Annotated in this window: 107 protein-coding genes and 3 pseudogenes (2 of these 110 running past the window's edge); 33 read left to right on the top strand and 77 right to left on the bottom strand. The window is 71.8% G+C overall.

Annotated features, from left to right (window positions below; all coding sequences use genetic code 11):
* The 5 genes in view from V2W30_RS32425 to V2W30_RS32405 are tightly spaced (each overlapping or abutting the next) and all read right to left on the bottom strand, a layout consistent with a single transcriptional unit that may run on beyond the window.
* Window positions 1-1164, bottom strand: partial view of an ABC transporter substrate-binding protein gene (locus V2W30_RS32425; protein ID WP_338702062.1) — the 5' portion only. It extends 117 nt beyond the left edge of the window; the window shows 1164 of its 1281 coding nt (coding positions 1-1164); its start codon is at window positions 1162-1164; its stop codon lies beyond the left edge, outside the window.
* Complete coding sequence (locus tag V2W30_RS32420; RefSeq protein WP_425244622.1) at window positions 1161-2285, bottom strand: branched-chain amino acid ABC transporter permease; 1125 nt, start codon at window positions 2283-2285, stop codon at window positions 1161-1163. The genes V2W30_RS32425 and V2W30_RS32420 overlap by 4 nt, the downstream gene beginning before the upstream one ends.
* Window positions 2278-3168: a branched-chain amino acid ABC transporter permease gene (locus V2W30_RS32415; RefSeq protein ID WP_338702061.1), complete on the bottom strand. Its 891-nt coding sequence runs from the start codon at window positions 3166-3168 to the stop codon at window positions 2278-2280. Before V2W30_RS32415 ends, V2W30_RS32420 begins: the two co-directional genes overlap by 8 nt.
* The gene (locus tag V2W30_RS32410; protein ID WP_338702060.1) at window positions 3165-3983 is read right to left on the bottom strand and encodes an ABC transporter ATP-binding protein; all 819 of its coding nucleotides are present in this window, start codon (window positions 3981-3983) and stop codon (window positions 3165-3167) included. Before V2W30_RS32410 ends, V2W30_RS32415 begins: the two co-directional genes overlap by 4 nt.
* A complete protein-coding gene (locus V2W30_RS32405; RefSeq protein ID WP_338702059.1) occupies window positions 3980-4810 on the bottom strand; it encodes an ABC transporter ATP-binding protein in 831 nt (276 codons plus the stop codon). The genes V2W30_RS32410 and V2W30_RS32405 overlap by 4 nt, the downstream gene beginning before the upstream one ends.
* Window positions 4811-5036: 226 nt before the next feature.
* On the opposite strand from V2W30_RS32405, the gene V2W30_RS32400 reads away from it, so the two are divergent.
* Window positions 5037-6233 carry a helix-turn-helix domain-containing protein gene (locus tag V2W30_RS32400; RefSeq protein WP_338702058.1) on the top strand — a complete coding sequence of 399 codons (1197 nt, stop codon included), beginning with the start codon at window positions 5037-5039 and terminating at the stop codon, window positions 6231-6233.
* Here the strand turns inward: V2W30_RS32400 and V2W30_RS32395 are convergent.
* The gene (locus V2W30_RS32395; RefSeq protein WP_338702057.1) at window positions 6222-6953 is read right to left on the bottom strand and encodes a class I SAM-dependent methyltransferase; all 732 of its coding nucleotides are present in this window, start codon (window positions 6951-6953) and stop codon (window positions 6222-6224) included. The genes V2W30_RS32400 and V2W30_RS32395 overlap by 12 nt on opposite strands.
* 241 nt (window positions 6954-7194) lie before the next feature.
* Window positions 7195-8349, bottom strand: coding sequence for a glycerate kinase (locus V2W30_RS32390; RefSeq protein WP_338702056.1), 1155 nt, complete (start codon window positions 8347-8349; stop codon window positions 7195-7197).
* Between the two features lie 156 nt (window positions 8350-8505).
* On the opposite strand from V2W30_RS32390, the gene V2W30_RS32385 reads away from it, so the two are divergent.
* From V2W30_RS32385 to V2W30_RS32360, 6 genes are all read left to right on the top strand, one after another.
* Entirely contained in the window at window positions 8506-10191 is a 1686-nt protein-coding gene (locus V2W30_RS32385; RefSeq protein ID WP_338702055.1) for a BCCT family transporter, read from the top strand.
* Between the two features lie 26 nt (window positions 10192-10217).
* A complete protein-coding gene (locus V2W30_RS32380) occupies window positions 10218-11294 on the top strand; it encodes an ADP-ribosylglycohydrolase family protein (protein ID WP_338702054.1) in 1077 nt (358 codons plus the stop codon).
* Window positions 11295-11359: 65 nt separating this feature from the next.
* Complete coding sequence (locus tag V2W30_RS32375) at window positions 11360-11851, top strand: NUDIX hydrolase (RefSeq protein WP_338702053.1); 492 nt, start codon at window positions 11360-11362, stop codon at window positions 11849-11851.
* A gap of 143 nt (window positions 11852-11994) precedes the next feature.
* Entirely contained in the window at window positions 11995-12951 is a 957-nt protein-coding gene (locus V2W30_RS32370) for a nucleoside hydrolase (RefSeq protein ID WP_338702052.1), read from the top strand.
* Window positions 12948-14390 (top strand): MFS transporter, encoded by a 1443-nt coding sequence (locus V2W30_RS32365; protein WP_338702051.1) that lies wholly within the window; start codon window positions 12948-12950, stop codon window positions 14388-14390. Before V2W30_RS32370 ends, V2W30_RS32365 begins: the two co-directional genes overlap by 4 nt.
* Before the next feature lie 15 nt (window positions 14391-14405).
* A complete protein-coding gene (locus tag V2W30_RS32360; protein WP_338702050.1) occupies window positions 14406-15128 on the top strand; it encodes an SIR2 family NAD-dependent protein deacylase in 723 nt (240 codons plus the stop codon).
* A gap of 94 nt (window positions 15129-15222) precedes the next feature.
* On the opposite strand, the gene V2W30_RS32355 is transcribed toward V2W30_RS32360, so the two are convergent.
* The 14 genes from V2W30_RS32355 to V2W30_RS32290 all read right to left on the bottom strand — a co-directional run bounded on the left by V2W30_RS32355 (window position 15223) and on the right by V2W30_RS32290 (window position 30485).
* Window positions 15223-15714: a methylated-DNA--[protein]-cysteine S-methyltransferase gene (locus tag V2W30_RS32355; RefSeq protein WP_338702049.1), complete on the bottom strand. Its 492-nt coding sequence runs from the start codon at window positions 15712-15714 to the stop codon at window positions 15223-15225.
* Between the two features lie 119 nt (window positions 15715-15833).
* Window positions 15834-17300, bottom strand: coding sequence for an AlkA N-terminal domain-containing protein (locus tag V2W30_RS32350; protein WP_338703844.1), 1467 nt, complete (start codon window positions 17298-17300; stop codon window positions 15834-15836).
* A gap of 125 nt (window positions 17301-17425) precedes the next feature.
* On the bottom strand, window positions 17426-17965 hold the full coding sequence (locus tag V2W30_RS32345) for an O-acetyl-ADP-ribose deacetylase (protein WP_338702048.1): 540 nt from the start codon (window positions 17963-17965) through the stop codon (window positions 17426-17428).
* Complete coding sequence (locus V2W30_RS32340) at window positions 17962-19374, bottom strand: NAD(P)/FAD-dependent oxidoreductase (RefSeq protein WP_338702047.1); 1413 nt, start codon at window positions 19372-19374, stop codon at window positions 17962-17964. The genes V2W30_RS32345 and V2W30_RS32340 overlap by 4 nt, the downstream gene beginning before the upstream one ends.
* A gap of 134 nt (window positions 19375-19508) precedes the next feature.
* On the bottom strand, window positions 19509-20372 hold the full coding sequence (locus V2W30_RS32335; RefSeq protein WP_338702046.1) for an inositol monophosphatase family protein: 864 nt from the start codon (window positions 20370-20372) through the stop codon (window positions 19509-19511).
* A 104-nt stretch (window positions 20373-20476) separates the two neighbouring features.
* Window positions 20477-22318 carry a gamma-glutamyltransferase family protein gene (locus V2W30_RS32330; protein WP_338702045.1) on the bottom strand — a complete coding sequence of 614 codons (1842 nt, stop codon included), beginning with the start codon at window positions 22316-22318 and terminating at the stop codon, window positions 20477-20479.
* A gap of 8 nt (window positions 22319-22326) precedes the next feature.
* On the bottom strand, window positions 22327-23364 hold the full coding sequence (locus tag V2W30_RS32325; protein ID WP_338702044.1) for an oligopeptide/dipeptide ABC transporter ATP-binding protein: 1038 nt from the start codon (window positions 23362-23364) through the stop codon (window positions 22327-22329).
* Entirely contained in the window at window positions 23361-24383 is a 1023-nt protein-coding gene (locus V2W30_RS32320; protein ID WP_338702043.1) for an ABC transporter ATP-binding protein, read from the bottom strand. The genes V2W30_RS32325 and V2W30_RS32320 overlap by 4 nt, the downstream gene beginning before the upstream one ends.
* Window positions 24380-25255, bottom strand: a complete 876-nt coding sequence (locus V2W30_RS32315) for an ABC transporter permease (protein WP_338702041.1) — start codon at window positions 25253-25255, stop codon at window positions 24380-24382. The genes V2W30_RS32320 and V2W30_RS32315 overlap by 4 nt, the downstream gene beginning before the upstream one ends.
* Window positions 25252-26205, bottom strand: a complete 954-nt coding sequence (locus V2W30_RS32310) for an ABC transporter permease (RefSeq protein ID WP_338703843.1) — start codon at window positions 26203-26205, stop codon at window positions 25252-25254. Before V2W30_RS32310 ends, V2W30_RS32315 begins: the two co-directional genes overlap by 4 nt.
* Window positions 26206-26255: 50 nt before the next feature.
* Entirely contained in the window at window positions 26256-27824 is a 1569-nt protein-coding gene (locus V2W30_RS32305) for an ABC transporter substrate-binding protein (protein WP_338702040.1), read from the bottom strand.
* Window positions 27825-28143: 319 nt separating this feature from the next.
* Window positions 28144-28548: a cold shock domain-containing protein gene (locus V2W30_RS32300; protein WP_338702039.1), complete on the bottom strand. Its 405-nt coding sequence runs from the start codon at window positions 28546-28548 to the stop codon at window positions 28144-28146.
* A gap of 84 nt (window positions 28549-28632) precedes the next feature.
* Entirely contained in the window at window positions 28633-29316 is a 684-nt protein-coding gene (locus V2W30_RS32295) for a response regulator transcription factor (protein ID WP_338702038.1), read from the bottom strand.
* Window positions 29313-30485, bottom strand: a complete 1173-nt coding sequence (locus V2W30_RS32290; RefSeq protein WP_338702037.1) for a sensor histidine kinase — start codon at window positions 30483-30485, stop codon at window positions 29313-29315. The genes V2W30_RS32295 and V2W30_RS32290 overlap by 4 nt, the downstream gene beginning before the upstream one ends.
* 174 nt (window positions 30486-30659) lie before the next feature.
* Between V2W30_RS32290 and V2W30_RS32285 the strand changes: the two are divergent.
* From V2W30_RS32285 to V2W30_RS32275, 3 genes and pseudogenes are all read left to right on the top strand, one after another.
* A pseudogene (locus V2W30_RS32285) lies at window positions 30660-31662 on the top strand (carboxymuconolactone decarboxylase family protein).
* Window positions 31659-32522: a class I SAM-dependent methyltransferase gene (locus tag V2W30_RS32280; RefSeq protein ID WP_338702036.1), complete on the top strand. Its 864-nt coding sequence runs from the start codon at window positions 31659-31661 to the stop codon at window positions 32520-32522. Before V2W30_RS32285 ends, V2W30_RS32280 begins: the two are co-directional and overlap by 4 nt.
* Window positions 32523-32612: 90 nt before the next feature.
* Window positions 32613-33272, top strand: a complete 660-nt coding sequence (locus tag V2W30_RS32275) for a hypothetical protein (RefSeq protein WP_338702035.1) — start codon at window positions 32613-32615, stop codon at window positions 33270-33272.
* A 19-nt stretch (window positions 33273-33291) separates the two neighbouring features.
* Here the strand turns inward: V2W30_RS32275 and ligA are convergent, their stop codons facing one another.
* The 11 genes from ligA to V2W30_RS32220 all read right to left on the bottom strand — a co-directional run bounded on the left by ligA (window position 33292) and on the right by V2W30_RS32220 (window position 46861).
* Window positions 33292-35376: an NAD-dependent DNA ligase LigA gene (gene ligA / locus V2W30_RS32270; RefSeq protein ID WP_338702034.1), complete on the bottom strand. Its 2085-nt coding sequence runs from the start codon at window positions 35374-35376 to the stop codon at window positions 33292-33294.
* 56 nt (window positions 35377-35432) lie between these two features.
* The gene (locus V2W30_RS32265) at window positions 35433-36104 is read right to left on the bottom strand and encodes a DNA alkylation repair protein (RefSeq protein WP_338702033.1); all 672 of its coding nucleotides are present in this window, start codon (window positions 36102-36104) and stop codon (window positions 35433-35435) included.
* A gap of 113 nt (window positions 36105-36217) precedes the next feature.
* On the bottom strand, window positions 36218-37735 hold the full coding sequence (locus tag V2W30_RS32260; protein ID WP_338702032.1) for an NCS1 family nucleobase:cation symporter-1: 1518 nt from the start codon (window positions 37733-37735) through the stop codon (window positions 36218-36220).
* Between the two features lie 108 nt (window positions 37736-37843).
* Window positions 37844-38863, bottom strand: coding sequence for a TIGR03842 family LLM class F420-dependent oxidoreductase (locus V2W30_RS32255; protein ID WP_338702031.1), 1020 nt, complete (start codon window positions 38861-38863; stop codon window positions 37844-37846).
* Between the two features lie 11 nt (window positions 38864-38874).
* Window positions 38875-40281: a dihydropyrimidinase gene (gene hydA / locus V2W30_RS32250; RefSeq protein WP_338702030.1), complete on the bottom strand. Its 1407-nt coding sequence runs from the start codon at window positions 40279-40281 to the stop codon at window positions 38875-38877.
* Between the two features lie 22 nt (window positions 40282-40303).
* Complete coding sequence (locus V2W30_RS32245; protein WP_338702029.1) at window positions 40304-41146, bottom strand: nitrilase-related carbon-nitrogen hydrolase; 843 nt, start codon at window positions 41144-41146, stop codon at window positions 40304-40306.
* A 111-nt stretch (window positions 41147-41257) separates the two neighbouring features.
* Window positions 41258-42817 (bottom strand): PucR family transcriptional regulator, encoded by a 1560-nt coding sequence (locus V2W30_RS32240; RefSeq protein ID WP_338702028.1) that lies wholly within the window; start codon window positions 42815-42817, stop codon window positions 41258-41260.
* 3 nt (window positions 42818-42820) lie between these two features.
* Window positions 42821-44119, bottom strand: coding sequence for an aspartate aminotransferase family protein (locus V2W30_RS32235; RefSeq protein ID WP_338702027.1), 1299 nt, complete (start codon window positions 44117-44119; stop codon window positions 42821-42823).
* Between the two features lie 74 nt (window positions 44120-44193).
* Window positions 44194-45036 carry a nitrilase-related carbon-nitrogen hydrolase gene (locus V2W30_RS32230; protein WP_338702026.1) on the bottom strand — a complete coding sequence of 281 codons (843 nt, stop codon included), beginning with the start codon at window positions 45034-45036 and terminating at the stop codon, window positions 44194-44196.
* 138 nt (window positions 45037-45174) lie between these two features.
* Window positions 45175-45687, bottom strand: coding sequence for a hypothetical protein (locus V2W30_RS41715; RefSeq protein WP_425244621.1), 513 nt, complete (start codon window positions 45685-45687; stop codon window positions 45175-45177).
* 922 nt (window positions 45688-46609) lie between these two features.
* Window positions 46610-46861 (bottom strand): helix-turn-helix transcriptional regulator, encoded by a 252-nt coding sequence (locus V2W30_RS32220; protein WP_338702025.1) that lies wholly within the window; start codon window positions 46859-46861, stop codon window positions 46610-46612.
* 88 nt (window positions 46862-46949) lie between these two features.
* On the opposite strand from V2W30_RS32220, the gene map reads away from it, so the two are divergent.
* Entirely contained in the window at window positions 46950-47717 is a 768-nt protein-coding gene (map, locus tag V2W30_RS32215; RefSeq protein WP_338702024.1) for a type I methionyl aminopeptidase, read from the top strand.
* Between the two features lie 36 nt (window positions 47718-47753).
* On the opposite strand, the gene V2W30_RS32210 is transcribed toward map, so the two are convergent.
* The 3 genes from V2W30_RS32210 to ggt form a co-directional block, all read right to left on the bottom strand.
* Window positions 47754-48422 carry a response regulator transcription factor gene (locus tag V2W30_RS32210; protein WP_338702023.1) on the bottom strand — a complete coding sequence of 223 codons (669 nt, stop codon included), beginning with the start codon at window positions 48420-48422 and terminating at the stop codon, window positions 47754-47756.
* On the bottom strand, window positions 48419-49576 hold the full coding sequence (locus V2W30_RS32205; RefSeq protein WP_338702022.1) for a sensor histidine kinase: 1158 nt from the start codon (window positions 49574-49576) through the stop codon (window positions 48419-48421). Before V2W30_RS32205 ends, V2W30_RS32210 begins: the two co-directional genes overlap by 4 nt.
* A 77-nt stretch (window positions 49577-49653) precedes the next feature.
* Window positions 49654-51489: a gamma-glutamyltransferase gene (gene ggt, locus V2W30_RS32200; RefSeq protein WP_338702021.1), complete on the bottom strand. Its 1836-nt coding sequence runs from the start codon at window positions 51487-51489 to the stop codon at window positions 49654-49656.
* A gap of 103 nt (window positions 51490-51592) precedes the next feature.
* Between ggt and V2W30_RS32195 the strand changes: the two genes are divergently transcribed.
* Window positions 51593-52351 carry a hypothetical protein gene (locus tag V2W30_RS32195; protein WP_338702020.1) on the top strand — a complete coding sequence of 253 codons (759 nt, stop codon included), beginning with the start codon at window positions 51593-51595 and terminating at the stop codon, window positions 52349-52351.
* 191 nt (window positions 52352-52542) lie between these two features.
* Here the strand turns inward: V2W30_RS32195 and V2W30_RS32190 are convergent, their stop codons facing one another.
* The 5 genes from V2W30_RS32190 to V2W30_RS32170 form a co-directional block, all read right to left on the bottom strand.
* Window positions 52543-53412: an amino acid ABC transporter permease gene (locus V2W30_RS32190; protein WP_338702019.1), complete on the bottom strand. Its 870-nt coding sequence runs from the start codon at window positions 53410-53412 to the stop codon at window positions 52543-52545.
* Window positions 53409-54053 carry an amino acid ABC transporter permease gene (locus V2W30_RS32185; protein ID WP_338702018.1) on the bottom strand — a complete coding sequence of 215 codons (645 nt, stop codon included), beginning with the start codon at window positions 54051-54053 and terminating at the stop codon, window positions 53409-53411. The genes V2W30_RS32190 and V2W30_RS32185 overlap by 4 nt, the downstream gene beginning before the upstream one ends.
* 11 nt (window positions 54054-54064) lie before the next feature.
* A complete protein-coding gene (locus V2W30_RS32180; RefSeq protein WP_338702017.1) occupies window positions 54065-54976 on the bottom strand; it encodes a glutamate ABC transporter substrate-binding protein in 912 nt (303 codons plus the stop codon).
* Window positions 54977-54995: 19 nt separating this feature from the next.
* Window positions 54996-55739 (bottom strand): amino acid ABC transporter ATP-binding protein, encoded by a 744-nt coding sequence (locus tag V2W30_RS32175; protein WP_338702016.1) that lies wholly within the window; start codon window positions 55737-55739, stop codon window positions 54996-54998.
* A gap of 130 nt (window positions 55740-55869) precedes the next feature.
* The gene (locus V2W30_RS32170) at window positions 55870-56322 is read right to left on the bottom strand and encodes a DUF6278 family protein (RefSeq protein WP_338702015.1); all 453 of its coding nucleotides are present in this window, start codon (window positions 56320-56322) and stop codon (window positions 55870-55872) included.
* Between the two features lie 177 nt (window positions 56323-56499).
* Here V2W30_RS32170 and V2W30_RS32165 point away from each other — a divergent pair, with 177 nt between their 5' ends.
* The gene (locus V2W30_RS32165) at window positions 56500-58278 is read left to right on the top strand and encodes an SGNH/GDSL hydrolase family protein (protein WP_338702014.1); all 1779 of its coding nucleotides are present in this window, start codon (window positions 56500-56502) and stop codon (window positions 58276-58278) included.
* A gap of 162 nt (window positions 58279-58440) precedes the next feature.
* Here V2W30_RS32165 and V2W30_RS32160 read toward each other — a convergent pair whose 3' ends face one another.
* Complete coding sequence (locus V2W30_RS32160; protein ID WP_338702013.1) at window positions 58441-59220, bottom strand: exodeoxyribonuclease III; 780 nt, start codon at window positions 59218-59220, stop codon at window positions 58441-58443.
* A gap of 102 nt (window positions 59221-59322) precedes the next feature.
* Here V2W30_RS32160 and V2W30_RS32155 point away from each other — a divergent pair, with 102 nt between their 5' ends.
* Window positions 59323-59919: an isochorismatase family protein gene (locus tag V2W30_RS32155; protein WP_338702012.1), complete on the top strand. Its 597-nt coding sequence runs from the start codon at window positions 59323-59325 to the stop codon at window positions 59917-59919.
* A gap of 1 nt (window position 59920) precedes the next feature.
* Here the strand turns inward: V2W30_RS32155 and V2W30_RS32150 are convergent, their stop codons facing one another.
* Complete coding sequence (locus V2W30_RS32150) at window positions 59921-60556, bottom strand: MBL fold metallo-hydrolase (RefSeq protein ID WP_338702011.1); 636 nt, start codon at window positions 60554-60556, stop codon at window positions 59921-59923.
* A gap of 16 nt (window positions 60557-60572) precedes the next feature.
* Window positions 60573-61865, bottom strand: coding sequence for a 4-carboxymuconolactone decarboxylase (gene pcaC / locus V2W30_RS32145; RefSeq protein WP_338702010.1), 1293 nt, complete (start codon window positions 61863-61865; stop codon window positions 60573-60575).
* Between the two features lie 432 nt (window positions 61866-62297).
* On the opposite strand from pcaC, the gene V2W30_RS32140 reads away from it, so the two are divergent.
* The 4 genes and pseudogenes from V2W30_RS32140 (at window position 62298) to V2W30_RS32130 (ending at window position 65356) form a co-directional block, all read left to right on the top strand.
* Entirely contained in the window at window positions 62298-62750 is a 453-nt protein-coding gene (locus tag V2W30_RS32140) for an NUDIX domain-containing protein (protein ID WP_338702009.1), read from the top strand.
* Window positions 62747-64726, top strand: coding sequence for an ABC transporter ATP-binding protein (locus V2W30_RS32135; protein ID WP_338702008.1), 1980 nt, complete (start codon window positions 62747-62749; stop codon window positions 64724-64726). The genes V2W30_RS32140 and V2W30_RS32135 overlap by 4 nt, the downstream gene beginning before the upstream one ends.
* A 20-nt stretch (window positions 64727-64746) precedes the next feature.
* Window positions 64747-64881, top strand: a pseudogene (locus V2W30_RS41710) (NUDIX hydrolase); the annotation flags it as partial.
* A 148-nt stretch (window positions 64882-65029) separates the two neighbouring features.
* The gene (locus tag V2W30_RS32130; protein ID WP_338702007.1) at window positions 65030-65356 is read left to right on the top strand and encodes an NUDIX domain-containing protein; all 327 of its coding nucleotides are present in this window, start codon (window positions 65030-65032) and stop codon (window positions 65354-65356) included.
* Between the two features lie 30 nt (window positions 65357-65386).
* Here V2W30_RS32130 and V2W30_RS32125 read toward each other — a convergent pair whose 3' ends face one another.
* The 5 genes from V2W30_RS32125 to V2W30_RS32105 all read right to left on the bottom strand — a co-directional run bounded on the left by V2W30_RS32125 (window position 65387) and on the right by V2W30_RS32105 (window position 70861).
* Complete coding sequence (locus V2W30_RS32125; protein WP_338702006.1) at window positions 65387-66208, bottom strand: class I SAM-dependent methyltransferase; 822 nt, start codon at window positions 66206-66208, stop codon at window positions 65387-65389.
* On the bottom strand, window positions 66205-66912 hold the full coding sequence (locus V2W30_RS32120) for a hypothetical protein (RefSeq protein WP_338702005.1): 708 nt from the start codon (window positions 66910-66912) through the stop codon (window positions 66205-66207). The genes V2W30_RS32125 and V2W30_RS32120 overlap by 4 nt, the downstream gene beginning before the upstream one ends.
* Before the next feature lie 24 nt (window positions 66913-66936).
* The gene (locus V2W30_RS32115) at window positions 66937-68214 is read right to left on the bottom strand and encodes an MFS transporter (protein ID WP_338702004.1); all 1278 of its coding nucleotides are present in this window, start codon (window positions 68212-68214) and stop codon (window positions 66937-66939) included.
* Between the two features lie 126 nt (window positions 68215-68340).
* Window positions 68341-69102 (bottom strand): hypothetical protein, encoded by a 762-nt coding sequence (locus V2W30_RS32110; RefSeq protein WP_338702003.1) that lies wholly within the window; start codon window positions 69100-69102, stop codon window positions 68341-68343.
* Between the two features lie 37 nt (window positions 69103-69139).
* Window positions 69140-70861, bottom strand: coding sequence for a PQQ-binding-like beta-propeller repeat protein (locus tag V2W30_RS32105; protein ID WP_338702002.1), 1722 nt, complete (start codon window positions 70859-70861; stop codon window positions 69140-69142).
* Window positions 70862-71697: 836 nt separating this feature from the next.
* Between V2W30_RS32105 and V2W30_RS32100 the strand changes: the two genes are divergently transcribed.
* Entirely contained in the window at window positions 71698-72258 is a 561-nt protein-coding gene (locus tag V2W30_RS32100; protein WP_338702001.1) for a hypothetical protein, read from the top strand.
* 242 nt (window positions 72259-72500) lie between these two features.
* Here the strand turns inward: V2W30_RS32100 and V2W30_RS32095 are convergent, their stop codons facing one another.
* Both V2W30_RS32095 and V2W30_RS32090 read right to left on the bottom strand, forming a co-directional pair.
* Window positions 72501-73016 (bottom strand): DUF5994 family protein, encoded by a 516-nt coding sequence (locus V2W30_RS32095; protein WP_338702000.1) that lies wholly within the window; start codon window positions 73014-73016, stop codon window positions 72501-72503.
* Window positions 73017-73108: 92 nt separating this feature from the next.
* Window positions 73109-74092 carry an acyl-CoA desaturase gene (locus V2W30_RS32090; RefSeq protein ID WP_338701999.1) on the bottom strand — a complete coding sequence of 328 codons (984 nt, stop codon included), beginning with the start codon at window positions 74090-74092 and terminating at the stop codon, window positions 73109-73111.
* 453 nt (window positions 74093-74545) lie between these two features.
* Between V2W30_RS32090 and V2W30_RS32085 the strand changes: the two genes are divergently transcribed.
* Both V2W30_RS32085 and V2W30_RS32080 read left to right on the top strand, forming a co-directional pair.
* The gene (locus V2W30_RS32085; RefSeq protein ID WP_338701998.1) at window positions 74546-75106 is read left to right on the top strand and encodes a DUF5994 family protein; all 561 of its coding nucleotides are present in this window, start codon (window positions 74546-74548) and stop codon (window positions 75104-75106) included.
* Window positions 75107-75500: 394 nt separating this feature from the next.
* On the top strand, window positions 75501-76184 hold the full coding sequence (locus tag V2W30_RS32080; protein ID WP_338701997.1) for a 2-phosphosulfolactate phosphatase: 684 nt from the start codon (window positions 75501-75503) through the stop codon (window positions 76182-76184).
* Here the strand turns inward: V2W30_RS32080 and V2W30_RS32075 are convergent.
* Window positions 76181-76522 carry a MerR family transcriptional regulator gene (locus V2W30_RS32075; RefSeq protein WP_338701996.1) on the bottom strand — a complete coding sequence of 114 codons (342 nt, stop codon included), beginning with the start codon at window positions 76520-76522 and terminating at the stop codon, window positions 76181-76183. The genes V2W30_RS32080 and V2W30_RS32075 overlap by 4 nt on opposite strands.
* A gap of 558 nt (window positions 76523-77080) precedes the next feature.
* Between V2W30_RS32075 and V2W30_RS32070 the strand changes: the two genes are divergently transcribed.
* Window positions 77081-77440 carry a hypothetical protein gene (locus V2W30_RS32070; RefSeq protein ID WP_338701995.1) on the top strand — a complete coding sequence of 120 codons (360 nt, stop codon included), beginning with the start codon at window positions 77081-77083 and terminating at the stop codon, window positions 77438-77440.
* 76 nt (window positions 77441-77516) lie between these two features.
* Here V2W30_RS32070 and V2W30_RS32065 read toward each other — a convergent pair whose 3' ends face one another.
* From V2W30_RS32065 to V2W30_RS32010, 12 genes and pseudogenes are all read right to left on the bottom strand, one after another.
* Entirely contained in the window at window positions 77517-77825 is a 309-nt protein-coding gene (locus V2W30_RS32065; RefSeq protein WP_338701994.1) for an SCO5918 family protein, read from the bottom strand.
* Window positions 77826-77845: 20 nt separating this feature from the next.
* Window positions 77846-78034, bottom strand: a complete 189-nt coding sequence (locus V2W30_RS32060) for a hypothetical protein (protein WP_338701993.1) — start codon at window positions 78032-78034, stop codon at window positions 77846-77848.
* A gap of 143 nt (window positions 78035-78177) precedes the next feature.
* A pseudogene (locus V2W30_RS32055) lies at window positions 78178-79550 on the bottom strand (DEAD/DEAH box helicase).
* A 192-nt stretch (window positions 79551-79742) separates the two neighbouring features.
* Window positions 79743-79946, bottom strand: coding sequence for a cold-shock protein (locus V2W30_RS32050; protein WP_338701992.1), 204 nt, complete (start codon window positions 79944-79946; stop codon window positions 79743-79745).
* A 230-nt stretch (window positions 79947-80176) separates the two neighbouring features.
* A complete protein-coding gene (locus tag V2W30_RS32045) occupies window positions 80177-80974 on the bottom strand; it encodes a glycosyltransferase family 2 protein (RefSeq protein WP_338701991.1) in 798 nt (265 codons plus the stop codon).
* A 27-nt stretch (window positions 80975-81001) separates the two neighbouring features.
* Entirely contained in the window at window positions 81002-81595 is a 594-nt protein-coding gene (locus tag V2W30_RS32040) for a sugar kinase (RefSeq protein ID WP_338701990.1), read from the bottom strand.
* A gap of 14 nt (window positions 81596-81609) precedes the next feature.
* Window positions 81610-82761: an ROK family glucokinase gene (locus V2W30_RS32035; RefSeq protein ID WP_338701989.1), complete on the bottom strand. Its 1152-nt coding sequence runs from the start codon at window positions 82759-82761 to the stop codon at window positions 81610-81612.
* A gap of 261 nt (window positions 82762-83022) precedes the next feature.
* The gene (locus V2W30_RS32030; RefSeq protein WP_425244620.1) at window positions 83023-83874 is read right to left on the bottom strand and encodes an ATP-binding cassette domain-containing protein; all 852 of its coding nucleotides are present in this window, start codon (window positions 83872-83874) and stop codon (window positions 83023-83025) included.
* Complete coding sequence (locus V2W30_RS32025) at window positions 83841-84896, bottom strand: ABC transporter permease (RefSeq protein ID WP_338701987.1); 1056 nt, start codon at window positions 84894-84896, stop codon at window positions 83841-83843. Before V2W30_RS32025 ends, V2W30_RS32030 begins: the two co-directional genes overlap by 34 nt.
* A complete protein-coding gene (locus tag V2W30_RS32020) occupies window positions 84893-85897 on the bottom strand; it encodes a sugar ABC transporter substrate-binding protein (protein ID WP_338701986.1) in 1005 nt (334 codons plus the stop codon). The genes V2W30_RS32025 and V2W30_RS32020 overlap by 4 nt, the downstream gene beginning before the upstream one ends.
* Before the next feature lie 140 nt (window positions 85898-86037).
* Entirely contained in the window at window positions 86038-87039 is a 1002-nt protein-coding gene (locus V2W30_RS32015) for a sugar ABC transporter substrate-binding protein (RefSeq protein WP_338701985.1), read from the bottom strand.
* A gap of 177 nt (window positions 87040-87216) precedes the next feature.
* The gene (locus tag V2W30_RS32010) at window positions 87217-87981 is read right to left on the bottom strand and encodes a GntR family transcriptional regulator (RefSeq protein ID WP_338701984.1); all 765 of its coding nucleotides are present in this window, start codon (window positions 87979-87981) and stop codon (window positions 87217-87219) included.
* Window positions 87982-88439: 458 nt separating this feature from the next.
* Between V2W30_RS32010 and V2W30_RS32005 the strand changes: the two genes are divergently transcribed.
* A complete protein-coding gene (locus V2W30_RS32005; RefSeq protein WP_338701983.1) occupies window positions 88440-89444 on the top strand; it encodes a Gfo/Idh/MocA family protein in 1005 nt (334 codons plus the stop codon).
* Between the two features lie 20 nt (window positions 89445-89464).
* Here the strand turns inward: V2W30_RS32005 and V2W30_RS32000 are convergent, their stop codons facing one another.
* From V2W30_RS32000 to V2W30_RS31980, 5 genes are all read right to left on the bottom strand, one after another.
* Window positions 89465-89887 (bottom strand): PaaI family thioesterase, encoded by a 423-nt coding sequence (locus V2W30_RS32000; RefSeq protein ID WP_338701982.1) that lies wholly within the window; start codon window positions 89885-89887, stop codon window positions 89465-89467.
* A gap of 25 nt (window positions 89888-89912) precedes the next feature.
* Window positions 89913-91094: a cytochrome P450 gene (locus tag V2W30_RS31995; protein ID WP_338701981.1), complete on the bottom strand. Its 1182-nt coding sequence runs from the start codon at window positions 91092-91094 to the stop codon at window positions 89913-89915.
* Window positions 91095-91140: 46 nt separating this feature from the next.
* Window positions 91141-92382, bottom strand: a complete 1242-nt coding sequence (locus tag V2W30_RS31990) for an ROK family transcriptional regulator (protein ID WP_338701980.1) — start codon at window positions 92380-92382, stop codon at window positions 91141-91143.
* A gap of 111 nt (window positions 92383-92493) precedes the next feature.
* Window positions 92494-93159: a response regulator transcription factor gene (locus tag V2W30_RS31985; RefSeq protein ID WP_338701979.1), complete on the bottom strand. Its 666-nt coding sequence runs from the start codon at window positions 93157-93159 to the stop codon at window positions 92494-92496.
* 42 nt (window positions 93160-93201) lie between these two features.
* Window positions 93202-94476, bottom strand: a complete 1275-nt coding sequence (locus tag V2W30_RS31980) for a histidine kinase (protein ID WP_338701978.1) — start codon at window positions 94474-94476, stop codon at window positions 93202-93204.
* 179 nt (window positions 94477-94655) lie between these two features.
* On the opposite strand from V2W30_RS31980, the gene V2W30_RS31975 reads away from it, so the two are divergent.
* Complete coding sequence (locus tag V2W30_RS31975; protein WP_338701977.1) at window positions 94656-94901, top strand: hypothetical protein; 246 nt, start codon at window positions 94656-94658, stop codon at window positions 94899-94901.
* A 12-nt stretch (window positions 94902-94913) separates the two neighbouring features.
* Here the strand turns inward: V2W30_RS31975 and V2W30_RS31970 are convergent, their stop codons facing one another.
* Together V2W30_RS31970 and V2W30_RS31965 are read right to left on the bottom strand one after the other, a co-directional pair.
* Window positions 94914-95330, bottom strand: a complete 417-nt coding sequence (locus V2W30_RS31970) for a ribonuclease (protein WP_338701976.1) — start codon at window positions 95328-95330, stop codon at window positions 94914-94916.
* Between the two features lie 64 nt (window positions 95331-95394).
* Window positions 95395-96300 (bottom strand): DMT family transporter, encoded by a 906-nt coding sequence (locus tag V2W30_RS31965; protein ID WP_338701975.1) that lies wholly within the window; start codon window positions 96298-96300, stop codon window positions 95395-95397.
* 226 nt (window positions 96301-96526) lie between these two features.
* Here V2W30_RS31965 and V2W30_RS31960 point away from each other — a divergent pair, with 226 nt between their 5' ends.
* Window positions 96527-97258 (top strand): SDR family oxidoreductase, encoded by a 732-nt coding sequence (locus V2W30_RS31960; protein ID WP_338701974.1) that lies wholly within the window; start codon window positions 96527-96529, stop codon window positions 97256-97258.
* Window positions 97259-97326: 68 nt separating this feature from the next.
* On the opposite strand, the gene alc is transcribed toward V2W30_RS31960, so the two are convergent.
* Window positions 97327-98451, bottom strand: coding sequence for an allantoicase (gene alc / locus V2W30_RS31955; protein ID WP_338701973.1), 1125 nt, complete (start codon window positions 98449-98451; stop codon window positions 97327-97329).
* A gap of 4 nt (window positions 98452-98455) precedes the next feature.
* Window positions 98456-99802: an allantoinase AllB gene (allB, locus tag V2W30_RS31950; RefSeq protein WP_338701972.1), complete on the bottom strand. Its 1347-nt coding sequence runs from the start codon at window positions 99800-99802 to the stop codon at window positions 98456-98458.
* 221 nt (window positions 99803-100023) lie between these two features.
* On the opposite strand from allB, the gene V2W30_RS31945 reads away from it, so the two are divergent.
* A complete protein-coding gene (locus V2W30_RS31945; RefSeq protein ID WP_338701971.1) occupies window positions 100024-100824 on the top strand; it encodes an IclR family transcriptional regulator in 801 nt (266 codons plus the stop codon).
* 43 nt (window positions 100825-100867) lie between these two features.
* Here the strand turns inward: V2W30_RS31945 and V2W30_RS31940 are convergent, their stop codons facing one another.
* Both V2W30_RS31940 and V2W30_RS31935 read right to left on the bottom strand, forming a co-directional pair.
* Window positions 100868-101557 carry an ABC transporter ATP-binding protein gene (locus V2W30_RS31940; protein WP_338701970.1) on the bottom strand — a complete coding sequence of 230 codons (690 nt, stop codon included), beginning with the start codon at window positions 101555-101557 and terminating at the stop codon, window positions 100868-100870.
* A complete protein-coding gene (locus V2W30_RS31935; RefSeq protein WP_338701969.1) occupies window positions 101554-102618 on the bottom strand; it encodes an ABC transporter permease in 1065 nt (354 codons plus the stop codon). The genes V2W30_RS31940 and V2W30_RS31935 overlap by 4 nt, the downstream gene beginning before the upstream one ends.
* A 136-nt stretch (window positions 102619-102754) precedes the next feature.
* Here V2W30_RS31935 and V2W30_RS31930 point away from each other — a divergent pair, with 136 nt between their 5' ends.
* Complete coding sequence (locus V2W30_RS31930; RefSeq protein ID WP_338701968.1) at window positions 102755-103933, top strand: sensor histidine kinase; 1179 nt, start codon at window positions 102755-102757, stop codon at window positions 103931-103933.
* Entirely contained in the window at window positions 103930-104553 is a 624-nt protein-coding gene (locus tag V2W30_RS31925) for a response regulator transcription factor (RefSeq protein WP_338701967.1), read from the top strand. Before V2W30_RS31930 ends, V2W30_RS31925 begins: the two co-directional genes overlap by 4 nt.
* 92 nt (window positions 104554-104645) lie before the next feature.
* On the opposite strand, the gene V2W30_RS31920 is transcribed toward V2W30_RS31925, so the two are convergent.
* Window positions 104646-105098, bottom strand: coding sequence for a universal stress protein (locus V2W30_RS31920; protein WP_338701966.1), 453 nt, complete (start codon window positions 105096-105098; stop codon window positions 104646-104648).
* 184 nt (window positions 105099-105282) lie between these two features.
* Here V2W30_RS31920 and V2W30_RS31915 point away from each other — a divergent pair, with 184 nt between their 5' ends.
* Window positions 105283-106770 (top strand): PLP-dependent aminotransferase family protein, encoded by a 1488-nt coding sequence (locus tag V2W30_RS31915; protein WP_338701965.1) that lies wholly within the window; start codon window positions 105283-105285, stop codon window positions 106768-106770.
* 118 nt (window positions 106771-106888) lie between these two features.
* On the opposite strand, the gene V2W30_RS31910 is transcribed toward V2W30_RS31915, so the two are convergent.
* Window positions 106889-107209: a DUF5955 family protein gene (locus V2W30_RS31910; RefSeq protein WP_338701964.1), complete on the bottom strand. Its 321-nt coding sequence runs from the start codon at window positions 107207-107209 to the stop codon at window positions 106889-106891.
* 177 nt (window positions 107210-107386) lie between these two features.
* Between V2W30_RS31910 and V2W30_RS31905 the strand changes: the two genes are divergently transcribed.
* Both V2W30_RS31905 and aceB read left to right on the top strand, forming a co-directional pair.
* Window positions 107387-107989 carry a nucleotidyltransferase family protein gene (locus V2W30_RS31905; RefSeq protein WP_338701963.1) on the top strand — a complete coding sequence of 201 codons (603 nt, stop codon included), beginning with the start codon at window positions 107387-107389 and terminating at the stop codon, window positions 107987-107989.
* 199 nt (window positions 107990-108188) lie between these two features.
* Window positions 108189-109811, top strand: a complete 1623-nt coding sequence (gene aceB / locus V2W30_RS31900; protein ID WP_338701962.1) for a malate synthase A — start codon at window positions 108189-108191, stop codon at window positions 109809-109811.
* Window positions 109812-109908: 97 nt separating this feature from the next.
* On the opposite strand, the gene V2W30_RS31895 is transcribed toward aceB, so the two are convergent.
* Window positions 109909-110814: a HipA family kinase gene (locus V2W30_RS31895; RefSeq protein WP_338701961.1), complete on the bottom strand. Its 906-nt coding sequence runs from the start codon at window positions 110812-110814 to the stop codon at window positions 109909-109911.
* Between the two features lie 179 nt (window positions 110815-110993).
* On the opposite strand from V2W30_RS31895, the gene V2W30_RS31890 reads away from it, so the two are divergent.
* Entirely contained in the window at window positions 110994-112268 is a 1275-nt protein-coding gene (locus V2W30_RS31890) for a VWA domain-containing protein (RefSeq protein ID WP_338701960.1), read from the top strand.
* Window positions 112268-112326, top strand: partial view of a hypothetical protein gene (locus V2W30_RS31885; protein WP_338701959.1) — the 5' end (the start) only. It continues 679 nt past the right edge of the window; 59 of the gene's 738 nt are visible here — the first part of the coding sequence; the start codon lies at window positions 112268-112270; the stop codon falls past the right edge of the window. Before V2W30_RS31890 ends, V2W30_RS31885 begins: the two co-directional genes overlap by 1 nt.

The raw sequence follows: 112326 nt of genomic DNA, 5'->3' as shown, positions 1-112326 counted from the left end.
GGGCGCCTTCGGGTCGGTGAAGTTCTGGTCGACGCCGAAGCCGTTGTCGAAGGTGCTCAGGGAGAGCAGCGCCTTGTCGACGCCCTCACGGGTGAGGTCCTTGTTGTCGCAGGCCTTCTTCAGGGCCTCGCCGAAGACGGACACCGCGGTCCAGCCGGCGACGACGCCGTTGTCCAGGGAGTCCTTCGGGTACGCCTTCTTGTAGTCGGAGACGAGCTTCTTCGCCTCGGGGGTGTCGGCGCCGATGGGCAGCGACGGGGAGGCGACCCAGTAGTTCTTCTCCAGGGCCGGGCCCGCCTGGGTGGCCAGGAGCTGCGGGGCGAACGCCGAGTTGTTGCCGATGACGGGCACGTTCAGCTTGGCCGCGGCGGCGACACCGACGAGCGAGGCCGCCTGACGGGGACCCGCACTGATCACGATGCCCTTGACGCCGGCCTTCTTCAACGCGGCGACCTGGGCGGTCATGTCGTTGTCGGTGGGCTTGATCTTCTGCTCGACGACGGTGAGACCGGCCTTGTCCGCGATGAACTTCGAGCCCTTGAGCGCGTTCTCGCCGTAGTCGCCCTCGAAGTAGACGTGGCCGAGCTTGTCGCCCTTCTTGAGGCCCTTCTCCTTCATCAGGAAGTCGACCGCGTTGATCGTCTCGATGTCGTACGTCGATCCGATGACGCGGACGTACGGGTTGCCGAGCAGGTTCGCCGACCAGGCCTGCGGCAGCACGAGGGCCTTGTCCTGGCCGATGCGCTTCTCGACCGCCGCGACGAACGGGGAGCCGATGAACTGGGTGAAGCCGAGCACCTTCGGCGACAGCTCGGTGTAGCCGGCGACGGCCTTCTGCGGGTCGTAGCCGTGGTCGCGGACGGTGAGCTTCAGCTGGTAGCCGCAGATCCCGCCGTCGGCGTTGGTCTGCTTCACGTACAGCTGCTGGGCCTGGGTCACGCTCTTGCCGAGGGTCGCGTAGACGCCGGTCATGTCGGTCAGGACGCCGAGGTCGATCGTCTTGCCGGAGATGCCCTGGCCGGTCTTCACCCCGCCCGCGCTCTGCTTGTCGTCGCCTCCCTCGTCCTTCGCCTTGGAGCTGCACGCGGCGGTCAGCGCGAGCAGCGCGGCCACGGTGGTCACTGTGAGCGTGCGGGTTCGGGTGCGGCCTTCACGGGCGGTCATGCGTCCTCCTGAGGGTGTTTCCGGGCGCGCCGGGCGGCGAGCTGAACCAGTCCGCCCGGGAGAAAAAGGACCACTGCCACGACGGCTGCGCCGTAGAGGTAGCGGGCGGCCTCGCCGGGGGCGACGCCGCCGGTGCCGGGGGCCGAGACCAGGGGCAGGGCGTCGCTGTAGCGGGTGAGGATCTGCGGCAGCAGCGAGACGAACGCGGCGCCGACGACGGCGCCCGCCACCGAGCCGAGCCCGCCGATGACGATCATGGCGAGGTACTCGAGGGAGAGCGCGATGCCGAAGTAGTCGGGCACGGTGCGCTGGAAGACGAGGGCGAGCAGGACCCCGGCGAGGCCCGCGTACATGGACGACAGGACGAAGACGCCCGCCCGGTAGCGGGCCACCGGCACCCCGAGGACACCGGCGGCGATGCGGTGGTCGCGGATGGCGTTCATGGCCCGCCCGGGGCGGCCGCGCAGCACGCCCCGCGCGAACAGGCCGCAGACGAGGGTGAGGGCGAGGCCGAGGTACCAGAGCTTCTCCGCGGAGCCGAACGGCACGTTCGCGACGGTCAGCTCGCTCTCGTCGAAGGTGAGGCCGAACAGGCTCATGGCGGGCACGTCGCGGCCGTTGGCGCCGCCGGTCAGGTCCTCGGCGTTGAACAGGACGTGCTGACCGATGAAGATCAGGGCGATCGTCGCGATGCCGAGGTACGCGCCCTTGAGACGGCCCGCGATGGGGCTGAACAGCCCGCCCGCGGCGCCGGCCACGAGCACGGCGACCACGGCGGCGAGCCAGGGCGGCAGGCCGATGCCGCTGATCTCCTGGCCCCGCTCCCCCGCGAACACGCAGTAGGCGTAGGCGCCGACGGCGAGGAAGAAGGCGTGGCCCATGGAGAGCTGGCCGGTGGCGCCGGTGAGGAGGTTGAGGCCGATCGCGCCGATGGCGGCGGCCATGGCGAACAGCCCGGCCTGGAGCCAGAAGCGGTCGAGGTAGAAGGGGAACGCGAGGAGCAGCAGCGCGCCGACGACGATCACGTACGGGCGGGGGCGGCTGAGCAGCGTCCTGGGTGGACTCTTCGTCGCCGTACGGGAGGTGGCCGGGTCGGCCTGGGCGGTGAGGGCGTCAGACACGGGCGAGCTCCTTGGTGCCGAAGAGCCCGGAGGGGCGCAGCAGGAGGATGGCCGTCATCACGAGGTAGGGCGCGAGGTCGCCCAGTCCACGCCCCATGAAGGCGAGTTCGCTCTGGTAGCCGGTGGCGAGGGACTCGGTGACGCCGACGACGAGACCGCCGACGAGCGCCCCGGTCGTGGAGTCGAGGCCGCCGAGGATGGCCGCGGGGAAGGCCTTCAGGGCCGCGAGGGACGTGGCCCGTTCGAGGCCGGGGGTCGGGAACACGCACAGGAACAGGGCGGCGACGGCGGCGAGCCCGCCGGCGACGGCCCACGCCCCGAGCGACACCCGGCCGAGGCGTACGCCCATGAGCGCGGCGGTCTCGGAGCTCTCGGCGGCGGCGCGCATCGCGACACCCCACGACGTGTACCGGAAGACCAGCAGGAAGCCGGTGATGAGCAGGGCGGCGGCCACGAACGCGGCGATCCGGGTGTGGGCGATGGAGATCCCGCCGACGGTGAGCACGGCGTCGCCCCACGGGTCGCCCATGGTGAGGACGTCGGTGCCGAGGCGGCGGGTCAGCTCGGTGGTGAGCAGGATGTCGACGCCGATGGTGACGATGGCGAGGACGCTGTGGTCGTGGCCGCGGTAGCGCCGCATGACGAAGAACTCGACGGCGGCGCCGACGACCGCGGCGGCGGCGATGCCGACGCCGAGCGCGGGCCAGAAGCCGAGCTCCTCGTGGAGCGAGGCCGTGACGTAGCCGCCGGCGAGCAGCAGCGACGCGTGGGCGAAGTTGACGACTTCGGTCGCCCGGAAGATGACGACGAAGCCGAGGGCGATGAGGGCGTAGACGGAGCCCAGCGAGACGCCGTTGAGGAACAGTTCGAGGAAGGTGGTCATGGGGTGGCCTCTTCGTTCGTGTCACCCGTGTCGGGTGTGCCCAGGTACGCCTGGATCACCGCCGGGTCGTTCTGGACGCGGGACGGGGGCCCTGCCGCGATGCGGCGGCCGAAGTCGAGGACGGTGACCTCGTCGGCGAGCCGCATGACGACGCCCATGTCGTGCTCCACCAGGACGATGGAGATGCCGAGGCTGTCGCGGACGCCGGCGATGACGGCGGCGGTGCGGCGGCGTTCGTCGGCGGTCATGCCGGCGACGGGTTCGTCGAGCAGCAGAACGCTGGGCTCCATGCACAGGGCCCGCGCGAGTTCGGCGAGCTTCTGGAGTCCGTACGGCAACGCGCCGGTCGGCGTGTCGAGTTGGTCGCCGATGCCGACGAACTCGGCGATCTCACGGACCCGTTCGCGGTGGGCCCGCTCCTCGCGGACGGCCGACGGCAGCCGCAGGCCCGCCGTGACGAATCCGCTGCGGGTGAGCCGGTGGCGGCCGAGCAGCAGGCTGTCGGCGACGGTGGTGCGCGGCGGCAGGGCGAGGTTCTGGAAGGTGCGGGCGACGCCGAGCGCGGCGATGCGGTGCGGAGGCAGGCCGGTCAGCTCGCGCGTGCCCAGGTGGACGGTGCCGGAGGTGGCGCGGTAGACGCCGGACAGCACGTTGAAGGTGGTGGACTTGCCGGCGCCGTTCGGGCCGATGACGGCGTGCACGGTGCCGGGTTCGACGGTGAGACTGATGCCGTCGAGGGCGGTCAGTCCGGCGAACCGCACGGTCAGGTCCTCGACGCGCAGCGGCAGTACGTCGGTCGCGGTGGCGGTGGTCATCGGGTTCCTCCCCAGCGCCGCAGGGCCGGTGCGTGGGCAGCGCCACCGGAGGCGTCCGCCGCGGCCGTCTCGTCGACGACGCCGAGGTAGCGCCGGCGCACCTCGTCGGACCCGGCGAGCTCGTCGGCGGGGCCGTGCAGGGTGATCTCGCCGACCTCCAGGACGTACGCGTGCGAGGCGAGCCGCAGGGCGAGCGCCGCGTTCTGCTCCACGAGCAGGACGGAGACGCCCTGGGCGTTGATCTCGCGGACGGTGTCGGCGATGCGGGCCGCCATCAGCGGTGCGAGGCCCAGGGACGGTTCGTCCAGGAGCAGCAGCCGCGGCCCCGCCATCAGGGCGCGCCCGACGGCCAGCATCTGCTGCTCGCCGCCGGACAGCAGTCCGGCCCGCTGGTGCGCGCGGTCGGCGAGCACCGGGAACAGCTCGTGGACGCGGCGCAGCGCGGCGGCCTTGTCGGCGCGCGAGCCGGTCGAGCCGAGCGCTCCCGCGCGCAGGTTGTCGGCGACGGTCATCCGGGCGAACACCTGCCGTCCCTCGGGGACTTGGCAGATCCCCGCGCCGACGACCCGGTCGGCGCTCAGACCGCTGGTGCGGCGGCCGCCGAACCGTACCTCGCCGGACGTCACCGTCCCGCCGTGGAAATTGAGCGTCCGCGAGACGGCGCGCAGCAGCGTCGACTTGCCGGCGCCGTTGCCGCCGAGCACGGCGACGACGGCACCGGCCGGCACCTCCAGCGTCACGCCGCGCAGCGCGCGTACGGGCCCGTAGCCGACCGACACGTCGTCGACGGCGAGCCCCTCACCTAGAGCCCCTTGTGCTTCGGTCACTGTCCGGGTCCTCCCCTGGGCTGATGGCGTCACGACAGCACCGCGCGAGCGGCCCGTCCACGGGCGGCCCGGGAATCGCTGCGCGGGCCCAGCGCCCGAGCGGGTCGGTTGTGCCCGCGCACAAGACCGCGTGTCAGGGGCCTGCCGGGGAGCGGCTCGGGGTGGCATCCTCCGCACAGGCAGAAGAGTCCTTTGCCGTCGCTTTACGGGACGTTGGGGAGGGGCGATGGGCGGGCGCAGGCATCGCACGGAGCAGGACTGGAAGCTCCTCAAGGAGGCGTGCGCCAGTCTTCTCGAGCGGATTCCGGAGCTGGTGGACGAACATCTGCGGCAGTTGTTCGCGTACTCGGACGTGTACGCGCGGGTGCTGCCGTACGACGCGCAGTGGCGGGAGGCCGAGGAGGCGATCCGGATCGGCGTCGAGACGATCTCGGCGCCCCGGGACTCGCCGCGCAGGGATCTGGAGTACGCGGAGGACGCGGGCCGGCGTCGGGCGAGCCAGGGGCTGCCCCTCGACCTGCTCGTCCACGCGTACCGCAACGCGGGCTATCTGGTCTGGGACGCCCTGATGGAGAGCGCGGGCGGCGAACCGGCCCGGCTCTCGGCGCTGATGCGGTCGGCGACGATGGTGTGGGCGGCGGTGGACGCGCAGGCCGAGGCGGCCTCGGAGGCGTACCGGGCGACGGAGCTCGAACTGCGTCGCCGTACCGACGAGCAGATGCAGGCGCTCCTCGACGCGCTCCTGGAGGGCCGTCCCGCGCCGGGCCTCGCGCCGCGCGCGGCGGCCGGTCTCGATCTGCCGGAGCACGGCCCGTATGCGGTCGTGGTGCTGCGGGTGGAGCGGCGGGACGGGCGTGAGGCGTTCCACCGGCGCATCCAGGACCCGGGGTTCCGGTTCGTCTGGCGGATGCGGGCGGACTGCGAGGTGGGTGTGGTGGCGCTCGGCGAGGACCGCACGCTGGACGATCTGGCGGCGGTCCTCGACGGGCGGTGCCCGGGTCCCGGCGGGCTCAGTCCGGTGGTCACGGGTCTCGCGGAGCTGGGCCACGCCCGTCGGCTGGCCGAACTCGCCCTGCGCACCTGCCCACCGGACACGACCGGCGTCGTCCGCCTCGACCACCGGATGCCGACGGCCCTCGTGGTCAGCCAGCCGGACCTGGCGCAGCGCCTGGTCTCGGGTGTCTTCGGTGAACTCCTCTCCCTCGAACCGGCCGACCGGGCCGTGCTGTTGGAGACCCTGGACGCGTGGCTGGCGTGCGAGGGCTCGGCGGGCCGGGCGGCGGGGCGTCTCTACTGTCACCGCAACACGGTCTTCAACCGGCTGCGCCGCCTGGAGCAGTTGACGTCACGGTCGCTGTCGCGGCCCCGGGACCTGATGGAGATGACCCTGGCCCTCGACGCGTACCGGCTCTCAACCGGCTGAGGCCACCGGTCTGCGCAGCAGCGCGGTCAGCAGGATCGGCACGCCGTACGTCGCCGCGTCCGCGGCCTGTGCCGCCATGGGCCGCACCTCGATCTCCTCCGGGGCCACCTCGGCGAACAGGTACCGCAGTTCGTCGGGCGTGAAGGCGAGTCCGCCCTCCAGGTCGCCGGTGCGGTACAGCTGGGCGTCCGGGGTGCGTGAGCCCTCCGCGCCGGCGGCGAAGCAGACCAGGCCGAACCGGCCGCCCGGGGCGAGGACCCGGTCGAGGAGGGCGAGGTAGCTCAGGCGGCGGTGCGGCGGGAGGTGGTGCAGGCACCCGGAGTCGTAGACCAGGTCGTAGGCGCCGTCAGGGAGGTGGGCCGTGAAGATGTCGCCCTGGTGGAACCGCACGTCGACGCCTGCCGCGGCGGCACGCTCCCGGCCCCAGGCGACGGCGGTGGCGGACAGGTCGACGGCGTCCACGTCGAAGCCGTGCCGGGCCAGGTGGACAGCGTTGCGGCCCGGACCGCAGCCGAGGTCCAACGCGCGGCCGCCCGGCGGTACGCGGCCGCTCTCCAGGTGACCGGCCAGGTTCTCGTCGGGCTTGTCGACGAAGAAGGGCACGTCGCGGTCCCGGTTCTCGTAGAACCGGTCCCACCAGTCGGCTCCGCCGCCGGGCCCGGCGAAGACGCCGTCGAGGAGGTCGAGGAGGTCGTCCGGGGTGCGGATGCTGCGGTTCAACGGGGACTCCTTCTCGCCGTGGGAGCGCCTGGTCGCAGGCTGCGGCTGGGACGTGGCTGGTCGCGCCGTTCCCGGCGCCCCTGAGACGCGGGCGCCGCGCGCCGCATATCCCCGACGAGGGCTCAGCGGCGCAGCCGCAGGCCCTCCGGGGCACGGGGAACGGCGCGACCGGCCGCGACGCCGTCGCACCCGCCACCGAACCGACCGCGCCGACTGCCCGGCGGCGCGGCGGCGGGTCCGCTCAGGCCGACAGGAAATCCGCGCCGATACGCGCGGCCACGTCCTCAAGGATCGGCCCCGCCTCGGCGATGCAGCGCGCCACATCCGGCTCCACGTCCGTCAGGGCGTACGCGCGGCGGATCCCGGCCCGCCCCAGGTCCAGCGGCGCGAGCGCCAGACGCCCGCAGACCGCGATGACCTCGACGCCCGCGGCCCGCGCCGCCGCGGCGACACCGGCCGGTGCCTTGCCGTGCAGCGTCTGCTCGTCCAGCGAGCCCTCACCGGTGATCACCAGCGTGGCCCGTGCCAGGGCCGGCGCGAATCCCAGGACGTCGAGCATGACCTCGATACCGGGCCGGAAACTCGCGCCGAGGCCGACCAGCGCCCCGAACCCGATACCGCCCGCGGCCCCCGCCCCCGGCGACTGCGCGTACTCCAGGGCCTGGGGTCCGACCGACTCGCCGAGCACCTTCGCGAAGTGGGCGAGCGCGGCGTCCAGCTCGGCCACGTCCTCGGGCGTCGCCCCCTTCTGCGGGCCGTAGACCGCGGGGGCGCCCTTGGGCCCGGTGAGCGGGTTGTCGACGTCGCTGGCGAGGACGATCTCCACGTCGGCGAGGCGCGGGTCGAGCCCGGACAGGTCGGCGGAGGCCACCGTCGCGAGAGGTCCGCCGCCGGGCCCGACGGGCGTGCCGTCCGCGTCCAGGAACCGCGCGCCGAGCGCGGAGAGCATGCCCGCGCCGCCGTCCGTCGTGGCGCTGCCGCCGACGCCGAAGACGATCGAGCGGGCGCCCGCGTCGAGCGCGGCCGCGATGACCTCACCGGAGCCGTACGTCGTCGAGGTGAGCGGGGCGAAGACGCCCTCGGGGAGGAGCTGGAGGCCGGACGCCTCCGCCATCTCCACGACGGCCGTGCCCTCGCGCAGCGCGTACGCGGCGGTGACCGGCTCGCCCAGCGGCCCCGTCACCCGCACCTCGCGGCGCTCGAACCCGGCCGCGACCGCCGCCGCGACGGTGCCGTCGCCGCCGTCCGCGACGGGCACGGACTCGACCGTGACCTCGGGCGCGACCCGGTGCAGACCCGCCGTCACCCGCTGTGCGACCTGCACCGCGGTGAGCGAGCCCTTGAACTTGTCCGCCGCGATCAACACGTGCCGCGCGGCCTGTGCAGCGTCCGCCACCTTGCTCCCCTTGCTCTTTCGCGCCTTGCTCGCGTCAAGGCAGTCGCGCCGCTGCGACCTTAACCGCAGGAGGGGCCCGCTGCCCATGGCCGTCCGCCTCGCGGGACGGCGTGCCCAGCGGATAAATGCCGCTATTCCCATCCATAGTGTGTCGGCATGAGCACGGAAACGATCGATCACCCGGTCCATGACGAGAGCCCGCCGGACGACTCCCCCGACCTCGTCGTGGTCGGCACCGGCGTCGTCGCGGTTCTCGCGGTCGTCGCCTGGGCGGCCCTCGGCCAGGACTCCTTCGACCGCGCGTCGAGCACGGCCCTGTCCTGGGTCCTCGCCAACTTCGCCTGGCTGTTCGTGATCGCCGCCGATGTCTTCCTCGTCCTGTGCGTGATCATCGCCCTCAGCCGCTTCGGCCGTATCCGGCTGGGCGCCGACGACTCCGAGCCGGAGTTCACCAACCTCGCCTGGATCGCGATGATGTTCAGCGCGGGCATGGGCATCGGGTTGATGTTCTACGGGGTCGGGGAGCCGCTCACCCACTACCTCAACCCGCCCCCGGCGGGCGGCGCGCAGCCCCGTACGGGCGGCTCGGCGCTGGTGGCGATGGAGTACTCGTTCTTCCACTGGACGCTGACGCCGTGGGCGATCTACGGCATCGCGGGGCTCGCGCTCGCGTACGCGGGGTTCCGCAAGGGCCGTGGCAACCGGCTGAGTTCGGTGTTCGTGCCGCTGATCGGCGCGCGCCGGGCGGCGGGCCGGCCGGGCCGGGTCATCGACCTGCTCGCCGTGTTCGCGACGGTCTTCGGGACGGCGACGAGTCTGGGGGTGGGCGCGCTCCAGGTCGCCACGGGCCTTGAGCTCACGACCGGGGTCGACAACACCACGACCACCCAGCTGGTCATCATCGTGGCGCTGGGCGCGGCCTTCGTCGGCTCGGCGTTCTCCGGACTGCACAAGGGCGTGAAGTGGCTGAGCACCATGAACATCGTGCTCGCCGCGTGCCTGATGCTGTTCGTGTTCGTGCTCGGCCCGACCGTGTACATCCTGGACGTGATCCCGGCGAGCGTCGGCGGCTACCTCAGCGATCTGCTGCCGATGGCGTCGCGCACCGGCGCGTTCACGGACCCCGACTGGCTGGGCTCGTGGACGATCTTCTACTGGGCGTGGTGGCTGTCGTGGGCGCCGTTCGTGGGGACGTTCATCGCGCGGATCTCGCGCGGGCGCCGAATCCGTGAGTTCCTCGTCGGCGTGCTGCTCGTGCCGAGCGGGGCGACCGCCGTGTGGTTCTGCGTGATGGGCGGCACCGGCATCCGCCTGGACGCGACCGGGAAGGTCGACATGTCGGCGAAGGTCTCGGAGGGCGCGGAGTCCTCCTTGTTCGCGATGCTCGACGCGCTGCCGATCGGCACGGTCACGTCGTGGATCGCGATGATCCTCGTCATGACGTACTTCGTCACGAGCGCCGACTCGGCGTCCCTGGTGATGGGTTCGCTGACCAGCCGGGGCGCGCTGCACCCGCGGACCTGGCTCGTGGTGACGTGGGGCGTGCTGATGGCGGCGGTCGCGGCGGTGCTCCTGGTGGCGGGCGGGCTCGACTCCTTGCAGAGCGCGACCATCCTCGTCGCCCTCCCCTTCGTCGTGGTGATGCTGGCGCTGTGCTGGGCGCTCCTGAAGGAGCTGCGCGAGGACCCGGGCGCGGGACCGGCGCGCGGGCACGCGCTGCACGGCCTGCGGGACGCGGTCCGGACGATGGTCGGCGACGCGATCACCGAGCGGACGCCGGGCGCGACCCGCCACCAGCGGTTGCGCCGTATCGCGAACTCCCGTAATCAGGACGACAGTTGATGTACGGAAGCGGGTAGACCGGACTCATGACGCCTACGAGCCCACAGCTCACCGAAAAGGTCCTCGCCGACCGGGTGCTCGGCGGCTGGCTCGGCCGGATCGCGGGCAACATGCTCGGCAAGCCGGTCGAGCGGGGCGAGGTCTGGACCCGCGAGCGCATCGACCGATACCTGCGGCAGGCCGAGGCCCTGCCGCTGACCGACTATCTCCCCGAACCCCCGTCGGAAGAAGTGGAGTTGGCGCTGCGTCCGGAGTGGCGCCGCTGTGTCCGCGGCCGTATCCACGGCAGTTGCCGTGACGACGACGTGGACTACGCGGTGCTCGGCCTGCACCTCCTGGAGACGCACGGGTTCACCTTCACGACGGAGCAGGTCGGCGAGTTGTGGCTGCTGCGGCTGCCGTACCTCCAGACGTTCACGGCCGAGCGGGCGGCCTACCGCAATCTGGCGAACGGCCTGAAGCCGCCGCTCACGGCGACGTACGACAACCCGTACCAGGAGTGGATCGGCGCGCTGATCCGCGCGGACGTCTTCGGCTGGACGTGTCCGGGCGTCCCGCGCCGCGCCGCGTCCCTGGCCCGGCGCGACGCGGTCCTGACGCACACCGGCAACGGCGTCTACGGGGCGATGTGGGCGGCCGCCCTGGTGTCGGCGGCCTTCACGGCGCCGACGCCGCGGGCCGCCCTCGACACGGCCCTCACCGTGATCCCGGCGAGCAGCCGCCTGGCGCGCGTCGTACGCCGCACGGTCTCCCTCCACGAATCGCGCCTCACCTGGGAGGAGACCCTCGCCACGATCGAGGAGGAGACCGGGGGCCTCGGCTGGATCCACACCGTCCCGAACGCCGCGGTGATCACGGCCGGACTCCTGTACGGCGACGGGGACTTCACCCGCACGGTGACGCTGACGGTCCGCGGCGGCCTGGACACCGACTCGAACGGGGCGACGGCCGGTTCGGTCGCCGGTGTGCTGTGCGGGGCGGCGGAGCTCCCCCCGCAGTGGACGGAGCCGCTGGAGGACCGGGTGCGCAGCGCGGTCTTCGGTTTCGACGGCGTACGGATCAGCGAACTCGCGGCGCGGACCGCCCGACTGGTGGAGATCTGACCCGGGTCACCACCGCCGCGACCGGCACCGCAGGGGCGCGGCCCCGGCCTCGTTAGGGTGGGGCGATGACCCTCGTCGACTACGCCACCTACATCGCCGGGCTTCCCCGTGTCCTGGCCGGTGCCGCCGCCCTGTTCCGTGACGACGAGGGCCGCGTGCTGCTCGTCGAGCCGAACTACCGGGAGGGCTGGGCGCTGCCCGGCGGGACCGTGGAGTCGGACGCGGGCGAGACACCGCGACAGGGCGCGCGACGCGAGACGCTGGAGGAGATCGGGCTCGACGTCCGTCTGGGCCGGCTGCTCGCCGTGGACTGGGTGCCCGGCACCGCACGGCCGCCGCTCGTGGCCTACCTCTACGACGGCGGCGTGCTGGGCGCCGAGCGGATCGCGGCGATCCGGCTCCAGGAGGAGGAGCTGCTGTCGTGGCGGTTCGTGGCCCGCGCCGACCTGCCCGCCCATCTGCCCGGCGCCCTCGGCGGCCGGGTCCTGGCCGCGCTGGACGCGCTCACCGCGGGCACGGGCCCCGTGGAGCTGGAGAACGGCACGCCCGTCGCCTGACCTTGCCCCACCTGCGCCTTCTCGGACGAACCTCTGAGCCCGTACGCGCCATCCTGGACATCTACGCGCGTTGACAAACTCGTGTGGCGCCGGGTGAGCTTTGCGTGGACAGTTTTCCCCACCGGAGCAAAGGGGCTCGAACCGTGACCAGGAAGATCATCCTCGACTGCGACCCGGGGCACGACGACGCCATCGCGCTGCTGCTCGCGCACGGCAACCCGGACATCGACCTGGTCGCGGTGACCACCGTGGTCGGGAACCAGACCCTGGAGAAGGTCACCCGCAACGCGCTCTCCGTGGCGGCGATCGCCGGGATCACCGGCGTGCCCTTCGCCGCGGGCTGCCCGCGGCCGCTGGTCCGCGCGATCGAGAACGCGCCGGAGATCCACGGCGACTCCGGCCTCGACGGACCCGACCTGCCCGAGCCGGCCATCGAGCTCGACGGCCGGCACGCCGTCGACCTCATCATCGACACCGTGATGGCCCACGCGCCGGGCGAGATCACCCTCGTACCGACGGCCGGTCTCACCAACATCGCCCTCGCCGCCCGCAAGGAGCCCCGCATCGTCGAGCGGGTCCGCGAGGTCGTCCTGATGGGCGGCGGCTTCCACGAGGGCAACTGGAGCCCGGTCGCCGAGTTCAACATCGTGATCGACCCGGAGGCGGCCCACATCGTCTTCAACGAGTCGTGGCCGGTCACCATGGTCGGGCTCGACCTCACCCACCAGGCGCTCGCCACCCCCGCCGTCGAGGAGAGGATCGCGGCCGTCGGCACGAAGCCCGCCCGCTTCGTCCTCGAACTGCTCGACTTCTTCCGCGAGGCCTACCGCGAGAACCAGGGCTTCGAGCACCCGCCCGTGCACGACCCGTGCGCCGTCGCGTACGTCATCGACCCGGGCGTCATGACCGTACGCAAGGCACCCGTCGACATCGAGCTGCGCGGCGCGCTGACCCTCGGCATGACCGTGACCGACCTGCGCTCCCCCGCGCCCGCCGACTGTCACACCCAGGTCGCCGTCGACCTGGACCACGACCGCTTCTGGGGCCTCGTCGTGGACGCGCTCGTACGGATCGGCGAGACCGGGGTGAGCACCGCATGAACCTCGCCGCCTCCCCCCACACCCCGGCCGGCGACCCCCGCGCGGGACGTCCGGCCAGGGTCGGCGCCCTCATGGTCGCGCTGCTCGCGGCCAGCTTCGCCTTCCAGCTCAACGCGTCGATGCTCAGCCCGGCGCTCGCCACGATGGCCGACGAACTGCACACCACGTCGTCGGCGATCGGTGTCACCCAGACGGCCTTCTTCACGGCCGCCGCGCTCTTCTCGCTGTTCCTGCCGCGTCTCGGCGACCTGATCGGCCGCCGCAAGGTGCTCACCACGATGATGGTCCTGATGGCCGTCGGGTGTGTGATCGCGGCGCTGGCCGGGTCCGTCGGCATGCTCGCCGTCGGCCGGATCGTCCAGGGCGCCTCGGGTCCGACGATCCCGCTCGCGCTCATCATGCTGCGCGTCGAGGTCCCCGATCCGAAGAAGTACGGCACGCTCCTCGGCATCGTCACCGCGGTCAACGGCGGTATCGCGGGCGTCGACTCGTTCGCGGGCGGTTCGCTGGCCGAGCACCACGGCTACGCCTCGATCTTCTGGGTCATGACGGCCTTCGCGCTGGTCGCCGCCGTCCTCGTACGGTTCCTCGCGCCCGAGTCGCGGGCGGACGAGCGGCCGCCGATGGACTGGCCCGGCGTCGTGCTCCTGGTCGTCTCGGTGGGCGCGCTGCTCATCGCGTTCAACGAGGCGGGCAAGCTCGCCGACGCGAACTGGGCGCTGGCGATCGGTCTGATCGTCCTCGCCGCGCTCGCCTTCTGGGCGTTCTGGCGGATGGAGACCCGCGCCAAGCACCCGCTGGTCACCACGCATCTGCTCAAGCGCCGCGCCACCTGGTCGATCCTGCTGTCGACGATGCTCACCATGACCGGCGTCTTCGCGATCATGAACGGTCTGCTGCCGGGCTTCGCCCAGGACACCGCGGTCGGTCTCGGCCTCGGCGCCGAGGGCGCCACCTGGTGGACGCTGACCCCGTACGCCCTCGCCGGTCTCGCCATGGGCCCCGTCTCCGGGCGACTCGCGGCGACCTTCGGCTACGGCCGCATCCTGCGCATCGGCCTGATCGCCACCGCCGCCGCCACGGTCCTCGCCCTGCTGACGCTCCAGACCGACTCCTCGGGCCTGCTGCTCACCGTCTCGATCCTGCTCGGTGTGACGTACGCGGGCACGGTCAACATCATGCTCAACGGCCTCGGCATCCTGCTCTCCCCGGACGAGAACCCCGGCTTCCTGCCGGGGCTCAACGCCGGCTGCTTCAACCTCGGCGCGGGACTGAGCTTCGTCGTCCTGTACGCGGCCATGGACGCGGTCGCCCCGGCCGACGGTTCGTCGGTCGGCGGGTACAGCGCGGGTGTCGTGGCGGGTCTCGTACTCATCGTCGCGGCCCTGTTCACGTCGATGCTCATTCCGAAACCGGTGGACGCGGAGGAGGCTGCCTGACCTACCGTTGAGGTCATGACTCTCGTCGCGATCCTCACCGGTGCCGGTGTCAGCACAGACTCAGGGATTCCTGACTACCGCGGCCCGAGCGGGGTGTGGACCAAGGATCCCGACGCCGAGAAACTCGTCACGTACGAGTACTACATGAACGATCCGGAGATCCGGCGCCGCGCCTGGCAGGTGCGGCGCCGCAACCGCACGCTGACCGCCGAGCCGAACGCGGCGCACCGCGCCATCGCGGACCTGTCGGCGGCCGGGGTGGCGGTACGGGTCCTCACGCAGAACGTGGACGGGCTGCACCAGCTCGCCGGTCTGCCGGCCCGCAAGGTGCTCGAACTGCACGGCTCCGCGCGGAAGTTCATCTGCACGCAGTGCGGGGAGCGCGGGCCCATGGAGACGGCGCTCGCCCGCGTCGACGCGGGCGAGGACGACCCGGACTGCCTGAGCTGCGGTGGCATTCTCAAGTCGACGACGGTGATGTTCGGCGAGCACCTCGACCCGGTGGTGCTCGGCGAGGCCGTGTCGATCACCAAGGCCTGCCAGGTGTTCTTCGCGGTCGGCTCCAGCCTCCAGGTGCAGCCGGCTGCGGGCCTGGCCGGACTCGCCCCGCAGCACGGCGCCCGGCTGGTCGTGGTGAACGCGGAGCCGACCCCGTACGACGAACTGGCCGACGAGGTCGTCCGCGAACCGATCGGCACGGCGCTGCCGCGACTTCTGGAGGAGCTCGTCGTCGCCTAGGGGCCTGTCCGGCGGATCAGGTCGCGGGTCGGGTGGCCCGTACCCTTCCGCGTCCGCGACACGATCCGCCGGACAGGCCCTACGGCCTGTCCGCTCAGAAGAGGGCGGTGCCGCGCTCGAAGTCGAGCAGGCGCCGCTTGCGGTCGAGGCCGCCGCCGTAGCCGGTGAGGCTGCCGTTCGCCCCGATGACACGGTGGCAGGGGACGATCACGCCGACCGGGTTCTTGCCGTTGGCGAGGCCGACGGCGCGGGACGCGGCGGGCTTGCCGAGGGCTTCGGCGAGTTCGCCGTAGGTCCGCGTCTGCCCGTACGGGATCTGCTGGAGCCGGCGCCACACGGACTGCTGGAAGGCGGTGCCGTGCAGGTGCAGCGGCAGGTCGAACACAGTCAACTCGCCCTGGAAATAGGCGTGCAGCTGGTCGACGGCGGCGCCGAAGGGGCGGTCGTCGCGCTCCCCGAACGTCTCCTCGGCGGGGCGGTGGCGCTGGTCGGTCATGTAGAGGCCGGACAGGGTGCCGTCGGTGGCGACGAGCGTGAGGGGACCGTAGGGGCTGTCGATGATCGTGTGCTGGATGCGCGTGGGCATGGCTCGGATTCCTTACACAGGGTCTGGCGGCGGTTCCCGCGCCGGTTCCTGTATCGGTTTCTGTATCGGTTTCTGCGACTGTTTCTGCGTCTGCTCGCGCGTCGTTGCCGGCGCGGGTCCTACGCCGGGAGGACGTTGATCGGGTGGTCGTCGGTGGCCCAGAGGTACTGGGTCGCGTACGCCCGCCAGGGGCGCCAGGCCGCCGCGCGTGCGGTGAGCGCGGCCGGGGTGTGCGGCAGCCCCAACTCCTGTGCGGCGCGCCGCATCCCGAGGTCGGTGGGCAGGAAGGCGTCCGGGTCGCCGAGGGCGCGCATGGCGATGGCCTCGATGGTCCAGGGGCCGAATCCGGGCAGCTCGGCGAGCCGGACCCGGGTCTCCTCCCAGTCGGACTCGGGGCCCAACGTCAGCGCCCCGTCGGCGAGTCGGCGTACGAGGGTGAGCAGGGTGGTGCGGCGGCTGCGGGGCAGCGCGAGGGACTCGGGGTCGAGGTCCGCCAGGGCGTGCGCCCCGGGGAAGAGGTGGGTGAGGCCGCCCTCCGGGTCCTCGACCGGGTCGCCGTGGGCGAGGACGAGCCGGGCGGCGTGGGTGCGGGCGGCCGCGGTGGAGACCTGCTGGCCGAGCACGGCCCGTACGGCGAACTCGGCCTCGTCGACGGTGCGCGGCACCCGGCGCCCCGGCGCCTTGTCCACCAGCGGCGCGAGCAGCGGATCGGTGCGCAGCCGGTCGTCCACGGCCACCGGGTCGGCGTCGAGGTCGAGCAGGCGGCGGCAGCGGCTGATGGCGACGGTCAGATCGCGCTGGTCGGTGAGGATCAGCCGGCAGCCGATGAACTCGGGGCCGGGGGTGAGCGCCACGATGCCGTGCCCGTACGGGAGCCGGAGCGTGCGGCGGTACGCGCCGTCGCGCCACTCCTCGACGCCGGGTACGGCGGTGGCGGCGAGGTGTCCGAAGAGGTTGTCGGGGGTGAGCGGGGCGCGGAACGGGAGGCGGAGCGTGATCGCTCCGGGCGCCGCGGTGCGGCCCTGGGGCGCGCGGGTGCGCAGTTCGCTCGGGGAGAGGGCGAAGACCTCGCGGACGGTGTCGTTGAAGGTGCGGATGGAGGCGAACCCGGCGGCGAACGCCACGTCCGCCATGGGCAGTCCGGTCGTCTCGATGAGCAGGCGGGCGGTCTGGGCGCGCTGCGCGCGGGCCAGGGCGAGAGGCCCGGCGCCCAGCTCGGCGAGCAGCTGCCGTTCGATCTGGCGCTCGCTGTAGCCGAGCCTGCGGGCGAGGCCGGGGACGCCGTCACGGTCCACGACGCCGTCACCGATCAGACGCATGGCGCGGGCGGTGAGGTCGGCCCGCTGGTTCCACTCGGGGGAGCCGGGGCTGGTGTCGGGCCGGCAGCGCTTGCAGGCGCGGAACCCGGCCTGCTGGCAGGCGGCGGCGCTCGGGTAGAACACCATGTTCCGCGGCTTGGGCGGCACGACGGGGCAGCCGGGCCTGCAATAGATGCGGGTGGTCAGGACGGCGGTGAAGAAGACGCCGTCGAACCGGGTGTCCTTGGCCTGGACCGCCCGGACGCAGCGCTCGGTGTCGGTGTGCATGGCGGCGGTTCCCGCGCGGCTGACGGGGACCGCTCCGGTCCCCTTCTCGATCGCCTTCTCTGTGGGCATGTATCCAGCATCGGGCATGGTGAGTGGCCTGGCTGGCGAGAATCCGACATCGACCTTCAGGCGCCGGGTTCCCCCAGGTGCGCGGCGAACGCGGCCCGCGCGGACTCGTCGAAGACCACGAAGCGCACCTCCTCCACGCACGTGCTCCGCGTCGCGCGTACCGTCTCGACGGCGATCCGGGCGCCGTCGTCCAGCGGCCATCCGTAGATCCCGGTCGAGATCGCGGGGAAGGCGACGGTACGGGCGCCCAGCTCGTCGGCCACGCGCAGCGACTCGCGGTAGCAGGACGCGAGGAGTTCGGAGCGGTCCTCGGTGGCGGACCAGCGGGGGCCGACGGTGTGGATGACGTGGTGTGCGGGGAGCCGGCCCGCGGTCGTCGCCACGGCCCGCCCGGTCGCGAGTCCCTTGCCGTAGTGAGAGGCGCGCAGCTTGCGGCACGCGGCGAGGATCTCGGGGCCGCCGCGCCGGTGGATCGCGCCGTCCACTCCCCCGCCGCCGAGCAGGGACGAGTTCGCCGCGTTGACGATCGCGTCCGCCCGCTGCTCGGTGATGTCGCCCTGGACCAGGACCGGTCGGGGAGCTGTCCGGTCGCTCATGACGAGGCCCGCAGCTTGCGCCAGACGGCCTTCGCCGCGTTGTGTCCCGACATGCCGTGGACGCCGGGGCCCGGCGGCGTGGACGACGAGCAGATGAAGACGGCCGGGTGCGGGGTGGTGTACGGGGACAGGGACAGCTTGGGGCGCAGCAGCAGTTGGAGACCGCTGGCGGCGCCCGAGGCGATGTCGCCGCCCACGTAGTTGGCGTTGCGGGAGGCGAGCTCGGGCGGGCCCGCCGTGGCGCGGGCGAGCACCAGGTCCCTGAACCCCGGGGCGAAGCGCTCCAGCTGGCGCTCGATGGCGTCCGTCAGGTCACCGTCCCAGCCGTTGGGCACATGACCGTACGCCCAGAACGTGTGCTTGCCCTCGGGTGCGCGCGTCGGGTCGGTGACGGTGGGCTGCACGGTGATGAGGAACGGCGACTCGGGCCCGCGGCCTTCGCGGGAGGCGGCGCGCAGCGCGGTGTCGATGTCGGAGCGGTAGGGACCCACCTGCACCGTGCCGGCCGAGCGGGCCTCCTTCGCCGTCCACGGCACGGGTCCGTCCAGTGCGTAGTCGACCTTGAAGACGCTCGCTCCGTAGCGGAAGCGGTCGTAGTAGCCCCCGAGCCCCGCGATCCGGGCGAGGGCCGTGGGCGAGGTGTCGAAGATGTAGGCGCGGGCGGGCGGCAGGTCGTCGAGCCGCTTGACCTCGAAGTCGGTGTGCACGGTGCCGCCGAGGTCCTTCAGGTACGCGGCGAGGGCGTCCGAGATCGACTGGGAGCCGCCGCGGGCGATCGGCCAGCCGCGCGCGTGCGCGGCGAGGGCGAAGACGAGGCCGATCGCGGTGGTCGCGAGGCCGCCGAGCGGGGCGATGACGTGGGCGACGAGTCCCGCGAACAGGGCGGGCGCCCGCTCGTCGCGGAAACGGCGCAACTGCCAGGTGGCGGGCGGCAGTCCGAGGAGACCGAACCGGGCGAGGGTGACGGGGTCGCGGGGCAGCGCGCTCAGCGGCAGCGACATGAAGTCCCGTACGAGGGTGTCCCAGTGGGGCAGCAGCGGCTCGACGAGACGCCGGTAGGTGCCCGCGTCGCGCGGCCCGAACGAGGCGGCGGTCTCGGCGACGGACCGGGACAGCACGGCGGCCGTGCCGTCGGGGAACGGGTGCGCCATGGGCAGGGCGGGCTGCACCCACGTGAGCCCGTACCGCTCCAGCGGCATGGCGCGGAACGCCGGGGAGTTGATCCCCAGGGGGTGCGAGGCCGCGCAGGGGTCGTGGCGGAAGCCGGGCAGCGTCAGCTCCTCGGTGCGCGACCCGCCGCCGACGGTGTCCTTCGCCTCGAACAGGGCCACGGAGAAACCCCGTCTGGCCAGTTCGACAGCGGCGGTCAGCCCGTTGGGCCCCGCTCCCACCACCACCGCATCGAGCATGGACGGCACCTTCGGACTCCTTCGTCAGCCGATGGCCACTGCTCCCACAGGATAGGCCCGGCCACCGACAGGGCCGGGGCGCGGGTGGGGGTGCGGCGGACGCGGGGCCGGTCCGGGCGGGCCGAGGCCCCCGGTCAGGCTCCGGCCGACAGCAGTCCGGCCACCCGGCGCGCCGTGGCCGCGTCGCGGGCCGCGGTGAACGGCAGGGCGTTGCCCCCGGTGATCGCGAAGGGGACGCCGGCGCGGGTGAGGTGCGCGCCGCCCGCCTCCTCGACGAGGAGCAGTCCGGCCGCGTGGTCCCAGGCCAGCTCCCAGCTGAACGCGACGGCGTCGAGGTCGCCGCGGGCCACGGCCAGGTACTCCAGGCCGGCCGAGCCGCAGGGGCGCGGTGCGACGCCGTCCGTGCGCAGGCCGAGCAGGGCGCGCTTCTGGTCGTCGGTGGTGTAGTCGGGGTGGGAGGTCGCGACGCGCAGGTCGGCGCCCGGCGTGGGGGAACCGGCGGGCAGCACCCGGCCGTCGAGCCGCGCTCCCCGTCCGCGGACGGCCACGGCGAACTCGTCGAGCGCGGGCGCGTACGTCCACGAGGCGACGACGACTCCGTCGAGGGCGAGGGCGACGAGGGTGCAGAAGCCGGGGTCGCCGTGGACGAACTGGCGGGTGCCGTCGACCGGGTCGACGATCCAGACCGGGGCCGCCGCGCGTATCGCCTCGTACGTCGTCGGGTCCGCGGCGACGGCCTCCTCGCCGACGACGCAGGAGCCGGGCAGCAGGGCGGCCAGCTCGCGCGTGAGGTACTCCTCGGCGCGCTTGTCGGCGACGGTGACGAGGTCGTGCGGGGCGCTCTTCTCCTCGATCTCGTGCGCGGCGAGCTGCCGGAAGCGGGGGGTGATCTCGGCGGCGGCCGCGGCGCGGACGACGCGCTCGACGTCGGCCACGAGCCGGTCGGTGACCTTGTGGTGCAGAAAGTCGTCGATGCTTTCCGTCGTTGTTTCGATCATGGCTCCATGAGAACACGCCCCACTGACATCGCGTACCGGCAGGGTGAACAGGGGGTGGAATCACCGTGAAATCGGTGATTCCACCCCTGGGGTGCCGTGGGCCGTCAGCGGCCGACGGCGTATCCCTGCATGCCCCGCGGGTTCGCCGCCGCCGACAGGACCCCGGTGCGCGGGTCACGGGCGACCGCGCACAGGCGCCCCTCGGACCAGGCGTCGCCCACGGTCACGTCGTGCCCGCGTCGGCGCAGCTCGGCGACGACGTCGGCGTCCATGCGGGACTCGACGGTGACGGAGCCCGGCCGCATGCCGCGCGGGAAGAAGGAACCGGGGAACGAGTCGTTGTGCCAGTTCGGGGCGTCGATGGCGCCCTGGAGGTCGAGCCCGCCGCGGACCTGGTCGCGCAGCGCCACGGCGAGGAAGAAGTGCACCTGCCACTGGTCCTGCTGGTCGCCGCCCGGGGTGCCGAAGGCCATGACCGGGACGCCGTCCTTCAGGGCGAGGGACGGGGTGAGGGTCGTACGGGGGCGGCGGCCCGGGGTGAGCGAGTTCGGCAGGTCCTCGTCGAGCCACGCCATCTGGAGCCGGGTGCCGAGCGGGAAGCCGAGCTCGGGGACGACCGGGTTGGACTGGAGCCAGCCGCCCGACGGGGTCGCGGCGACCATGTTGCCCCAGCGGTCGACGATGTCCAGGTGGCAGGTGTCGCCGCGGGTGAGTCCGTCCTCGCGCACGTCCGGCTCGCCGGGCACCGGGGAGGCCGGGCTCTTGGCGACGGTGGGCTCGCCCGCGCCCGCGACCCCCATGGCGTCGAAGCCGGGCGCTCCGGAGGCGACGGCGTGGGCGTGGGCGCTCAGGCGCGGCTCGCCGCCGAGCGGGCTGCCGGGGCGCAGCTCGTGCGACGCCTTCTCCGGGTCGATCAGCGTGCGGCGCGCCGCGTTGTAGTCGTCCGACAGCAGGGCGTCCACCGGGACGTCGGCCGCGTCGCCGTACCAGGCCTCCCGGTCGGCCATCGCGAGCTTGCAGCCCTCGATGAGGAGGTGCACGTAGTCGGCGGACCCGTAGGCGGGCAGTTCGGGCGGGAGCAGGGCGAGCTGCTGGAGGAAGGCGGGGCCCTGGCTCCAGCCGCCGGCCTTGCACAGCGTCCAGCCGTTCCACTCGTACGTCGCGGGCGCCTCGTAGCCGGCCTCCCAGGACGCGAGGTCCTCCAGGGTGAGCGTGCCGGTGTGCCGCTCGCCGCTGGTGTCCTTCGTGGGGCGCCCCGACTGCCGGACGAGCGCCTCGGCGATGAAGCCCTCGCGCCATATGCGGCGGGCCTCCTCGATCTGCGCGACACGGTCGCCGCCCACCTCTTCGGCCTCGGCCGTCAGCCGCTTCCAGGTGGCGGCGAGCTGCCGGTTGCGCAGCAGCTCACCGGGTTGCGGGGCCTTGCCGTCGACCAGGTAGACCTCGGCGGACGAGGGCCACTCGTCCTCGAAGAGCTCGCGTACGGTCTCGACGGTCTCACCGACGCGCTCGACGGGGGCGTGCCCGTCCTCGGCGTATCCGATCGCGTACTTGAGGACGTCGGCGAGGGTCTTTGTGCCGTGGTCCTTCAGAAGAAGCATCCAGGCGTCGAAGGCGCCGGGCACGGCGGCGGCGAGCGGGCCGGTGCCGGGGACCAGGTCGAGTCCGAGTGACCGGTAGTGCGCGACGGTGGCACCGGCCGGGGCCACGCCCTGTCCGCACAGCACCCGCACCTCGCCGCCGGCCGGGGCGAGGATGATCGGCACCTCGCCCGCGGGCCCGTTCAGGTGCGGCTCCACGACGTGCAGGACGAAGCCCGCGGCGACGGCGGCGTCGTAGGCGTTGCCGCCGTCCTCCAGGACCGCCATCGCGGACTGGGAGGCGAGGTAGTGCGTGGAGGACACCATGCCGAAGGTGCCCTGGAGGGTCGGCCGGGTGGTGAACAAGGAGGCTCCTAGCGGGTGGCGGTGCGGGTGTTCGGGATCGTACGAGAGGAGTCGGCGGCAGGGGCGGCCGCGTCGGGGGCGGTGCCGTCGTCGGCGACCAGGTGGCAGGAGACCTCGCGGCCGCCGTCCAGGGTGCGCAGGACGGGTACCTCGGTGCGGCAGCGGTCCACGGCGAGCGGGCAGCGTGTGTGGAAGCGGCAGCCCGGGGGCGGCGCGAGGGGGCTGGGCAGTTCGCCGCTGAGGACGATGCGTTCGCGGGTGCGCTGGGTGACCGGGTCGGGGACGGGCGCGGCCGACAGGAGTGCCTGCGTGTAGGGGTGCTTGGGGTCGGCGAACAGCTCGCCCGTGGGCGCCTGTTCGACGATCTGGCCCAGGTACATGACGGCGATCCGGTCGGCGAGGAACTCGACGGCCGCCAGGTCGTGCGTGATGAACAGGCAGCCGAAGCCGCGGTCGCGCTGAAGGTCGGCGAGGAGGTTGAGGACCGAGGCCTGGACGGAGACGTCGAGCGCGGACGTCGGCTCGTCGGCGACCAGGAGGTCGGGGTCGACGGAGAGCGCGCGGGCGATGGAGATGCGCTGGCGCTGGCCGCCCGAGAGTTCGTGCGGGTGCCGGTCGGCGTGCTCGGGGCGCAGTCCTACCTGGGCGAGGAGTTCGGCCACGCGCGCGCGGGCCGCTTCCTTGGTCTTCGCGATGCCGTGCAGCCGGATCGGTTCGGCGATGATCTCGCCGACCGTCATGCGCGGGTCGAGCGACGAGGACGGGTCCTGGAAGACCAGGTGGAAGTCCTTGCGCAGGGGTCGAAGGGCGCGCCGCGACAGGGTCGTCACGTCCGTGCCGTTGATCCGGACCGTGCCGGAGGTGGGGTCGTCGAGGCGTACGGCGCAGCGGCCGACGGTCGACTTGCCGCTGCCGGACTCGCCGACGAGGCCGACGACCTCGCCGCGGCCGACGGTCAGGGTGACGCCGTCGGCGGCGCGCACGGTGCCGCCGGAGCCCGCGAAGTGCCGTTCCAGGGCGACGAGTTCAAGGACCGGGGTGCTCATGGGGCGATCGCCTCCTGGAGGGTGTGCGGGTGCCAGCAGGCGGCGCGGTGCGTGGCGTCGGCCCCGGCGTCGGCGCTGACCGCCTTGAAGCCGGGGCGGCCGGTGGTGCAGGTGTCGTCGGCGCGGGCGCAGCGCGGCGCGAACGTGCAGGCGTCGGGCTGCGCGTCGAGGCTCGGCACCAGGCCGGGGATCTCGGGCAGTCGCCGCTTGCCGGTGCCGCCGGGCTTGAGGACGGCGGAGAGCAGACCGCGCGTGTACGGGTGCCGGGGTGTGGCGAACAGCTCGTCCACCGGGGCCTGTTCGACGGGGCGGCCCGCGTACATGACGAGGACGCGGTCGGCGATGTCGGCGACGACCCCCAGGTCGTGCGTGATGAGCACGATGGCGGTGCCGAGTCGCTCGCGCAGCGACTGGAGCACTTCCAGGATGCCCGCCTGGACGGTGACGTCGAGGGCCGTCGTCGGCTCGTCGGCGATGAGGACCGTCGGGTCGCAGGCGACCGCGATGGCGATCATCACGCGCTGGCGCATGCCGCCGGACAGCTGGTGCGGGTACTCGTCGACGCGCTCGGCGGGCGCCGGGATGCCGACGAGTTCGAGGAGTTCGACGGCACGCGCGCGTGCCTCCTTCCTGCCGAGCCCCTGGTGGCGGCGGAGCACCTCGCCGATCTGCCGCCCGATGGTGAGCACCGGGTTCAGGGACGTCATGGGCTCCTGGAAGATCATGGCCATGTCCTTGCCGCGGATCTTCCCGTACGCCTTGTCGTCGGCGCCCGCGAGTTCCTTCCCGCCGAGCCGGATCGAACCGGTGATGCGCGCGGTGGGCGGGAGGAGCCCCATCACGGCCATCGACGTGACGGACTTGCCGCACCCCGACTCGCCCACGACCGCGAGGACCTCGCCGGCGTGGACGTCGTACGAGAGGTGGTCCACGGCGTGGACGGTGCGGGTGTCGGACCGGAAGGAGACCGAGAGGTCCCGGACGCTGAGCACCGGTGCGGCGGGAACGGGTGTGGTCATCGGGTCGCTCCACGGGGGTCGAGGACGTCGCGCAGGCCGTCGCCGAGCAGGTTGAACGCCAGGGTCGCGGCGACGACCGCGAGACCGGGGAACACGGCCATCCAGGGCGCGGGCGCGAGGAAGGACTGGGCGGACGACAGCATCACGCCGAGGGACGGGTCGGGCGGCTGCACGCCGAGGCCGAGGAAGCTGAGCAGGGCCTCGCTGATGATGGCGGCGGGGATGCCGACGGTGGCCTGGACGGTGAGCGCGGACGTCGCGTTCGGGAGGATGTGCCGGAACAGGACGGTGCCGTCACCGCCGCCGTTGGCGACGGCCGCGGCCACGTAGTCGACGTGCTTGAGGCGCAGCGTCTCGGCTCGGGTGATCCGGATGACGGCCGGGATCTGCGAGATGCCGATGGCGATGGTCGCGTTGGTCAGGGACGGGCCGAGGACGGCGGCGAGGCCGACGGCCAGGACCAGGAAGGGGAACGCGAGCATCGTGTCGGTGACGCGCGAGACGACGCTGTCGGCGATCTTCCCGTAGTACCCGGCGAGCAGGCCGAGCGGTACGCCGACGAGGAACGCGAGCACGACCGCGAGGACGCCGACCTGCATGGAGGCCCGCGCCCCGAACACGACGCGGGAGAGCTGGTCGCGGCCGAGGTCGTCGGTGCCGAGCCAGTGGGTCCAGCTCGGCGCCGCGAGGACGTGTGCGAAGTCCGGACGTGACGGGTCGTACGGGGCGACGAGCGGCGCGAACAGCGCGACGAGCACGAAGACCGCGGCGACGACGCCCCCGGTCATGGCGAGCTTGTTCCTGCGCAGGGCGCGCAGCTTGCCGTTGCCAGCGATCCGGGCGCGGACCGTCGTGAGGGCGAGCGTGGTCACCGGGCACCTCCGAGCCGGATGCGCGGGTCGATGACCGAGTACGCCACGTCGACCAGCAGGTTGATGAAGATGTACGCGAAGGACGTGCACAGGACGACGCCCTGCAAGGTCGCGTAGTCACGGGTGAACACGGCGTCGATGGTGAGCTTGCCGAAGCCGGGGAGCACGAAGATCTGCTCGGTGACGACCGCGCCGGAGATCAGGTGGCCCAGTTGCAGGCCGAGCACGGTCACGACGGTGACGAGCGAGTTGCGCAGCGCGTGACCGCCGATGACCTCGCGGCGCGACAGGCCCTTGGCGCGGGCCGTGCGGACGTAGTCGGCGGAGAGCGAGTCGAGCATCGCGGCGCGGGTCTGGCGCATGACGACGGCGGCGAGCCCGGAGCCGAGGACGATCGAGGGCAGCACCATGCGGCGCAGGTTGTCGAGCGGGTCGGTGCCGAAGGGCACGAAACCGGAGGCCGCGAAGACGGGGACGGCGATGGCGAAGGCGAGCACGAGGACGATGCCCAGCCAGAACGTCGGCACCGAGAGGCCCAGCAGGGCGAGGGCGTTGGCGATCCACTCGGCGGGCCTGCCGCGGCGCACGGCCGCGACGACACCCGCGCCGATGCCGAGCACGACGGCCAGCAGCAGGGACAGCGCGGCGAGTTCGAGGGTGACGGGCAGCGCCTGGGCGATGGCGTCGGAGACGGGCAGGCCGGTGCGCGAGGACGTACCGAGGTCGCCCTGGAGGGCGTGGCCGATGAAGCGCCCGTACTGGACGACGATGTTGTCGTCGAGCCCGTACTCGGAGCGGATCGCGGCGAGCGCCTCGGGGCTGCGCTCCTCGCCCGCGAGGGCGAGCGCCGGGTCGCCGGGGAGCGCGCGGATGCCCGCGAAGACGACGATCGAGACGAGGAAGAGCGTGACGACGGACTGGCGCACGCGCGTCAGGACGTACGAGGCCATGGGGTGGCGGGCGAGCAACCCCGGCCGCCGCACGGTGATCTGAGCGGTCGTCACTTGGCGTACCCCGCATCCTTCACGCGGATCAGTCCGTCGCCGTAGACGCGTACGCCGGCGACGTCCTTCCCCGCGACGACGTAGTTCTTCTGGCGGTAGAGGTAGATGAGCGCGCGGGCTTCATTGGCGCGGCGCGTCAACTCGGCGTAGATCTTGGCGCGTTCGGCGGGGTCGGCCTCGGCGCGGCCGCGTTCGATGAGGGCGTCGATCTTCGCGTCGGAGAGGCCGTAGGCGTTCATGGCGCCCTTGGTCCGGAGGAAGCTGGCGATGTTGCCGTCCGGGTCGAGCCGTCCCGACCAGCCGCTGTTGAAGGCCTCGTAGTGGCCGTCGTCGGTCTCCTCGAGCATCGTCGCGTACTCGGTGGGGCGCAGCGTGACGGCGAATCCGGCGTCCTTGGCCATGGCCTGGACGACCTGGCCGATGCGGCTCCACTCGGGGGTCGTGGACGTCTTGAGCTCGATGTGCACGGGCGTCTTGACGCCCGCGTCCTTCAACAGCCGCTTGGCGCGGGCGACATCGCGCTTCGGGCACCGCGACGCCCGCACGCCGGGCGCGAGCGCCGACTCGGGCGAGACGGGGCCGCACGCGGGCTCGTACATGCCCTGGAAGACGACCTTGTTGATGAGGTCGCGGTCGATGGAGAGCTCGAAGGCCTCGCGGACGCGGGCGTCGCGGGCGAGCGGGGTGTCGACGCGGCCGGGCGCCTGGCCGAGGCCCTTCACGTTGCCGACGTTGATGCCGATGCCCTGGTAGCCGAGGGAGGGCGAGTTGAAGAGCTGGAGCTTGCTGTCGGTGAGGGCGCTCTTCACGTCGACGGGGACCATCTGGTCGCCGACCTGGATGTCGCCGGAGCGCAGGTTGGCGAGGCGGACGCTGCCGTCGGGGATGGGATTGTAGACCACCTTGTCGAGATGGACGGTGTCGGCGTCGTAGTAGTGCGTGTCCTTGGCCAGGACGATGCGGTCGCCGCCGACCCGCTCGACGAACCTGAACGGGCCGACGCAGGACGGGTGGTTGGTGAAGTCCTTGCCGTACTTCTTGAGCGCGGTCGGCGACATGACCATGCCGGAGCGGTCGGCGAGGACGGCGGTGAGCGGGACGTAGGGCTGCTTGAGCGTGAGTTTCACGCCGTACGTGCCGGTGGCCTCCACCGCCTTCAGCGGGGCGAGTTCGGTGGCGCGGGCCGATCCCGCGAGGTCGCGGTGGCGCAGCAGCGAGGTGACGACGGCGGCCGCGTCCAGCTTCGTGCCGTCGCTGAACTCCGCGTCCCGGCGGACGTCGAAGGTGACGGTGCGGCCGTCGGCGGAGACTTTCGGCAGGGCCGTCGCGAGCTGCGGCACGACCTTGCCCTGCGCGTCGACGTCGTAGAGCTTCTCGCACATGCCGGCGAAGACGGTGCGGCCCACGAGGGTCTGCGCGAGGGTCGGGTCGAGTTTGTCGGGGTCCGCGTTGAGGGCGACGGTGAGGGTGCCGCCGTCGCGGACGGGGCGGTCGTCGGTCATCCGCTCCCCGCCGACCTCGGTGGCCGAGGACTGCAGGGAGCCGCAGCCCGCCGTTGTGGACATCACCAAGGCAACTGCCGCGAGGGCAACCGCTGTTCGGCGCACGAGGACATACCTCCGCCAGGGAAGAGATCCGCAGGAAACCGTGGGCGCCCAGGGGCTGCCCGCCGGAAACCTGTGGGCGATCAAGGAATACCGCAGAACGTATTTCGCATACAGTCCGCGAGACAAGGGGGTTGTCCGGATGTCGGACGCAATTCGATGAAGATTGAATAACCGGGCACGACATCGCGGGAGAAGAGGGGAAGAACGGACAGGGCCCGGACCGAGTACGTCGACTCGGCCCGGGCCCCGGGCGGTTCACCTGCGAGGGATCAGCGGATCAGCTGTCCACCCAGCCGTGCTTGCGGCCGTTCTGCACCAGCTCGCGGCGGATCGCCAGGATCTGTTCCCCGGTGAGGGACGGGCCGGCGCGCAACAGCAGTTCCGTGACCTCGCTCGTGAACTCGTCGACGCGCAGCACGTCGCACAGGACGTCGTCGCCGTCGGCCGCCGCGTGCCGCGCGGGCGCCGGGGCGAAGGCGCCCTCGGCGAGCCGGACCGACGACGCCTTGGGGCCGCGGTCGCCGTCCTCGATCTCGAACTCGACCTTCAGGCCCGTGCGCAGATACGACTCGGGGATCAGAAGGTCGTTCACATGCAGGAAGACGTCCTCCCCGCCGTCGTCCGGCGCGATGAACCCGTAACCGCGCGCTCCGTCGAAGCGCACCACACGACCAGCGGCCACAGCCGACCCCCCACCACCATGGCGGACCCGGCGTCCGCGCCCTCAGCAACTGGTGCGGATCCTAGCGGGCACGTCCGGGCGATCCTACGAAGGTGCCTGCTCGGCGCCCCGGTCACGCGCGGTCACGAGACCGGACTCGTACGCGAACACGACGAGTTGCGCCCGGTCGCGGGCGCCGAGCTTGGTCATGGCCCGGCTGACGTGGGTCTTGGCGGTGAACGGGCTGATCACCATGTGCGCGGCGATCTCCTCGTTGGTCAGGCCGCGCGCGGCGAGCGCGGTGACCTCGCGCTCGCGCGGGGTCAGGCCCTCCAGGCCCGGCGCGGTCGCCCGGTCCGGCGGCCGGGCCACGAACTCGCCGATGAGGCGGCGCGTCACGGACGGCGAAAGCAGGGCGTCGCCCCGCGCGACGACCGCGATGCCGGCGAGCAGGTCCTCCGGCTCGCTGTCCTTGAGCAGGAAGCCGGACGCGCCCGCGCGCAGCGCCTCGAAGACGTACTCGTCGAGGCCGTAGTTGGTGAGAATGACGACCCGCACACGGGCCAGGGCGGGGTCGGCGGCGATCCGCCGGGTCGCCTCGATCCCGCTGGTGCCCGGCATCTGCACGTCCATCAGGACGACGTCGGGAACCCGGGCGCGCACGAGCCGGACGCCCTCCTCCCCGTCCCCGGCCTCCCCCACCACCTCGATGCCGTCCTCGGCGTCGAGGAGCGCGCGGAAGCCGGCCCGCATGAGCGCCTGGTCGTCGACGAGGGCGACCCGGATCACGACGCGGCTCCGGCCGCGGCGGCCCGCGCCACCGCGTCCAGCGGGAGCACCGCCCGCACCTCGAAGCCGCCCCGCGCGCGCGGGCCCGCCGTCAGCGTGCCGCCCAGCGCCGTGACGCGCTCCCGCATCCCGGTCAGGCCCGTGCCCTCCGTGGGCGGACGCCCCTCGGCGGCGGCGCCGTCGTCCGTCACGCGCACCGTCAACTCCCGCTCCCCGTAGCCGAGCTGGACCTCCACCCGGGCCTCGCGGCCCGCGTGACGCGCCACGTTCGTCAAGGTCTCCTGGACGATCCGGTACACCGCGCGGTCGACCGGCGCCGGGTGCGGGCGCTCGCGTCCGGTGACGGTGAGCGTGGCGTCGATCCCCGCCGAGCAGGCCCGCTCGACCAGCAGCGCGGGCGTACCGGTCGGCTCGTCGGTGCGCAACACACCGAGCGTGGACCGCAGTTCGCGCATCGCCTCGCCGCTCGCCTCCTGGATGGCGAGCAGCGCCGGCGGTACCTCCTCGCCGCGCTTGCGGGCGAGGTGCACCGCGACGCCCGCCTGGAGCTTGACGATCGAGATGCTGTGGGTCAGCGAGTCGTGCAGCTCGCGGGCGATCCGCAGCCGCTCCTCGCCCGCGCGGCGCAGCGCCGCCTCCTCGCGGGTCCGCTCGGCCTCCAGGGCCCGCTGCTCGGTCTGGCGCAGATACGCCTGCCAGTTCTTGTCGGCGAGCCCCGTCACGACCGCGCACAGGAACCAGCCGGCGAGCAGCAGCCCGCGGGTGACCGCCCCGTCGTGCGCGAGCGCGTCCCGCACGGTGTACAGGGTGAGGAAGGCGCCCGCCGCGAGGGCGCCGAGGCCGCGGTGCCCGGCACGGGCCGCCGTGTGCACGGAGCTGAGCACCGGGAGCGCCGCCAGCGGATCGGGATGTGCGTGCAGGGCATAGGCCGAGGTCAGCGCGGTCGAGGCCAGGAGGACCGCGCGCGGCGCCCGCCGGTACGCCGCGAGCGACGCGGCCGCCGCGACCATCAGCAGGTAGTCGGCCGGCGCCGCTCCGTCCCCGAGCGCCGCGCCGAGCACGACGAGGGCGCCGACCACGACGGCGAGCACCGCATCACCGCGGTACGCACGCCACGACGTCGTCGTCGGCGGTGCCGCGTTCCCCTTCTCCACCACATCCCCCTGCATTCCTCGAAGGTTAGACGCGCCCACCGACGGCGTCCCTCCGTCGCGAGGACCGCTCCGCGGGCGCGGCTACTCCCCCGGGAGTAGATCGAGCTGGGCTCCGCCGTACGACGACCCGGCCCGCCCCGCCGGGCGAGCCTGTGGGGGTCGAAGGACCGATCGCCCCGAGGAGTCGCCATGGCAGGCCAGTTCCGCCACACCGATCCACCCGCCCCGAAGTCCGCCACCGGTACCGCCGCCGCGGTCTACGCGCAGACCGCGACCGACTTCGGCATCACGCATCCGCCGACGCTGGTCGTCCTGGCCTCGGCGCCCGAACTCCTCGCGCCCACCTGGGCGTTGCTGCGGGAGTCGCTCATCGCGGGCAGCGGCTCGCGCACCGACCGCGAGCTGGTCGCGGCCGGCGCCTCCCTCGCGAACCGCTGCCCGTTCTGCGTGGACGCGCACGCCGTGCTGCTGCACGCGAACGGGGACCACGGCCTCGGCGAGTCGGTGGCGCGCGCCGAGACGCCGCGCGACGCCCGCGCGGCGCGGCTCCTGGAGTGGGGCCGCGCCTCCCGCCTGCCGGGCTCCGCCGCGCTGCTTCCGCCGCCGTTCCCGCGCGCCGACCTCGCCTCGCACCTGGGGACCGCGCTCACCTTCCACTTCATCAACCGGATCGTGTCCGCGCTGCTCACCGAGAGCCTGCTGCCGGGCGGCGCCCAGCGCGTGAAGGCGATCCGCTCGCTCGCGGGCCGCAGCATGTCCCGCGTCGTGCGTGCGGACCACACGCCCGGCACGTCCCTCGCCCTGCTCGACTCCCCGGCGCCGGGCCCGCGTGGGCGGCGGGGACGTCCGTCGGCCCGGCCTACGACGCCCTGCGGACCGCCGCGACGAAGGGAGCCGGGCTGCTCGACGACGCCGACCTGGACCTCGTGCAGGAGACGGTGGCCGGGTGGGACGGGTCCCATCCGCCGACGGTCTGGCCCGGGTTGCCGGACCGGCGCGAGCGGCCGGGGCGCGGCTCGCGCTGCTCGCCGCGCTCGCGCCGTACCGGATCACGGACGAGGACGTCGCAGCGTGGCGGGTACCGCCGTTCACCGATCACTGCCTGGTGCAGCTGATCGCGTACGGGGCGTTCGCCGCCGTCGACCGGATCGAGTCCGCGCTGCCCGTGCCGCGCCTCCTGGAGACGTCATGACGACGACCACCGGAACACGCCGCGGCGACCCCTGGAACGGCGCGCTCGGCCGGCACTGGGCCGCCCACGACCAGCGGTTCGACGCGATGCTCGGCGACATCGACGACGCGCTGTTCGCGGCGGCGGACATCGGCCCCGGCGACCGGGTGCTCGACATCGGCTGCGGGGCCGGGGCGACGACACGGACCGCCGCGCGGCTCGCGGCCCCCGGGCACGCCGTCGGCGTCGACATCTCGGGGCCGCTCGTGGAGCGGGCACGGGCCCGCACCGCCGAGGAGGGCGTGGGCAACGCCGCGTACGAACTCGGCGACGCGCAGACGCACCGCTTCCCGCCCGGCGGCTACGACGTCGCGATCAGCCGCGGCGGCGTGATGTTCTTCGACGACCACGTGACGGCGTTCGCCAACGTGGCGCGCGCGCTGCGCCGGGGCGGCAGGCTCGTCTTCGTCTGCCCACGCGCCCCGGGACCGCAGAGCGAGGAGAGCACCGCACTCGGCCTGTTCGCCCGGCGCCTGGCGGAGGACGCGCCGGACGGTGCCCAGGCCGAGGCCGACCCCGACGCGCGCGCCGCGCACACCGCGATGGCGTCCCTGGCCGAGCCGTACCAGGTGCACGCCGCGCTGCACCGCACGTACGAGCGGATCGCGGTCAACCCGGTGGACGTGCACACCCGCTGGGGCGATTCCCCGGCGGACGCCGTCGACTTCCTGCTCTCCCGCACCCCGCGGCGGCAGGTGTCCGCCGCGACGCGCGCCGCGCTGGAGGACACGCTCCGCCCGTACGCGACGGCGCGTGGTGTCAGGACGCGCGCGGGCGTGTGGCTCGTCACCGCCGTACGCCGGGACGATGCCCGTGTGTGATGTCGGGGTGACAGAAGTGGCGGTATCGCCGCACAGCAACTCGTGTGACACTGGCGTCCCCCACCCCACCTGACGTAAGGGACGTACGCCGTGCGTTCTCTCCCGCTTCCGGTCACCCTGGCGGCCCGGTTGCTGCCGGTCGCCGTGCTCGCCTGCGTGGGCTGGGCCTGGTCCACCGGGCCGATGGCCGAGCCCGCCGCGAAGGACCACGACGGGGCGAGCCCGCAGTCGTCGGCGCCGCAGAGCCCCAGCGCGAGCGTGGCGGCCAAGACGTATCCCGAGCCGCCCGTCCCGTGCGACGCGGTCGACGCGAAGACCGTCGGCTCGCTCGTCCCGGGCGCGAAGCCGGCCGGCAAGGAGCTGTCGGCGACCGACGAGTCGGTGCGCCGCGGCTGCTCCTGGAGCGCGCTCAAGGGCTTCGACTACCGCTGGCTCGACGTCTCCTTCGAGATGAAGGGCTCCGACGCACTGGCGAAAGAGGCCTTCACGAGCAACGCGAACGGCGAGGCGCGGTCCGGACTCGGCGACGAGGCCCGCCTGACGACGGGCCTGACCACGAAGGACAAGCAGGAGACCCGTGAGGCCGTCGTGACGGTCCGCAAGGCCAACGCCCTGGTCACCGTCACCTACAACGGCAGCGACTTCGAGTCGAAGGGCGCGCCGTCGGCCGACACCGTGCGCAAGGGCGCGCTGGAGGCGGCGAAGGACGCGCTCGGCGCGCTGGAGTCCGGCGGCGGCGCCGCGTCCTGACGCCGCCCCGGTCCCTCGCTCAGTCGAGGAAGTCGGCGACCATCGCCGCGAACTCGTCCGGGTCGGCGAGCCGGATGCCGAGGCTCTCGGCCTTGGCCCGCTTCGATCCGGCGCCCTCGCCGGCGACGACGAGGCTGGTGTTCTTCGAGACGCTCCCGGACGACTTGCCGCCCGCGCGCTCGATCAGCTCGTTCATCTGGTTGCGGGACAGGCTCTCCAGCGGTCCTGTCATGGCGCCGGTGACGACGACCTTCATCCCGGCCAACGGGCCGGCGGGCCCGGCCACTTGATCCTCCGCCGCCTCGACGGGCGGGGTCGCGCCGGGCTCGGTCATCCCGAGACCGGCGGCCGCGAGACGGTCGATCTGGTCGGCGAGCTCCGCGAGTTCCGCGACGATCACCGGGGCCTTCTCCGCGCCGATCCCCTCGACCCGCTGCATCGCCTCGGCATCCGCCGCGCGGATCGCGTCCATCGTGGCGAAGTGGCGGGCGATGCGGCGGGACATGGAGCGGCCCGTGCCGCGCACGCCCAGCGCGCACAGGACCCGGGACAGCGGCTGCCGCCGGGCGGCTTCGAGGGCGGCGAGGAGATTGTCGGTGCTGGTCTCGCCCATCCGCTCCAGGCCGAGCAGCTGCTCGCGCGTGACGCGGTCGAACAGGTCGGGCAGCGCGGTCACGAACCCGGCCTCGACGAGCTGCACGACACGGGAGTGGCCGAGGCCCTCGATGTCGAGCTGGTCGCGACCCGCGGCGTACGAGATCGCCGCCACCAGGTGGCAGTTGCGGCCGCGCTCGCACCGCCAGCGCTGCTCCCCGGTGTCGATGCCGGATCCGCACTGCGGGCACGCGGACGGGAAGACGATCTCCGTCTCGTCGCCGGTGCGCAGGTGCGCGACCGGGGCCTCGATGCGGGGAATGATGTCGCCCGCCTTGTAGACCATGACCTGGTCGCCGATGCGCAGGTCGCGGCGGGTGATGTCGGACGGGTTGTGCAGCGTGGCGTACGTGACGGTGGAGCCGTCGATCTCGACCGGCTCCAGGACCGCGCGCGGGGCGATGATCCCGGTACGGCCCACGTTCCACTCGACGCCGAGCAGCTTGGTGATCTTCTCGACGGCGGGCAGCTTGAACGCGACGGCCCAGCGCGGCGCGCGCGTCCCGGAGCCGGCCGTCTGCTGGTCGGCGGCGAGGTCGGCCTTGACGACGATCCCGTCGATGCCGAACGGCAGCTCCGCGCGGCGCGCGGCGATCTCCTTCACCCGGGCGAGGACCTCGTCGACGGTGTCGACCACGACGCCCGGGACCTCGGTGGTCGCGGGGGTGTTCACGCCGTACCCGGCGGCCCGGTCGAGCAGCGCGCCGTGCGCGGCGGCGCCGAGCTCGGCGGCGAGCTCCTCGCCGGTGTCGGGCAACGGCAGCAGCCCGTAGCCGAAGAACGTCATGGGCACCGTGTAGGCGCGGTCCTTCGCGCGCAGGGTGCCCGCCGCCGCGTTGCGCGGGTTCGCGAAGGGGGCTCCGCCGTGCTCGGTGCGCACCTGGTTGGCGTACTCGAACTGGGCGAGGGTCATGAGGACCTCGCCGCGCACCTCGACGGTGACGGGCTCGACCAGCGTCTCGGGCAGCCCCTCGATGGTGCCGATCGCGTGCGAGACGTCCTCGCCCGCGGTCCCGTCGCCACGGGTGATCAGGCGGCTCAGCCGTCCGTCGACGTAGCGGGCGGCGATCGCGAGGCCGTCCAGCTTGGGCTGCACGTTCCACCGCGTCACGGGCCGGCCGATGCGGCGCTCCAGGGAGGCGGCCCAGGTGGTGAACTCCTCGTCCGAGAAGACGTTGTCCAGGCTCAGCATCACCACCGTGTGCGCGACGTCGCCCTCGACCGCGCCACCGGCGACCTTCCCCGACGGCGACTCGGGCAGCACCTCCTCGGGGTGCGCGTCCTCGTACGCGGCGATGGCCCGCGCCAGCCGGTCGTACGCGTCGTCGTCGAGCACCGAGGTGCCGCCCTCGTAGTAGGCGGCGGCCGCGGCCCTGGCCTGCTCCACGGCGGCGGCGTAGGCGGCGGCGTCGGACAGCGGGGAACCCGGAACGGCAGAAGTCGTCGTCATGCGTTCATCCTGCCTGCCACCACTGACAATCCCGCCGGAGCGGGCCCGTGCCCGGGTCAGCCGGCGTTCGCCCGGCGCACCATCTCGCCGATCCACACCGGGGCGTACGGAGACGTGCACCCCTTCGGCGTCGGATAGTCCTTGAGCACCCCGAGGCGCTCCCCGATCCCGATCGCCCGGTCCCGGCAGGCGGCGTGCTCGATGCCGATCTGGGCCAGGCAGTGGTTCATCGCCCACTGGAGGCGGTCCGGGGCGTCCTTCATCTGCTCCTCGATGACGTCGAGCAGTCCCGCGAGGTCGAGGTCCTCCGGCTTCTTCGCCACGCGTTCGGTGGTCAGCGCCCAGCCGGCGCTCGCGACCACCGGATCCGGATCGGCGATCCAGGCGAGCCGCAGCTCCTGCGCGTGCGGGCTCTTCTTCACCACGTAGTTCACGAGCCAGTCGTGCACCTTGGGCGTACGGGCCTCGCGCAGCATGGTGTCGAGGTCGCCGCGCGGGAACGCCTTCGGGCGGCAGATCAGGAGCGCGAGCAGCCGCGCCGCGGTGTCGCCCGTCGCCCAGAGCTCGACCGCGAGCTCCTGCTGCGTCCTCAGCCGCTTCGCGAGCGCGCGCAGCTTGCCGAGGTTCACGCCGTGGTCGTCACCGTGCTTCTCGTTGACGGCGCGCGCCTTCGGGTCCTCCAGAGCGGCCAGCTCGGCCCTGACCTCGGCCACTGTCGTCCCGGCCACCGCGACCTCCCGTCGTCCCTCGCGTACGGCTGTCAGCGTACGACGAGGGCGACGGGAGCGGCCGGGAAGCGGGTCACCGGACCAGGATCACGGGCGTACGGGACGCGCGGCCGTCATTCCCGCCGCCGACCGGCCATCAGCCCCACGTACACGAGCAGCGACGCCCCGAGCCCCACGGCCCACCCGTAGTCCGCGAGCGGCTTGAGGAACGGGATGATGCCGTCGACCGGGAACGGCCCCGCCTTGTGGCCCTGCGCGTCCACCGTCGAGTACGAGCCGCCGACCGCCAGCACGCCGCCCACCACGAACGCGGCCACGGCTCGCCAGTTCCATCCCGCCGAGTACCAGTACCGGCCTCCGGCGACGTACAGGTCGGCGAGGTGCAGCACCGTGCGCCGGATGATCCAGTAGTCCGCGATCAGGATTCCGGCCACCGTGCCGAGCAGCCCGCCGACGACGCCGAGCCACGTGAAGATGTACAGCTCCGGGGTCGACGTCAGCTTCCAGGGCATGACCAGCACGCCCACGATGCCGGTGATGATCGCGCCCGTACGGAAGTTGATGACCTTCGGGGCCAGGTTCGCCAGGTCGTAGGCCGGGGACACGACGTTCGCCGCGATGTTCACGGAGATCGTCGCCACGAAGACGGTGATCAGCGCGAAGAGCAGCCCGAAGACGTTGTCCGTCTTGCCGGCCAGCGCGACCGGGTCCCAGATCGGCGCGCCGTACACCTTCTCCGAACCGGCCGTCACGAGCACCGACATCAGCGCGAACAAGGTCATGGTCGTCGGCAGTCCGAGCGTCTGCCCCCAGACCTGCGCCCGCTGCCCCTTGCCGAAGCGCGTGAAGTCCGGGATGTTCAGGCTCAGCGTGCTCCAGAAGCCGATCATGCCCATCAGGCCGGGGAAGAAGACCTTCCAGAAGTCCGGCCCCCAGCCGACCTTCGACGGCTCGTGCAGCAGCGGCCCGAACCCGCCCGCCTTGTTCGCGATCCAGATGAGCAGCACCACCGCGCCGACGAGGACGAACGGCGCCGCCCAGTTCTCGAAGCGGCGCAGGGTGTCCATCCCCCGGTAGATGATGGCGAGTTCGAGCACCCAGAAGATCACGAAACAGAGCCACAGCGTCCACGGGTAACCGCCGACCTTCCCCGCGTCGGCCCAGCCCCCGAAGATCTTCCCCAACAGGACGAAGATGCCCTGTCCGCCGATCCACGTCTGGATGCCGAACCAGCAACAGGCCACCGCCGCCCGCACCATGGCGGGCAGGTTGGCCCCGCGGATGCCGAACGAGGCGCGGGCCAGGACCGGGAACGGGATGCCGTACTTCGGCCCGGCGTGCCCGGTCAGCAGCATCGGCAGCAGCACGATGACGTTGGCGAGGCCGATGGTGAGCACGGCCTGCTTCCAGTCCATGCCGAGCGCCACCAGGCCCGAGGCCAGCGTCCAGGACGGGATGCAGTGCGCCATGCCGATCCACAGCGCGACGAAGTTGTACGTGGTCCAGCGGCGTTCGGCGAGCGGCACGGGCCGCAGGTCGTCGTTGGCGTAGCGGCTGTCGGCGGGGTAGGCGTCGGCGGTCAGCTCGACAGGGCCCGCGGGTATCGGTGGTGGGGCGGTGGTGTCGGTCATGGCGAGGCCAATCGGTGAGAGGTTCCTACGGGGGACGGGGGAACATGGCCATGCGGGTGCCGTGAACTTCCGTGGGGGGTGGGGGCGTTGCCGAGTCGCCGGTCGTGATCACGCGTTCACCGCCGGGATCACATCCCGGCCGTACGCGTCGATCACCGCCTCCTTGGCGTCGTGCATGTCGTACAGGGCGAACTGGTCCACGCCCAGTTCCTTCAACCGCCGCATCTTCGCCACGTGGTGGTCGACCGTGCCGATCACGCAGAACCGGTCCACGATCTCGTCCGGCACGAACTGCGTGTCCGGGTTCCCGGAGCGGCCGTGGTGCGCGTAGTCGTACCCCTCGCGCGCCTTGATGTACTCCGTCAGCTCGTCGGGGACCACCGACGAGTGCGCGCCGTACTTCGACACGAGGTCGGCGACGTGGTTGCCGACCATCCCGCCGAACCAGCGGCACTGCTCGCGCGCGTGGGCGAGCGCCTCCGGCGAGTCGTCCTCGGTGACGTAGGCGGGCGCGGCGACGCAGATCTTCACGTCCGACGGGTCGCGTCCGGCGGCGACGGCCGCGTCCCGCACCGCCTGCACCATGTACTCGGTCAGGAACGGATCGGCGAGTTGCAGGATGAACCCGTCCGCCTCCTCGCCCGTCATCTTGAGCGCCTTCGGCCCGTACGCGGCCATCCAGACGGGGAGTTCGGCGCCTTCCCGCACCCAGGGCAAGCGCACGACGGCGCCGCCGAGGTCCGCCTCCTCGCCCCGGCCCAGCGCCCGGATGACCTTCATCGCGCCGCTGATCCGGGCGAGGGTGTTGGGGGTGCGGCCCGCGACCCGCATCGCGGAGTCGCCGCGCCCGATGCCACAGACCGTGCGGTTGCCGTACATGTCGTTGAGCGTCGCGAAGGTGGAGGCGGTCACCTCCCAGGTGCGCGTGCCCGGGTTGGTCACCATCGGCCCGACGATCAGGTGTTGCGTCTCGGCGAGGATGCGGCTGTAGATGACGAACGGCTCCTGCCACAGCACGGCGGAGTCGAACGTCCACCCGTGCGTGAACCCGGCCCCTTCGGCACGCTTCATCAGTTCCACGACCCCGGAAGCCGGCGGGTCGGTTTGCAGGACGAGTCCGAAGTCCATCGGAGAACCCCTTAGTTCAGGTACTGACAGGTGCCGCGCGGGGTGTACGTGCCGTGTCCGGCGCGGCCGGTGAACTCCCGCTCGGTGATGACGAGTTCGCCGCGCGACAGGACCGACTCCACACGGCCGGTGAGCCGCTTGCCCTCGTACGCCGAGTAGTCGACGTTCATGTGGTGGGTGTCCGCCGAGACGGTCTGCTCGGCGTGCGGGTCGTAGATGACGATGTCGGCGTCGGCGCCCGGCGCGATGGTCCCCTTCTTCGGGTACAGGCCGAACATCCGGGCCGGCGAGGCGCACGCGATCTCGATCCAGCGCCGCCGCGTGATGTGACCGTCGACGACCGCCTGGTGCAGCAGGTCCATCCGGTTCTCGACGCCCGGCATGCCGTTGGGGATCTTCGAGAAGTCGCCGCGGCCGAGTTCCTTCTGGCCCACGAAGCAGAACGGGCAGTGGTCCGTCGAGACGACCTGGAGGTCATCGGTGCGCAGCCCGCGCCAGAGCGCCGCCTGGTGGTCCTTGGGCCGCAGCGGGGTGCTGCACACGTACTTCGCGCCCTCGAAGTCGGGCTCGGCGAGGTTGTCCGTCGACAGGAACAGGTACTGCGGGCAGGTCTCGCCGAAGACGGGCAGGCCCTCGTCGCGCGCCCGCGCCAGCTCGGCCACGGCCTCCTGCGCCGACACGTGCACGACGTACAGCGGCGCCCCTGCCACCTGCGCCAGCTTGATCGCCCGGTGCGTCGCCTCCGCTTCGAGGAGCGCCTTCCTGACCTCGCCGTGGTAGCGGGGATCGGTCTCGCCGCGGGCCAGCGCCTGCTCGACGAGGACGTCGATCGCGATGCCGTTCTCGGCGTGCATCATGATCAGCCCGCCGTTCTCGCCGGCCCGCTGCATGGCGCGCAGGATCTGCCCGTCGTCGGAGTAGAAGACGCCCGGGTACGCCATGAACTGCTTGAAGGAGGTGACCCCCTCCCCCACCAGCAGATCCATCTCCTTGAGCGTCTCGTCGTTGACGTCGGAGACGATCATGTGGAAGCCGTAGTCGACGGCGCACTGCCCGTCCGCCTTGGCGTACCAGGCGTCGAGCCCCTCGCGCAGGCTGTGGCCGACGCTCTGGATGGCGAAGTCGACGATCGTCGTGGTGCCGCCCCAGGCCGCGGCCCGTGTACCGGTCTCGAAGGTGTCGGCGGCGAACGTGCCGCCGAACGGCATCTCCATGTGGGTGTGGGCGTCGACGCCGCCCGGGATGACGTACTTCTGCGCGGCGTCGATGGTGCGCGCGTCCGTCCAGGACGCGGCGGTGTCGCTGCCACTGGCCGCGAGGGCCACCACACGGCCGTCCTCGATGAGGACGTCGGCGTGCATCTCGTCGGCGGCGGTGACGACGAGACCGCCGCGGATGACGGTACGGACGGCGCTCATGCTCTCCTCCAGGTACGGACGGTCAGGGACGGGTCAGGGGCGCGTACGCCTGCGGGGCGCGGTCCCGGTAGAACTGCCAGCGGTCGCGGACCTCGCGCAGTTTCGCCAGGTCGAGATCGCGGACGACGAGTTCGGGCGCCTTGTCGTCGGCGACCTCGCCCACGAACTGGCCCTCGGGGTCGACGAAGTAGGACGTGCCGTAGAAGTCGTTGTCGCCGTACTCCTCGACGCCGACGCGGTTGATGGCGCCGACGAAGTACTCGTTGGCGACGGCCGCGGCGGGCTGCTCCAGCTGCCACAGGTAGCGGGACAGGCCGCGCGAGGTGGCGGACGGGTTGAAGACGATCTGCGCGCCTTCGAGGCCGAGCGCGCGCCAGCCCTCGGGGAAGTGCCGGTCGTAGCAGATGTAGACGCCGATCTTGCCGACGGCGGTGTCGAAGACGGGCCAGCCCGAGTTGCCCGGCCGGAAGTAGAACTTCTCCCAGAAGCCCTTGACCTGCGGGATGTGGGTCTTGCGGTACTTGCCGAGGTACGAGCCGTCGGCGTCGATGACCGCGGCCGTGTTGTAGAGGACGCCCGGCTGTTCCTCCTCGTACATGGGCAGGACGAGCACGATGCCGTGCTCGCGGGCGAGTGCCTGGAAGCGCTGGACGATCGGCCCGTCGGGGATCGCCTCGGCGTACTCGTAGAACGCCGGGTCCTGCACCTGGCAGAAGTAGGGGCCGTAGAACAGCTCCTGGAAGCACAGGACTTGGGCGCCCTGCGCGGCGGCGTCACGAACGGCCTGTTCGTGCACCTTGATCATGGATTCCTTGTCGCCGGTCCATGCGGTCTGGAAGATCGCGGCGCGGATCACGGGGCTCATCGGGACCTCCGGCTCAGGGGCTGCTCGGTGTGCCCACGACGATAGGAACCGGCCGCGCCCGTGGCCGAGTCGCACCGTGTCACGTCCCTGGCCGCCCGGCGTTGCACGGTGTCACGCGCCGCTCTGCGCGTCGTGCGCGAGCAGGGCGATGTGCACGGACGCGGCCTGCTCGAAGTCGTCGAGGTCGACGCCGAGCAGCGCTTCGATGGCCTCCAGACGGCGGTAGAGGGCGGGCCGGCTCATGTGGTGGAGCACGGCGGTACGGGACTTGTTGCGGCCGGTGGCGAGGTAGGTGCGCAGCACGGGGAGCAGGTCGTCGCCCGCGTCGTCCGCGTAGAGCAGACCGTCGAGCTCCCGCTGGGCGAAGGACTGGACGCGCGGGTCGTCGCGCAGCAGCCTCATCAGACCGCGCAGACGTACGTCACCGAGGCGGACGACGGGCGGCAGGTCGGGCGGCGCTCCGGCGACGGCCTCGGCGACGTGCAGCGCCTCGCGCAGCCCCTCGGGCACGTCCTCCCAGGCCGCGCGGGCGGGGCCCGCCGCGACGACGGCCGGTTCACCGGTCTCGGCGCGCAGCCGGGCCGCGAAGTGGGCGGCGAGCGGGTCGGCGGCCTGGTCGCGGGCGAGGCTGAGCAGTACGGCGGTGGAGTGCTCGGCGAGTGCGGCGACGAGCCCGGACAGGCCCAACAGGCGCCGCACCCGGTCGAGTTGGGCCGGATCGCCGTCGCGTACGACGAGGGGGACGAAGGTGCGCCGGTTCACGGGGAGGCCCGCCGCCCTCGCCCGGGGCAGCAGCTGCCGCGCGGGCACGGCCCCGGAGACCAGGTCGGCGAGGAGGCACCGCGCGGACTGCTCCTCCCAGCTCACGGCGGAACCGGTGAGCATCCGGTGCAGGACGAGGGCCTCGGCGGCCCGGTCGGCCAGGAGCCGCCCCGAGGCGCCGTCACCGCGATAGCCGCACAGCACGACGGAACCCCACCGCTCCCCGCGTCCGCCGAGGTCGGCGGCGACCCAGCCCTCGCCGTCGATCCCTCCGGGGCGGCGGGCGATCCGGTCCCAGTCGCGCAGCACGTCGTCCACGGCGGGGCGCTCCCCCGCGGTGGCGAGGACGCGGTGGGCGAGGTTCGTGACGACGACCGGGCAGGCGCTGTGCGCGGCGACCTCGTCGAGCAGCCGTTGCAGCGGGGCGCCCGCCGTGATCAGTCCGGTGAGCGCGGTCCTGATCCCCTCGGACAGGCTGACGGCCGCGAACTTCCGCCGCACCAAACGGGACTGGACCTCTTCGGTCAGCTCGGCGAAGGGGAACGGGCGGTGCAGCACCACCATCGGCAGGCCGTAGCGCTCGGCGGCGCGCCGCATGTCGTCCGGAGGGGCGGGGAAGGCGCGACCGAGGCCCAGGACGACGGCGGCGGCCTCGGCGCGGTGCAGCGACTCGATGTACTCGGTGCGGACGTGCGCGTCTCCGGCGAGCAGCACGCCGGTGGTGAGGATCATCTCGCCGCCGCTGAGCATGACCCCGACGTCGGCGGCCTCCGCCACGTGCACCCAGCGCACGGGCCGGTCGAGGTGGCCGACCCCCGCGACCACCTCGGGCTCCCCCGCGGCGATGCGCTCCAGGGCGAGTATCTGCCGTACGGATAGGGCGTGTTCGGGACCGGTCGCCGTGAGCACCGCCTACGCGACCTCTCGCAGGGCCCGCTCCAGGATCGCCGCGCCTTCCTCCGCCTCCGCCACCGTCAGGGTCAGCGGCGGCGCGATCCGCAGGACGCTGGTGTCGTGGCCGCCGCCCTTGCCGATCAGGAGTCCCTGCTCGCGACAGGACTCCAGGACGGCGGCCGCGGTGTCGGGGGCCGCCTCGTCCGTCCCCGGCCGGACCAGCTCGACGCCGATCATCAGGCCCCGGCCGCGCACCTCCCGTACGGCGGCGGTGCCCGCCGCGATGGCCCGCAGCCGCTCGATGAGCAGACCGCCGACCCGGCGCGCGTTGCCCTGGAGGTCGTGTTCCAGCAGGTACGAGAGGTTGGCGTTGCCCGCCGCCATGGTGATCGGGGAGCCGCCGAAGGTCGAGATGGACTGGGAGTCCAGGGAGTTCATGACGTCGGCGCGGGCGACGACCCCGCCGATCGACATGCCGTTGCCGATGCCCTTGGCGAAGGTGAGGATGTCCGGCGGCCCGGACTGCCCGTGCGCCTGCCAGCCCCAGAAGTGGTCGCCGGTGCGGCCCCAGCCGGTCTGCACCTCGTCCGTGATCCACAGGATGCCGTGCTCCTGGAGGACCTCGCGGAACCGCGCGTACAGGCCGTCGGGCGGCGCCGTGAACCCGCCGACGCCCTGGACCGGTTCGGCGATCAGCGCCGCGACGCCGCCGCGCGTCTGGCCGAGCATGTCGCGCAGGTCGGCCACGCACGCGTCGATGAACGCGGCGTCGGACAGCCCCGCGTACGGGCCGCGGCCGCGCACGCCTCCGTGCACGTACAGCGTCTGGAGCGGGGACAGGCTGGTCGGCGACCAGTTCTTGTTGCCGGTGATGCCGACCGCCGAGAAGGAGCGGCCGTGGTAGCTGTTGCGCATCGCCAGGATCTGGTTCGAGCGGCGGTACGCGGTGGCGAGGAGCAGCGCCGTGTCGTTGGCCTCGGTGCCGGACGTGGTGAAGAAGACGCGGGCGTCGGGGATGCCGGACAACTGCGCGACGCGCTCGGCGAGTTCGACCATCGGGCGGTTCAGGTACAGCGTCGAGGAGTGGATGATGCGGCCGGCCTGCTCGCTGACCGCCTTGGTCACCTCGGGCAGCGCGTGGGCCGTCATCGTCGTCAGGATGCCGCCGAAGAAGTCGAGGTACTTCTTTCCGTCGGCGTCCCACACATGGCGGCCCTCGCCGTGCGTGATCTCGATCGGCTCGGCGTAGTACAGGGCGAGCCAGTCCGGCAGGACGGCGCGGTGGCGGGCTTGCAGAGAGGCACGGTCGGGGGTCATCACGGCTGCGGCGTCCCTTCGTCGTTCACGGCTCTGAGGTGCTGTGGCTACGGCTGCTGCGGCTATGCCCACGGCTACGGCTGGACGAGTCCCTCGTAGGCGTCGGGGCGGCGGTCCCGGTAGAACGCCCACTGCTGTCGCACCTCGTCGATGAGCCCGAAGTCCAGGTCACGGACGACGAGTTCCTCGGCCTTGTCGCTCGCGACGTCGCCGACGAACCGGCCGCGCGGATCGACGAAGTAGGACGTGCCGTAGAAGTCGTTGTCGCCGTACTCCTCGACGCCGACGCGGTTGATGGCGGCGACGAAGTACTCGTTGGCGACGGCCGCGGCGGGCTGCTCCAGCTGCCACAGATAGCCGGACAGACCACGGCTGGTGGCGGAGGGGTTGTAGACGAGCTGCGCGCCGTTGAGGCCCAACTGCCGCCAGCCCTCCGGGAAGTGGCGGTCGTAGCAGATGTACACGCCGACCTTGCCGACGGCCGTGTCGAAGACGGGCCAGCCCGCGTTCCCCGGTTTGAAGTAGTACTTCTCCCAGAACCCCTTGACCTGCGGGATGTGGTGCTTGCGGTACTTGCCGAGGTAGGAGCCGTCGGCGTCGATCACGGCGGCCGTGTTGAAGTAGAAGCCGGACTGCTCGACCTCGAAGACGGGCACCACGATCACCATGCCGGTCTCGCGGGCGAGTGCACGCATCCGCGTCACCGTCGGCCCGTCCGGCACCGGCTCCGCCCAGCGGTAGTGCTCGGGCTCCTGGACCTGGCAGAAGTAGGGGGCGTTGAAGACTTCCTGGAATCCGATGACCTGCGCCCCCTGGCGGGCGGCCTCGCGCGCGTGCTCCTCGTGCTTGGCGATCATGGATTCGGTGTCGCCCGTCCAGGTGGCCTGGACGAGTGCGGCGCGTACGACAGGGGCCATGAGCCGCTCCTTTGCCTGATCCTCTACGCCCGTAGACCGGGTCGTAGAGGGACGAACGTAAGCCCACCCGGAAGGCTTGCCAAGACCATCGTCGTTAACCCGCTGGATCGATCTCGTTTCGCACCCGCCCGGGTGACCTCAGGCGGTGAATCCCGCGACGCGCAGCGCGTGGACCACGTCCCAGTAGCGCGCGTCGGAGACGCGCAGCGCCGCCTCCACGATCAGCGGGACCAGGCGGACGGGGTCGGCCTGCGCGCTGCGGGCCGCCTCCTCCGGCGTGCGGCTGCGGACGTACGTGTCGAGGAGCGCGCGGGCCTCGCGGTGCCGCCCTTCGGCGTCGAGCCGGCCGACGGCGCCGCCGATCTCCTCGGGCGGGCGGCCCACGCCCTGGCGCAGCACCTGTTCGCCGTCGGCGGTCCTGCCCGCCGCGGCGAGGGCGTCCGCCGCGGCGACGAGCCGTTCGGGCGGCAGGGAGGCGGCCTCCCACAGCAGCGTCGTCCAGTCGGCGCCCAGGCCGGCGCGCTGGAGTTCGGCGGCGAGCAGCGGGAGGCGGGTGGCGGGGCCGTGCACGGCGTCGACGAGGACGCTGTGGGCCTCGCCGCTCCGGCCCGCCGCGCGGAGCTTGAGCAGGATGCCGATCGCCGCGGCCACCTCCTGGCGGGCCTGGGGGTCGGCGGGGGCCGGGGCCGGCGCGGCCGGGGCCTCCTGGGGGCTCCGGCGAAGCGGGCGCCGCGCGGGGTGGCGACGTCCGTCAGGGGAGCGGGGGCGGGGTCCGGAGTCGAGGAGCGCGGGGAATCCTCCGTCGGCATTCCGGCGAAGCGGGCGCTGCCCTGGGCCCGGCGCTTGCGTTCACGCGGCGCGGGTTCCTGCCGAGACGGTGGCGGTGGCGAAGAGGCGGCGGGAGGCGGCTGCGGGTGGTTCATCGCCGGGTGCGCGGCCGACGCCGTCGCGCGCGTCAAGTCGTCGAGCCTGGTGCGCAGTTCGGCCAGCCGGGCCGTCGCGCGCTCGTGGTCGTCCCGCACCCACGCGAGGTCGAGGCGGGCGGCGTCCGCCTCCTGCGTCGAGGTCGCCGCGTCGAGGCGGCGGGTCAGTTCCTGGCGGCGTTCGGTCGCGTACCGCTGTTCGCGGGCCATGACGTCGATCCGCTCGGCGAGCGCCGCACGGCCGCCGGGTCCCGCGTCGTACGCGCGCCGCCGCCCGGTGCAGGGAGCGCGCCCCGAGAGCCTCGCGTTCCGCCCACGCGGGGCCGTGCGCGGCGGCGAGGTCCCTGAGCAGCGAGTCCACGACGTCCCAGGGCGGCACCTCATGCCCGTCGAGGCAGGCCCGCATCCCTTCCGGGTCGCGCTGCCAGAACACGCCGCACCAGCCGGCGCCCTGGTCGACCCGGGAGACGAGCCCTCGCAGGAATGTCGCGAACTCCCGTACCGCCTCCGGGAGTTGTTCCACGTCCGTCACGCGCCTCCGCCGTTCCCCCGCACCTTGGAGCCTTACGCTCCGGAAGGAAACACCCCGTGTGTTACGGGGCTGCTACGCGCAGTTTTCCGGGGTGGCACGCGGCCGCACAGTCGATGCCTCAGGCAGGCACCAGCGCACACCGCACGACGAGCTCGTCCATCGACAGGCCCAGCTCACGGGCGAGGGCGGCGACGGTGAAGAAGGCGGGGGTCGGGGCCCGCCCCGTCTCGATCTTGCGCAGCGTCTCGACGGAGATCCCCGCGCCCGCGGCCACCTCCGTCATGCTGCGCCCGAGGCGCGCCGCACGGAGCAGCCGCCCGAGGTGCTCGCCGCGTTCGCGCTCTTCCGGTGTCAAGGGGGTTCGGACCATGACCCCAGTGTAGCGGACGGCATATTTGAATACCGGTTTTCTGTACCGGGTTTCTATACCGGATACAAATACCGGTATACTTATTGGCATGGTGGAACTCAAGACGGATACATCGATGGACGCGATGCGGGAGGCGGGCCGCGTGGTGGCGCAGTGCCTGGCCGCCGCACGCGAGCACGCGGCCGTGGGCGTGAGCCTGCTGGAGCTCGACGAGGTGGCGCACGAGGTGCTGCGCGAGGCGGGCGCCACGTCCCCCTTCCTCGGTTACCGCCCCTCCTTCGCGCCGACCCCCTTCCCCGCGGTGCTCTGCGCGTCCGTGAACGACGCGATCGTGCACGGCATCCCCGACGGCTACCGGCTGCGCGACGGCGACCTCGTGTCCCTCGACTGCGGCGCGCAGCTCGGCGGCTGGGCGGGCGACTCCGCGATCAGCTTCACGGTGGGCACACCGCGCCCCGCCGACCTGACGCTCATCGAGACGACCGAGCGGGCCCTGGAGGCCGGAATCGCCGCGGCCGTGGTCGGCAACCGGATCGGCGACATCGCGCACGCCGTCGGCACGGTCGGCCGCGCGGGCGGCTACGGCATCCCGCAGGACTTCGGCGGGCACGGCATCGGCCGGCGGATGCACGAGGACCCGCCGGTGCCGAACGAGGGACGCGCGGGCCGCGGCATGCGGCTGCGCCACGGCATGGTCCTCGCCATCGAGCCGATGCTGATCAGTGGCGGCAAGGACGACTACCACGAGGCGTCGGACGGCTGGACGCTGCGCACGAACGACCGCTCGCGCGCCGCACACGCCGAGCACACGGTGGCGATCACGGACGCGGGTCCCCGGATCCTCACGGCGCTCTGAACCCGGCCACCCGCACCGCCCGCCCGCGCGCGACCCTTATCGGGACGGCGCCACGATCCCCAACTCGTACGCGATGATGACGAGTTGGACCCGGTCCCGGGCGCCCAGCTTGGTGAAGAGCCGGGCCACATGGGACTTGGTGGTGGCCATGCTGATGTACAGCTCCTCGGCGATCTCCTGGTTCGAGCGCCCGAGCCCCACCAAGGTCAGCACCTCCCGCTCCCGCTCCGTGACCCCCTCCACGGAGCGGGACGGGCGCACGGGCAGGACCCCCGGGTCCCGCCCCACGAAGTCCGCGATCAGCCGGCGGGTGACGGCGGGCGCGATGAGCGCGTCCCCCGCGGCGACCACCCGCACCGCGGCCAGGATGTCGTCGAGCGCCATGTCCTTGACGGCGAACCCGCTGGCCCCGGCGCGCAGCGCCCCGTACACGTGGTCGTCCTCGTCGAAGGTGGTCAGGACGAGGACCCGGGCGGTGTCGCCGTCGGCCGCGGTGATCCGCCGGGTCGCCTCGATGCCGTCCATGCCGGGCATCCTGATGTCCATCACGACGACGTCGGGCCGCAGACGCGCGGCCAGCTCGACCGCCTCGGCCCCGCCGCCCGCCTCGCCGACGACCTCCAGATCGTCCGTATCCGCGATGAGGACCCGCAGTCCGGAGCGGACCAGCGGCTGGTCGTCGACGAGCAGGACCCGTACGGTCATCGCTCCCCTCCCGGCAGCGGGACGCGCGCCAGGACCCGGAACCCGCCCTCGGGCCTCGGTCCGGCGCTGAACTCCCCGTGCAACAGACTCACGCGCTCCCTCATCCCGGTGATCCCGAACCCCGTACCCGAGGATCCTGCCGCGGCGCCCCGCCCCTCGTCCAGGATCTCCAGGACCAGCTCCCGCTCCCCGTGCGCGACCCGCAGGCGGCACGTGTCGGTGCCCGCGTGCCGGACGACGTTCGCGAAGGACTCCTGCACGACGCGGAACGCGGACGCGTCGATGTCCGGCGGCAGCGGACGCTGCTCTCCCTCGCGTACGACGTCGACGCGCACGCCCGCGTCCCCGGTCTCCGCGACCAGCCGGTCGAGGTCCGCGAGGCCGGTCCCCGGGGTGAGCGGCGCCTGGTCGCCGGGTTCGGCGCGGCGCAGCGCGACGAGGGTGCGGCGCAGCCCGGACAAGGTCTCGCGGCTGGTCGCCTCGATGGCCTCCAGGGCTGCCCGCGCCTCCGCCGGCTGGGTCTCGATGACACGGCTCGCGACGCCGGACTGGATGGCGATCACGCCGATGCTGTGGGAGACCATGTCGTGCAACTCCCGTGCGATCCGCAGCCGTTCGGCGGTCACCGCCTCGGCGACGGCCTGGCCCCGCAGGGCGGCGGCGTGCTGGCGCCGCTCCCGGGCCCGCAGCCCGACCATGCAGGCCACGAGGAGCGCGAGCAGGGCGATGACGTTCAGGGCGATGAGGTCGGGCGGATGCGCGAACCCGGCGATCGCCCCGGCCTGGAAGAGAACGGACAGCGTGATCCCGACGATCCACTCCCGGCGCGGCCGGACCGCGACCAGATGGCCGAGCGCCATGTCGGCCGACACGAACGCGAACAGGGTCGTCTGCCGCGCGCCGTCGTCGTCCCACGGCGCGGGCGTCGGCACCAGGGCCACCGCGACGACCGTGCCCAGCAGGATCGCGGTGAGCCCGAGTAACGGCGCCCGGCGCACCGCTCCCACCAGCAGCACGGCGGTGAGGGCGATTCCCAGGGCGCGCACGATCGGCTCCGCGTTCGACGACCCGAAGAGCGGCAGGGTCAGGGCGAACGGGTACAGGGCGAGTCCGCACGCGGCGATCGTGCGGTCGGGTTTCGTCAGGGCGTTCACATCGGCGAGCGTACGAGCGCCGCCCGCCGCGGACATCGGCCCACGGGATGCATCCCGTGGGCCGATACGCGGGTGCGTCACCGGGTGGGGCTGACCACCATGGCCGAGCCTCCGCCGCGCCGCACCTTCTCGGCCGCGGCGAGCCACTTCCCGTCCGGCAGCCGCTGCACACCGGTGGCGGCGCCGATCTCCGGGTTGAGCTTGAAGGAGTGCCCGATGCCTTCGAGTGCGGTCCTCAGCGCGCTGTTGTCGTAGAGCCCGGGTTCGAGCTCGGTCTGCGCGGCGTTGCGCTGGCTGGCACGGGGCGCCGCGATCGCGTCGACGAGCGGCAGCCCCCGGTCCAGGAACCCGGTCAGGGTCTGGAGCACGGTGGTGATGATGGTGGCCCCGCCGGGCGAGCCCAGCGCCACCACCGGCCTGCCGGCCTTGTCGAGCACGATGGTCGGCGAGATGGACGACCGAGGCCGCTTGCCGGGACCCGGCAGGTTCGGGTCGTGCACGGCCGGGTTGGCCGGCGCGAAGGAGAAGTCCGTCAGTTCGTTGTTGAGCAGGAAGCCGCGATCCGGCACCGTGATGCCGCTGCCGCCGGTCGACTCGATGGTGAGGGTGTAGGCGACGACGTTGCCCCACTTGTCGGCGGCCGTGAGATGCGTCGTGTTCTCGCCCTCGTACGTCGTCGGGGCCGCCTGGTCGCCGGCCGTTCCGCACCTGCCCGGGTGGCGCGGATCCCCGGGCGCCACCGGGCTGGTCAGCACCGCGTCGTCCTTGATGAGGCACTCCCGCGCGTCGGCGAACCGCTGCGACAGGAGCTGCTTCGTCGGTACGTCCTCGAAGGCCGGGTCGCCGACCCAGCGCCCCCGGTCGGCGAACGCGATCCGGCTCGCTTCGATGAACCGGTGCAGGTACCGCACGTCGGACGCCTTCGAGAGGTCCGTGTTCTCCAGGATGTTGAGGGCCTCGCCGACGGTCGTGCCGCCGGACGAGGACGGGGCCATCGAGTAGACGCCGAGCCCGCGGTACGACGTCTTCGACGGGGCCCGGTACTTCGCGGCGTACGCCTTCAGGTCCTTCGCGGACAGCTTTCCGGGGCGTGCCCGATAACCCGAGGCGGGGTCCACCGGGGGCGCGTTGACCGTGGCGACGACGTCCTCGCCGATGTCCCCTCGGTACAGGGCTCCTACGCCCTTGCTGCCCAGCTCCGCGTAGGTGCGGGCGAGGTCGGTGTTCTTGAACGTCGAGCCGACGACCGGCAGCTCGCCGCCGGGCAGGAACAGCTTCGCCGTGTCGGGGAACTTCCGGAAGCGGGCCTCGTTCGCGGCGGTCTGCGAGCGGAAGGTGTCGTCGACGGTGAACCCGTCCCGCGCGAGCCGCTCCGCGGGCTTCAGGACGGAGCCGAGCCGCTTACTGCCCCAGGCGTCGAGCGCGGACCGCCAGGTGGCCGGGGTGCCGGGCGTGCCGACGCCGAGGCCGCTGGTCACCGCGTCGCTGAAGGCGAGCGGCTTGCCGTTCTCCAGGAACAGATCGGACCCGGCGGTCAGCGGCGCCGTCTCTCGGCCGTCGATCGTGTGGACCTTGCGGGACTTGGCGTCGTAGTAGACGAAGTAGCCGCCGCCTCCGATGCCCGACGAGTACGGCTCGGTGACGCCGAGGGCGGCCGCGGTGGCGACGGCGGCGTCCACCGCGTTGCCGCCGTCGCGCAGCACCTCGATCCCGGCGGCCGATGCGTCGGCGTCGACGCTCGCCACGGCACCGCCGTAGCCGACGGCGACCGGAACCTTCGCGGGAGCGCCGGAGGAAGCGGAAGGGGCGGAAGAAGGAGCGGATGCGGAGGAAGGGGGTACCGCGGCCCCGACCGCCACCATGCTCGCCGCGACCGCGCACAACGACAGATTCCGCCCAACTGAACGTCTCATCAGTACCTCCAGTCAACAGCCGTCCGCGCAGCGTAACTTGACTTCCGCGGGCCGTCAGGACCCCCTCGAACACCGGTGCGCTGGTTGGCTAGAGTGCGCCCCCATGACTGAAGACGTGCGCAACATCGTCCTCGGCCTGATCGCAGCGGGCATCAGCGCCTCGCTGGGCTGGCTCGCCCGTACCTACCTGTGGCGGCGCAAACTCCGCCGCAAGCAGGCCTTCTTCGGGCTGCCCGACAACTCGGAGTCGCTGCTCGTGGTGAACCGCGACGCGGGCGGCCCCGAACTGACGGTGAAGCGCCACGACGTCTTCGCACTCCTCGAACTGTCCGCGCTCATCAAGGACTGCGGCGCCCACGCGCAGGTGGTCGCGCACGACACGGCGCAGCAGGGCTTCGGCGAGCGGACGGAGTTCTGCGTCGGCGGGCCCGCCTCCAATCGCAGGATGGCGGCGCACATGGTGAGCCTGCTGCCCGGGATCCGCGTGAACAGCGACCCGGAGCCGGGTCCCGACCGGGGCGCCTTCCAGATCGGCTCGGAGCGCTACCGCCTGGAGCCCGGCAGGACCGAGTACGTCGTCCTGGCCCGGCTCACCGCGGGCGACGCGAAGGAGGCCAGACCGGTCTTCCTCTTCTGCGGTCAGCTGCCCATCACGAACCAGGCCGCCACCCGCTATCTGGCCCGCCATCACGAGCGCCTCGCGCGCAAGCACGGCAACAGCTCGTTCGTGCTGCTCCTGAAGGTGGTCAACTCGGGGGCGTACGGCCCCGACGTCGTCGAGCTCGTCGACGACGTCACAAGGGCGGCCCAGACCCCGCTCCCCGCTGCGGCCGTGCCGCGCGCCTCGCACCGGGCCAAGTAGTTCCACAGGGTCCCGGGAATCTCGGGCCCCGAAAACCAAGGAGAGCGGTGCCCCCGTCGCGTACGAATGCGACCAGGGCCCGCTCGGCCTCGGCAAGCAGGCACGTCCCGCCCCGTGCACAGCTGACCTTCCGCTCACGGACGTGAGCAGTGATCTCCGGCTGCTGGTCGGGGACGGCCCATGCTTTCCGGCTACTGCACTCCTGGCAGCAGCGTCCCGGGTTCGGCAGGCGCGACATCCGCCGCCTCTGTCTTGGGATTGCGCCGCTGACGCTTGGCCACCCACTGGGCGAACCACGACAGCAACATGCACATCCCGATGTAGATCGGCGAGATCACCATCACCACGGGGATGAAGGGCAAATCGTAGTCGAGGTTCGACGCGATGAGTTTCCCGGCGTGGAGGAACTCCTCATAGGTGATCAGATAGCCGAGCGAGGTGTCCTTCAGGGCGACCACCAGCTGGCTGATGATGGCCGGCAGCATGGCCCGTACCGCCTGCGGCACCAGCACGTGCGCCATGACCTGCGTCTTGCGCATGCCGAGCGCGTACGCCGCCTCGCGCTGCCCGCGCTCCACCGAGTTGATGCCGGAGCGGAACACCTCGGCGAGCACGGAGCCGTTGTAGAGCGCCAGTCCGGTGACGAGCGCGGGCAGCGGCTCGACCTTGAGGGCCACGTAGATGAAGAAGATCATCACGAGGACCGGCATCGCGCGGAAGAACTCGACGAACAGCGTGGCGATCCAGCGCACCGGCCGGTGGTCGGAGAGCCGTCCGACGGCGAGCACGGTGCCGAGGACGAGGGAGAGCACGGCCGCGAGGGCGAAGGCCTTCAGCGTGTTGCCCAGCCCGCGGAGCAGCAGTTCCTGGATGCCCTTGTACTCGAAGGGCATCCACTTCGTGTGCGTGAACTGGTCGGTGTCGAACAGGAGGTAGAGGATCCAGCCGGCCAGGGCGAGCACGGCGAGCGTCGAGAGGAGGCCGTAGAGCTTGTGCCGGCGTTCGGTCTTCGGGCCCGGGATGTCGTAGAGGGCGGTGGCGCTGTGGTCGAGGGCTTTCATCGGGCGACTCCCCAGCGCTTCTCGAGGATGTTGAAGAGCGCGCTGATGGCGAGCGTGATGACGAGGTAGCCGAGCGCGATCCAGACGAACGTCCAGATGATGTTGTAGCCGAGCTCACTGAGCGTCTTGTACGTGCCGAGCAGCTCGGTGACGCTGAAGGCGCCCGCGATCGCCGAGTTCTTGGCGAGCGCGATGAGCGTGGAGCCGACGGGCGGGATCACGGACCGGAAGGCCTGCGGCAGGATCACGTGAGCCAGGGTCTGGCTGAACGTCATCCCGAGACTGCGGGCCGCCTCGCCCTGCCCCCGGGGCACGGTGTTGATGCCGGAGCGCAGCGCCTCGCAGATGAACGCCGAGGTGTAGCAGCCGAGCGCCAGGACCGCGAACACGGTGAAGGGCAGCACGAGTCCGAAGCGCGGCAGACCGAGCAGCACGGCGAAGAACAGCAGCGTCAGCGGGGTGTTGCGCAGCACGGTGACCCATGCCGTCCCGAAGGCCCGGAAGGAGCCGACGGGCGCGACGCGGAACGAGGCCATGACGAACCCGAGGACCAGCGCAAGGACCGAGGCGTAGACGGTGAGTTCGACCGTACCGAGGAAGCCTTTCCAGTACGTCGAGAAGTTGTCGGTCAGGACATTCACGTGACGCCTCCTCAGTTCGCCGGGTAGCGGTCGATGGCGGGCGGCTTCGGGGCGGGCACGCCGGACAGGCCGAGCGTCGCGTCGTAGGCCTTGTGCCAGTCCCCGTCGTCCTCGCGCTGCCGGAGCGCGTCGTCGACGGCGAACCGCAGCGCGTCGTCGCTCCTGGGGACGCCGACGCCGTAGGGCTCCTGCGAGAACGGCTTGCCGACCAGCTTCAGCTCGTCGGGCACCTTGGCCGCGTAGCCGAGCAGGATCGCGTCGTCGGTGGTGACCGCGTCGACCTGGTAGGTCAGCAGGTTGTCGACACAGATCGAGTACGTGTCGTACGCGACGAGTTCGGCCTTCGGGTAGTCGGCCTGGATGCGCTGGTACGGGGTCGAACCCGCCGCCGAGCAGACGCGCCGGCCGGCGAGGTCGTCCGGGCCGTGGATGTCTTCCTCGTCGCTGCGCACGAGCAGCGACTGGCCGGCCATGTAGTAGGGGCCGCCGAAGCCGACGAGCTTCTTGCGGTTGTCGTTGATGGTGTACGTGCCGACGTAGTAGTCGATCTGCCCGTTCTGGAGGGCGGTCTCGCGGTTCGCGGAGGCGATCGTCTTGAAGGCGATCTTCTTCGGGTCGAGGCCGAGGGAGGCGGAGACCATCTTGGCGATCTCGATGTCGAAGCCCGAGTAGACGCCGTTGGCGGGGTTCTTCTCGCCGAGGTACGGCTGGTCCTCCTTGGCGCCGACGACGAAGTGGCCGCGCTTCTTCGCCTTCTTCCACGTCGCGGAGTCGGGCAGCGAGAACCCTTGCGCGATCGGGTACTTGGGCAGTTCGGCGGCGGACGGTCCCTTGACGGGAGGGGAGCCCTCCTTGCCGCAGGCGGTGGCGGCGGCGGCCGTCACGAGGAGCGCGGCGAGCAGCCGCAGCGACTTGGCGATCATCAGGTGCTCCACTCCCCCGTCAGTGCTTGAGGATCTTGGAGAGGAAGTCCCGGGCGCGCTCGCTCTCGGGGTGCGTGAAGAACTCCTCGGGGGCGCGGTCCTCGACGATCTTCCCGTCCGCCATGAAGACGACGCGGTCGGCGGCGGTGCGGGCGAACCCCATCTCGTGGGTGACCACCACCATCGTCATGCCGTCCCGGGCGAGTTGCTGCATGACCTCGAGGACCTCGTTGATCATCTCGGGGTCGAGCGCCGAGGTCGGCTCGTCGAAGAGCAGGGCCTTGGGGTCCATGGCGAGGGCGCGGGCGATGGCCACGCGCTGCTGCTGACCGCCGGACATCTGCGCGGGGAACTTGTCGGCGTGGGCGGCGAGTCCGACCCGGTCGAGGAGTTCGCGGGAGCGCTTGTCGGCCTCGTCCTTCTTGCGCTTCCTGACCTTCACCTGGGCCAGCGAGACGTTCTGGAGGACCGTCTTGTGCGCGAAGAGGTTGAAGGACTGGAAGACCATGCCCACTTCGGCCCTCAGCTGGGCGAGGGCCTTGCCCTCCTCGGGCAGCGGCTGTCCGTCGAGCCGGATGGACCCGGACTCGATCGTCTCCAGTCGGTTGATCGTCCGGCAGAGCGTCGATTTGCCCGACCCCGAAGGGCCGATGACCACCACCACCTCCCCCTTGCCGACGGTGAGGTCGATGTCCTGGAGGACATGCAGCTCCCCGTAGTACTTGTTCACGTCACGCAGCTCGATCAACGGATCGACGGCCATGGCAGTCCCTGCCCACTCTCAGCTGTGTCGGTCCGCGCAAACTATCCACGCCGATATGGGACTTAACTGACGACACGCACTTATGGGCATTAACCGTATTTGCGGCTCAACTGCGTTACGGGGTACGGGCCTACGATTCCGCGGCCTCCGCGTAGAACTGGGAGAGTTCGGGGGCGCCGCTCGCGGCCCAGGCGTGGCCGGTCTCCACGACGTCGATCTCACGGCCGGAGGCGAGCCGTACGACCGGCTGCCCGTTGGGCCAGATCACCCAGGACGCGCCCGGCACCTGGTGCACCAGGACGGTGCCGAGGTACAGCCCCGCGTCGTTGCCGAGCCAGTGCAGCACCTCCTCGTCCTCCCGCCAGCGCGGCACGAGTTGGTCGAGCGCCTCCAACGACCCTACGGAGTCGTCGAGTTCGACTCCGGCCGCCTCGGCCTGGGAGCGCAACAGCTCGCATTCGGAGAGGAGTTCGGCGAGGCCCCCGTCGCTGCCGTCGCCCGCGTCGCCGTCCGCGCCGAACACGCCGATACCGAAGGCGGGGCTGTGCTTCTTGCGCCAATTAGCCACGAAAGGGATCTTCATACCGCACAGACTGGCATCCGTGCCGGGTCGCGCACCACAGGCGCGCGGGCCACGTTGCGGCTCGGGTTCGCGGCGAGTTCGCGCCCGCTTCATACGCGGCTCATTGACGCGTTCCCGCCCCCTCCCTACGTTCATGGCGCACCTGTCTCACCGGTCACACGATGGAGGGAGCCGGTCTTGCGCCGACGTACCTGGGGAACAACCGCCGTCCTACTGGCCGTCTGCGCGGGTCTCGCGCCGGTGGGCACGGCGCAGGCCGCCCCCGGCGGATCCGAGCCGCTCCCTCTGCAGCGGCTCTTCGACAACCGGGCGGTCAGCGACGACCGAGCGCCGGGCGAAGCGGACTTCGACGGCACGGGCGGTTCGCTGTCCGCGCAGGATCTGACGGCCGCGGGGTGGACTCCCGGTCGCGGTCTGGGAGTTGAGCGGGCGCGCCTGACGTGGCCGCGATCGGCCGGCGGCGGCGCCGACAACGTGACGGCGGACGGGCAGCGGGTCCGGGTCAGCGGGCGCGGCGACGCCCTCGCCTTCCTGGTGGCGGGCACGGGCGGCGACGCCGGCGGGGCGGGCACGGTGCGGTACGCGGACGGCTCCCGGTCCGCGTACACGCTGACCGCGCCCGACTGGCGGACCGGTCCGCTCGCGACGAAGGCGGTCGCGCTGCCCCACCGGAACACCCCGGACGGCCAACTCACGGAGAAGACCAAGCTGTACGTGGTGACGGTGCCGGTGCGGACGGGCCGTCAGATCACCTCCGTGGAACTGCCGGAGGCGACGGCGGGCGGCGCCGCGCTGCACGTGTTCGCGCTGTCGGTGCGGGCGCGCACCACGGGCTGGACGGGAACGTGGTCGGCGTCCACGGCCGGATACCCGACGGTGGGCCCATGGGTGGACCGCACGGTGCGGCTCGTCGTGCACACGAGCACGGGCGGACCCCGGGTGCGCGTCCGGCTCGACAACACCTTCGCCTCGACGCCCGTGCGGATCGGCGGCGCGTCGGTCGCGGTGCGGGAGTCGGGGGCCGGGGCGCGCGGCACGCCGGTGCCGCTGACGTTCCGGGGCGCGACGGGGACCGAACTCCCGGCGGGAACGCAGGCGTTCAGCGATCCGGTGGACTTCGACGTCCCCGCGGACGCCGATCTCCTGGTGAGCTTCCATCTGCCGGACCCTGTTGCCGCGGCGCCCGTGCACAGCCAGGCCATCCAGCGCTCGTACGTGAGCGGGCCCGGGGACCACGCAGGTGAGGCGGCGGGCACGGCGTACACGTCGACGATCTCGTACTGGCCGCTGCTGACCGGTGTCGACGTCGGCGGCGGGCCCGGTTCGGTGGTGCTGCTCGGCGACTCCATCACGGACGGCGTGAAGTCGACCCAGGACGCCAACCACCGCTGGCCGAACGTGCTCGCGACACGGCTCCTCGCGCAGTCCCGGGTGCCGCGCTACGGGGTCCTGAACCAGGGCATCTCGGCGAACAAGGTCGCCACCGACCGGTACGTGGGCGACGGGATCTCCACGGACACGGGCGGCGTGAGCGCACTGCACCGACTGGACCGGGACGTGCTGGCCCAGACGTCGGCCCGTACGGTCGTGGTGTTCCAGGGCGTCAACGACGTGCGATGGGGCGCGAGCGCCGAGCAGGTCGTGGCGGGGCTGCGGGAGATCGTGGCGCGGGCGCACGCGCGGGGGCTGCGGGTCGTCGGGACGACGATCACCCCGTGCGAGGGCGAGGCGCTGTGCACGGCTGCCGCCGACGCGGAGCGGGTCGCGGTGAACGCGTTCGTGCGCGGCCCGGACTCGGGGTTCGACGGGGTGCTGGACTTCGACGCGGTGGTGCGGGACCCCGCGCACCCCTCGCGGATACGCGCGGAGTTCGACAGCGGGGATCACTTGCATCCTGGGGATGCGGGGCTGAGGGCGCTGGCGGAATCGGTGGACCTGCGCGTTCTGGAGCCGTAGTTGGTCTGCGGGTGAGTGGGGGCTGGTCGCGCAGTTCCCCGCGCCCCTGAAATGCAGACGCTTCGCGTCGCATTTCCCCGATGAAGGCTGAGCGGCGAAGCCGCAAGCTTTCAGGGGCGCGGGGAACCGCGCGACCAGCCCCCCACGGCGCCGCAGCCGCGACTACACGTCCAGATCCACCACCACGGGCGCGTGATCCGACGCCCCCTTGCCCTTGCGCTCCTCGCGGTCGACGTACGCGTCCTTGACCGCTCCCGCGAATGCCGGGTTCCCGTAGACCAGGTCGATCCGCATGCCCTTGTTCTTCGGGAAGCCGAGGGCGCGGTAGTCCCAGTACGTGAAGGGGTGGTCGTACTTCAAGGGCCGCGGCACGACATCGCTCAGGCCCGTCTCGCGCAGCGAGGCCAGCGCGGCGCGCTCGGCGGGGGTCACGTGCGTGGCGCCGTCGAACTGGGCGATGTCCCAGACGTCGTCGTCCGTCGGTGCCACGTTGTAGTCGCCCATGATCGCGAACGGGCGCGCGCCCGCCGCGTCGCCCGCGGCCGCCGCCTTCAGCGCCTCGAACCACTGGAGCTTGTACGCGTAGTGCGGGTGGTCCACCTCCCGCCCGTTCGGCACGTAGACCGACCAGACGCGGACCGGGCCGCAGGTCGCGGAGACCGCGCGGGGCTCCTCGGCGCCGTCGTAGCCGGGGTCGCCGGGCAGGCCCTTGACGATGTCGTCCAGGCCGACGCGGGAGAGCAGTGCCACCCCGTTCCACCTGCCGTTCGCGTTCACCGCCGACTCGTAGCCGAGCTCGCGCAGCGCGTCCGTGGGGAACTGCTCGGCCGAGCACTTGGTCTCCTGCACGCACAGCACGTCCGTGCCGCTGCTCTCCAGCCAGGCAAGGAGGCGCGGCAGGCGCGCGGTGATCGAGTTCACGTTCCAGGTAGCAATGCGCATGCTCCACAACCTACCGGCCGGGTACGACAACGGCCCGGACCCGGATCGGATATAGACAGGCAACCTTGCAAGTTTGCCTGTTAGGCAGGTAACCTGCCGAATATGAGCACCCCCAGCGCCAGCGCCCCCCGCGCCCTCGACGAGCGCCCCGCCCTCGTCCTCATCGACCTCCAGAACGGCATCCTCGGCCTGCCGACCGTGCACCCCTCCGCGGACGTCCTGAAGAACGCCGCGCGGCTCGCCGACGCGTTCCGCGCCCAGGACCTGCCTGTCGTCCGCGTGAAGGTCGCCTGGTCGCCCGACGGCGGCGACCTGCCGGTCAGCCGGTCCGCCGCGCCGGGCCTGACGCAGGCACCGCCGCCGGAGTTCTCCGCGTTCCCCGACGAGCTGGGCCCGCTGGGCGACGACATCGTGATCACCAAGCGGCACTGGGGCGCGTTCACCGGCACCGAGCTGGATCTGCAACTGCGCCGCCGCGGAGTCACCCAGATCGTGCTCGGCGGCATCTCGTCGTCGATCGGGGTCGAGTCGACCGCGCGCTCCGCCTTCGAGCTGAGCTACCACCTGCTGGTGGTCGAGGACGCGACGACCGACACGGACGCCGCGTCGCACGCGCACAGCTTCGGCAAGATCTTCCCGCGCATCGCCGAACAGGGCACGACCGAGGACGTCCTCGAACTCCTCGCCCAGCGACGGTAGTTCACAACCGCGCGGAGGCGCCCGGGGTCAGTCGCAGGTGCTCGGTGCCGCCGAGCGCGCCGATCTGGTTGTCGTAGATCGGCCGCGCGAGGTCGGTCAGGAGCGCGTCGTGGATGTCGTACGCGCGCCGCGGCTTCACCTCGCGTACGTACTCGATGACCTCGGAGATCTTGTTCCACGGCGCCATGACCGGCAGCATCAGCGTCTCGACCGGGTGGTCGGGGACGGTCAGGGCGTCGCCGGGGTGGAAGACGGCCCCGCCGTCGATGAGATAGCCGACGTTCGTGATGCGCGGGATGTCCGGGTGGATGACGGCGTGCAGCTCGCCGTGGACCTGCACGTCGAAGCCCGCGGCCGTGAACGTGTCACCGTGACCGACCGTGTGGACACGGCCGGGGAACGCCGCCGAGATCTTCTCCGCCACCGCTTTCAGCGTCCAGATCTGTGCGCCGGGACGGGCTTCCATCCCGGCGCGCAGTCGTGCCTCGTCGAAGTGGTCGGGGTGCTCGTGCGTCACGAGGACGGCGTCGGCGCCGAGCGCCGCGTCCTCCTCCGAGAACCCGCCCGGGTCGATGACGAGCGTCTGTCCTTCCTTCTCCAGGCGGACACAGGCATGGGTCTTCTTCGTGAACTTCATACGACCCATCCTGCGCCTACTCCTGCGGCGTCGTCTCCTCACGGATCACCTGCTGGGCGACCTTGAACGCCGAGTTGGCGGCGGGGACCCCGCAGTAGACGGCGCTCTGGAGCAGGATCTCCTTGATCTCGGCCGCCGTGAGGCCGTTGCGCAGGGCGGCCCGGGTGTGGAAGGCCAGCTCGTCGAGGTGGCCGCCCGCGACCAGGGCGGTCAGCGTCACGCAGGAGCGCATCCGGCGGTCCAGGCCGGGACGCGACCAGACCTCGCCCCAGGCGTAGCGCGTGATGAGCTGCTGGAAGTCGCCGGAGAAGTCGTCGGCCGTGGCCAGGGCCCGGTCCACGTGCGCGTCGCCGAGGACCTCGCGACGCACCTTCAGACCCACGTCGTGCGGGTCGGGGCGGCCGGCGGCCTCGGGCTGGACGACGGCCGCGGCGATCTCCGCGCGGGGCGCGAGCGGCACCGGCGACGGCGCGAGGACCGGCTTGACCGGGGCGGCCTGGATGGCGTGCTGCCCGGTCTCGTACCCGGGCAGCCAGGCCGTGGAGAAGTGGCGTACGAGGAGGTCGGTGACGGCCGCGGGCTGCTCGACCGGGGCCAGGTGGGAGGCGCCGGGGACGACGGCGAGGCGCGCGTCCGGGATGCCCGCGACCAGGGTGCGGGCCTCGGCCGGTCCGGTGACCTGGTCCTCGGAGCCGACGAGCACGAGCGTGGGGACGCCGATGGCGCCGAGCTCGGCACGGACGTCGAAGGCGGCGAGCGCCTCGCAGGCGGCGATGTAGCAGCCGGGGTCCGTCGTACGGACCATCTGCACGGCCCAGTCGGTGATGGCGGGCTGCGCCGTCGCGAAGCCCTGGGTGAACCAGCGCTCCGGGGACGTACGGGCGATGGGGTCGAGTCCGTTGCTGCGCACGATGACGCCGCGCTGGCGGAACTCGTCGGCCGTGCCGAAGCGGGGCGAGGCCGCGATGAGCGCCAGGGAGGCGACGCGGTGCGGGTGGCGCAGCGCCAGCTCGGCACCGATCGCGCCGGCCAGCGAGCAGCCCGCGTACCCGAACCGCTGCACGCCGACCTCGTCGAGCGTGGCGAGCAGCCGGTCCGCGAGCTCCGCGACGGAACCCGCCGGGTGGGCGGGGGCGCCACCGTGCCCGGGAAGGTCGTAACGGAACACCCGCCACTGCTGGGTCAGCTCGGGTATCTGCCGGTCCCACATGTGCCAGGTGGTGCCCAGTGAGGGACCCAGGATCAGGACAGGAGCGTCGTCCGGTCCGTCAAAGCGGTATTGGAGGGTGTTCTTCGGTGTCTCACTCACCCTCCCGAGCCTCTCATCCGTCACTGACCGTCACCTCGTCGGGGTGGGCCTCAGGGCCTTTGCTCCCGGCCTGACGGCCCATCATCCGGCGCGGCCGCAACCTCCGACACGGTCCGGCAGCGCCGTCGCCCCCCACACGCGTGACGCGCGCGCGACCCGCTTTCCCGGCGCACGCGGGAGTATCTGGGCAAACCACCAGAACAGCACATGCGTTCCAAGAAATACCCCTCCCGTGCCCCGAACGAATGGCCCGACGGCCCGTTGTTCCGAGCACCTGTCCGAGCAGCACGCACACCGAGGAGGCCCCATGCCCCGCCACGTCATGACCGTCGGCGCGCACACCACGCTCGAACATCCCGGGCCCGTGCACCTCGGACCTCCCGGGACCGGGGCTCCTCGACACCTCCGCGAGGCGTCCGAGGGGGCGCCGGCGTGAGCGACCGTTACTCGAGCATCGTCGACGTGCTCATGCTCCCGTACCGCGAGGACGGACGGATGCCGCTGCTGCGCCGGGCGGAGGGCCGGTACGCGGCGGGGCGGCTCACCGTCGTGGGCGGGCACCTGGAGGAGGGCGAGTCCCCGCTGGACGGGGCGATCCGGGAGGCCGAGGAGGAGCTGGGGATCAGGATCGATCCGGCGGACGCGGAGTTCTGCGGACTGTTCCAGTTCGTCGCCGCGGACGGGACCCGGCGCCTCGGGACGGCCTGGGTGACCCGCCGCTGGGCGGGGACCCCGGCCAACATGGAGCCCGAGAAGCACGCGGAACTGCTGTGGGCCGAGCCGGGCGACCCGCCCGACGACTGCCACCCGTACACCCGCGGAGTGCTCCGGCACTTCGTCGAAGGGACCCTGTACGCCGTGATCCGGGCGGGAGGCACGGCATGAGGATCCTGCGCCGTCCGCGAGTGGCCGAGCCCAAGGTCTCCGCCTCCGAGCAGGAGCTGTTCGGAGGGCCGCTGCGCTACGACATGGGATGGACCGAACACGAGCACGCCCGGCTGGAGTTGACGCTGTGGACCGCCCTGCGCTCCACGCCCCGCCAGGTGTGGGGCACGCTGCGGCGCGCTTGGCGGGCCGACCGGGGCGCCCTGGTGAGCGTCGGCTTCTGCGAGATCGGGCAGGGGATCGTCACCGCGGTGAACCTCCTCGTCCTGAACGCCGTCATGCACGCCCTGCTGGGCACGGGGACCCCGGCCGACCGGGTCCGCACGGCCCTGCCGGCGCTGGCCGTCGGCGCGGGCGCCGCCGTGGTCAACTCGGCCCTGGCGAGCTGGTCGACCTCGCGCGCGGGCCGTCTGGAGCCGCTCGTCGAGCGGATCGCCACGACGGAGTACCTGGACGCGGCGCAGGCGGTCGAGCTGGAGGCGATCGAGGACCCGGCCTTCCGGCGGCTGCTCGACGTCGCCTACTACGGCCCCACCTACGCCCGCCGCATGATCTCCACCTGCGTCGCGGGGCTGAACAGCGCGATCGGGCTCGTCTCGACCGCGGGCATCCTGCTGGTGCTCCACTGGGCCCTCATCCCGATGCTGCTGCTGATCGTGGCGCCCCGGGGCTGGGGCGCGATGCGGGTCGCGCAGCGCCGCTACGTGTCCGTACTGAACTGGGTCGAGCACCTGCGGGCCAGTCGCCTCATCGGCAATCTGCTGACCGAGCGGAGCGCGGCCCAGGAGGTGAGGCTGCACGGCGTGGGCCCCTATCTGCTCGCCCGCTACCGGGACATGGCCGAGAACGCGGAGGAGGAGCAGCAGCGGCTGGCCAACGGCAAGGCCGCGACGGAACTCCTGGCGACCGCGCTGTCCGGCCTCGCCACGGCGGCGACCTACGCGGTGATGTTCTGGCTGATCACGGGCGGGCGGATGAGCCTGGCCGTCGCCGGTACCGCGGTGTTCGCCATCCGCTCGGGCTCGGCCAGCCTCGGCTCCCTGGTGATGACCGTCAACGACCTCCACGAGGAGTCGCTGTACGTCCAGGACCACGAGCGTTTCCTGGTCGAGGCGGCCCGGCGCGCCATCCCCCGGGGCGGCGCGGCACCGCCGGAGCGCGTCGACGCGATCGCCCTGGACCGGGTCGGCTACCGCTACCCCGACCGGGACGAACCCGCCCTGCACGAGGTGTCGTTGACCCTGCCCATGGGCAGCGTGACAGCCGTGGTCGGTGACAACGGCGCGGGCAAGTCCACCCTCGTGAAGATCATCAGCGGCCTTCTCGTCCCCAGCACCGGATCGGTCTCCTGGGGCGGCTGCCCCGTCACCGGGCTGGACCGCTTCCAGCTCTTCGAACGGGTCGGACAGCTGACCCAGGACTTCCAGCGATGGCCCATGACGGCCGCGATGAACATCCGCATCGGCCGCCCCGAACACCCAGTCACCGAGGGCGAGTTGGACCGGTCGGTTCGGTTCGCCGGAGTCGCCCCGGTGCTCGCGAAACTGCCCGACGGGCTCAACACCCTGCTGGCCCGCATGTTCCGGGGCGCGACCGAACTGTCCGGCGGCGAGTGGCAGAAGGTGGGCCTGGCGCGCTCGCACCGGCGCACCGAGACCTCCGTCGCGGACAGCGTCCTGATCGTCGACGAGCCGACCTCGGCCCTCGACCCCGAGGCCGAGATCCGCGCCTTCGACCGCATCCGCGAACTGGCCTCTCCCCACCGCGCCGTGGTGCTGGTGACCCACCGCATGTCCGGGGTGCGCTGGGCGGATCACATCTACGTCCTCAACAAGGGCCGCGTCGTCGAGCACGGCACCCATGACGAACTCGTCGCGGCCGACCGTCAGTACGCGTCCATGTTCCGCGTCCAGGCCGCGCAGTACGGCACGACCCTGCCCCGCCCGACCCGCCCCCCGGCCACCGAATCCGCCTGACCGGACCACGAAGGAGCACCGTGCCCCTTTCCGACACCGCCCCCGCGCCCGTACGCCCCACGGACGGCACCGCCGCCCTCCTCGTCAACGGCGCCGGCGAGTACCTCCTGCACCTGCGCGCGGCCAACAGACCGATCTGGCGGGCCGGCCACTGGTGCCTGCTCGGCGGCCGCCTCGAACCCGGGGAGAGCGCCGACGAGATCGCACTCCGCGAAGGCGTCCAACTGCGCTGGACGTCCGTCGAGGAGACCGCCGAGATGACGATGTGCCCCAGCACCCTGGCGATCCTCGACGAGCACCGCCGTGATCCGCGCCCCCGCCTCGACACGACCGGTCTGCCCGCCGTCCTCCAGATCACCGAACCGGCACCGGCCGCGCACCAGGACCGCAGCATCGTCGGCGCGCACCTCGTCCTCGTACGGGCATCTGCCGACCGGTCACCGCGAGCCCGGCGAGTCCACGCTCGCGTGCCTGGTCCGCGAGTACGCCGAGGAGACCGGCCTCACCGTAGCCCCCACGGACCTCCGACTGGTCCACACCCTGGACCACCTCGCCCCGGACAGCCTGATCCCCCGCATCCAGATGTTCTTCACCGCCACGCACTGTCACTCCTCACACTCAAGCCGTTGACCAGCGGCAATGAAGAATTCCGGGAGCGCATTAAGCCGAAGCGGTTTCATATCTCGGCCTCACGGCCTTAAAGGAGAAATGTAGAGGGAGTTCGCCATTTTTTAGTCTCCAGCGATAGGCTGGCACACCCCTTTGCAGGAAAGGAAGTTCGCGTTCGGTCCAGGGGTATTCGCATAGCCGGGATACGGTCAGCCCAGCACCTGCCGCAGCAGTGACAATGGCACCTAGATCATGTGTCCAAAGATACTTCGCGGCCTGCCCGTTCGAGCCGGCCCGCGGCACCGGGATGCGACTTGGGCTGCTTGTCGAGAAGTAGGCGTACGTGGGTGTGGGCTCAAGTGCGTCTTCACGTAGCGTCTTGAGGATTGGGTGGGTGTCGTTCAGATGGAAGAGGCCGCCGGGTTTCAGCAAGCGAGCTACGTGGCTGAACCATTGGTTCAGGTCGGGCAACCAGCGCACAACACCCCGCGAGGCATATACGACGTCAAAGCTCCCTGCGTGCGATGCTTCGAATTCCTCGATCTCTGCGCAGTGAAACTGCGTGGGATCATCCAGTCGCTCGGCTATGCGACGGGCTACGTGGATGGCTTCCTCAGAGAAGTCGAGACCGGTTGCGCGTGCCCCTTGGCGGCTCCAACTGATGGTGTCTGCACCGAACATGCACTGCAGATGCAGCAAGCGGGCTTGGGCTACGTCTCCGATGTCTTCGACCTCGAAGTCGCGGAGCGTGGTGGATCCGACGGGCTGGAGCCGCTTCACCGTCGCGGCCATGGCTTTGTCACCGTGGCGGGCAGCCCACTCGTTCCACAGCGTGCGGTTGGACTCGACTCGCCGGTCGTTGTCCGTAGTCACTGCTTCAGAACGTCCAGGACAGCCGACTTGCTTGGCGCAAGCTCGTCTCGCGGTACGTCGAGGAGGACGTCTACCCCGCTGGTGTAGTCGGAGGCTTGGCGCAACCAGGCCGTGTCCGCTGCTGTGAGAGGACCGTGATGGTCCTCTCCTTGGCTGCCGTACGCATGAAGGGCGACGACGCGGTGGCCGACCGCGTCCCACCACTGTGAGGGGGTCGAACCGCGCCAGACGAGTCTGGGGATGTCCAGGGCTGCCTGAGCATCGATGTGTTCGAGTAGCGCGGCGAACGGGCCAGGACGCGTCTCGAAGGTGTTCTCGACGATGATCTCAGCGTGGGGGTGGAGCCGATGTGCCACTTCTGCCATGGCATCGAGGACCTGGGACGGGGCCCGGGTGGCCTGATAGGGGAGGAAGGAGTGCAGCAGCAGTCGGGACGCGCCAGCTCGGGCTGCTTGCAGTCCTGCCCCTACGAGCTTGTCCACACTTGCACGCCGGTCCGGGACATCTTCGTCGAGTTGGATGTCACGGAAGGGGAGGTGGGCGATCGTAGGTGGGTCAAACTCCTTCGCGTATTTAAGAGTTGTTGTGATGTCGTCGACGCTGTCGCCAGAGTGGAAGACGACGGCGGGCGCGAGGTCCAGTTCTCGAAGTACGTGGATCTTTTCGTCGATCACTTTGGACGACGTGAGACTGTAGAGGTGCATCCAGGCACTCCTTTCGCAAGGTATTCAGCGGGTGCCGACAGTTCGTGCCGGTGGTGTCGGAGCGGGTTCTGCCCCTGCCGATGCCGTGTCGCCGCAGGGCGCGGCCATGAGGAAGCCCAGCGCGATGACCGTTATGGCGAGTGCTGTTGAGGGAAGTCCTGCGCTCTTGTGCCCCCAGGAGGCGACGGCTGCGACGGCCACCGTTGACAAGACGGCCGCGACTCTGGCGAGCACGGAGGCCAAAGCGGCGACTCGTCCGGTGACTTGCGAATCGAGCCGGGTCTGCCATTGAAGGTTGGCATCCAGCAGCGTGCGCGTGAACAGGACACCCAGGACGACAAGGAGGACAGGCATGCAGGGTGTCGGAAGCGTTAGGGCGGCGGCCAAGAGGAAGGTGGCCCCGGCGGTGATCAGCCAGCCCCGGCGGGGGCGATTTCCCATCGACTCATCCTTTCGCCGCCCGGTGTAGAGCGACATGCCCAGGGACCCTAGGGAAAAGGCGGCCCAGGTGAGTCCGAGCATCGTGGCTGAGGCGCCTCTGGCCTCGAGAATGAGCGGAAAGCCGAGGGTGATGACAGGCATGGGAAGGTTGAGGACCAATTGCCTGCTGAGTGCGTCACGGACAAGCGGCTGGTGCTTGGCGATACGTGCTCCTTCCCAGGTGAAGGACTTCCCATCGCGCGCTTTTGTGGCAGGCCGAACCCACCGGGCCTCGCGAGGGAACAGTGACCAGACCAAACTGAGTCCGATGAGGGCCAGCAGGAAGGAAGCGGCATTCACTCCCAGCACAACCGACATTGAGGTAGCGGCCACCATGGCACCGCCCGCGCCGGTTCCGACGATGTCGGCGGTGTTGCGGACAGCACGGTCCTTGCCCAGAAGGCTCTTGAGCGGCACATCAGCGTGAGTGGAGAGCTCGCGCAACACTGCCGTACGCGTGGAGGTGTACAGGATCCCGACACTGGCATCCAGGGCCTGGACCGCAGTGAGCCCGTAGGTGATCGCCGAGGAATGGTCCCCCGACCCGATAACGAGGAGACAAGTGATCCCATAGAGAACCATGCGGCCCGCGTCCATGGTCATCAAGGTCGGCAGGCGCGGCAGCCGATCGGCCAGCGTTCCGCCTAGGGGACCAAATACAAGCTCCGGAACGATCGTCGCCAGTGATACGGCCACCAAAGACCACACGCTGCTGGTCTGCACCAAAGCGACCCACGGCAGTGCGAGCCGCCATGCCGCGGTGCCTATCTGGGAGGCGGCGTATCCTGCCCAGAACAGCGACAGACTGCGGCGTTTTCCCATGAGAATCCCTGTCTTTGCTGGGCCGCAGCGGAGAACGTTACGGGTTCTCCGCTGCGGCCGCTTCACCAGCCGTTCCGATCAGAAGACATCGTCAAACTGGTCGGTCCGGATGCACTTGCCGAAGCCCTAGGCTGCGGCAGCACTGTGCTCGCGCTGGTGCGAGCGGACGGCCAGGCGCGCCTGGCCACCAATGACATCGGTGAAGTGATACGGCTGCGTACCGTTGGCCAAGCCCACGGCAGCAACGCGGATCTCTCCATCGACATCGGCCGTCTCACGGACGGTCCACTCGACGGTGCGCGTCTCGCCCGGCGTGACGACGCCAAGGCTCTGGCGCTGCTCCCCGACGAGTTCCATCCCGTTGGGAAGGGCGATGCTCACCGTCAGGTTCTCGATGCTGGACACCGTGGAAGTCATGGTGTGCGGCATCTTGAATGTGACGTCGAGCCGGACGGTCGCAGTGCTCTCCGACTGCTGGCTGACCGTCAGCTTGGTCGGCAGCGGCACGCCGAAGCACGAGTAGTCGCAGGAGGAGTTCATGTTGATCAGACCGGAGTCGTCCTCCTCGCGGTCCTGGCACAGGGCGCCGTAGTCGCCGCCCCACTCCTTCTTCGCCCACGGATCGGCCAGGATGCTCATACCTGCTGCGTGGTCGTAGCCGACACGGGCGACGATGTGACCTTCCGCGTCGACCCGCTCGAAGAGCTCCTGGTCGGGCATCGGGTAGCGCACGCCAGGGTGCTGACGCACGATCATCGGCAGGCCCTGAGCCAGAAGTTCCTTGGCGTTGGCGATGTAGCGCGGCGGGTAGGGGTCGTAGTAGTTGCCGGCCAGCAAACCGGCACCAGCCACACCCGAGGTTTCGTTGTAGCCGTCAGTGACGAGCATGTACACCTCGTTCTCTTGTTGAGTGACCAAGCAGCAGTCAGTTGCTGACCTGGTCCTTTTCCCAGGCGGACAGAACGCGCTCTATCTCCTGGGTGTCTATGGAGCGCCCCTGCGACTCGGGCAGGGGCAGCTGAGAGGCCATAAGAATGCGCTCGGCTCCCGAACGCCAGATGAAGTGCGGGCTGATGCCTTCGTCCCTCATCCACGCAGCCGCGTTCTCGATCTCGTCAGGATCGAGGTCGTGACCGTGGCGGCGGGCGACCGCGGATACGACGAGGCCTCCGGAATCGGTGCGCCGTTCCTGTGTCCCGGGCATTTCGTCCGTGTCCATCGCCAAGGCGCTGGGTTCGGACGGATGCGTACGAGCGCCAGCATCGATGTAGATCGGCAGGATGGTGTCCTGCCCGGCCGTGTGGACGGTGGCGTAGACGACGCTTTCGCCCAATCGCTTGGTCGGCAGGACGTCTCCCCGCCATTCCAGGCGTCCGGTCAGGTCGGGGTGCAGTTTCTCGTGGGCGGAGCGTCCGAACATCCGCAGGTCGACGGTGACATCGATCTTCTGGGATGAAGCGGAGGGGCTGAACACGATGGACAGCACGTCCCGCGATTCGCCCTGCTGATAGGCCGTGGTCACCTGGGGCGGCGGCGTCTTGCAGCTGGGGTTGATGACGGCCAGGTAGCCGTCGTTCGGCGGGTCGCCGCCACACAGGACGATCCGTCCGTCCACTTCGACCGGCATCGTGTACGCGTCGAAGCCGACCGGCGTGCACCAACGTGACTCGCCGGTCCGCGGTGCGAGACCAAAGAGGAACACACCGCTGTGGACAACGATGTCGTCGCCGATTGCGATGGCCGGGGACCAGATACCGGCGCTTACATCCGGGACTGACGTCCAGTTGAGGGCCCCGGACAGCGCGTCGAGGCTGAACACTTCGCCCTGCAGGCTGGTGACCAGCAGGTTCGGGCTGCTATCAGTCACGGTTTCGATGGTGGGGCGACTTCGGCACACGATGGACGGCCTGCTCGCGTCCGTCGGGAGCTCGCTCCGCCACACCAGCGATCCCGTCCTCGCATCCACTGCCGCGGACATGGGGCCCGGCAAGTTGATGTAGACGGTCCCGCCATGAAGGACCAGCCCGCTGGTGTCACAGCTGGGCATGACGGCCTCGGCAAGCCGCGTGTGCCATACCTGCTCGAGGGTGTTCGTATCGAACGCCGCGACGATCGTGAACGTGTCAGTGCCGTCACGCTCGACCCCGGCCGTGATGAACAGGCCGTCGTGGGTCACCGCGTGACCGAAGAACACGTGCCTTTCCTGCTCGCCGTGGCGGACCCCGCTGTCCTGAGAGAGTCGGTAGATCCGGTTTCCTGCTGTAGCCATGAAACCGGAATCCACGGGTACGGGTGTAGCGCGAACTCGACGCTCAAGGTAATAGCGCCTGATGAGATCGCCGGTTTCCCAATCAATTTCGACGTAACCGAAGTAACCGGACGGTCCACAGAGGGAATTAGTGCCACTATTGTAGGCCGCAGACGCGTACCCGCCAGAGGGGTAGGCCTGATGCCATAGGACCGTCCCGTCCGCGCGAACACGTCGATAGTCGTACGACTTTGTCGCATCCACGTAGGTCAAGAGTGACAGGTCACCCTCGATGACCTGCGGAACCCGACCCAACCCCCTGAGTGGGAGTGCCGTCTCGATAACCGCCTGCGGATGAGACAATGGTGCGTCGCTATGGCGGCGCCAAGGGCTCGGCATGAATGACTCCCGTTCACCACGCAGCGAAAACCTACGACGCGAACCCGCCGTTGGGTTTCTTTGGAGAGCTGTGCTGATGACGGGAGCTTGCCACGTGTGCACAGATCACAGGAAGGCCCTTTGCTTACTCTTGCGAGCCCTTTGATACCTCATTGCCAGTAGGTGAGTGCACTTTGAAACTACCCGTACACGGAGACCCGAGTGATTTCAGGTAGTCGTGATGTCATGATGTTTTGCACCCTGGCCTCTTTGTTCGCTTTGGGGTGCTCCGGCCAGGGAGGGGGCGTATCCCGGAGGCCAGGGCGATTGCAAAGTCCTGGGGATCTTGTGAGTGCGCAGGTCACAGCAGCGTGACGATGGTCGATGGGCGCGCGACCACACGTATCGAAGCTCCGTTGCGGAGGTGACCTTTTCAAGTCGCCTGCACCCAACGGAGCTTCGATGTGTCGTCAGACTGCCACCGTTCGCAAGGTTAAGTCGCCCACCCGTCAGCACCGTGCGATCGGTTCGCCGGCCGACCGGCCGGCCACGCTGGCCGATCCGCGGTGCTGGCACGGAGAGCCTCGCCCCTTCGTGGCGGTACTGCTGATCGCATGCTCCGCGGTGGTGACTGGGGCGAGGAGCTTCGTGGCGATCGATGAATGAGGCTCGGCGCCCCGCGGGACGTTCTGGTCCGGTTCGGTGCCCCATCGAGATGCCCTAGCCGCGCGGGTCCCGCCCGCCTGGAGGTCCACGGCTACACCCGTTCCATCGCCTTCCGGAAGCACGGCCAGGTGCTGCGTGCGACCGGCTTCACGTTCTGCGGGTTCGTCCGCGACCGAGGGCCCACTGCCCGCGTGGTGCCTGCCGTCGATCTCGGCGACGGCGAACTGCGTCTGCGCTTCCCCGACGGCGTGCACGCCGACACCGCCGGGCTCGACGAGGCCCTCGCGGGCCCGCGCCACGAAGCGGCGACCGGCGTGACCGTGGCCGGCGACGAGTCGTTCGAGACCCTGCAACTGTTCCTCGCCACGACACTGCCCGGCTTCTGCCGACTCACCCGTAACCGTGATCAGGACAGCGGGATCACCACGCTGCCCCGGCGCTCGGACGCCGCCGCGATCACAGCCGACGGCTCTCTCGCCCACCTCACCCACACCCTCGTGCAGGACGGACCCACGCCCGACCAGCGCCGGTCGGAGTTCGTGGTTCACGGCTTCGGTCCGACCGGGCCCGCCCTGGCCGATCGGCTCGCCGCAGCCGTCGTACGTTGGGACGTTCACGAACGGGGCCGCGGATACCCCGCGTTGGAAGTCCACCCCGCCGGAACGCCTGACACCGAGCTGCCCGCGGGGCACCTGCTGGACAAGACACACAGCCGGCTCGTGTGGACGTGGCGCTCCGACGGGCCACGGTAGACGCCACGGAAAAGCCCCCGGCGGAAATCCGAAGAACATCGCCGGGGACCGCTCCGGCGAGACGACATGCTCCCCTTCAGTGTCCTCTCGCCCACCACGCCCCCTGCGACTCCTGAAACGGCGGGAGTGCCCCGGTGATGACTGTCCGGAGGGACGCGGTACCGGAACCGCGCGTGTCGGCGTCGCGGGTCCGGCCGTTTTCTGGACCGCACCCGGGGTCGCGGGGCACGTAGGGCACCTATCTACCCACCCTCGGGCCCACCATGCGTCCGGTCGCCCGCCGGCGTGCCGCGTGAGCGACGGCGGGCACCAGGGCCGGAGTCACGACGAGCACCCACCCGCCCGTCACGCGTGGCGGCGGTCGCCCTCGTGCCCGCGGCCCGCGCCATGATCGGCTCCGCGGCCTCCTCCGCCGTATCCGGGGGTACGACGATCAGGTCCCACCGCCCGTGGCCCGGCGCCGTGAGGACGACGGTGTGCGCGGCGGTGGCGGCCAGGCTCCGGTGCAGGCTGACGACCTGTCCGGCGACGAACATCCGGCCCGGCGTCGGCGACCACAGCGCGCCGTTGAGCAGGACGCCCGCGATGGTCCCCCAGGCGCGGGGCAACCCGGCGAGCAGCGGCGGGAGTTCGGCCATCAGGTCGTACGAGCGCGGCCACCATGCCCCGTCGATAGCGCGGGGCCCACCGGCCTGGGGTGCCAGCCGCAGCCGGAGCAGGGGCTGGGAGGAAAGCGGGGGTTGCGGTGCGAGTGTCATGAGTGCGGCTCCTGCCGGCTGTCGTGCGTGGGCGTGTGGTTGCGGGTGCTGATGACGGACGTTCGCCGACGTAGGGGACCGAGGAAGGCGGTTCAGAGGCGGCGGGCGGCGACGCGTTCCGGCGTCGGCCAGCGCACGTCGTGCACGAGTCCGAGGCGTTCGAGGAGACGGATGAGGGCGGCCGAAGGGTCGATCTGGCCGCGGCCCACGCCGTGCCGGGCGCTGGTCGGCTCCGCGTGGTGGAGGTTGTGCCAGCTCTCGCCGAAGGAGAGCAGGGCGAGCGGCCACAGGTTGGTGGCGCGGTCGTGCCGTCGGGTGCGGAACGGGCGGTCACCAATCATGTGGCACAGCGAGTTCACGCTCCAGGTGACGTGGTGCAGCAGAGCGATCCGGACAAGTCCGGCCCACAGCAGGCCGGTTACTCCGTAGAGCCAGCTGCCGCCGATCGCCCAGCCCAGGCCGAACGGCAGGGCGAGGGTGACCAGGCACAGCAGCGGGAAGGCGCGGGAGATCGCGCGGATGTCGGGGTCGGCGAGCAGGTCGGGGGCGTAACGCTCGGGCGGTGTCGGGTCGTTGCGGAACAGCCAGCCGACGTGAGCGTCCAGCAGGCCGCGCAACTGGCCGCGCAGATGGGTGCCGTAGCGGTACGGGGAGTGCGGGTCTCCGGGGCGGTCGGTGAACGCGTGGTGGCGGCGGTGCGTGGCGACCCAGCTGACGACATCGCCCTGGAAACTCATCGATCCCGCCACCGCGAGCGCGACGCGCACGGGGCGGACGGCCTGGTAACTGCCGTGGGTGAGACCGCGGTGGAAGCCGACCGTGACGCCGAACCCCGTGATCGCGTAGAGGGCGACTCCGAGCACGATGTCGCTGGGGTGGATCAACCGCCCCCACAGCAGCCATCCGAGGACGCCGAGCGCCAGGAACGGCAGCGCGACGATCATGGCTGTCACCGTCACGTCGAGACGCGCACCGCCGTCCCGCGGTGGCGAACTTCCTTCAGGGAAGGGCGATGTGCCGTCGTAGTCCCCGTCGGGCCGGGGTGTGGCGGTACGCGGAGTGGAGAGCAGGGACATGAGCGGAGCTCCTCGGCCTGGTTGCGGATGGCGCGGCCGGGGTCGGGGGCTGCCCCTGAGTGGACGGCGAGGGAAAAGTGGGTGCTCGGAGACGAACGGGCACCGGCATTCACACGTCCTCGCCTTCTCCACCGTACTCCGGCCGGACCGTAAACGGGCTGGACCTCCGCGCCCGCCGCCCGGACGAGGCGGACAGCGGACGGCCCCACGCCGCTGACCAGGCACGCGAACCGGCTTCTCGCACGGGCGTGTTCAATGTCTCGCGCGAACCCATGACCCGCGGTCGTGGGTTCGCGCGAGAGAACCGGCCGAGGAGGCCGGGGGTCCGGCCCGCAGGAGTACGCTGGAGCTACCAAGGGCATTTCGTACTCCGGCATCCACGCGGGTCTCGTCCTCGGTGACCAGCTGGCATCGGAAGCGGCCACCGCGCCGCGCCGAAGACGGGTTCGCATCATGACCGCGACCATCACGCCCTCCCCCACCCTCACGACCCTCACCACCCTGCCGCCACCGTCCGCCCGTGTGGCGCTGAAGTCCCCGACCGGCCGCGGCCTGCTCGACGGCGCCTGGTGGCCCCGCTCGCGCGACCTCGCCGCCGAACTCCCCGCCCTGTCGGCCGAACTCGATCCGCTGTGGGGACGCATCACCCGCGTCGCCGTCAACCCGATGCTCTGGCCGGTCGTCCCGCGCAGCGTGGCGGTCCACGGCCATGTGCTCAAGATCGGCTGGTTCACCCCTGAACTCGACCCGCACAAGCTGCTGTTGCTGTCCTACGGCAGCGGCCGCTGGGACCTCCTGGTGATCCCGCCCGAGACGGACGAGGCGAGCGCCCGCCGGCTCATGAGCGCGGCCTGCGACCCGGACGGGCCGCCGCTGACCGCCACCGATCTCATCGCCGCCGAGACCGCGCGCGACGCCACCGTGGGCGACCGCCCGCAGAGCCCGCAGGAGTCGTGGGAGTACGAGGGCGGCGCCACCTCCACCCACTCCGTCCGCACGGCCGCCGGGTGGTGACCGGGATGGACGCCGCACTCACCGCGGCCGCCTTCCTGCTCCTGCTCACCGTGGCCGCGTACGTGATCCACCGCCTCACCGTCCGGAACGCCGAGAGGAACGCCTTGCACCCCTCCACCCGCGCTCTGCCCGACGGCCGGGCCCCCGCCGACCCGACCGGCGGGGGACACTCCCGCGGTCGGCGCCGCCGGCCCCCGGCACGATCATCGCGACGGGGGCCGTGGCCGGTTCCCGGCGCGCCGCCGCCGCGATCGCACCACGCACAAGCACACCCGCTGAACCGGCCGCGGGGAGACCCGCCGGGAAGGGCTCATGACGGGCGGCGCGTCGCGGCTCACGGGGCACGGCGGAAAAAGAAGCCGCGACACGCGGGGGCATAGGCGATCATCACCCGATGGACGCACGTTTCCTCGGGACAGCCGAGCTGACCGAAGCCCCTTCCGTCGCGGTCGTCGTCGACGTCATGCGGGCCTTCACGGTCGCGGCATGGGCCTTCGCGCAGGGCGCGGAGAAGATCGTTCTCGCCGGGTCGCTGGACGAGGCGCTGGCGCTCAAGGCGCGGCATCCGCGGTGGGTGGCGCTCAAGGACGGTCCGCCCGCGCCCGGGTTCGACGCCGTTAACTCACCGGGTCTGCTGCGCTCCACCGACCTCAAGGGACGGACCGTGGTGCAGAAGACCACGGCCGGGACGGTCGGCGCACTCGCGGTCAAGGACGCGTCGCTCGTGCTGTGCGCCGGATTCGTGGTCGCGGAGGCGACGGCCCGGCTCCTGCGGGAACGCGCGGCCGACGACGTCACGTACGTGGTGACCGGCGAGGACGGTCACGCCGACGAGGATCTGGCGTGCGCCCAGTACATCGCGGGAAGGGCCGCAGGGTCCGGGACGGATGCGGCCGCGTTCCTCGCTCGCGCCGCGCGCTCGCGCGCCGCCGCCGAGCTGGCGCAGGGAATACGCCAAGGAGTTCACCCTGATGACGTCGCGCTCTGCCTGGAGCTCGACCGATTCCCCTTCGCCATGGTGGCGGCCCCGGAAGGCGCGATCATGGTCCTGCGCCCGTGCGCCGTGGCGCCGTTCTAGGACGGCGCGTCCGACTGCCGGGCCGCTTCACCGGCGCGGCGGTACTCGGCGTTCAGCCGCTGAGCCTCTTCGAGCTGGTCCTCGAGGATGACGATGCGGCAGGCGGCCTCGATGGGGGTGCCCTGGTCGACGAGCTCGCGGGCACGCGCGGCGATGCGCAGCTGGTAGCGGGAGTAGCGCCGGTGTCCGCCGGTCGAGCGCAGCGGGGTGATGAGGCGGGCTTCGCCGATGGCCCGGAGGAAGCCCTGGGTGGTACCGAGCATCTCGGCGGCCCTGCCCATGGTGTAGGCGGGGTAGTCGTCGTCGTCGAGACGGCCGAACGAATCCTCTGCTGTCATTTGCACCTTCTCTGTGAAACGCGTCGAGGGGCCCTGGCGCCGTACCGGCACCAGGGCCCCGAAGGAACTACTACACCATCTGCCGGCTCTTGTACTGCGCCGACCTATTCTTGCCGCACACCTGACCCGGTTTCTGCCGGGGGTGCGGGGATCGCGGATGCGTGACCGGAGACCACCTGCCTATCGATGTCCTGCGGTACCCGGACTCACTGCTTCCGTCCGGGCGATCCTGATGGCGTTCGATCCCTCCGTTCTTTCCCTCTGTCGTACCAACTTGCTGCCGGCGGCCCCTTCTCACCTCGGGCCACCCGGTCCGGCCGTCAGTCCCGTCGCCGACCTGCACCTTCTCTGGCTTCAGAACTCCACCGCCGCACCGTCTCGCATCTCGATCTTGTCGATCTCGGCTACGAGAGAAACCATAGCCAGCCCACGACCCAATGTCTACTCCGGCCGACATAGATTTTCGCGTGTTCGAAGAAGAGGAAGTCCATCTTGAGTACGACCCCCGAGCATCGGTACGGGCCGGACCGCCCGGCGGCGGCGAAATATAGTGGGGCCATGTCGAAGCCTGACGAGTTGCTCGTTGACGTCGCCGCCCTGGTGGAGTCCGAGGAGAGCAACCAGATGTCCCTGACCGTGGTCACTTGTGGTGCCGTCATCACCGGCCGGCTGGCGCCCGAAGCAGTGTGGAGGCGAAGGGTCTCCGAGGTCCTGACGGACTCGGACCACCTGGGCGAGTTCTCCGGCGTGTTCGAAGCGCTGGACAAGCGGGACGGACCTCCGACCCATCTCCACTTCCACGTGGCCCGGATCCTTCAGGGCACCGTGGGCATCCCGGAGACGGGTGGGATGTACCGCGTCGCGATCGAGGACGTCAGCGCCTGGACCGTGGGCGACTTCAGCTATTCGGACCGCTGACCGCCGCAGCCGCTGAACACAGCAGTGTGGCCCCGCCCGGCGTTCGCCGGGCGGGGCCACACTGGTTTCCTCGGGTTCAGGCGGCCGCGGGGGCTCCGAGCAGTTCGGACGCCCGCTGGAACGGGTCGACGGCGGCGACGGGTTCGGCCCCGGCCCTGGCACGGCAGGTGAAGCCGAGCCGTTCCATGGCCCGCAGGACTTCGGCGGCGGTGAAGTCGCGGCGGTCCTGGCGGGTGATGACCTGGCCGACCTGCTTGACCGGGTAGTGGCGGCGGCCGATGATCACCGACTCACCGGTGACCGGTTCGGGCTTGATGCCCTTCATCGACTCCATCACGCCGTTCTTGGTGAGCTCGAAGGGAAAGCGGGCGATGACGCAGCGCATGGGACCTCACAGGGAGAAGTTCAGCGGGTTCGGCGGGAGAGGGCGAGGACGTCGCGCAGGCGCACGTGGTCCGTGTAGGCGGAGCTGTCACGGACGGCCACGAGGCCGCTGCGGGTGACGAATCCGGTGCGCTGGTCGTCCTGGTCGCAGACGACCAGCCGGCCGGTGCGGGCGGCGCGCATGACGGCCAGCGCCACCTCGACGCTCATGTCGTCGCAGACCTGCGGTCCGACGGCTTCCGGAGGCTCGACCCGTGTCCTGTGTCGGGGACCGGCGCTCGACGGTCGGTACTGCGCCTGAACCAGCGTCAAAAGGTGCCTCCTACGGAGTGGAAAGGGATCCGGGTCACGCTCTAGGCGGCCGCGTTCACGCGCGCGGACGCGTGCCGGGCGGCGCCCGACGGGCGGCGGCGGCCCCGGCCCGCGGAACGCTGCCGGGGCGCTCCTCGACCGGCGCGGTGATGACGACGGGGATGCCGGACGGGGCCTGCGCGCCGGTGATCCGGCTCAGCGCCTCGTCACCGGAGCGGACCTGGGTGGTCTGCGGCCTGATACCGGCGTCCGACATCAGGCGCGCGATGCTGCGGCGCTGGTTCGGCGTGACCAGGGTGACGACGCTGCCGGCCTCTCCGGCGCGGGCGGTACGGCCACCGCGGTGGAGGTAGTCCTTGTGGTCGGTCGGCGGGTCGACGTTGACAACCAGGTCGAGGTTGTCGACGTGGATGCCGCGCGCCGCGACGTTGGTGGCCACCAGGACACTGACGTGCCCGGACTTGAACTGCGCCAGCGTGCGGGTGCGCTGCGGCTGCGACTTGCCGCCGTGCAGCGCGGCCGCCCGGACGCCGCTGCCGAGCAGGTCCTGGGTCAGCCGGTCCACCGCGTGCTTGGTGTCCAGGAACATGATCACGCGGCCTTCACGGGCCGCGATGTGAGTCGTGGCGGCGTGCTTGTCGGCTCCGTGGACGTGCAGGACATGGTGTTCCATGCGCGTGACCGCGGCGGCCGACGGGTCGACCGAGTGCACGACGGGGTCGTTGAGGTAGCGACGCACCAGCAGGTCGACGTTGCGGTCGAGCGTGGCGGAGAACAGCATCCGCTGGCCCTCCGGACGGACCTGGTCGAGCAGCGCGGTGACCTGGGGCATGAAGCCCATGTCGGCCATCTGGTCGGCCTCGTCGAGGACCGTGACGGCCACGTCGCTCAGCCGGCACTCGCCCCGGTCGATGAGGTCCTTGAGGCGGCCGGGGGTCGCGACGACGACCTCGGCTCCGCGCCGCAGCGCGCCGGCCTGCCGGCCGATGGACATCCCGCCCACGACGGTGGCCAGGCGCACCTGGACGGAGCGGGCGTACGGCGTGAGCGCGTCGGTCACCTGCTGGGCCAGTTCACGCGTCGGTACGAGGATCAGCCCGAGCGGCCTGCGCGGCTCGGCGCGCCGGCCGCGAGTGCGGGCGAGCAGGGCGAGGCCGAAGGCGAGGGTCTTGCCGGATCCGGTGCGGCCGCGGCCCAGGACGTCGCGGCCCGCGAGGGAGTTCGGCAGCGTCGCGCCCTGGATCGGGAACGGTGCCGTCACACCCTGCCGGGCGAGCTCGGCGAGGAGCTGCTCGGGCATGTCGAGATCGGCGAACGCGGTCACGGCGGGCAGCGCGGGGGTGGTCGTCACGGGGAGTGCGAACTCACCTCGCGGCGCGGTGGACCGGCGGGCATTCGGGCGCGTGCGGTTCATACGGTTCATACGGTGCCTTCCTTGACGTGGCACATATCAAGGAATTGCGGCGGCCATGAACGCCGCAGGCAATTACGAGTATGAACCGGTGGGAACGAATTCGGGGCCGACCGATGTTTTCGCTGAAAATGCGTGCAGCTGGGGCCCGCACCCCGAAGGATGCGGGCCCCAGCTACTCAGCGCGTGTCAGCGTCAGGCCGGAACGATGTTCTCGGCCGTCGGGCCCTTCTGGCCCTGCGCGATGTCGAAGGTGACCTTCTGGCCCTCCTGGAGCTCGCGGAAGCCCGAAGCGGCGATGTTCGAGTAGTGGGCGAACACGTCAGGACCGCCACCATCCTGCTCGATGAAGCCGAAGCCCTTTTCCGCGTTGAACCACTTGACGGTGCCGTTAGCCATGTCATTTCTCCTTTGGGAGTCATTCGGCACCCGCACTGCGCGGGGCCGGGTCGTCGTGATGACCCCGCCCGGAAATGACCGGAAATACATAAGCGCTTGCACGCTTGAAGTTTTGGGAACCACAACAGCAACTGAGATCGACAGTAGCACGTCACCGCGGCACTCGGGCGCCGAAAAATTCGCTCTCACCTAATGCGGCAGAATCCCTGTCAGGGCGGTCCGCCAAATTCTCACTTCACGGGCACAGATATTTCCGGATCACGCCACTCGGGCAACCCCGAGAGCACCGCCACCCGCTGCCGTATCAACGAAATCTGGGACCCCGCCCCGATGAAATTCGTGGGCTGCGCCGAGCCCTGGGCGGCGTGCTTGCGGTAGCGGAGGGTGTTCGCGTCGACGAGTACGCCGGTGGCGCGGGCGCCCGCCGCCATCAGCAGACCGGTGTCCTCCATGCCGTGCAGAGCGGTCCACGCCCCGAGTTCGACGAGCAGGGCGCGCCGCCACAGGATGCCCGCCGGGTGGACGGGGAGGCTGTAGCCGTGCGGTGCCGTCAGCCAGTGGGCGGGGAGGGTGCCACGGGGCACGGGGCCGGGCTTCAGGGGCAGCGGGTGGTCCCGGAGCCGGCCGTCGGGCAGGAGGTCGCGGGCGCGGCCCACCGCGTAACCGGCGTGCGGTCGCGCGGCCAGGGCGCGGGTGAGGGTGGTGAGGGCGCCGGGTTCGAGGAGGTCGTCGGCGTCGACGTTCTGGACGAGCGGGGCGGCGGCGCGGGCGAGGGCGATGTTGCGGGTGGGTCCGGGCCCGACCGCGGTGCCGTGCGCCTCGGCGCGGACCCGGGGGTCGCGGTCCGCGCCGCAGGAGGCCAGTGCCTCGGCTACCGCTCCCCCACCCGGCCCGTCGAGTTGGACCAGCCACTCCCACGACGTGAGGTCCTGGGCCCGCAGGGAGTCCCAGACGTCCGGCAGGAAGCGTACGTACGGCGCGTGGACCGCCGTCACGACACTCACGCTCGGCCGTCTGTCCGATTGCATGACCGGATGATAGGGCCCGGTCGGCGGTCAGGGGTGGGTCGTGGAGACCACGTAGACCATGGGGTGGTCGGGGTTCGAGCGGTTCACCACGACCGTCTGGGTGGGGGACGGGTCCTGCTGGCCGTGGGTGAGGCCGTACCAGGGGCCGGGGCCGGTGAAGTTCCAGCCCGCGACCTGCTGGTCGCGGTCGCTGATCGCGAGGTCGTTCTTCTTGAGGTCGGACGCGGTGCGGTCGATGTTCTTCAGGAACGTGCCCAGGCCCTTGTTGCTGGTGACGAACTGCGCGTACAGGCGGCTGACCTTGTAGTTGTTCGTCTCGTAGTACGCGACGCTGCGCGAACCCGCCGGGATCGGGATCTGGTAGAGGCGGCGCTGCACCTTGGACGGCCAGCCGATGGTGAGGCCGGTCGCCGAGTACTTGGCTTCCTTGTCCTTGCCGCTGTCGCGGCTCTGGTTCGCGGAGATCACCAGGTAGCCGGCGGGGATACCGATGAGCAGCACGATGGTCAGGAGCGTGAGGGCGCGGCGGCGGATCATGCGGCCGCGGTCCTCGGCCGGTCGCGCGCCGCGGCCCGGGGCCTCGGAGGCGTCCGGGGACGAGGGCTGGCGGGGCAGCATCATGGCGGGTCTTCCTGTCACTGCTCGCGGCCGCTGTCGGCGCCGCCGAGGGTGCGCGCGTAGCGCTCGTACCGCTCGTAGCGCTCCACCCGGCGGCGCTTGGCACGACGGAAGCGGCGGGCGACCAGCCGGGCCAGGTCCGCCGCGCCGACCATGCCGGCCTCGGGGCCGAGCTGGGCGCGGGCGATCCGGGCCTCGGGGCGGTAGCCGCGGCCGGTGAGGTGGCGCTTGAAGGCGTCACGGGCGGGGCCGATGAGCAGGTCGTCGGCGGCGCTCACGCCCCCGCCGATGACGAAGCAGGACGGGTCGAGGGCGGCGGCGAGGTTCGCGATGCCGACACCGAGCCACTGGCCGATGTCCTGGAGCAGTTCGACGCACATGGCGTCGCCCTCGCGGGCCAGCTCGGTGATGAGGGGCCCGGTGATGTCGGGGATGTTGCCCTTGACCCGCTCGATGATGTTGTACGCGACCGGGGAGTCGGCGGCGGCGAGTTCGCGGGCCTCGCGGACCAGGGCGTTGCCGGAGCTGTACTGCTCCCAGCAGCCGCGGTTGCCGCACGGGCAGCGGTGTCCGCCGGGCACGACCTGCATGTGGCCGAACTCGCCCGCGACGCCGAACTTCCCGCGCTTGACCTGGCCGTCCTCCAGGATCGCGCCGCCGATGCCGGTGCCGAGCGTGATCATGACCAGGTGGTCCTCGCCGCGGCCCGCGCCGAAGCGCCACTCCGCCCAGGCGGCGGTGTTCGCGTCGTTGTCGACGAGGACGGGGACGGAGAGCCGGCCCGCGAGGCGGTCGCGCAGCGGCTCGTTGCGCCAGGAGAGGTGCGGGGCGAACAGGACGCGGTTGCGGTCCGCGTCGACCCAGCCGGCCGCGCCGATGCCGACGGCGTGCACGTCGTGGCGGTCGGAGAGGTCGAGCACCAGTTCCGTGATGGTGTCCTCGACGACCTTCGGACTCTTGGACTTGTCCGGCGTCTCCGTGCGCAGGGTCTCCAGGATGACGCCGTCCGCGTCGACGACACCCGCCATCACCTTGGTGCCGCCGATGTCGATCCCGACGGTGGGGACGCGGGGGGCCGTCAGGTGCGAGCGGCGCTCCCGGGTGCCGACGGTCCGCAGGACCGTGGCTCGGGCGCTGCCACGGTGGGCTAGGTCGCGGTAGGTGCTCATTGCGGCGATTCTGCCTCACGCGGCGGCTCCGCCGCATGCCGGGTTTCCTGTGCGGCGGGGCTCCCGGGGAGCGGGGTCCGGTGTGCGGGTGCGGGTGAGTGGGGGCTGATCGCGCGGTTCCCCGCGCCCCTGAGATGCGCACCTGTGGTGCGGCATCTCGTCGATGAAGGCTGAGCGGCGAAGCCGCTCAGCCTTCAGGGGCGCGGGGAACCGCGCGAGCGGCCACGACGGCACCGCAGCCGCGGGAACGGCCGCATCCGCCTACTTGGGGGCGTCCGTCGGGTGGCCCCCAAGGTGCGTGGGGACCGGGGCGCGCTCCAGTTCGTGGCGGAGGTCGTCGAGCTCGCTGCCACCGGCCATCTGCCGGGTCAGCTCGTCCAGCGAGATCCCGTCCCGCGTGTGGCTGCCGAACATCGCGCCGCGCTTGAGGAGGACGAAACGGTCGCCCACCAGGTACGCGTGGTGCGGGTTGTGAGTGATGAGGACCACGCCGAGGCCCGCGTCCCGCGCCGCCGCGACGTACTTGAGGACGACGCCGGACTGCTTGACGCCGAGTGCCGCCGTCGGCTCGTCGAGGACGAGGACCTTCGCGCCGAAGTAGACGGCGCGGGCGATGGCCACGCACTGGCGCTCGCCGCCGGAGAGCGTGCCGATGGGCTGGTCGACGTCGCGCAGGTCGATGCCCATGCGGGCCAGTTCCTCGTGCGTCGTGCGGCGCATGAGCTCGACGTCCATGCGCTTGAAGGGGCCGGTGCCCTTCGTCGGCTCGGAGCCGAGGAAGAAGTTGCGCCAGACCGGCATCAGCGGGACGACGGCGAGGTCCTGGTAGACCGTGGCGATGCCGCGGTTGAGGGCGTCGCGGGGGTTGGAGAGGCGCATCTCCTCGCCCTCGATCGAGAAGGTGCCCGCGTCGTGCTGGTGCAGACCCGCGATGATCTTGATGAGGGTCGACTTGCCGGCGCCGTTGTCGCCGAGGACGCAGGTGATCTCGCCCGCGTGGACCTCGATCGAGACGTCCTCGAGAGCGCGGATGTTGCCGTAGTACTTGCTGACCGAGGCCAGCTCCACCAAGGGGGTCGTCACTTGATCGCCTCCGCGCGCTTGCGGACCCACGCGTTGAGCAGGGTCGCGAGGAGCAGCATCGCTCCGAGGAAGAACTTGAACCAGTCCGAGTTCCACTCGGCGAACACGATGCCCTTGCTCGTCATGCCGAAGATCAGGGCACCGATGGCCGCGCCGACCGCGGAGCCGTAGCCGCCGGTGATCAGGCAGCCGCCGATGACCGCCGCGACGATGTAGATCAGCTCGTTGCCGACGCCCTCGCCGGACTGCACGACGTCGTAGCTGAAGAGCAGGTGCTGGCCGGAGATCCAGGCGCCGAACGCGACGCCCATGTAGAGGCCGATCTTGGTCTTGTTGACCGGGACGCCGACCGCGCGGGCCGCGTCCACGTCGCCGCCGACGGCGAAGATCCAGTTTCCGGCGCGGGTGCGCAGCAGGATCCATGTCGCGACCAGGATCAGGGCGAGCCACCACAGGATGGTGATCTTGAAGTCGACGCCGCCGATGGTGATCGTCGAGGCGAAGACGTCCTTGGCGGAGGAGAAGCCCTCCATGTCGGCGATCGACTTCGTCGACACCGTGCCGCTGATGAGCTTGGTGAAGCCCAGGTTCATGCCGGTCAGCATCAGGAAGGTGCCGAGCGTGATGATGAAGCTGGGAAGTTTGGTGCGGGTCAGCATCACGCCGTTGAAGGCGCCGATGGCCAGGGTGACCAGGAGCGAGACGCCCACTCCGACCCAGGTGTTCGCCGTCATCTGGTAGCTGAACATCGACGAGATCAGCGCCGACGACGTGACGAGGACGCCCGCCGACAGGTCGAACTCGCCGCCGATCATCAGCATCGCGACCGGGACGGCCATGATGCCGAGGGTCGAGGCCGCGTACAGGACGGTGGCCAGGCTCGCGGGCCGCAGGAAGCTGTCCGCGACGACCGAGAAGAAGATGAAGACGGCGATCGCGCCGACCACCGAGCCGAGCTCGGGGCGGCCCATCAGCTTCTTCCAGGGCGAGGTTCTCAGGAGCCGTTCGTCGAGCTGCGGCTCGGGCTGCTTCTCGGGAACGGTCGTGGTCATCGTGTCCCCCGCTTCGCGTATTCCTCCAGCTCGGCGGCCTGATCCTTGGTGACGATCTGCGGTCCGGTGAGGACCGGCTTGCCGCCGCCGAGCACATTGGCGTTGTACTTGTACAGCCACAGCAGGTCCACGGCCTCGTAGCCCTGGAGGTACGGCTGCTGGTCGACGGCGAAGCCGAGGCTGCCGTCCTGGAGGCCCTGGGCGACCTTCTCGTTCAGGTCGAAGGTCTCGATCTCGGCCTTGCTGCCCGCGTCCTCCTTGGCCTTCACGGCGGTGGCGGCGAACGGCGCGCCGAGCGTGACGACCGAGTCGATGGACGGGTCGGACTGGAGCTTGGCCTCGATCGCGGACTGCACGTCGGGCATGTTGGTGCCCTCGACGTAGAGGTTCGTCATCCGGCCGTCGAACTTCGACTTCGCTCCGGCGCAGCGCTGCTCGTGGCCGACGTTGCCCTGCTCGTGCAGGACGCACAGGGCCTTCTTCTTGCCGCGCTTGTCGAGCTCCTCGCCGACGGCTTCACCGGCGATGGTCTCGTCCTGGCCGATGTGGGTGAGCGCGCCGAACCGCTTGGACTCCGCGGAGCCCGAGTTCACGGTGATGACGGGGATGCCCGCCTTCTCGGCGCGGGCCACGGCCGCCTTCATCGCGTCGGGCTTGGCCAGCGTGACGATGATGCCGTCGACCTTCTTGTCGACGGCCGCGTCGACCAGCTGGGCCTGCTGCTGGGCCTCGTCGTTGTGCGAGTACAGGAAGTTGATGTTGTCCTTGACCGCCGCCTGCTCGGCGCCGCTCTGGACGATGTCCCAGAAGGTGTCGCCATCACCCGAGTGGGTGATCATCGCGATGGTCCAGCGGGGTGTGTCCACTGCCGCCTTGCCCTGGGCCTGCTGGGCCTTCCTGGCATCCTCCGCCCGCTTGCCGCCGGTGCTGCTGCACCCGGCGAGCGTGAGGCCGAGGGCCCCCGCTACGGCGATGCTCACCCAGGTCCGAAACCGTGCCACGAGGCCGTGCCCTTCTTGGTCTGCTGCGTCGTACACCGGGGCCGGCGGTGGGCCGGACCCGGTGGACCATTTACTGGTCCTTGGGGACCAGTTTGCGGTCCCAAACGCACAAGTATGGGTCACGGGGATCATGCATCCATTCACCGGGTGCCGCGCGCGGTGTACTTCTCCAGCTTCGGCACGTCCTTCTCTGTGACGAGCGCGGGGCCGGTGAAGACGGGCTTTCCGCCGCCGAGGACGTTGGCGTTCGTCTTGTAGAGCCAGAGTTCGTCGACGGCCAGATAGCCCTGGAGATAGGGCTGCTGGTCCACGGCGAACGAGACCTCCTTGGCCTTGAGGCGGCGTACGACCTCGGCGTTCAGGTCGAACGTGGCGATGTCCGCCTTGCTGCCCGCGTCGTCCTTCGCCTTGACGGCGAGCGCCGCGATGGGGGCGCCGAGCGCGACGATCGCGTCGATGGACTTGTCGGCCTGGAGCTTGGCCTCGATGGAGGACTGGGAGCTCGGGGCGTTGGTGCCGTCCACGTTGAGGTTCTCGACGGAGCCCTTGAAGGTCTTCTTCACACCGGCACAGCGCTGCTCCAGCGAGACGTTGCCCTGCTCGTGGATGACGCAGAGGACCTTCTTCCTGCCCTGCTTCGCCAGCTCGGTGCCGACCGCCTCGCCGGCCACCGACTCCTCCTGGCCTATGTGGCTGAGGGCGCCGAACTTCGCCGAGAACTCGGAGCCCGAGTTGATCGACACGACCGGAATGCCCGCGGCCGTCGCCTTCGCGAGGACCGCCTCCATGGCCTGCGGCTTCGCGAGCGTGACGATGATCCCGTCGACCTTCTTGTCGATCGCGGCCTGGACGAGCTCGGCCTGCCCCTTCGCCTCCTTGTCGTTGGAGTAGAGGAACTGCACGTTGTCCTTGGCGGCCGCCTGTTCGGCGCCGTTCTGCACGATGTCCCAGAAGGTGTCGCCCTCGCCGGAGTGCGTGACCATCGCGATCTTCATACGCGGCGTGCCGACGGCCTTGCCGCCGGTGGCGCTCCCGTCCGGCTTGTCCTCGGAATCCTTGCCGCCCGATCCGCTGCATCCGGCGGCGAGGGCGATCACCGCGACGAGGGCCGCGGCCGTACGGGCTGTTCGCGTCGTGAGCATGGTCGAGCCACCTCTCCTCCGGCCGCCCGGTGCGGCTGGAGGTGTTTGTAGCGGGGGTCCCACGGCAACGTCAATGACTTTGTCAGAACATTCGGACGACGAACACAATGAACACGACGAGCACGACGAGCACGGGCGGCCAGGACCGTGACGGGCGGCTAGGACCGTGACGGGCGGCTAGGACCGTACGAGAAGGTGGAACTCGAAGGAGTAGCGGGACGCGCGGTAGGCGTGGGAGCCGAACTCGACCGCGCGGCCCCTGTCGTCGAACGTCGTGCGCCGCATGGTCAACAGCGCCGTCGCCCCGGGTTCGCCGAGCCGCTCGGCCTCCGCGGCGGTGGCGGCACGAGCGTCGATGGACTGGTGGGCGCTGTGCAGGGTGATGCCGGCGGAGCGCATCAGGCGGTACAGGCCGGTGGCCTCCAGGCGCTCGTCCTCCAGGGCGATCAGGCCGACCGGCAGGTGGTTGCACAGGTACGCGACCGGTTCGCCGTGGGCCAGGCGCAGCCGCTCGACACGGTGCACCTCCTGCCCCTCGGCGATACCGAGCGCGGCGGCGGCCTCCGCCGAGGCGGGCACCAGGGTGTTGGCGAGGACGCGGGTCGCAGGGCGCTGACCCGCCGCTTCCAGGTCGTCGTAGAGACTGCTCAGTTCGAGCGGGCGCCTGACCTGGCTGCGCACGACCTGGGTGCCGACGCCCCGGCGCCGGACGAGCAGGCCCTTGTCGACGAGGGATTGGATGGCCTGGCGGACGGTGGGCCGGGACAGACCGAGGCGGGCCGCCAGCTCGATCTCGTTGCCGAGCAGGCTGCCGGGCGTCAGGGCGCCGCGCTCGATCGCCGCCTCCAGCTGCCGCGCGAGCTGGAAGTAGAGCGGGACGGGGCTGCTGCGGTCGACTCCGAGTTCCAGCCGGACGGTCGGGTCGGCTACGGGTTTGGCCACGGGGGCGAGGGTATCGGCAGGCGTGGTTGACGGATAGTCCTGACGTTCCATTGTCCGGACACATCAATCGCTCCTGGATGCGGACACGGCCCGGCCGTGCGACGGTCTCGGCCCGCACGTACCGGATGGAGGACGACCGGTGCGCCGGAACGGGCTGGTGAACCCGGCCGGGGTGACCGTGGCGGACCCGCGGGTCGCGGTGGACCTCGTGGCGCATCCGGCCGGGCACCGGTGGGTGTGACTGGTCAGCCGGTGCGCCCGCGAGCTGCCGGTCGAGCCGCTCGTCGCCGAGGGCCGGCGGCCGAGCGCGCGACGGCACGGCGGTGGAGGCGGTGACGTGGGACCCGTACGGGGTGGAGGTACCGCGGCTCGACAGGGCGTGAGCTCGGCACCACGCACTCGCGTATTTGTCAGGACAAAGGATTGACAGTATCTGTACGGGACGGCACGTTGGGACCATGCGCATCGGACTCATCGGAACGGGCCGCATCGGCACCTTTCACGCGGGCGTCCTGGAGCGGTACCGGGAGGTGGGCTCGCTCGTCGTCACCGACGCCGAGCCCGCGCGGGCCGTCGCCCTCGCCGACCGGATCGGGGCGACGGCGGCGCCCAGCGTCGACGAGATCTTCACCTGGGGCGTGGACGCGCTGGTGATCACGGCCGCCACCGCCGCGCACGCCGAGCTGATCGGGCGGGCGGCGCGGGCCGGGCTGCCCGTGTTCTGCGAGAAACCGATCGCGCTCGATCTGCCGGGGACCCTGGCCGCGCTCCGGGAGGTCGAGTCGGCGGGCACGATCCTCCAGCTCGGGTTCCAGCGGCGCTTCGACGCCGGGTACACGGCCGCGCGCGAGGCCGTACGGGAGGGCAGGCTCGGGCGCCTGCACACCGTGCGGGCGATGACGTCCGACCCGGCACCGCCGCCGGCCGCGTATCTGCCGCTGTCCGGCGGCCTCTACCGGGACTGCCTGGTGCACGATTTCGACATCCTGCGGTGGGTGACCGGGCGCGAGGTCGTCGAGGTGTACGCGACCGGGTCCGACGCGGGGCCCGCGATGTTCCGGGAGGCCGGGGACGTGGACACGGCGGCGGTCGTGCTGACCCTCGACGACGGGACGCTGGCCACGGCCACGGCGACGCGGTGCAACGGCGCGGGGTACGACGTGCGCATGGAACTCTCCGGCGAGCGCGACACGGTGGTCGTGGGCCTCGACGACCGTACGCCGGTCGCGTCGACGGAACCGCAGGGCCCGCCCGCCGCGGACAAGCCGTGGCCGGGCTTCCTGGAGCGCTTCGCGCCGGCCTACGAGGCCGAGCTGAAGGCGTTCGTGGACGTGGTCCGCGGGGCCAGGGAGAACCCGTGCGACGGGTGGGAGGCGCTGCGGGCGCTGCGGGTCGCGGAGGCGTGCGAGATGTCGCGGGCCGGGCGGCGCGTGGTGCGGATGGAGGAGGTCGACGGGGGCTGACCCGCCGCGCGGCGGGCCCGCTACACGGTGAGGACCGTGCCCTGCGCGACCGCGCACAGCTTCTCCGCGCCCTCCTCGTCCACCACCACCAGGTCGGCCCTGATCACGGCCTGGCGGCGGCCCGCGGTGACCACCTCGGCGCGGGCCACCAGGGTCACGCCCTGCGCGGGGCGGACGTACTGGATGGAGAAACCGGAGGTCAGCACGGACGGGCCGAGGGCGGCGCCCGCGGCGAACGTCAGGGCGTTGTCCGCGGCGTAGGCGAGGACGCCGCCGTGCACGAAGCCGTTCTGCTGGTGGAGTTCGGGCCTGATGTCCAGTTCGAGCGTGGCCGCGCCGTCGCCGAACTCGGTGAGGCGGGCCTGGAGCAGTTGGCTGAACGGCTGCGACTCCAGGGCCTTGCGGGCGAGTTCGAGGTCGAGGACGGCGGGTTCGGTGGACATCGGGGCTCCTCGGCGGGGTCGGCGGCTACCAGCGCACCGGCAGTGTACGAACCCCACGCATCAGCATTCCGGGCAGCCAGCTGTCCGGCTCCCCGTCCAGGGCGAGGTCGGGGCACCGCTCCAGGAGGGAGCGGATCGCGATCCGGCCTTCCATGCGGGCGAGCGGGGCGCCCAGGCAGTAGTGGATGCCGTGGCCGAACGCCAGGTGACCGCGGGCGTCGCGGCGGATGTCGAAGCGGTCGGGCACCTCGAACCGCTCCGGATCGCGGCCCGCCGTGCCGATCCCGACGAGGACGGGGGCGCCCGCCGGGATCACCGTGCCGTCGATGTCGACGGGCTCGGCGGCGAAGCGGTGCGTGGCCGTCTCGACCGGGCCGTCGTAGCGCAGCATCTCCTCCACGGCCCCGTCGAGGAGGCTCATGTCGGCGCGCAGGTCGGCCAGTTGGCCGGGGTGGTCGAGGAGCGCGCGCACGCCGTTGCCGATCAGGTTGACGGAGGTCTCGTGGCCGGCGACCAGCAGGAGGAAGGCCATGCCGCGCAGTTCGTGCGAGGAGAGTCGGTCGCCGTCCTCCGCAGTGGTCCGGATCAGCGCGCTCAGCAGGTCGTCGGCGGGGGCCGTGCAGCGCTTGTCCTCGATCAGCTCGTCGAGGAACGCGGTGATCTCGAAGAACGCCGCGGCCTCCTCCTCACCGCTGGTCGGCGCCACGATCTGGATCGACATGCGGCGGAACCGGCCGCGGTCGATGTCCGGGACGCCGAGCAGTTCGCAGATGACGACGAACGGGAGCGGGAAGGCGAGCGCCGCGACGAGGTCGGCGCTGCCGCGCGGCACCATGTCGTCGAGCAGCTCGTCGGTGATCTTCTGGATGCGCGGGGCGAGCGCCGCGACCCTGCGCGGGGTGAACTCCCGGGTGACCAGGGAGCGCAGCCGGCCGTGCTCCGGCGGGTCCGTGAAGAGCAGGTGCCGCCCCACGTCGCTGCCGTCGAGGCCCCACGGCGGGGTCTTGACCAGCCGGGGGTCGGTGAACGCGGCGCGCGCCGCCTCGTGCCCGACGATCAGCCACAGCTCCTCGGTCGGTCCGGGGCCCGGGGTGCGCACGTGGTGGACGGGGCCCAGGCGGCGCAGCCGCTCGTACACCGGATAGGGGTCGGCGAAGAACTCGGCCGATCCGCCCGCGTACTCCCCCAGGTCGACGATCTCGCCCATGCCGTGCGCCTCCCGCGTGTGTGGTCTCCGCGTCCCCCTGCCCTGCCTAACTCGCCCCGCTCACGATCCGTTCCCTGCGCGCCCCGCCCGTCTCCAGGAACCGTTCGAGCGGCAGGGTGGCCGCGCCGACGGTGACCGCGTCCGTGCCCAGGCGGCCGAGTTCGACGGTGGTCTGCGCGAAGGGGTGGCGCAGCGCGTACGCGGCGGCCGCGCGCCGCACCGGTTCGATCAGGCGCGGTCCGAGCAGCAGTCCGGCCCAGCCGCCGACGACGATCCGCTCGGGGTTGAAGAGGTTGACGAGATCGGCGATGCCCGCGCCGAGGTACTCGGCGGTCTCGTCCAACAGGCCCTCGGTGGCGGGGTCTTCGAGGAGTTCGGCGAGGGCGCCCTCCTCGTCCGGTGATGTCCAGGTGCCGCCCGCCTCCCGCCACCGTTCGAGAAGCGATTCGGCGCTGACGTACGCCTCCAGGCAGCCGCGCGCGCCGCACCGGCACTCCCGGCCGCCGACCTGGAGGACGGTGTGGCCCCACTCCCCCGCGCTGCTGGACGAGCCCTGGTACGGGACGCCGTCGGCGATGACGCAGGCGCCGACGCCGGAACCGATGAGGGCGATCACGGCGTTGCGGGCGCCGCGGCCCGCGCCGAACCACATCTCGGCGCGGCCGAGCGTCTTGGCCCCGTTGTCGATGAACAGGGGCAGTTCGGGCGGGAGTTCGCCGGGGGCGCGGAGCATCTCCTCCAGCGGGACGGCGTCCCAGCCGATGGTCTGACCGTGCACGACGGCGCCGGCGGGGCCCGAGGCGTCGACGATGCCGGGTACGCCGATGCCGACGCCGATCAGCGTCTCCGGCGCCACGCCCGCTCCGGCGATGACCTGCGTCAGACCGCGAGCGATGAGCCGTACGACGTCGTGCGCGTCGTACTTGCCGTCGCGCCGCCCGTCGGGCAACGGGGCGTCGGCGCGCGCCAGTTCGTTCAGCGCGAGGTCGAACAGTTCCACCCGGACGCGGGTCTCGCCCACGTCCACGCCGACGACGTGGCCGCTGCCGGGCGCGACGCGCAGCAGGGTGCGGGGCCGGCCGCCGTCGGAGTCGACGGAACCCGCCTCCTCCAGGAGGCCGTCGGCGACGAGCTCCGCGACGACGTTGCTGATGGAGCCCGAGCTGAGCGCCGTCAGCGGCCCCAACTCCTGTCTGCTGAGCGGTCCGTCGAAGTACAGCTTGCGCAGCACGACGGCCCGGTTGCCCCGGCGCAGATCGCGCACCGTTCGCCGACGTGGTCCTGGCATCCCGTACTCCCGCCCCTGTGCACCGCATCGATCAAGAGGGATCAAGATCGGCCGAGCACATCGACCGCACTTAGATCACGGTGTGAATTTACCCGACGCCGCCGTCGGCACTCAGCGCTCCTCCAGGAACCCCGCGTCGTGGACCAGCAGCGCGATCTGCACGCGGTTGTTGAGGCCGAGTTTCGTCATGACGCGGGAGACGTGGGCCTTGACCGTGGCGACGCTGAGGTAGAGGGTCGCCGCGATCTCCGCGTTGGACTTGCCGCGACCGACCTCGACGGCCACCTCCCGTTCCCGGTCGGCGAGTTCGGCGAGGCGGTGGCGGGCGCCGGCCGTGCGCGTCTCGCGGTCGGCGGCCGCCGCGTGGGAGATCAGCTGGCGGGTGACGGCGGGCGACAGGACCGGATCGCCGGCCGCGACGCTGCGGACCGCGCCGAGGATCTCGGCGGGCGTCGCGTCCTTGAGCACGAATCCGGCCGCGCCCGCGCGCAGCGCCCGCAGCACCTGCTCGTCCGCGTGGAACGTGGTCAGGACGACGACCTCGGGCGCGTCCGGGCGGGCGCGCAGCCGCTCGGTGGCGTCGAGGCCGTCCATGACCGGCATGCGGATGTCCATGAGGACGACGTCGGGCCGGACGGCCGCGGCCACGTCGAGCGCCTGCGCGCCGTCGGCCGCCTCTCCGACGATCTCGACGTCGTGCGCCCCGCCGAGCATGAAGGTCAGGCCCGAGCGGACGAGGGCGTCGTCGTCGACGAGGAGCAAGCGGATCGCGTTCATGGGCCCCACCGTAGTCACGCCGTCACGGGACGACAGGCCCCGTCACCCGCTCCACGGCAGCCAGGCCCGTACCGCGAAGCCGCCCTCGGGGCGCTGCCCGTGGTCGAGCGTGCCGCCCGCGAGCGTGGCGCGTTCCGTGAGCCCGATCAGGCCTTGGCCCGAGCCGGGCACGTGCGGGACGTCGCCGGGCGGCGGCGGGTTGGTGACCGTGATGGCGAGGCCGTCCCCGGGGGCGCCGGTGACGGTGACGGCGACCTCGGCGCCGGGGGCGTGCTTGCGGGCGTTGGTCAGGCCCTCCTGGGCGATGCGGTACGCGGTGCGGCCGGTGGAGGCGGGTACGGAGTCGGGGTCGCCGACGCGGTTGTCGAGGACGACCTTCATGCCGGCCTCGCGGGACTCGGCGACGAGGGTGTCGAGGGCGGCGAGCGTGGGCTGCGGGCGCCCCGACTCCTCGCCGTGGTCGGCGGCGCGCAGCACGCCGATGATCTCGCGCAGGTCCTGGAGCGCCTCGTGCGCGCTCTCCCGAATGACGCCGGCGGCCCGCGCGATCTCCTCGCGGGGCGCGTCGGGGCGGAACTCCAGGGCGCCCGCGTGCACGCTCAGCAGCGTCAGCCGGTGCGCGAGGACGTCGTGCATCTCGCGGGCGATGGCCTCACGGGCCAGCCGCTGCGCCTGCTCGGCGCGGAGCCCGGCCTCGGTCTCGGCGCGCAGGGCACGGTCCCGCAGCGACATCAGGAGCTGGCGCCGGGAGCGCACGAACATGCCCCAGCCGACGACGGTGACGGTGAGGATCACGGTGAACGCCACCGACAGGGCGTAGGTCGACTCGGGGTCGGGCCGCAGCCAGAAGAAGATCGGGACCAGAGCGATCGACGCGCCGCCGACCCAGGCCACGTAGCGGAAGGGGCGGTGCACGGCGAGCGTGAAGATCGCGATCATGACCGCGCCGCTCGCGGTGTTGGACACGAAGCCGACCGGCACCATCGCCACCGCGAATCCGAGCGGCCACCGCCGGCGCACCCAGACGCCCGCGCAGGCCAGCGCCCCGATCACCTGGTCGACGAGGGCCAGCGTGTCGGAGGTGTTCGGGTCGTCCCAGACCTGTTCGGCGAGGATCAGGCCGAGGAAGACGGCGACGAGGAAGCAGCCGAAGTCGACGAGCCAGTCGCGGACGGTGCGCCGCCCGCGTCCCGGCCGCCCCTCGGAGTCCAGGTCCAGTTCGTCGGCGTCGGCGGAGGTCAGCAGACGGCGCCGCCACGGCAGCGGTGTCCCGTCGCCCCGCTCCGTGTCCCCCGTGGTCCGCCGCGATGCCTCCATGGTCGACAAATCTACGCACGTCAGGCGCCGTGGGCCGCCTCGCGCGGCCTTCTCGCGACCAAAGTCGCCCACCCGTCGACTTCGGTAGCGGGCGGACGGCGTGGGCGGCGACCTCGGGCGGACACGGGCTCGCCCCGCGGCTGATGTGCGTGGGGGGTCCGCGGGGCGAGGGTTCGTGCATGGACCGAGACGGGAACCCGGACGACAGGCGGGGCCGGCGGCCCCAGCGACTGCTGGAGGTCGTCGGCGGGCTCGCGCTGTTCCAGGGCGTGCTCGGCATCGTCCGCGCGTGCACGGGCTGGTCCGGCTGGGGTCCGGTCGGGTTCGTCGGGCTGCTCGACGGCCGCGAGGTGTACGGGAGCATCGCGCTGGTGGTGCTCGCGATCGCCCTGTTCGCGGCCGCCGAGGGCCGCAGGAGCCGCTAGGGCTTGGAGCGGTCAGCAGGAGTGGTCGATCAGGTCGAACGTGGCGTAGTGGTCCGCCGTGTAGTAGTCCTCCTGGCTCGCCTCGCCCGTGACGATGCGGCGGGCGCCCCGGTCGGAGGAGCCCGGCGTGATGACCGTGTACTCGTGGTAGTAGCCGGTCGACCGGCTCGGCAGGACGCCTTCGCGGTTCTGGAAGACGGTGCCGTCCTGGCTGTACGGGAACGGGCCGCCGGCCGCGATGAGTTCGAGGGTGTCGTACGCCTGGGAGGGCAGGGCGGAGTAGCAGATGTCGCCGACCGCGGCGGCGGAGACGGTGACGGACGGGGTGGTGGGGGCGGGGGCCGCGTGGGCCGTGGCGCCGGCGGAGCCGCCGACGAGGAGGGCGGCGGCGAGGGCTACGGCACTGAAGAAGCGTGGGGGTGTCTTCATGCCCCTAGTGTGACGCGCGTAGACGGGGGCATGTCAACGACAACTACCGCTTGTTTTCCAGGAGTTAACTCGTGGCCCGGCGGCCCCACCCGGTTCCGGCCAGCACCAAGGCGGCGCCCAACAGGCCCACGGCTCCCAGGTGTTCGCCGCCGAGGGCGATGCCGGTCGCCGCGGCCCAGAGCGGTTCGGTGCCGAGCAGCAGGCTCACGCGGGAAGGGGACGAGCGGCGTACGGCCCACATCTGCACGAAGAACGCGAAGAGCGTGCAGAAGACGGACAGGAACAACAGGCCCGCCCAGTCGGCGGGTTCGAAGGCCGCCGCCGCGTCCCACGGGGTGGAGCCGGTGCCGGGTGCCGCGCAGAGCAGCGCGAACACCACGACGGCCGAGCCGAGTTGGACGCTCGTCAGGGGCAGCGCCTCCGCCCCCTGGACGGACTTCAGGCGGGCCATCGTCAGGACGTGGACCGTACGGGCGAGGGCGGCGAGCAGCATCAGCAGATCGCCCGTCGACGGTGCCGTGAAACCACCGCCCTGGGTGAGCAGGACGACGCCGAGCACGGACGTCCCGGCCGCCGCGAGGAACGCGCGGGAGGGCCTGACCCGGGTGACGGCCGCCTCGGCGAGCGGCGTGAAGATCATGGTGAGGCTGATGATGAGACCCGCGTTGGTCGCCGAGGTGTGCACGACGCCGTACGTCTCCAGGAGGAAGATCCCGCTGAGGATCAGGCCGAGCGCGCAGGCGCCGCGCCACTGGGCGGCGGTCAGCGCGCGCAGCGCCCGCCACCCGACGGCGGCGAGCACGGGCAGCACGATCCCGAAGCGCAGGACGAGCACCGCGAGCACGGTGGACTGCGTGGTGACGCCCTTCGCCGCGAGATAGCTGGCGCCCCACACGACGGCGACCGCGAGCAGCGGAGCGTCGGTGAGCCAGGCGCGGGGGCGGGGTGCGGGCAGGGCGAGCGTGCTCACGGGCGGGTCTCCGGCTACGTCGGACTTCTGACGGCTGTGGAGACGTCGGCGGCTCGCACGGGAGCGATCACCGTACCCGCGCCGCTGCCACGAAGGCCATGGTCGCGTCGGCACCGACTGCCGTACGGGACGCGCGTCCCGGGCTGAGTGTCCGTTTGCCGCCAGCTTTCCGGGTCGTACGTCGCTGTACTTGAACCCACAACGACCGACGACCTCAGGAGAAATCATGAACGGCAAGGTGGCCCTGGTGACCGGCGGCTCGCGCGGGATCGGTGCGGCGACGGCGCTGCGACTGGCCGAGGACGGGTTCGACGTCGCGGTCAGCTATGTCCGGGGCAAGGAGGGCGCCGAGGACGTGGTGCGCCGGATCGAGGCCCTGGGGCGGCGTGGCGCTGCGCTGCGCGCGGACGCGTGCGACGCGGCGGAGGCGGCCGGGGTGGTGAGCGCCGCGGTCGAGCGGCTGGGCCGACTCGACGTCCTCGTCAACAACGCGGGGGTCGGCGCGCTCGGCCCCCTGGAGACCCACTCCCCCGCCGACGTCGACCGGGCGCTGGGGGCGAACGTGCGCGGGGTCTACCTCACCACGCAGGCCGCGGCCCCCGTGCTGCCCGACGGCGGCCGGGTCATCACCATCGGCTCGTGCATGGCGCAGCGCGTCCCCGGACCGGGCGGCACGCTGTACGCGATGAGCAAGGCGGCGCTGATCGGCCTGACCAAGGCGCTCGCGCGGGAGCTGGGCGGGCGCGGGATCACGGCGAACATCGTGCACCCGGGGCCGATCGACACCGACATGAACCCGGCGGACGGGCCGACCGCGGACTGGCAGGCGTCGCTGACGACGCTCGGCCGGTACGGCAGCGCCGAGGAGGTCGCCGGGACGGTCGCGTATCTCGCCGGTCCCGACGCCGCGTACGTCACCGGCACCGAGCTGGCCGTCGACGGCGGGTTCGCCGCGTGAGGGCGTGACGGCATGCGTGCGCGGGGTGCCCGGCCTTGTCGGCCGGGCACCCCGCGGGCCTTTCTGCGCTACGCGCCCAACTCGGCGCTGCGCGCCGCCAGTTGGGCGGCGCCCTGCTCGGTCAGCGAGCCGAACAGGCGCAGGCGCGAGATGCCGCCGTCGGGGTAGATGTCGATCCGGGCGTGCGTGCCGACCGCCGGGGTGTCGAGGACGAAGCGGTGGTTCGTGTCGGGCTGGAGGCGGGTGCGGGGCAGCACCTCGACCCATGCGCCGTCGGCGCCGTCCTTCACGGAGACGGACGCCCAGCCGGCGCTGTTGCCCTTCAGGTACGCCGTGTCGATCTCCAGGGCGCGGATCTGCGACTGGGCGACGAGCTGGTAGCGGATCCAGTCGTTGCCGTCGTCGCGGCGGCGCCGGGTCTCCCAGCCGTCGTCCATCTTGCGGGAGTAGCCCGGCTGGATGGTGTTCGAGGCGGGCGAGTAGAAGAGGTTCGAGGCGTCCTCGGCCCGGCCGCCGTTGGCCAGGGCGACGACGTCGAAGGTGCCGAGCGTGGCGAGCCACTTCGGGTCGGGGACGACCTCGCCGTGCACGCGGAGGCGGGCGATGCCGCCGTCGGGGTGCTGGTTGACGCGCAGGTGCGTGAAGCGCTGCTCGACGTCGACCGCGAACCCGTTCGCCGCGTGCCCGCCAACCGCCGTACGAGGGACGAGGGTTGTCCACTTCACGTCGTCGGAGAGGAGCTCCTCGGGGGTGGGCGCGCCCGCGACGGACGTGGCCTCCACCGAGACGGCCTGCGGGTAGTTGCCGCGGAAGTGCGCGGTGTCGACGACGATGCCGCGGACGACGCCCGGCGCGCCGAGGCGGACGAGCGCCCAGTCGTGGTCCTCGGCGGTGGGCCACGGGTGGTCGGCGCCCGCGCCGCGGCGACGGCGGGTCTCCCAGCCGTCCATGATCTTGCCTTTGTGGCCGAAGTGCTCCGGGTCGAACTCGGCGCGTCCGGGGACGAGCAGGTTCTCGCGCTGCGCGAAGAACTCGTCGTTCGCGGCGATCACACCGGCGCCGAGCGAGCGCGCGGCGAGGTCGGTGTACCGCGTGAACGGGAAGTCCGCGGTGCGGTAGTCGGCGTACGGGTCGCCGCCGCCGTAGGGGCTGGCGTCGCCGGTGAAGCTGGGTATCCCGGAATGCGCGGACATGAGGTCAGTGGTTCCTTTCGAGCAGCGTGCCCCGCGGGGCGGTGAACTCGCCGTCGGCGACGATGCGTTCGCCGCGCAGCCAGGTCGACTTCACGACGCCGTGCAGCGTCTTGCCCGCGTACGCGGTGACGCGGTTGCGGTGCTGGAGCGCGGCCGGGTCGACGGTGAAGGTCTCTTCGGGGGCGAGGACGGCGAAGTCGGCGTCGCGGCCGACGGCGATGGCGCCCTTGCGGTCGTCGAGGCCGACCAGCTCCGACGTGCGCGTCGACATCCAGCGCACCACGTCCTCCAGGGAGTGGCCGCGCGTACGGGCGGCCGTCCAGACGGCGGAGAGGCTGAGCTGGAGGCCGGAGATGCCGCCCCAGGCGGTGGCGAAGTCGTCGGTCTTCAGGTCGGCGGTGGACGGCGAGTGGTCGGTGACGACGCAGTCGATGGTGCCGTCGGCGAGGGCCTGCCACAGCAGGTCCTGGTTGGCGGCCTCGCGGATGGGCGGGCAGCACTTGAACTCGCTGGCGCCGTCCGGGACCTCCTCCGCGGTGAGCGTGAGGTAGTGCGGACACGTCTCGACGGTGAGCTTGACGCCCTCGGCCTTGGCGGCGGCGATCAGCGGCAGCGCGTCGGACGACGACAGGTGCAGGATGTGGACGCGGGCGCCGATCCGCCTGGCCGTGTCGATGAGGCCCTTGATGGCCACGTCCTCGGAGACCCGGGGCCGGGTGGCGAGGTAGTCGTCGTACTTCGGGCCGCTGGTGTGCGGGGCGACGTCGAGCTCGTGCGGGTCCTCGGCGTGCACGATGAGCAGGCCGCCGAATCCGGCGATCTCGGCCATGGACGCGGTGAGCCGGTCGCCGTTCAGGTGCGGGAACTCGTCGACGCCGGACGGCGAGAGGAAGCACTTGAAGCCGAAGACGCCGGCGTCGTGCAGCGGGCGCAGGTCCTTGACGTTGTCGGGCAGGGCACCGCCCCAGAAGCCGACGTCGATGTGCGCCTTGGCGGCGGCCACCTCCTGCTTGGTCCGGAGGTTGTCGACCGTGGTGGTCGGCGGCAGGGAGTTGAGCGGCATGTCGACGAGGGTCGTGATGCCACCGGCCGCGGCGGCGCGGGTGGCGGTCCAGAAGCCCTCCCACTCGGTGCGCCCCGGGTCGTTCACATGGACGTGGGTGTCGACGATGCCCGGCAGCAGCACGTCGTCGCCGAAGTCCTCCAGGCGCGCGCCCTCCGGCACCTCCGCGTCGTGCGCCAGCACCGCGGCGATCTTCCCCGCGGCGACGGCGACCGAGGCGGGCCGCGTACCGTCGGGGGTGATGACGCGGGTCGAGCGCAGCACCAGTTCGACTTCGCCGTCCGACACCCTGGACCTCCCGTACCGAGTTTCAACGTTCTGTTGAAGGAGTTTTCACTCCGACTTCGCGAACCGTCAAGGGTCTGGACGTTTCCACAAAGTGAAATTATTATTCCGGTACGCAGAACGTAGCTATCGACGAACTTAGAGGTCAAGGGATCACCGGGCCGGAACCCGGCGGGTACGCTGCATCTCTGCCCGCCCGTCACCCACCTCGAGAGGATCGCGCCGTGCCGACGTCCAGCGCCAGCACCACCGACACCGCCAAGTCAGCGCCCAGCGGCGGTGTCCAGTCTCTCGAGCGCGCCTTCGACCTGCTGGAGCGGATGGCCGACGCGGGCGGCGAGGTCGGCCTGAGCGAGCTCTCCGCGAGCAGCGGCCTGCCGCTCCCCACGATCCACCGTCTGATGCGCACGCTGGTCGCCTGCGGTTACGTACGTCAGCAGCCCAACCGCCGCTACGCGCTCGGCCCGCGCCTGATCCGGCTCGGCGAATCGTCCGCCCGGCTGCTCGGCACGTGGGCCCGCCCGTATCTGGCGCGGCTCGTCGAGGAGACCGGCGAGACGGCGAACATGGCGCTGCTCGACGGGGACGAGATCGTGTACGTCGCCCAGGTGCCGTCCAAGCACTCGATGCGGATGTTCACCGAGGTCGGCCGGCGGGTGCTGCCGCACTCGACGGGCGTCGGCAAGGCGCTGCTCGCGCACACCCCCGCGGACGAGGTGCGGGCGCTGCTCGGGCGGACCGGAATGCCGGCCGCGACCGAGAAGACGATCACGACGCCGGACGGTTTCCTCGACGCGCTGGAGGAGGTGCGCCGCCTCGGGTACGCGGTCGACGACAACGAGCAGGAGATCGGGGTGCGCTGCCTGGCGGTGCCGGTCCCGAACTCGCCGACGGCGGCCGCCATCTCCATCTCCGGGCCCGCGGGCCGCGTGACGGAGGCCGCCACCGAGAAGATCGTGCCGGTGCTCCAGCAGGTGGCCGCCGAACTCTCCGAGGCACTGGCCAGCTCCGGCGCGGGGGCGTAACCGCCGGTCCGGTGCGGGCCCGCACCCCGGACCCGCACCCCCGTCACGGCCCGGTCGGCACTCCGGCCTCCGTCAGACGGCCGTCCACCATCTCCACGACCCGGTCGGCGACCCCCAGGGCCCCCCGGTCGTGCGTCACGAGCACCGTCGCCGTCCCGCGCTCCCGCGTCAGTGCGCCCAGCAGTTCCAGGACGGCGGCGCCCCGTTCGTGATCGAGCGCGCTGGTCGGCTCGTCGACGAGGAGCACCCGTGGAGCGTTCATCAGGGCCCGCGCGATGTTGACGCGCTGGCGCTGACCGCCGGAGAGCTGGTGCGGCCGCCGGTGCGCCTGGGCGGCCAGACCCACCGCGTCCAGCAACTCCTCGGCCGCCGAAAGGACTTCGCGCGGGCGGCGGCCGTCCAGGTGCGCCATCACCTGGAGTTGCTCCAGGGCGGTGAGCGACGGCAGCAGATTCGGCTGCTGGAAGACGATGCCGATGGCGCGGCGGCGCAGCCGGGCCGCGTCGGACCGGCTCAGCGTCCTGGCCTCGGCCCCGTCGACGACCACCCGCCCGCTGTCCGGCGTCACGAGCGTCGCCGCGACCGCGAGCAGGCTCGACTTGCCCGATCCGGACGGCCCGACGACGGCCGTCAGGCTCCCGGCGGAGACGTCGAGACTCACCCGGTCGAGGGCGGTGAGCCGCCCGTCGCCGTCGGGGTAGGTCAGGGTGATGTCGTCGAGCAGCAGGGTCATCGGGCGCTCCCGAGCGCGATCAGGGGGTCGACGGCGGTGATCCGCCGGATGGACAGGGCGGCGCCGAGCAGGCCGAGGGCGGTCATCACGACGGCCGGGCCGATCGTGGTCAGCGGCTCCATCACGAAGGGCACGCTGTCCGGCACGAACGCACCGACGAGCGCGGCGAGGCCGGTCCCGAGGACCGTTCCGCCGACGAGCATCGCGGCGGCCTGGCCGAGCGCGTCCCTGAGCAGATGTCCGGTGGACGATCCGAGCGCCTTGAGGACGGCGATGTCGCCGCTGCGCTGGATCGTCCAGACGGTGAAGAAGGCTCCTATGACCATCGCCGAGATGACGAACAGGAAGCCGCGCATCAGCTGGAGCGAGCCGTTCTCCGCCTGGTAGGACCCTATGGCGGACAGGGCGCCGTCGATCGTCGTGGTGTCCGTGCCCGCGGCCCGGTCGGCGGCGGACAGATCGGCGCCGGAGCCGGTCCGCAGAGCGACGACCGTGGCGCCGTCCGAGCCGGTCACGGACTGCCAGTCGCCGAGGTCGGTCCAGACGACGGGGGTGTGGCTGTAGGAGGCGTCGCCCGAGACGGCGGAGACGGTGAGCGGATCACCGCCGCCGAGGTCGACCTCGTCCCCGGGCGAGGCGCCCAGTTCGTCCGCCGCCTTCTGCGACAGCACGACGGTGCCGGGCCGCGTCGCGTCCGGCGCGATCCCGGAGCCGGGCCGCACCCCGAACGCGGAGACCGCGGCGGTCTGGTCACCGGCCACGGCGTTGACGGTGCCGATGCCGAGCGGCTCGGCGCTGTCGACGCCCGGTCGCCCGGCCAGCTCCCGCCACTGCTCCGGCGTGACGGCCGAGCCGGTGAAGGACACCGACTGGCCGTCGGCGGGACGGGCGAAGGCGAGGTGGTCGGCGGGCAGCCCGGTCAGCGCGGACGTGTTGTCCCGCGCCAGCCCGGCGGTCAGCCCCGACAGCAGCCCCACCAGCAGCGTGATCAGTACGATCACCGTCCCCATCAGGGCGAACCTGCCCCTGGCGAACCGTAGATCTCTCCATGCGACGAACATGGCCCCCACCCTGCTGCCCGGGGGCCCGCCGGGGCATCGCGCCACAGCACGCTTCACCCGAATCGAAGGGTGGACGTCCCTTTCAACCTTTCGGTTGACCGGCCCCGGCGGTCCGGTCCGTACGCTGGTGAACGGTATGGATCCACGTTCACTCACCCCCGTCCTGCGCGTCCTGCGCCTGTGCCTGCATCTGCTGATGGCGGGACTGCTCGCGCTGGTCGTCGCCCGTGCCGCATCCGGGCGGTCGGCGGAACCGGCGGGCGCGGTGGTGGGCGTGGCCGTCCTGCTCGGCGTCGTCTACGCGGTGGGGCCGCTGCTGCCCGCCGTCCGCGTCTCGCGGGCCGGCGCCGCCTGCTGGCTGGCCGCGCTGGGCGCGGTGTGGGCGGTGCTGCTCGTGCTGTCGCCGGACGGTCTGTGGCTGGCGTTCCCGCTGTACTTCCTGCTGCTGCACCTGCTGCCCGCGCGCTGGGGCGTCCCCGCCGTGGCGGTCGCCGCGGGCGCGGCCATCGCCTCGTACGTCGGCCATGACGGCGCGGTCAATCCGGGCGCGTTCATAGGGCCGCTGCTCGGCGCGGCCGTCGCCGTGGCGACCGTGCTCGGCTATCAGGCGCTGTACCGGGAGAGCGAGCGGCGGCGGCAGCTCATCGACGAGCTGATCGCCACCCGGGCCGAACTCGCGGACGCCGAGCGCGCCGCCGGCACGCTCGCCGAGCGGGAGCGGCTCGCCCGCGAGATCCACGACACCCTCGCGCAGGGCCTGTCCTCGATCCAGTTGCTGCTCCGCGCGGTCCAGCGGGAGCTGCCCGCGGGCTCACCGGCCGCCGCGCACATCGAGCAGGCCAGGGCCACCGCGCAGGACAACCTCGCCGAGGCCCGCCGCTTCGTGCGCGCCCTCACCCCGCCGGACCTGGCGCAGGGCTCGCTGGCGGCGGCGCTGGAGCGGCTGTGCGCCACGGCGCCCGGCCCGACCGCCCGTTTCTCGTCGAGCGGCACCCCGCTCCCGCTGCCCACCCCGTACGAGGTGGCGCTGCTGCGGATCGCCCAGTCGGCGCTCGGCAACACGCTGCGGCACGCGGACGCGGGCCGCGTGGAGATCACTCTCAGCTTCATGGAGACCTCGGTGACCCTGGACGTGGTGGACGACGGCCGCGGCTTCGACCCCGCCCGCGCGGTGTCCGGCGACGGCGGCTTCGGACTGCCCGCGATGCGCTCGCGGGTACGGGAGCTCGGCGGCACGTTCGCCGTCGAGTCGGCGCCGGGCCGCGGCACGGCGGTGGCGGTCACGCTGCCGCTGCCCGCCGGGGGTGCCGCGTGATCCGGCTGCTGCTCGCCGACGACCATCCCGTCGTACGGGCCGGTCTGCGCGCCGTCCTCGCCGCCGAACCGGACTTCGAGATCGTCGCGGAGGCGCCGTCGGCGGAGCGGGCGGTCGAACTCGCCGGTGCCGGAGGGGTCGACGTCGTCCTCATGGACCTTCAGTTCGGCGCGGGCATGCACGGGTCGCAGGCCACGGCGCTCATCGCCGCGCTGCCCGAGGGGCCGCGCGTCCTCGTCCTGACCACGTACGACACCGACGCGGACATCCTCGCCGCGGTGGAGGCGGGCGCCGCGGGCTATCTCCTCAAGGACGCGCCGCCGGAGGAGCTGGCGGCGGCCGTCCGCACGGCCGCCTCCGGCCGGTCCGCGCTCGCCCCCGCGGTCGCGCTGCGCCTGATGGACCGGATGCGGGCGCCCGCGGAGGCGCTCAGCCGCCGCGAGCTTGAGGTCCTCCAGCTCGTCCGGGACGGCCTGTCGAACGCGGACATCGCCCGTGAGCTGTTCCTGAGCCAGGCCACGGTGAAGTCCCATCTGGTGCACGTCTACGCCAAGCTGGGCGTCGACTCGCGCACGTCGGCGGTGGCCGCGGCCACCTCCCGCGGCCTGATGCGTCCGTAATCTCCTCGTCAGGTTCTACGCGACGAAGTCCGCCGCCCGGACGCGGCGCAGGGCGCGCAGCTCCGAGCGGGCCACCCCGCGCACCGGCACGGTCAGCACCGGGCACACCGCGTGCCGTCGCACGAAGCGCTGGACCGCGCCGCGGCGGGCCCGGGGCGTACGCCGATGACCAGCAGGTCGTCCGGGCGCCCGGCGAAGGACAGGAGCGCGGGACCGGGGCGTGCCCGGACCACCCGGAGGATCACGTCGAGGTCGGCGGGCACCCCGCCGAGCGTCTCCTCGAACGTTCCCGTCAGCAGGTCGCGGGCCGCCTCGAACCACTGCCGGGCCCACGCCCGGTCGGGCGAGCGCGCGTAGAGGCTCTCGCCCTCGGGCGGCTCCCAGGCCGCCACCGCGACGAGCGGCAGTCCGCGGTGCCGGGCCTCGGCCACCGCGACGCGCAGCGCGGCGGTGCTCGCCGGGGAACCGCTGACGCCGACCACGACCCGGCCGCCACGGTCCGGCACGGCCGTCGGCCCGGGGTCCGGCGGCGGCGCGCACCCCACGGCCGCGCCCCGTCCCCGCTCTCCGCGCGGCGTTGCAGCGTGCGCTCGTCCCGGTCGCTGAACCCACTCCTGTCGGCGTACATGCCGTGCCTCCTCGTACCCACCCAGGCCACTTTCTCGTCGGCCGTGTCCGAGTCTGTGCGCTGATTGGCCTGGACAGCAGGGCCAATATCGGAGATGTGGCATGGCGTCAGACGCAGTGGTCCGCAGCATGGACGGCAGGAGCGGCATGGGCCAGGGGCTCGGCAGCCGGCGGCTCGCCGACCTCGTGACCGGGGTCGCCGGGGCGCGGCCCGGCTATCGCGCCCTGGCGCAGGGCGTGCGGACGCTGCTGCTCGACGGGCGGATCGCGCTGCGTGTGCGGCTGCCCGCCGAGCGCGAGTTCGCGGCGGCGCTCGGGGTGAGCCGGGCCACCGTCACCTCGGCGTACGACCTGCTGCGGGAGAGCGGGTACGCGCACAGCCGCCGGGGCGCGGGCACGTGGACCGAGCTGCCGGAGGGCGTGCGGCCCACCGTCGTGGCGACGCCCGCCGCCGGTGACGGCGTGATCGACCTGGCGATCGCGGCGCCGGGCGCGCTGCGGGAGGAGCTGTCGGCCGCGTACGCCGACGCGGCCCCGGACGTGGCACGGCACGCGGCGACGCCCGGCTATCACCCGTTCGGCCTGGAGGAGCTGCGCGCGGCGATCGCCGAGCGGTACACGCGGCGCGGACTGCCGACGCTGCCCGAGCAGATCCTCATCACGACCGGTGCGCAGCAGGCCGTGTCGCTGACGCTCACCCTGCTGGGCCGCCCCGGCGACCGGATCGTCGTGGAGAACCCGTCGTACGCCAACGCCCTTTCCGTCATACGGCAGTTGGGGCTGCGCACCGCGCCCGTGCCGGTGACCGAGGACGGCTGGGACATGGATCTGTTCTGTGCCACGCTGCGGCAGTCGGCGCCCCGGCTCGCCTATCTCATCCCGGACTTCCAGAATCCGACGGGCCGGCTGATGCCGCAGGAGCAGCGGCGCCGGCTCATCGCCGAGGCGCGCGCCACCGGCACCTGGCTCGTCGTCGACGAGACGGTCTCCGACATCGCCCTCGACACGCCGACGCCGCCGCCGTTCGCCTCGCTCGCCCCGCACGGCGGAGGTGAACAGATCGTCACCGTCGGCTCGTTGAGCAAGGGGCACTGGAGCGGGCTGCGGGTCGGCTGGGTGCGGGCGGGCACCCGGCTGATCACCGAGCTGACGACGCTGCGGGTCATGGCGGACATGTCGGGCTCGGTCCTCGACCAGCTGGTGGCGGGGCGGCTCGTGGCGCGCGAGGAGGACATCCTGCGCCGCAGGCTCCCGCTCCTGCGCGAGCAGCGCGATCATCTGGCGGACACGCTCGGGCGTGAATTCCCCGACTGGCGCTGGGCGTTGCCGCCCGGCGGCCTGTCCCTCTGGATCGACCTGGGCCGCCCGCTCGCCTCGGCGCTGGCCGCCGCCGCGCTGCGGCACGGGGTGCGGATCGAGGGCGGGTCACGGTTCGGCGCGGACCCGGGGACGTTCGAGCACCGGCTGCGCTGGCCGTACACCCAGTCGACGGATGTCGCCGAGGAGGCGGTGCGCCGGGTCGCGGCGGCCCTCGACGCCGGGCTGGGCGCGACGGGCGACGCGCCGGGGCGGCCGCACTGGGTGGCGTAGCGCCTCTTCGGCGGGGCGCCTCGGGCCCCGCTGCTCAGCCGGGTGGCGCGGAGCCCGCCTCGCGACCGGGTGGCGCGGAGCCCGCCCTGCCCCTGACCGGCGGCCGCGCCCGGTCGTCTCACTCCCGTCCGGGCTGCGGCCCTCCGAACAGTTCGACGGCGCCCCGCACCTGCGCCAGTCCCGTAGCCAGCGCGCTCACCGAGCCGATCGCCCCCGCGACCAGCAGCAGCGAGCGCCGCAGCCTCGGCACCTCGGGCACGCCGCCGCTCGCCATGGCGTCGAGCGCCGCGAGTTCGTCCTCGGCGATGCCCCGGTCCGGGAACTCGGCCGGGTGGGCGGCGAGTTCGCGGCGCAGCCGGGACACAGCGGTGCGCAACTCCGTCACCCGTGGATCCTCGTCGCTGCCCGTCACAAGCCTCTGCTCCACGCTCCGCAACACAGCTCTCCCCCTCGCACGTCGTTGTGCGTCTGCCGTACGACCCCGTGCCGGGCGGTGGTCAATCGCCCAACCGGGGTTTGTGGGCGCCCAGTTAACGCCACGACCACCGTTCGGCGCCAGTCCGTTGCGTAGGGCAACTTAAATCCCGGGTGCCCCCCGGTGCGGTATGCAGGGGTCATGACGACGACAGGGACGAACGGGGTCGCGGGCCTGCTGCTCGCCGCCGGTGGCGGACGCCGCCTGGGAGGCCGGCCGAAGGCGCTGCTGCCCCATCGGGGCGGCCTCCTCGTGGAGCACGCGGTACGGATGCTGCGCGCGGGGGGATGCGGTCCGGTGCACGTGGTACTCGGAGCGGCGGCAGGCGACGTACGGGAGCGGGCCTCTCTGGAGGGATGCGCCGTGGTGGAGAACACGGACTGGGCACACGGCATGGGGTCGTCGCTGCGGGCGGGGCTCGACTCGCTCGCGCGGACCGACGCGCGGGCCGCCCTGGTGCTCCTCGTCGACCAGCCGGGCATCGGCGCCGAGGCGATCGTCCGCGTACGGGAGGCGTACCGCTCGCCCGCGTCCCTGGTGGCGGCCGCGTACGACGGGGAGCGCGGGCATCCGGTGCTGTTCGGGCGCGACCACTGGGCGGGGATCGCGGCGAGCGCGGCCGGGGACCGGGGGGCGCGCGCCTATCTCAAGGAGCACACGGACGCGGTCGAGCTCGTGGAGTGCGGGGATGTCGCCGAGGCGTACGACATCGACACCGAAGCGGACCTCGGACACCTTCGGTGAAGGGCGTGGCACCCAGCGCCACGTTCTGTCGAACCGGAGAATCTCGACATCAACAAACCATTGAACTTCCACAATGAGGAAACTAGTATCCACTGATCAGAAGGGCCGGTCCCCGTTGGCGGGGCCAGCAGCCGTACCCGGACGCCCCGGCACCCCGTGCCGCGGCCGCCACCCGTTCGCTGAAGGAAGTGACAGCCTCATGTCCGCACCAGCGCCGTCCCCGCTGGCCATCGTCGACGCCGCGCCCCTGCCCCGCCAGGACGAGGTGCTCACCGATGCGGCCCTCGCCTTCGTGGCCGAGCTGCACCGGCTGTTCACGCCCCGGCGTGACGAGCTGCTCGCCCGCCGCGCCGAGCGCCGCGCCGAGATCGCCCGCACCTCCACGCTCGACTTCCGCCCCGAGACCGCCGCGATCCGCGCCGACGACTCGTGGAAGGTCGCCGAGGCCCCGGCCGCTCTGAACGACCGCCGGGTCGAGATCACCGGCCCCACCGACCGCAAGATGACCATCAACGCCCTGAACTCGGGCGCCAAGGTCTGGCTCGCCGACTTCGAGGACGCCTCGGCCCCGACCTGGGAGAACGTGATCGGCGGTCAGCTGAACCTGACCGCCGCCTACCACCGCTCGATCGACTTCACCGACGAGCGCACCGGCAAGTCGTACGCGCTCAAGGACGCGAGCGAGCTCGCCACCGTCGTGATGCGCCCGCGCGGCTGGCACCTGAACGAGCGCCACCTCGTGGACGCCGACGGCAAGGCCGTCCCCGGCGCGCTGGTCGACTTCGGCCTCTACTTCTTCCACAACGCCCAGCGCCTCATCGAGCTCGGCAAGGGCCCGTACTTCTACCTCCCGAAGACGGAGTCGTACCTGGAGGCCCGCCTCTGGAACGACATCTTCGTGTTCGCGCAGGACTACGTGGGCATCCCGCAGGGCACCGTCCGCGCCACCGTCCTGATCGAGACGATCACGGCCGCGTACGAGATGGAGGAGATCCTCTACGAACTGCGCGACCACGCCAGCGGCCTGAACGCCGGGCGCTGGGACTACCTCTTCTCCATCGTCAAGAACTTCCGTGACGGCGGCCAGAAGTTCGTCCTGCCGGACCGCAACCTGGTCACGATGACGGCCCCGTTCATGCGGGCGTACACCGAGCTGCTCGTCCGCACCTGCCACAAGCGCGGCGCGCACGCGATCGGCGGCATGGCGGCCTTCATCCCGTCCCGCAAGGACGCCGAGGTCAACAAGGTCGCCTTCGAGAAGGTCCGCGCCGACAAGGACCGCGAGGCGGGCGACGGCTTCGACGGTTCCTGGGTCGCGCACCCGGACCTGGTGCCGATCGCCATGGAGTCCTTCGACAAGGTCCTCGGCGCGAAGCCGAACCAGAAGGACCGCCTGCGCGAGGACGTCTCGGTGGCCGCCGGTGACCTCATCGCCATCGACTCCCTCGACGCCAAGCCCACGTACGACGGTCTGGTCAACGCCGTCCAGGTCGGCATCCGCTACATCGAGGCCTGGCTGCGCGGCCTGGGCGCCGTCGCCATCTTCAACCTCATGGAGGACGCGGCCACGGCCGAGATCTCGCGCTCGCAGATCTGGCAGTGGATCAACGCCGGTGTCGTCTTCGAGAACGGCGAGACCGCGACGGCCGAGCTGGCGCGCAAGGTCGCGGCGGAGGAGCTGGCGAACATCAAGGCCGAGATCGGCGAGGACGCCTTCGCGGCGGGCACGTGGCAGCAGGCCCACGACCTGCTGCTCCAGGTCTCCCTGGACGCGGACTACGCGGACTTCCTGACGCTGCCGGCGTACGAGCAGCTCGGCTGACCGACGCCCACCAAGGTCCCCCGGCATCGCACAGCGCCGGGGGACCTTCTCGTGCGAGCGCGGACCTCGTCGTACTCGCTCGGCAGGCGCGCTCAGCTCACCCCAGGTGGACGGACCAGTCCTGTTCGGCGCCCGGCTTGCCGTGGAGATCGGGCACCCGCTTCAGCCATGCGGGGCGACCCTTCTCCATGGCGGCCGCGCGCCGGGCGTCCGCCGCCGCCAGCTCGTCCCGGGACGGGAAGTCCGTCGGGAGCCAGGCGGCCGACGCACGGGCGCGGGCCAGGAGATACGCCACGTACGCGTCCCGCGCCTCGTCCGGCGTCGCGAAGTCGGTGAGCCAGGCGTCCGGGACGAGCGCGACGACCTCGCGCAGGAGTTCCTCGGTGACCTTCGGCGCGAGCTCGGCGTCGGCCGCGCGCGTGTCGGGGCCGTAGCCGCCCAGCGCGTGGTGCTTGAAGTCGTACGCCTTGGCGGGCTCGGCCCCCTCCCACCGGTGGTGGAAGACGAGGGCCGCGCCGTGGTCGATGAGCCAGAGCCGGGGCGGCGCGGTGCCGAAGGTCGGCCAGACCATCAGGTTCGAGCTGTGCACCGTGCGGTCGACGTTGACGGTGAGCGCGTCGAGCCAGACGATCCGGCCCGCTTCGAGCGGGTCGAGAGGGAACGACTCGGCGATGTCCGGCGTGAAGTCGACCGCGCCCGGCAGGAAGTCCATCCCTAGGTTGAGCCCGGCGCTGGCGTGCAGCAGGTCCTGGACCTCCTGGTGCGGTTCGTCGACGGCGACAGCCGGGTCGAAGTGGGCGAGCACCAGTTCCGGGAAGCGCAGGCCGAGGCGGCGGGCGAGCTCCCCGACGACGATCTCCGCGACCAGCGCCTTCACACCCTGCGCGGAGCCGGTGAACTTCAGCACGTACGTGCCCAGGTCGTCCGCCTCCACCACACCGGGGACCGAGCCTCCGGTGCGCAGCGGGTTCACATAACGGACAGCAGTCACTTCGCGCAGCACTCCGCCACTGTAGATCAGCGGGTGCCGCGCGGCGGCAGGCCGAGCGCCCGGCCGGTCCGCTCCCGCCTCGCGGTGCGCGCCCCGGGCGCCCAAGTCCCTTGCCCGTCCGGGCGACTGACGGCCCTTCGGTGCCGGCCGCCGTTTTGGCACAGCCGCGCCTTGATCCATAGGATCCGCCGATGATCACAAGACAACGGCTGGCGGCGGGCACCTGCGCCCTGCTGGCCACCCTGGCCCTGGGCGGACTGTCCCCCGCCCAGGCGTACGCGGACGAGACGGACGGACCCGCCCCCAAGGTGGAGCTCGTCCTGGACGTCAGCGGTTCCATGCGCGCCCGCGACATCGACGGCGGCTCCCGGATGGCCGCCGCGAAGCAGGCGTTCAACGAGGTCCTCGACGCGACGCCCGAGGACGTCGAGCTCGGCATCAGGACCCTCGGCGCCAACTACCACGGCGACGACCGCAAGACGGGCTGCAAGGACACCGCGCAGCTCTACCCCGTGGGCCCGCTGGACCGCACCGAGGCGAAGACGGCCGTGGCCACGCTTCAGCCCACCGGCTGGACGCCCATCGGTCCCGCGCTGCTGAAGGCGGCCGACGACCTGGGCTCCGGCGACGGCACCAAGCGCATGGTCCTCATCAGCGACGGCGAGGACACCTGTCAGCCGCTCGACCCGTGCGAGGTGGCCCGCGAGATCTCCGCGAAGGGCATCGGCCTCACCATCGACACGCTGGGCCTGGTCGCCGACGCCAAGACCCGCGAACAGCTCTCCTGCATCGCCGACGCCACCGGCGGCACGTACACCTCGGTGCGTCACAAGGACGAACTGACCGACCGTGTCGGCCAGTTGGTGGACCGCGCGGCCGATCCGGTGGTCACGCCGGTCGCGGTGGACGGCGCCGCGCAGTGCGCCGACGCGCCGCAGCTCAAGCCCGGCCTGTTCACGGACCGCGAGAAGTTCGGCGAGCACCGCTTCTACCGGGTGGACGTCGAGCCCGGCAAGGAGCTGCGCGCCTCGGTGAGCGTCGCGGCCGACCGCGCCGTGAACCGGGACTACGGCGTGCTGCTGCGCGCGGTCACCACGCACGGCCGGGAGATCGTGCGCGGTCAGGAATCCGGCGACGGGCGCACGGACGTGATCTCGACGGGCCTGCGCTATCCGAAGCCCGAGCTCGACGACGACTCCGACTCGGGTGCGTCGCAGGCGGAGTCCGTGTGTCTCCAGGTCTCGAACTCCTACTCCGCCGCCGCGTCCGTGAAGACGACGCCCGGCCTGCCGGTCGAGCTGACGGTCGACGTCGTCGACGGTCCCGACAGCGCGTCCGACGTGGCGTCCTTCGGGCTCGGGCACGGCTGGTGGCTGCTGGCCGCGCTGGTCGTGGTCGGCTTCCTCGCGGGTGTCCTGTGGGGCTGGATCTCGCGCTGGCGCATCGCCGTATGGAGGACCAACTGATGCGACGTACAAGATTTCTGACGGGTGCTCTGCTGGGTCTCGGCGTGCTGCTCTCGGC

This window comes from Streptomyces sp. Q6, from assembly GCF_036967205.1.
GTDB lineage: Bacteria > Actinomycetota > Actinomycetes > Streptomycetales > Streptomycetaceae > Streptomyces > Streptomyces citrinus.
This window is presented reverse-complemented; position numbering and strand designations above follow the sequence as displayed.

What these genes read in the sequence shown, in the direction of transcription:
- V2W30_RS32110 (WP_338702003.1), bottom strand. Translation starts at nt 69,102, where the DNA reads ATGCTCGTCACTGACGGCTACAACGAAACCTCGGGTGTGGCTGGTGCC.
- V2W30_RS31990 (WP_338701980.1), bottom strand. Translation starts at nt 92,382, where the DNA reads ATGCCAGGACCACGTCGGCGAACGGTGCGCGATCTGCGCCGGGGCAAC.
- V2W30_RS32150 (WP_338702011.1), bottom strand. Translation starts at nt 60,556, where the DNA reads ATGAAGTTCACGAAGAAGACCCATGCCTGTGTCCGCCTGGAGAAGGAA.
- V2W30_RS32035 (WP_338701989.1), bottom strand. Translation starts at nt 82,761, where the DNA reads ATGAGCACCTACCGCGACCTAGCCCACCGTGGCAGCGCCCGAGCCACG.
- V2W30_RS32365 (WP_338702051.1), top strand. Translation starts at nt 12,948, where the DNA reads ATGAACCTCGCCGCCTCCCCCCACACCCCGGCCGGCGACCCCCGCGCG.
- V2W30_RS32350 (WP_338703844.1), bottom strand. Translation starts at nt 17,300, where the DNA reads ATGCACACCGACACCGAGCGCTGCGTCCGGGCGGTCCAGGCCAAGGAC.
- V2W30_RS32220 (WP_338702025.1), bottom strand. Translation starts at nt 46,861, where the DNA reads ATGGTCCGAACCCCCTTGACACCGGAAGAGCGCGAACGCGGCGAGCAC.
- V2W30_RS32115 (WP_338702004.1), bottom strand. Translation starts at nt 68,214, where the DNA reads ATGGGAAAACGCCGCAGTCTGTCGCTGTTCTGGGCAGGATACGCCGCC.
- V2W30_RS32075 (WP_338701996.1), bottom strand. Translation starts at nt 76,522, where the DNA reads ATGACAGCAGAGGATTCGTTCGGCCGTCTCGACGACGACGACTACCCC.
- V2W30_RS32070 (WP_338701995.1), top strand. Translation starts at nt 77,081, where the DNA reads ATGTCGAAGCCTGACGAGTTGCTCGTTGACGTCGCCGCCCTGGTGGAG.
- V2W30_RS32090 (WP_338701999.1), bottom strand. Translation starts at nt 74,092, where the DNA reads ATGTCCCTGCTCTCCACTCCGCGTACCGCCACACCCCGGCCCGACGGG.
- map (WP_338702024.1), top strand. Translation starts at nt 46,950, where the DNA reads ATGGTGGAACTCAAGACGGATACATCGATGGACGCGATGCGGGAGGCG.
- V2W30_RS32320 (WP_338702043.1), bottom strand. Translation starts at nt 24,383, where the DNA reads ATGACCACACCCGTTCCCGCCGCACCGGTGCTCAGCGTCCGGGACCTC.
- V2W30_RS32340 (WP_338702047.1), bottom strand. Translation starts at nt 19,374, where the DNA reads ATGCTCGATGCGGTGGTGGTGGGAGCGGGGCCCAACGGGCTGACCGCC.
- V2W30_RS31980 (WP_338701978.1), bottom strand. Translation starts at nt 94,476, where the DNA reads ATGGAGGCATCGCGGCGGACCACGGGGGACACGGAGCGGGGCGACGGG.
- V2W30_RS32235 (WP_338702027.1), bottom strand. Translation starts at nt 44,119, where the DNA reads ATGACCCCCGACCGTGCCTCTCTGCAAGCCCGCCACCGCGCCGTCCTG.
- V2W30_RS31930 (WP_338701968.1), top strand. Translation starts at nt 102,755, where the DNA reads ATGGATCCACGTTCACTCACCCCCGTCCTGCGCGTCCTGCGCCTGTGC.
- V2W30_RS32005 (WP_338701983.1), top strand. Translation starts at nt 88,440, where the DNA reads ATGCGCATCGGACTCATCGGAACGGGCCGCATCGGCACCTTTCACGCG.
- V2W30_RS31905 (WP_338701963.1), top strand. Translation starts at nt 107,387, where the DNA reads ATGACGACGACAGGGACGAACGGGGTCGCGGGCCTGCTGCTCGCCGCC.
- V2W30_RS32105 (WP_338702002.1), bottom strand. Translation starts at nt 70,861, where the DNA reads ATGCCGAGCCCTTGGCGCCGCCATAGCGACGCACCATTGTCTCATCCG.
- V2W30_RS32260 (WP_338702032.1), bottom strand. Translation starts at nt 37,735, where the DNA reads ATGACCGACACCACCGCCCCACCACCGATACCCGCGGGCCCTGTCGAG.
- V2W30_RS32290 (WP_338702037.1), bottom strand. Translation starts at nt 30,485, where the DNA reads ATGCAGGGGGATGTGGTGGAGAAGGGGAACGCGGCACCGCCGACGACG.
- V2W30_RS32050 (WP_338701992.1), bottom strand. Translation starts at nt 79,946, where the DNA reads ATGGCTAACGGCACCGTCAAGTGGTTCAACGCGGAAAAGGGCTTCGGC.
- ggt (WP_338702021.1), bottom strand. Translation starts at nt 51,489, where the DNA reads ATGAGACGTTCAGTTGGGCGGAATCTGTCGTTGTGCGCGGTCGCGGCG.
- V2W30_RS31915 (WP_338701965.1), top strand. Translation starts at nt 105,283, where the DNA reads ATGGCGTCAGACGCAGTGGTCCGCAGCATGGACGGCAGGAGCGGCATG.
- V2W30_RS32245 (WP_338702029.1), bottom strand. Translation starts at nt 41,146, where the DNA reads ATGAGCCCCGTGATCCGCGCCGCGATCTTCCAGACCGCATGGACCGGC.
- V2W30_RS32325 (WP_338702044.1), bottom strand. Translation starts at nt 23,364, where the DNA reads ATGAGCACCCCGGTCCTTGAACTCGTCGCCCTGGAACGGCACTTCGCG.
- V2W30_RS32135 (WP_338702008.1), top strand. Translation starts at nt 62,747, where the DNA reads ATGAGGATCCTGCGCCGTCCGCGAGTGGCCGAGCCCAAGGTCTCCGCC.
- V2W30_RS31985 (WP_338701979.1), bottom strand. Translation starts at nt 93,159, where the DNA reads ATGAACGCGATCCGCTTGCTCCTCGTCGACGACGACGCCCTCGTCCGC.
- ligA (WP_338702034.1), bottom strand. Translation starts at nt 35,376, where the DNA reads ATGACGACGACTTCTGCCGTTCCGGGTTCCCCGCTGTCCGACGCCGCC.
- V2W30_RS32380 (WP_338702054.1), top strand. Translation starts at nt 10,218, where the DNA reads ATGACGCCTACGAGCCCACAGCTCACCGAAAAGGTCCTCGCCGACCGG.
- V2W30_RS32155 (WP_338702012.1), top strand. Translation starts at nt 59,323, where the DNA reads ATGAGCACCCCCAGCGCCAGCGCCCCCCGCGCCCTCGACGAGCGCCCC.
- V2W30_RS32045 (WP_338701991.1), bottom strand. Translation starts at nt 80,974, where the DNA reads ATGCAATCGGACAGACGGCCGAGCGTGAGTGTCGTGACGGCGGTCCAC.
- V2W30_RS32025 (WP_338701987.1), bottom strand. Translation starts at nt 84,896, where the DNA reads ATGACCACGACCGTTCCCGAGAAGCAGCCCGAGCCGCAGCTCGACGAA.
- V2W30_RS32170 (WP_338702015.1), bottom strand. Translation starts at nt 56,322, where the DNA reads ATGAAGATCCCTTTCGTGGCTAATTGGCGCAAGAAGCACAGCCCCGCC.
- V2W30_RS32195 (WP_338702020.1), top strand. Translation starts at nt 51,593, where the DNA reads ATGACTGAAGACGTGCGCAACATCGTCCTCGGCCTGATCGCAGCGGGC.
- V2W30_RS32255 (WP_338702031.1), bottom strand. Translation starts at nt 38,863, where the DNA reads ATGGACTTCGGACTCGTCCTGCAAACCGACCCGCCGGCTTCCGGGGTC.
- aceB (WP_338701962.1), top strand. Translation starts at nt 108,189, where the DNA reads ATGTCCGCACCAGCGCCGTCCCCGCTGGCCATCGTCGACGCCGCGCCC.
- V2W30_RS32120 (WP_338702005.1), bottom strand. Translation starts at nt 66,912, where the DNA reads ATGCACCTCTACAGTCTCACGTCGTCCAAAGTGATCGACGAAAAGATC.
- V2W30_RS31975 (WP_338701977.1), top strand. Translation starts at nt 94,656, where the DNA reads ATGGACCGAGACGGGAACCCGGACGACAGGCGGGGCCGGCGGCCCCAG.
- alc (WP_338701973.1), bottom strand. Translation starts at nt 98,451, where the DNA reads ATGTCCGCGCATTCCGGGATACCCAGCTTCACCGGCGACGCCAGCCCC.
- V2W30_RS32385 (WP_338702055.1), top strand. Translation starts at nt 8,506, where the DNA reads ATGAGCACGGAAACGATCGATCACCCGGTCCATGACGAGAGCCCGCCG.
- V2W30_RS31960 (WP_338701974.1), top strand. Translation starts at nt 96,527, where the DNA reads ATGAACGGCAAGGTGGCCCTGGTGACCGGCGGCTCGCGCGGGATCGGT.
- V2W30_RS32280 (WP_338702036.1), top strand. Translation starts at nt 31,659, where the DNA reads ATGACGACGACCACCGGAACACGCCGCGGCGACCCCTGGAACGGCGCG.
- V2W30_RS32360 (WP_338702050.1), top strand. Translation starts at nt 14,406, where the DNA reads ATGACTCTCGTCGCGATCCTCACCGGTGCCGGTGTCAGCACAGACTCA.
- V2W30_RS32335 (WP_338702046.1), bottom strand. Translation starts at nt 20,372, where the DNA reads ATGATCGAAACAACGACGGAAAGCATCGACGACTTTCTGCACCACAAG.
- V2W30_RS32415 (WP_338702061.1), bottom strand. Translation starts at nt 3,168, where the DNA reads ATGACCACCTTCCTCGAACTGTTCCTCAACGGCGTCTCGCTGGGCTCC.
- hydA (WP_338702030.1), bottom strand. Translation starts at nt 40,281, where the DNA reads ATGAGCGCCGTCCGTACCGTCATCCGCGGCGGTCTCGTCGTCACCGCC.
- V2W30_RS31940 (WP_338701970.1), bottom strand. Translation starts at nt 101,557, where the DNA reads ATGACCCTGCTGCTCGACGACATCACCCTGACCTACCCCGACGGCGAC.
- V2W30_RS32040 (WP_338701990.1), bottom strand. Translation starts at nt 81,595, where the DNA reads ATGATGCTGCCCCGCCAGCCCTCGTCCCCGGACGCCTCCGAGGCCCCG.
- V2W30_RS32210 (WP_338702023.1), bottom strand. Translation starts at nt 48,422, where the DNA reads ATGACCGTACGGGTCCTGCTCGTCGACGACCAGCCGCTGGTCCGCTCC.
- V2W30_RS31935 (WP_338701969.1), bottom strand. Translation starts at nt 102,618, where the DNA reads ATGTTCGTCGCATGGAGAGATCTACGGTTCGCCAGGGGCAGGTTCGCC.
- V2W30_RS32400 (WP_338702058.1), top strand. Translation starts at nt 5,037, where the DNA reads ATGGGCGGGCGCAGGCATCGCACGGAGCAGGACTGGAAGCTCCTCAAG.
- V2W30_RS31995 (WP_338701981.1), bottom strand. Translation starts at nt 91,094, where the DNA reads ATGGGCGAGATCGTCGACCTGGGGGAGTACGCGGGCGGATCGGCCGAG.
- V2W30_RS32410 (WP_338702060.1), bottom strand. Translation starts at nt 3,983, where the DNA reads ATGACCACCGCCACCGCGACCGACGTACTGCCGCTGCGCGTCGAGGAC.
- V2W30_RS32180 (WP_338702017.1), bottom strand. Translation starts at nt 54,976, where the DNA reads ATGATCGCCAAGTCGCTGCGGCTGCTCGCCGCGCTCCTCGTGACGGCC.
- V2W30_RS31890 (WP_338701960.1), top strand. Translation starts at nt 110,994, where the DNA reads ATGATCACAAGACAACGGCTGGCGGCGGGCACCTGCGCCCTGCTGGCC.
- V2W30_RS32305 (WP_338702040.1), bottom strand. Translation starts at nt 27,824, where the DNA reads ATGTCCACAACGGCGGGCTGCGGCTCCCTGCAGTCCTCGGCCACCGAG.
- V2W30_RS32085 (WP_338701998.1), top strand. Translation starts at nt 74,546, where the DNA reads ATGACCGCGACCATCACGCCCTCCCCCACCCTCACGACCCTCACCACC.
- V2W30_RS32345 (WP_338702048.1), bottom strand. Translation starts at nt 17,965, where the DNA reads ATGAGCGACCGGACAGCTCCCCGACCGGTCCTGGTCCAGGGCGACATC.
- V2W30_RS32015 (WP_338701985.1), bottom strand. Translation starts at nt 87,039, where the DNA reads ATGCTCACGACGCGAACAGCCCGTACGGCCGCGGCCCTCGTCGCGGTG.
- V2W30_RS32095 (WP_338702000.1), bottom strand. Translation starts at nt 73,016, where the DNA reads ATGACACTCGCACCGCAACCCCCGCTTTCCTCCCAGCCCCTGCTCCGG.
- V2W30_RS32175 (WP_338702016.1), bottom strand. Translation starts at nt 55,739, where the DNA reads ATGGCCGTCGATCCGTTGATCGAGCTGCGTGACGTGAACAAGTACTAC.
- V2W30_RS32375 (WP_338702053.1), top strand. Translation starts at nt 11,360, where the DNA reads ATGACCCTCGTCGACTACGCCACCTACATCGCCGGGCTTCCCCGTGTC.
- V2W30_RS32230 (WP_338702026.1), bottom strand. Translation starts at nt 45,036, where the DNA reads ATGGCCCCTGTCGTACGCGCCGCACTCGTCCAGGCCACCTGGACGGGC.
- V2W30_RS32355 (WP_338702049.1), bottom strand. Translation starts at nt 15,714, where the DNA reads ATGCCCACGCGCATCCAGCACACGATCATCGACAGCCCCTACGGTCCC.
- V2W30_RS32080 (WP_338701997.1), top strand. Translation starts at nt 75,501, where the DNA reads ATGGACGCACGTTTCCTCGGGACAGCCGAGCTGACCGAAGCCCCTTCC.
- V2W30_RS31970 (WP_338701976.1), bottom strand. Translation starts at nt 95,330, where the DNA reads ATGAAGACACCCCCACGCTTCTTCAGTGCCGTAGCCCTCGCCGCCGCC.
- V2W30_RS32000 (WP_338701982.1), bottom strand. Translation starts at nt 89,887, where the DNA reads ATGTCCACCGAACCCGCCGTCCTCGACCTCGAACTCGCCCGCAAGGCC.
- V2W30_RS32160 (WP_338702013.1), bottom strand. Translation starts at nt 59,220, where the DNA reads ATGCGCATTGCTACCTGGAACGTGAACTCGATCACCGCGCGCCTGCCG.
- V2W30_RS32060 (WP_338701993.1), bottom strand. Translation starts at nt 78,034, where the DNA reads ATGAGCGTCGAGGTGGCGCTGGCCGTCATGCGCGCCGCCCGCACCGGC.
- V2W30_RS32310 (WP_338703843.1), bottom strand. Translation starts at nt 26,205, where the DNA reads ATGGCCTCGTACGTCCTGACGCGCGTGCGCCAGTCCGTCGTCACGCTC.
- V2W30_RS32190 (WP_338702019.1), bottom strand. Translation starts at nt 53,412, where the DNA reads ATGAAAGCCCTCGACCACAGCGCCACCGCCCTCTACGACATCCCGGGC.
- V2W30_RS32065 (WP_338701994.1), bottom strand. Translation starts at nt 77,825, where the DNA reads ATGCGCTGCGTCATCGCCCGCTTTCCCTTCGAGCTCACCAAGAACGGC.